Consider the following 115,343-nt stretch of genomic DNA (forward strand, 5'->3'; position numbering starts at 1 on the left):
TAGCGGTTAACGCTGCTGCTGAACTAACGGCTGAAGGTAAGAAAGTACGCGTAGTTTCGATGCCTGCTACTGACGCGTTTGACAAGCAAGACGCGCAGTACCGTGAGTCTGTACTTCCATCTGACGTAACGGCACGTATCGCTGTAGAAGCTGGCATCGCTGACTTCTGGTACAAGTACGTTGGTTTCGGTGGCAAGATCATCGGTATGACAACGTTCGGCGAATCTGCACCAGCAGGTGAGCTATTCAAGATGTTCGGTTTCACTACTGAAAACGTAGTAAACACAGCGAAAGAGCTGCTAGCGTAACTGCTAGACTGCCCCAACAGTCGAACGTAAAGGACGACTGTTAGATGCTAAATTTAGAAAGGCCATCATTGCGATGGCCTTTTTTAATTGTGTCAGGTTTTCCAACCTTGTGGAATGTTTTGGTAAATACGCTCTAAAAGTACGGATAAGCGCAGTGGTGGTCTTCCTGCTGGCGTATAGCAGTTAATGGATATGGGCTCCGAAAGCCAACCTTCTAAGCAAGGCGTGATTCGACCCGGGTGATGTTGCTCATAACCGCTTGCTGTCCAAGTTGGCAGCAACCCAATACCATGACCATTCGCGATGCTGTCGATCTGCATGGCGATGTTGTCACTGTATAAGCGACTAATAAATGGATCTAAGAAGAACTCACCGTGTTGAGGGTGCGTGAGCATCAATCCGTTTTCTTGTACCGAGCCAAAGTCTATCCAAGGGTGCGCTTCAAGTTCTTTGGGGTGTTGGAGCGAACCATGTTGTTCTAGATAAGCTGGAGAGGCAAAGGGCGTGTAACGAAATGAGCCTAATACTTCTTTGCGCCAACCGAGATCCTTACGCTCACCGAGCCAGATGAACAAATCTGGGTCATGATGCGCTTCAGAAAAGTCGCTGGTGAGTTGGACCCTGACGTCAGGGTTATCGGCGAGAAAGCCATTGAGCACACCGCCTAGCCAACTTCTAATTAATGCTGTGTGACAAACAATATGCAGCGGCCCTGAGACCTGGTTCGTTAAACCTTGGAGCGCATCATAACTCTCTTCACTTAGCTCAAGAATCTGGCGACTGTAGTGGGCAAAAATTTCTCCTGCTCTTGTTAGAACTAATCGGTTGCCTTGTCTTGCTGTTAGAGCTTGACCGAAATCTTCTTCTAATTGTGCCAAGCGACGACTCAGCGTTGATTTAGGTTGGTTAAGGGCCTTGGCAGCGGCGGTCAAGCTCTTATGCTGATTGAGCGCATCAAAGGCTCGAATTGATGCTAAGTCGTGCATATTTCATTTATTCCTTACTGAGTTATGTATGGTTCCATAAATGGGAGGAACCGTTCCATAACTATCACTATGCATCTCACTCTATTTGTGAATAATTTGCGTTTGAAAATAATAATCATTATCAATTATGGAGATGTAGATGTCTACTCTTAGACTGCCAGTTATTACTGCAACTGGTATTTTTGCCTTTGTCAGTGTCCCTCATGTTTTTGCCAATGATGCGGTTTCTAGAATGGAAACAGTGGTTGTAACTGCATCAAGTTATGAACAATCTCAAGCGGACGCACCTGCAAGTATTAGTGTGATTTCGCGTGAGGAGTTGGACTCGCGTTATTATCGTGATGTTACTGATGCACTAAAAAGTGTGCCTGGTGTTGTCGTGACTGGTGGTGGCGACACTACCGACATCAGTATTCGTGGTATGGGTTCTAAATACACCTTGATACTCGTCGATGGTAAGCGCCAAGGCACGCGTGAAACTCGCCCAAATAGTGACGGCCCTGGTATTGAACAAGGTTGGCTACCCCCTCTTCAAGCGATTGAGAGAATTGAGGTCATTCGTGGCCCAATGTCGACGCTTTATGGCTCTGATGCGATTGGTGGTGTGATTAACGTGATCACACGAAAAGACGCGATGGAGTGGACGGGTAACGTTCAGCTAGGCACGGTTTTGCAAGACAACAGTCGCTCGGGCGGAGAACAGAGCGCGAATTTCTTCGTCAATGGGCCGCTAGCCGAAAACCTATCTCTCCAAGTATACGGTCAGTATACCGCAAGAGAAGAAGATGATATTGAATACGGTTATGAAGATAAAGATATGCAAAGTATCTCGTCAAAACTGACCTACCAGGTTAATGACCGCCATTCTGTGCAACTAGAAGGGGGCACATCGGCACAAAGTCGTCGTGGGAACGTTGGACTCTCCGTACCCACTACGGGTTGCCGAAGAGGTTGTGAGGATTCGATCAACGAATATAGTCGTAATTACGTCACACTGAGTCACAACGGCGATTGGGACTCGGTTGGCCTATCAGATACTTACTTGCAACGTGAAGAGAGCGGAAACAAATCTCGTGAGATGATGATCACCAATACCACGTTCAAGTCGAGCTTAGTGACTGGTATTGGAAACCATACGCTGACGACCGGTGTGGACGCCACTCATGCGGAGCTTGAGGATTTTACTTCCAACAAAGCGTCATCGAAGACCGAAACATCGAATACGCAGTGGGCAGTTTTCATTGAAGATGAATGGAGAGTCGCCGATCCGTTTAGCGTTACGTTTGGTGGTCGTCTAGATCATGACGAAAACTATGGCGCGCACTTTAGCCCACGTGTTTATGGTGTATGGCGTGTCGACCCGTCTTGGACTGTGAAAGGTGGTGTGGCAACCGGTTTCCGTTCTCCGCAATTACGTGAAATTACTCCTGGTTGGGCACAAGTCAGCGGTGGCGGTAATATTTACGGTAACCCAGACCTTGACCCTGAAACGTCGCTAAACAAAGAAATCAGTGTCTTGTATCAAGGTGACTCTGGTTTAGATGTCTCTTTGACTGCATTCCATAATGAGTTCAAAGACAAAATCACACGTGTTGTTTGTCCAGATACCATCTGTACTGATGGACCAAACCAATGGGGAGCAGATCCTACGTACCGTATCAACGTGGATGAAGCCGTCACACAAGGTATTGAAGCGACTTTAGCATCGCCGTTAACAGAAACTATTTATATCAGCTCGAGCTACACATTTACCGATTCCGAACAAAAAACAGGTGAATACAAAGGCATGCCGTTACAGCAGTTACCAAAGCATCTATTTAACGTTGATGTGGCTTGGCAAACAACAGTAGACCTAGAGAGTTGGGCTAAAGTTACTTACCGAGGTAAAGAAATGGATCCGGTTACGGGTCCATCAAGAAACAGTACCATAGAGCCCGCTTATACCTTTGTGGACGCCGGTGTGACATACCAGTTAACCGATAACACTCGTATCAAAGGTGCGATCTATAACTTGCTGGACGAGGAAATCAGTTACGAAGAATACGGATATGTCGAAGATGGTCGTCGCTACTGGTTAGGTTTAGACGTCGCATTTTAATGATTGTTGTAGTAAGGCTGAGCATTGTCTCGGCCTTTTTACTAGTTCAAACTGAAGATATGTAATGATTACTCAAATTCATTGCCCCAGTTATCTTTCTCTTTATGACCACATACTTTACACGTGACATACCTGTCCATGGCATAGTATTTGCCGCCATTGATAAAAGTATGAATCATTAATTTGATCCTACCTAAAAGAGAAGTATCCGTATCGTAGCTGCTGGTCTTTCTTACAAGCACTTCACGATGAGGTGTTTTTTGTTCGCATTGTTTACAAAAGTGAGCTGCTGGGTATCCAGACATAGTCATTTCCTTTGGTTGATAAAACGAGGTTAGAAACAGCCAATAGAAAATGACACTCTCATAGATAATATGAACAGTATCTATGTATTAATCAAATTCATAAGGTAGGGTTTATACCCATTTTACTCAGTTCGGCATTCTAATATGTTGTTTTTATTAAACTATAAGGAGGTGCACATAAAGGTGAAGGCCTAAATTATCGGATGATAAGGGCAACCTATTTGTAACTTACAACTTACATTTAGGGTTTTGGACGCATTTTGTTACTAACTCTCTTGAAACTAATTATAAAGTGAGTAAATGTATTGATAATCATTTAGTGGCATAGGTTGGTTCATGGCTAATAAGATTATTTTGATTGTGGATGATAATCAGGAAATTCTCGATGCTTTAAGCGAATATCTAGAACGCTCAAGCTTCACTGTGGTTACTGCACTTGAAGGTAACTCGATGTGGAAACAGCTAGAAACTGTCACCCCAGATCTCATTATTTTAGACATCATGCTACCAGGGGATGATGGTTTAACTTTGTGCCAAAAGTTACGCTTACGATCTCAAGTCCCTATCATTATGCTAACCGCAGTAACTGATGATGCAGATCGTATTGCGGGGTTAGAAATTGGAGCTGATGATTACATAACCAAGTCGTTTAATCCTCGTGAGCTATTGGCAAGAATCAAAGCTCTACTCAGGCGTTCAACATTCAGTCAATGCACAAATGAACGTAAATTAAAGTTTATGGATTGGACGTTCGATACCCTAAAACGACAATTGAAACATGAAGATGGTGAGGCAGTCTCTCTTTCTAGTGCCGATTATAACTTGCTTACTCTTATGCTTGACTCTCCCAATCAATTATTAAGTCGTAATGACATTGCACAAGCACTCTGGGGGAGGGATGCAGAGCCACTAGAGAGAGGGATTGATGTACAAATTAGCCGGTTGAGAAGGCAATTGAGGGACGATGATAGAAATACGATTATGACGGTGAGGCATCGTGGCTACATGCTTGTGATCGACTCTCATGGACTTCAATGTTGAAAAAAAACTTCTTTCAGTCAATGGTCGTACGTATTACGTTGTCTACGTTCTTGGTTATTGTCATGGCTGAAGTTCTGGCAGGTGCAGCTTGGTTTTCCACGACCTCTGTATCTAAACGAGAATCGGCGAGCCATGCTATGTTTGCGATAGCCTCTGCAGCTTCGGACACTATAAATTACTTTTCAGGGCTTCCAGTCAATTATCGTCATTTGGTTCTCGATCAATTACGAAATATTGGGGGAACACGATTCTTTATTTCCATGAATAATCATAGGCTTTCTGTTCCTTCGCTTAGTCATCACTCTTTAGTGCCTCAAATGCAGGTGCAAGCATCAGATCTTTTAGAACAACAACTTAAAACGTCACACTCAGTACATGTCACTTTGACCAAGCGAGACGATCTTCTATTGTTCAACTCAGGTATCAAGCTGAATGAGCTGCCTGCATTGTGGAAAGATTACAGCTTAGTGTTAGGCAAACTCGATCTCCCAATAGCTGTTATTCAAGTTCAACTAGAAAATAATGAGTGGCTCTATTTAGCGACCGTTATTCCGCTGTCTTTCGATAGCTTGACCGATAATTTTATAGATAGCCGCCAGATCACCTTTCTTTTAATTGTCACTTTTATGCTCATGGGGGTCTCATACGTTGTGCTACAAAAAGAGATTCGTCCTTTTCGATCTCTTGCTCGTTCCGCAACGCTTATGGGTTCGGAAATGCAGATTGAAGAAATCAAAGAAGAGGGCAGTTCAGAAACCAGAGCTGCGATCCATGCTTTCAATAAAATGAATCGTCGCATTAAAGCGAACTTACGTGACCGAAATATGTTCTTTAATGCCATTTCACATGACATAAAAACACCTTTAGCCTGTTTAAAGCTTCGTACAGAAATGCTCAGCGACAATACGACAAGGCTTAAATTTGAAAAACTTTTGAATGAAGTTGAGATGATGTTAAACGGAGCATTACAGTGCATGCGAGATAATGATATTCATGAAGAATTTGAGTGGATAGACATGAATGATATTTTTGAACAATGTGCGGCTATTCATAACAAAGATAACTTATGCGTAAACCTTGTCGATATGCCAGATGTTAAATTCTATGGTAAACCATTAGCAATTAAGCGTTGCCTCTTTAACTTAGTGGATAATGGCATTAAGTATGGGAATGTCGTGAATATCAGCATGTTTGTTAACTCTGACTCTATCCATATTGTATTGCGAGATTCAGGTACAGGGATTGACGAAAGCATACTAGAAAAAGTATTTGAACCTTACTTTAGAGGTAGCGATTCAAGCGTGGATGGATCCGGTTTAGGCTTGGCGATTTCCCGAAGTATCGCAAGGAGTCATGGAGGGGATATTAAATTATCTAATGCACCAGAAGGAGGGCTAGAAGTCGACATTATTTTGGTAAGCAGTTTATGAGAATATGGGTCTTCTTAGTCACTCTTTTCGTTACACAACCTATATTATCTAACCCCTCTGTAGAGATGCTGCATTGGTGGACGGCAGAAGGTGAAGATTCTGCATTGTCGGTGATCGAAGACCGGTTTCGCCTGCTGCCTTTTACATTAAAAAGTGATCCAATTGCAGGAGGAGGAGGTGGGCCTGCTAAATCTATCCTTCAAGCGAGAGCGATTGCTGGCTATTCACCAGACATAGCGCAGATGGAAGGACCTGCTATTCAGTCTTGGGCAGCACTCGGGTTCTTAATGGACATGAATGAAGTCGCTAAATTGAATCTGTGGGATCAATCGCTGTACCCTGATATTCAAGCCATTCACAAATACAATGGGAACTATGTTGCCATTCCTCTTAATATTCATCGACTAAACTGGATGTGGATAAACACAGAGGTATTAGCTGAACACCAGTTGTCTCCCCCTAATGATTGGGATTCACTATTGCTAGCATTGAATGTACTAAAAAACAAAGGTATTACGCCACTTGCTTTGGGGGAAGACCCTTGGCAAGTTGTTCAAATTTTTGAAAACATTGCATTCGGAGTGGGTGGTGCTCACTATTATCGCCAGGCTTTTGTTGATTTAGCCCCTGAAGCTTTGAACAGCCCAGAAACACTAGAAGCACTAGATCGCTTTCGATCTCTCGCGAATATTGTTGGAAATGACTTATCAAAAATAAGTTGGGATCAAGGAACGAAAGCACTACTCAAAGGGGAATTCGCATTTCAATTTACAGGTGATTGGGCTCTAGGAGAAATGCTAAGCTCAGGCTCTAGCATTCCTGACTACATTCAATGTAGCCCATTTCCTTCTACAGAAAATGGGTTTATCTACAATGTAGATAGCCTAGCCTTTTTTTCCACTCGTTCAAATGAAGATCAGAATATAACCTCAATTATGGCCGCGCTATCTGCCCCTAAGTTTCTTTTAGAGTTCAGTAAAAAAAAGGGCTCAATACCAGCACAAACTAATATTCCTATTGATGACTTATCGCGGTGCCAACAGAAATCTTATGATGACTATATACGAGCGAGTCGGAATGGTTCGGCAATGCCAAGCTTGACCGATTCAATGGCTGTTAACCCCGTAATTCAAAATGCAGTTTCGAATGAACTTTATCGTTATTTTATTGATTCATCGATAACGTCTAAAACCCTTATCGGTCACCTTAATGCCATTAATAATGAAATATTTCGATAGTTAAGGCCTATAAAATTCTCGTGATAAAGTTATTTAGATATTGTTATTTTATATCTTTTATGAATTTTCACTTACAAATAAATTACAAAATGAAACCTAGGGTTTTGTAAGGAGAATAATATTGATGAAGGTTTAAATATAAAATAATGGAAATTAGATTATGAAATCACTCCCCATAATAGCTACTTTTACCTCTTTAATTATTTCTGTACCGGCTATGGCTGAATAATATAGGATCGTTAGTCCACATCATGATGATGCATTATTGGTTTTCTCTGGATATATATCTAGTTTGAATTTGGCTAATGAAAATGATGAGATAATTGTCGATGTGATGTTTGGTGCTTCTAACTATTCAACAAACCATCATGACGTATTAACAAATGAACGAGTTTTGACGATTACAAAAAATCGTTATAGTGAAGACTATGATGCATTAACCGATCTTTTTACTAGTTGGGATAAATTTAAATTTCGTAGCTATGGGTACTATGATGCTCCATTGCGAAAGTACGTAGGTGATCAAACCGCAGGGGGAGGTCCTGGAGGAACGTTTAAAAATTTTCGACAATCAGAAATAAAGACTTTTAATAGTATGGTTGATAATTTCACTACAATTTTAAAATCTGACAACTGTACGCTATTAGTCCCTATTAGCTAATGGAACTCATATTGATCATTTTATGACAAAAGAAGCGGTTATTACAGCAGCTTATAAGTTAGGTAATGAAGCTAAATGCAAAATAATGTTTGGTCAAGACCAACCTTATACAGATGCAAACCCACAAGAATCTGACATTGAAGTTGAAGCATTAAGAGATAGATTACCTCTCAATTCAATAAGTGAAGAATTTCATGATATTCCGCTAGAGCCAGGAACTACTGAGACGATTAAACTTAATAAGTTTAAAAAATACTACGTAACTCAATATGACCAAGGGTATATTGACCCACTGACGTCGAATGTACGAGAGGTGTTATATGTTTGGGATCCAAAGAGTTACGGTAGCATAAGGTCACATATTGATTGTGATGGTTCAGATTACTGTCGTTTAGCTAATTAACTAATAATGATTACAAAACAAGGGCACCTAAAGGTGCCTTTTTTCTGTTGATATTTAGTTTGTAAAAATCGGGTTACAAACTACTTGCTATTTGTAACCTTGAGATTCAATTAGCTTGATAAAGTTCATTGGTATTCTAACGATATTAAAGGACTTTATTATGCTAGATAGTTTTAAAAGCGGCTTATCTAAGCTTTCCTTAATTGGTAAAGCATTGATGTTGCCCATATCTATATTACCCGCAGCGGGGTTATTACTTGCCTTCGGTGCTAAGCTCGACATTCCCCTAATGATGCGTGCTGGTGGTGTTATATTTGATAACTTAGCCTTACTGTTTGCGGTAGGAGCAGCGGTTGGTTTGACTAAGGAGTCAGGGATTGCCGCTTTAGCCGCGATTGTCGCCATGGTCGTGATGAATGCGACAATGGGGGTGGCGCTCGGCATTACACCTGAGATGGCGATGGGAGGTGGCCGTTATGCAATGGTGATGGGTATTCCTTCATTGCAAACAGGTGTCTTTGGCGGACTCATAGCCGGTATCCTCGCAGCCGTTATGTATCAACGTTTTTATGATACTAAGCTGCCTGATTTCCTTGGTTTCTTTGCCGGAAAACGCTTTGTACCTATTGTGACTGCATTTTCTGCGTTTTTAATTGGTTTAGTGTTACCCCATATTTGGTCATATATTCAATCTGGTATTGATGCGCTATCACATATGGCGAATGGCGGAAACATGTACGTCTCAACGTTCATCTACGGATTTATGGAGCGCGCTTTAATTCCAGTTGGTCTCCATCATATTTTTTATAGCCCTTATTGGTTTTCTTTCGGTGAGTACACAACTACCGCGGGTACCATTGTAAATGGCGATCATACTATTTGGTTTAAAATGCTTGAAGATGGAGTAAAAACGTTCTCAACCAGTGAATACCAAGAAGCTGGCAAATTCCTATCGGGTAATTTTGCTATCTACATGTTTGCTTTCCCTGCTGCATGTTTAGCTATGTATCATGAAGCGAATGACAAAAATAAAAAAATAGCAGCGGGTATTTTGGGATCTGCCGCTCTCACCTCTTTTGTTACCGGTATTACAGAGCCTGTTGAATTTGCATTTATCTTTGTAGCGCCTTTGCTTTATGTGTTTTCTGCTATTATGGCAGGGGTATCTTATGCCGTAACTTATGCGTTGGATGTCCACATAGGAAAAACCTTCTCTGCGGGTATTATTGATTTTGTTTCATTTGGGGTGCTTCCTGCTATGGATGGTTTTAAGACCAACTGGATCAATGTGATTCTTTGGGGACTGACTATGGCTGCGATTTACTACACTGTTTTCCGTTTTGCGATTAGAAAGTTTAATTTAAAAACCGTTGGGCGTGAGGATACTCAAAGTAAGGCGATCACTTTGGATAATGAAGATTTAGCTAGTGAAATCACAACCTTGATTGGCGGTGCTGCTAACATTACTTCTATAGGTGCATGTATTACGAGGTTACGTTTACAGATTAAAGATCAGGCACTTGTGAATGAGCAAGGAATCAAAGACCTAGGTGCAATGGGAGTTATAAAAGTAGGTTCAAATGGCTTGCAAATTATTTTGGGCTCAAGAGCACAATTTGTGGCTGAGCTTATGAATGAAGGTACTGCTGAGTCATCAAGTGCGTTATCTGCTAACCCAAGTTAAAAGTGCGGGCTACTTCCGATAAAGCTGACGACAATAAGTTATAGTCTCTGATACATAAATAATAACGCTATCAACGCTATGGTTGGTGGCGTTTATTTGTATCTAAAGTTATGTGCTTATGGCAGCTTTAGTATTCAATTAATGCGCTTTGAATAGGATTCAGTTATCATCTGTGACACGAAATTTTGGTTAGATGTACGGAACTATGCTAAAAGTCGCGATAAATGGATTTGGACGAATAGGGCGTAATGTATTGCGCGCTGTCTATGAAAGTGGCAAAAGCCAACAAATCAAAGTAGTAGCTGTCAATGAGCTTGCTCAGCCTGACGCTATGGCTCACCTATTGCAGTACGACACCAGTCATGGCCGCTTCGGCAAGAAAATCTCTAACGATCAAGAGCACATCTATGTTCATCATGGCATTGGTGCTGAAGATAAAGGCGAGTTTGATACCATTCGTATCTTACATCTGGCTGATATTGAACTGTTGCCTTGGCGTGATCTTGAAGTCGATATTGTTCTCGATTGTACTGGTGTTTACGGCTGCCGAGATGACGGCCTTGCGCACATCGCTGCTGGCGCGAAGAAAGTGTTGTTTTCACATCCAGGTGCTAGCGACCTCGATAACACCATTATCTATGGTGTAAATCACGATACTATCGAAGCTGACCACCGAATCGTTTCCAATGGTTCATGCACCACTAACTGTATTGTCCCTATCATTAAGGTTCTTGATGACGCCTTTGGCATCGAGTCCGGTACCATCACGACTATTCACTCTTCAATGAATGATCAACAAGTGATCGATGCGTACCACAGCGATCTTCGCCGTACTCGAGCGGCGAGCCAATCCATCATTCCTGTCGATACCAAACTGCATAAAGGTATTGAAAGAATCTTCCCGAAATTTTCTAACAAGTTCGAAGCGATATCTGTGCGTGTGCCGACGGTAAACGTAACCGCGATGGATTTAAGTGTCACAATTAATACAAATGTGAAAGTTAATGACGTAAATCAAACCATTGTTAATGCATCCCAGTGTACATTACACAATATAGTTGACTATACTGAAGCGCCGCTCGTTTCCATTGACTTTAATCACGATCCCCATAGCGCAATCGTTGATGGTTCGCAAACACGAGTGAGCAATGGCACCTTAGTGAAAATGCTGGTTTGGTGTGACAATGAATGGGGCTTTGCGAACCGAATGCTGGATACGGTTCTTGCAATGCAAGCTTCTGAAGGCAAGAAGTAAGACCTAGAAGCAAATGTGTGGATTATTTATTTTTTAGCTTGAAATAAATACAAAGTATCCACATATTATGAGTAGTTAAAAATTACCAGTTGAATAATTTATAGGCTTAGCAGGGTTGCTGAGTTTCCAAAACTTTATATTTATTTAAATTTGAGAGGACAAAACATGTCTGTGATCAAGATGACTGACCTGGAACTTGCAGGTAAACGCGTATTTATTCGTGCTGACCTAAACGTACCAGTAAAAGACGGTAAAGTAACTTCAGATGCACGCATCCTTGCATCTCTACCAACTATCAAACTTTGCCTAGAAGCTGGCGCAAAAGTTATGGTTACTTCTCACCTTGGTCGTCCTACTGAAGGCGAATACAACGAAGAGTTCTCTCTAGCACCTGTAGTTAACTACCTAAACGACGCACTAGACTGCGACGTTAAGCTAGCGAAGGATTACGTTAACGGCCTAGATCTAAACGCTGGTGAACTCGTTGTTCTTGAAAACGTTCGATTTAACAAAGGCGAGAAGAAAAACGAAGAAGCACTTTCTAAGCAATACGCTGCACTATGTGACATCTTCGTAATGGATGCATTCGGTACAGCTCACCGTGCTCAAGCTTCTACACACGGTGTTGGTACTTACGCTCCTGTAGCATGTGCTGGCCCTCTTCTTGCTGCTGAGCTTGAAGCTCTTGGCAAAGCAATGGACAACCCAGAGCGTCCGCTAGTGGCTATCGTTGGTGGTTCTAAAGTTTCTACTAAACTAACCGTTCTTGAGTCGCTATCTAAAATCGCTGACCAACTTGTTGTTGGTGGTGGTATCGCGAACACATTCATCGCTGCTGAAGGCCACAACGTAGGTAAGTCTCTATACGAAGCAGACCTAGTTGAAACGGCTCAGAAGCTAATGAAAGAGTGTGCTATCCCAGTAGCGACTGACGTTGCATGTGCGAAAGCATTCGACGAAAACGCAGAAGCTGAAATCAAGCACGTTTCTGAAGTTCAAGACGACGACATGATCTTCGACCTTGGCCCAGATTCAACTGCAGCACTAGCTGAAATCATCGGCAACGCGAAAACTATCCTTTGGAACGGCCCTGTAGGCGTATTCGAATTCAAGAACTTCGAAGCGGGTACTGCTGGTATCTCTAAAGCAATCGCTGAATCTGCAGGTTTCTCTGTAGCAGGTGGTGGTGACACGCTAGCAGCTATCGACAAGTTCGGTATCAAAGCTGACGTTTCTTACATCTCTACTGGCGGTGGCGCTTTCCTTGAATTCGTTGAAGGTAAAGTACTTCCTGCAGTAGCAATGCTTGAAGAGCGTGCTAAAGCATAATTGATTTAGAAAGGCGAGATGTGAATCTCGCCTTTTAACGTTTGCTGCATATCACACTTTTTTGCTAGAATGGGATAAGTTGTGAGCAAACGATTGCAAGTTTTTGAACTTAAGTTTTTTAATCTTAAAACGATAGAATAAATAGGACTATTTCCATGTCTAAGATCTTCGATTTTGTAAAACCTGGTGTGATTTCTGGCGATGACGTACAGAAAGTATTTGAAGTAGCAAAAGAAAACAAATTTGCTCTTCCTGCTGTAAACGTTGTTGGTACTGACTCTGTAAACGCAGTACTAGAAGCAGCTGCTAAAGTTAAATCACCAGTAGTTGTTCAGTTCTCTAACGGCGGCGCTGCATTCTTCGCAGGTAAAGGCGTTAAACTTGAAGGTCAAGGCGCACAAGTTCTTGGCGCTGTAGCTGGTGCAAAATACGTACACGCTGTAGCTGAAGCTTACGGTGTTCCAGTTATCCTGCACACTGACCACGCTGCTAAAAAACTTCTTCCATGGATCGACGGTCTACTAGACGCTGGTGAAGAGTTCTTCGCACAAACTGGTAAGCCTCTATTCTCTTCTCACATGCTAGACCTTTCTGAAGAGTCTCTAGAAGAGAACATCGAAACATGTGCTAAGTACCTAGAGCGCATGGCTAAAATGAACATGACAATCGAGATCGAACTTGGTTGTACTGGTGGTGAAGAAGACGGCGTAGATAACTCTGATATGGACGCATCTGAACTTTACACTTCTCCAGAAGACGTAGCGTACGCTTATGAGAAACTAATGGAAGTTAGCCCTCGTTTCACTATCGCTGCTTCTTTCGGCAACGTACACGGTGTTTACCAAGCTGGTAACGTTGTACTGACTCCTACTATCCTACGTGATTCTCAAGCATACTGTTCAGAGAAGTTCGGTATTGCACCTAACGCTCTAAACTTCGTATTCCACGGTGGTTCTGGCTCTTCTGAAGCAGAAATCCAAGAGTCTATCGGTTACGGTGTTATCAAAATGAACATCGATACTGATACACAGTGGGCGACTTGGGACGGTATCCGTCAGTACTCTGCTGACAACTTCGATTTCCTACAAGGTCAAATCGGTAACCCAACTGGCGAATCAGCTCCAAACAAGAAGTACTACGATCCACGCGTATGGTTACGTGCAGGTCAAGCTTCAATGGTTGCTCGTCTAGAGAAAGCATTTGCTGACCTTAATGCTGTAGACGTACTATAATTCTTTGAATTAAGTACTCTTTGAGTTTTAAGAAACCCGCTTAATGAGCGGGTTTTTTTATACCTGATGAAAACTTGTATTAAATATGTGAAAACCCTAGCCTACCGTGCATAAATTTCGTAGTCTTTTAGTTATCGGTATTTGTGTTTATCGGTAAGTTTTATTTTTCAAAAGCTTACATAAATATGACTTTGCAATCTGTCAAAGATAGGATATCGTGCCGAAAAACTGGACTTGGTTCAGTTTATAAAAAGGACTTGGCTTTTATTTACTTTTAACACAATAATTTAACAGGAGTTAAACTGTTTGCTTTGTTGTCTAGTAAGTTTGGCTTAAGGCAGTTTAGCCCATAGCATATTATATAGAGGATGCACATTATGGCTGATAGTTCGACATCAATTGAAACCCCACTTGTGGACAGCTTGTCTCACGCAGAGAAGTGGTTAACAAATAATTCAGATCTATTTATCCAATATGGCGTAAATATTATTTCAGCACTGATAATTTTATTTATTGGTAACCTTGTTGTTAAAGCCGTAGCGAACAGCGTGTCCAAGGTTCTTGAGAAGAAGAAGATGGACCGAGCCGTTGTTGAGTTTATCCACGGTTTAGTTCGTTACTTGTTGTTTGTTATTGTCTTAATTGCTGCTCTTGGTCGCTTAGGTGTTCAAACTGCATCTGTAGTCGCTGTAATTGGTGCGGCAGGTTTAGCTGTAGGTCTTGCGCTGCAAGGCTCACTATCTAATTTTGCTGCTGGTGTACTTATCGTTGCGTTCCGTCCATTTAAGTCTGGTGACTATGTGGAAATTGGTGGTGTAGCAGGTTCGGTTGATTCAATTCAGATCTTCCAAACGGTTCTAACAACGCCAGATAACAAAATGGTAGTGGTGCCAAATGGTAGCGTTATCGGTAGCCCAATTACAAACTACTCTCGTCATAATACTCGTCGTATTGATTTGATGATTGGTGTTTCTTACAATGCTGATCTTCAGAAGACAAAAGCACTACTGACTAAGATCTGTGAATCTGATGAACGTATATTAAAAACGCCAGGTGTGAAAGTTGGTGTCCATACGCTAGCTGATTCTTCAGTAAACTTTGTAGTTCGTCCATGGGTTAAAACTGCAGAGTATTGGGATGTTTACTTCGACCTGATGCAAGAAATCAAAGAAGGCTTGGATAAAGAAGGTATCGAAATTCCATTCCCGCAAATGGATGTACACATGAATAAAGTAGAAGCTTAATTTCTAGTTAGTTTTTTATAGCTATAAGCTTTTATAAGGAAAGGCGGATAACTTAGGTTATCCGCCTTTTTTTGTGGGTTCTCAATATTAACCCTTCTACTCGTTAATCGTTCTTATCGTTTACTGCCTTAATGCTCAGCTTTCTTTTTTGATTAGACATCGGCCACAATGATGTTTTCAACATCGCATATAAGGGCTTCCTTACTTCTTGCCCTCCCAAAATCGCCAATAAACATAAACCGCCGGGAATCAGAATTATCATCAGTAGTGGTCGAAGTAGGTAAGAGAAGCAAAAGATCGTGGGCAGAAAAATCAGTACTTGTCCCAGTCGGTTTAAAATATTCATCATGTCCGTATCTCCAAAATTATATTGAGCATGCTCATTTTTATAATTGAGCGCGCTCAATTTGTCAAATTAAAGCACTAAGAGTATGATCAAGCTTGATTTGAGAAGGGTGTATTTTCGTGAGTAAGAGAGAGATAACGAAACAGAAGATCTTAGCGTCTGCTTGGGAGTTGTTTGGGGAGAATGGTTATGACAACACCACAACTCGTCAGATCGCTCGTCACGCGAGTGTGGCTGATGGCACGGTGTTTAGTCATTTTGAAACCAAGTTGACGATTCTGCGAGAAGGGATGCTATCGCAGTTGGAAAAGATTGGTCAGGAAGTGTTAGCCACTGAGCAAGATAAGTGTACTGTGGATGTTGGGATCTCGCTGATTGAACGCTACTACCGCTATTATTTTGATAATGTTGAGTTAAGTCGAGCGTTACTCAAAGAGGTCATTTGGGATCTAGACTATTACCGCACCTTTGATCAGGCACTCTTTCAGACGGTTAATGTCGGTGTATCTATTTCTGAAAAAATGCCATTGATTATGGATAGCTATTTCATGACCTTGATAAAGCACTTGAGCCAGTCTGAACCAAGCCTTGAAGCTGCGCTGAGTGAACTGAACAATAAAATTCGAGTCATTCTAGAGTAGCTTCATTATATTATTGGGTCACTTACGGCATGTCTGGCTTGGTCGGTAATCTCGGTTCTTTAAGCGGTTAACCAGTACTGTTCAATCAGCCCATTAACGAGCACAAGTGCAATGGCAAACATTATGGTTGCGACTGCGATATCGATACCTTTCTTAACATTCGGTTTAGATAGCGTTGGACCTAGCTTTGCTGCGCCCAATGACAAAGAGTAAAACCAAACGAACGAAGCCAAGATAGTCCCCATAGCAAAAGCAATTCTGTCGTTACCTTCAAACTGCCCGCCAATCGAACCAAGAATCACTACGGTATCCAAATAGAGGTGTGGGTTTAATACGGTAACCGCCAATGCACCCAAAATAACGGTGCGCTTACCACGAGCCAGTATCTCCCCTTTTGACTCCTCGTTTGAGGGCGCTTTAAAGGCACTGCGTAGCGACAACAAACCATACACGGTTAGAAAAGCGATACCGCCTAACGTTACTGAGGTGAGTAGCAATTCGTTTTGCGACAAAATCGCACCGCCACCAAAAATACCCAATGAGATAAACAGAGTGTCGAGCAGGCTACAAATTGTCGCAGTGGTTAAATGATGGTTGCGCTTTATCCCTTGATTTAAGACGTACGCATTCTGAGCGCCAATAGGGATAATCATGCTTGCCCCTAGACCAAAACCTTGTAATAAAACCCAAAAACTCATTTTAACCTCCACTGATTTAACGATATTTACGTGCTATATGGCGAAGATACTCTGACTTTTTAAATAAGTATAATTAATGATTTTAATCTATTATTAGAGTTGCTAATGTTATGTTGAGTTAGCTCAAAAAGGAAGCAAATTGATGCGTGGATTGGATTATAAGTGGATAGAAGCACTGGATGCTGTGGTGAAACAACGTAGCTTCGAAAGGGCTGCGGAGCAGTTATATATCTCCCAGTCTGCGGTGTCTCAACGTATCAAACAACTGGAAAAGTGGCTAGCTCAACCTGCTTTGGTGAGAGAAAACCCGCCAAGGCCAACCCCAGCGGGTAAAAAATTATTGGGTTTGTATCGCCGGGTTCGTTTGTTAGAGCACGAATTTGTCCCTGAATTAATGAATGAAGATGGTCATCATCCTCTGTCTATATCGATAGCAACCAACGCAGATAGTTTGGCGACATGGCTGTTACCAGCATTATCGGATGTGATGAGGTCTCGCCAAGTGGAACTGAACCTCGCGATTCATGGTGAGGCGAGAACCATTGATAAGATAAAAAGTGGTGAGGTTGCCGGCGCGATCAGTTTGGAGTCTCAAGCGATTCCAGGCTGCAGTGCTGATTATCTCGGCAGAATGGATTATGTATGTGTGGCGAGCCCTGACTTCCATCAGCGCTATTTTTCTGAGGGCGTAAACTACGCCACATTAAGCAAGGCACCAGCGGTCTCTTATGACCAATATGATGACCTGCATAAGAAGTTTCTTCATGACCATTTTAACGTACCAAGAGACAGTGTGATCAATCATACAGTAGGTAGCTCAGAAGCGTTTGTACGTTTGGGTTTATCAGGTGTTGCCTACTGTTTGATCCCTCGATTGCAGATCATTGATGAGTTAGAGTCTGGGGCATTGATTGATATCACGCCTGGTTTTCTGCTGTCTTATCGCATCTACTGGCACCACTGTCAGTTAGAAAGTGGGGTACTCAAAGAGATATCTCAAGCGATATTAAGTTATGCTCACAACCACTTGCCTCAGTAATCTGTCGATTTTTTCATCGTCAATGTTCTGTTAGAAATGAGATGTTAGGATTGGCTAAACGACAAATTGCTCTATGATGAAAGTACATTTGCTTAGCACAGGTCTACCTAATGAAGTTTGCACCAAAGATGTTAGTAACGTCTCTTACTCTTACTGCAGCGTTGAGTGCTGTGAGTTTTCCATCATTGGCAAACTCTCCCTCTTTTCCGCATATTTCAACGACGGGCTATGGTGAAGTAGTTGCGACACCTAATATGGCAACATTTTCTGTTAGAGTCGTAGAATCGACGATGACGGCTGAACAGGCAAAAAAAACCGTTGATAAAGTTGTAACGGGTTTCCTCAACAAGCTGCATCACGCTGGCGTCAAGGAAGAGAGTGTACACAGCTCTAATCTCTATCTGTCTCCTCAGTACCATTACCCTAAAGATGGCAAGCCTGAGCTAGTTGGCTATAGAGCTTCACGTAACGTGACGGTTCAAGTGAACGATTTAGCTAACTTAAATGAGTACATGGATATTGCTATTGGGCAGGGTATTAATCAGATCGATAATATTCAGCTTCAGGTTCGTGACGAAGCTAAGTACCAAGAACAAGCGCGCTTAGAAGCAATTAAAGATGCAAGGTTGAAAGCTAAGTCGCTAGCGAGTGGTTTTGAACGTGAGTTAGGTGATGTATGGCGTGTAGATTACAACGCACAATCTTCTCAGCCCGTGCTAATGCGCTCAATGGCGATGGATGCGAGAACAGAGTCGAACTCTTATGAAGATTCAACGATCACTATCCGCGATCGTGTTAATGTGATCTATCAACTAGAAGAATAGGGAACACACATCTGAGAGGTATTAGATCACTATGATCTAATTACCTACGATAGGCCAAATACTAAAAAGGCTCTCATTATGAGAGCCTTTTTACTAATGATCGAGTTTGATGATTAGTGAAGTAGACGAGCGCGGATTGTGCCTTCGATCTCTTTCAGTTTAGCCAGTGCTTCTTCTGAACGATTTGCTTCTACATCAATAACCACATAACCCATATCTGCCGCCGTCTGTAAGTACTGACCTGCGATATTGATGCCTTCTTCTGCGAAGATGGTGTTGATCTGAGTTAGAATGCCAGGACGGTTTTCGTGGATATGGAGCAAACGAGACGTTCCAGTATGCAATGGCAGTGATACTTCTGGGAAGTTAACACTTGATAGCGTTGAGCCGTTATCAGAGTATTTCGCTAGCTTACCTGCTACTTCTACACCAATATTCTCTTGTGCTTCTTGTGTTGAACCACCTACGTGAGGAGTCAAGATGACATTGTCGAACTGCATTAATGGAGACTCAAATGGGTCTGCATTGGTTTTTGGTTCTGTTGGGAAAACGTCGATCGCTGCACCAGCAAGGTGACCAGAATCTAGAGCACCACACAGAGCAGGGATATCAACCACAGTGCCACGTGCCGCATTAATAAAGATAGAGCCAGGCTTCATTCGCTCGAACTCTTCTTTCCCCATCATGTTCTTAGTTTCTTTGGTTTCAGGTATGTGCAAAGAGATCACGTCGCACTTGTTTAGCAATTCAGTCATGGTATGAACTTGCGTTGCGTTACCCAAAGACAGTTTGTTCTCGATGTCATAGAAGTAAACTCGCATCCCAAGATTTTCCGCAATAATACCCAGTTGAGTACCAATGTGACCGTAGCCAATAATACCTAAACGCTTACCACGAGCTTCGTAAGAGTTATCTGCACTCTTCTTCCAAATGCCACGGTGAGCGAGAGCGTTCTTTTCTGGGATACCACGTAATAGTAATAAAATCTGACCAAGAACCAATTCAGCAACACTTCGTGTATTTGAGAATGGCGCATTGAATACAGGAATACCGCGCTTCGCCGCAGCTTGAAGGTTTACTTGGTTTGTACCGATACAGAAGCAGCCGACAGCAACAAGCTTTTCCGCCGCATCAATAACTTCTTGAGAGATGTTTGTGCGAGAACGTATACCAATGAAGTGAACATCTTTAACAGCCTCAAGAAGCTCATCTTCTGGTAATGAGCCTTTATGATACTCAATATTGGTATAACCAGCGGCTTGCAGTACTTCTACAGAAGAAGGGTGAAGACCTTCTAGAAGTAGAATTTTTATTTTGTCTTTTTCCAGTGAAACTTTGGCCATTGTTCTCGTCCTTAAAGTGGAAAGGTGGGGCAAATGCGGCGCACGTGCAACAAAATGGCTGAGAGGGGAACTAATTCACCATTTTGTCAGGAGACAAACGTTTTCCTTGTGCGTCTTCTGAACAATAAAGTAACAAAAAAAAAATGTTTTGGGTAAGAAAATTACGGAATAAGACATAATTTTACGGGTACAAAGCAAAAAAACGGCGCCCTTGGGCACCGTATGTAATGAAGTAACAGAAAAACTCAATCTCTTGGTATTTATTCTTCTATTTTTGCACCTTCAGGCGTGCCAGTGATCACCACATCTGCGCCGCGGTGAGCAAACAGACCAACTGTAACTACACCAGCGATAGCATTGATATTATCTTCTAATTGTTTTGGGTTTTCGATCGCCATGCCGTACACGTCTAGGATCATGTTACCGTTATCTGTTGTACAACCGTCGCGGTAAACTGGGTCACCACCAAGTTTCACTAGCTCGCGAGCTACGTATGAGCGTGCCATTGGAATAACTTCAACAGGAAGAGGGAATTTGCCCAAAACATCAACCGCTTTCGTGCCATCTACGATACAAATAAACTTGTCTGAGATAGCCGCTACGATTTTTTCACGAGTCAAAGCAGCACCGCCGCCTTTGATCATGTCGCGTGAAGCGTTAATTTCATCTGCACCATCAACGTAAACGTCTAGTTTGAATACGTCATTACACTCAAATACTTTGATTTCTAGCGCTTCTAGTTTTTCAGTAGAGGCTACAGAGCTTGAAACCGCACCTTTGATTTTGTCTTTCATTGTGCCAAGTGCGTCGATGAAGTGATTTACTGTTGAGCCAGTACCTACACCGACAATGCTGCCTTCTTCAACATATTGAAGTGCTGCCCAGCCAGCCGCTTTTTTCATTTCATCTTGAGTCATGCCATTCTCCTGAATAAGGTCTTGCGCTTTGAATTAATCGTTCGCGTATTGAAGTTAACGTTTATATCTTGAGGTTAACGTTTGCGGCGCGATTATAGCGCTTTAATAGTTGTTTTCCCATTGCCAAGTTTTACTCGGAGTCACTATTTTAGGTAAAGGAATGTCCCATTCTTCAATCGGTAGGGAATCAACATGCTGGCAATCATGAGCCAAACCAATTGGCGTTGCACCTTTGCCAGTTTCAAACCATTGAGCCAAAGTACGATCATAATATCCGCCGCCCATGCCTAAGCGATGCCCTTGAGAGTCAAAGCCTACCAGTGGTGTAAGAATAAGGTCGAGTTGTTGGCACGGCTTAACGAGCAATTGATTGAGCTGAGGTTCGACAATGCCGTATTTATTCAAAACCGTGGGTGTGGTTGGCGAGTAGTGCAGGAACAGCAGATGTCCGGCAGAGAAAGGGTGCAATACTGGTAAATAAGTTTGCTTACCTTGCGCCCATAACCATTCGACTAAAGGCTGAGTATCGAGTTCGCCATCAATCGAAATATAAAGAGCAATATGCTGAGCAGACTGAATATCATCAAGCTGCATGCACTGCTTAACGAGGTCTAAACCGGATTGAGTTTGTTGTTCGCCAGATAAGGCATTGCGTTTGATACGGATCTGTTTGCGAAATTCGCTGCGTGTGAGCGTCTTCATAAGAAGGGATACCCCAAAGTGCCGTTGAGAATAGATGGCCCTTGAACCAGCGAGTTCAAGGCGGATCAGCAATGATTACCGTAGGCTTCTCGGTCGGGCCGAGCATGCTCAATAGCATTCAAGTACTAACCCTTAGGGATTGCTTATCGGCTCGGGGACGTGAATCCTCTGACAAACACTCCAGGGTAAATTTTGTGTACGCTATTGCTGTCCGTGCTTAACTTTACTGAGGACATCCGAAAGTGATGTCGTGAGCTGTTCCATGCGCTCGGTCAGTGCGTTTTGTTCATCATTTGCTTCAAACTTCTTGGTTTGTAATTCGTAGCAAATGTTCAGAGCTGCGATAGTCAGCAGCTTTACTTCATTGGTTACCTTAGTACGTTCAGCCATCTCTTTCAATCGATTATCGAGATCGGCCGCCGCTGCAATCAATGACTCTTCTTGCCCTGGTGGACAATTCACTCGAGTCAGTTTTCCTAATATTTCAACGTCTACCGCTTGATTACTCATGATGGATGAACTCTTTAACGCGCTATTTTAAGGCTGTTGCTCTTTGCCATTTTTTGAGAAAGAAAAAGTGCAAGTACCGATGAGGAAGCAATCTCCTCTGAGGGAGAAACTATAGGTAAACCGCTATTAAGATTCAAGCTTTTCAGAGTGACTGTTTGTAAATGAGAGCTTGAGCACACAGTAATTCAGCAAATTGAACAATTGCTAGTCAGTCACCCTTCAATTGCTAGGGATCGACGCTTACCAGAATTGGGGTGAAGTGGTACGATTATACTATCGATATAAAGAATAACTGAGCGAGCTATCTGATGAGCGAAACTACTTTACCTGACTACCTAACGGTTGCGACTGAACTTCAATCGGCAAGTCTAGCCGTTACCCCTGCTGAGATGCATGGTTTATTAACGGGTATGTTAAGCGGAGGCTTAAACCTTGCAGATAAAAGCTGGCAACCATTGATCTTCGATTACACCAACGAAGGTATGGGCTGGCCAGATCGCGCGTTAACCTTAGCGGAAGCAACACTGAAAGTAACAACCAGCGAAATTACAGGCTCAGGCATGGAGCTGTCTATGTTATTGCCGGATGAGGACGCAAGCGCGAGCATTTTTGATCTGGCTGACGGCGTATCTGATTGGATTAATCATTTTATTTCAGGCTTGGGTCTTGTTGGCGCTCAATTAAACAAAGCGTCTGATGGCGCTAAAGAAGCGTTGGCGGATCTTGAAGAGATGGCGAAGCTAGGCATTGACGAGGAAGATGATCTGGAAGAGCAAGCGCAGCTTCTAGAGCACGTTATTGAGCACGTAAAAGCGTGTGCACTAACGATTCATGCTGAATTTGGTGCACGCCCATCTGAAGATGCGGCGCCAACCATTCACTAATCGTTTGTCGATTTGAGGTTATGATGGCTCAGTATGATGTTGTAATTGCGGGTGGCGCAATGGCGGGAACAACTTTAGCCCTTGCTCTGAATCACCTAAGCCAAGGTTCGCTATCGATTGCGGTTGTTGAACCTTATCAGGTTGATCATCAAGCTCACCCAGGGTTTGATTCTCGTTCGATTGCTTTGTCTTATGGCACGGTGCAGATTCTCGATTCATTGCGCTTGTGGCAATCTATCGCTTCCGTGGCTTCTCCGATTAAAGATATCCATGTATCGGATAGAGGCCATGCCGGAATGACGGATATCTACAGTGAAGAACTGGCTGTAGATGCACTTGGCTATGTGGTCGAGTTAGCGGATGTTGGTCGAGTTTATCAGCAGAAGCTGGAATCAGAAGCGGCAATTACGATGTTGTGTCCTGATTCGGTTGCGAAAATCGAGCGCAGTGAATCACTGACGACTGTCGACCTCAATAGTGGACAAACCATTACGGCTAAGTTATTAGTTGCGGCCGACGGTGCAATTTCAACCTGTTGTCAGCAACTTAATATCCCATTGAGTGAGCATGACTTTGAACAAGTCGCTGTGATTGCCAATATCGTGGCTAGCGAACCCCATCAAGGCCGCGCATTTGAGCGTTTTACTCATCATGGGCCAGTTGCTCTACTGCCGATGAGCGATAATCGTTTGTCTCTGGTTTGGTGTATGCCGCCGGACCAAGCCGATAAAGTCATGACTTTTAACGACAACGAATTCCTTGAGCAGCTTCAGTGTGACTTTGGTTGGCGACTGGGTCGATTAGAGAAGGTTGGTAAGCGTGCTAGCTACCCATTGCTTCTTCGCCATCGACAGCAGAACGTGTCACATCGATTCGCCATTGTTGGTAATGCAGCGCAAACGCTTCACCCCATTGCCGGTCAAGGCTTTAATCTAGGTATCCGAGATGTGGCTTCCTTGGCTGAAGAGTTGTGTTGTCAGTTGGATGATGTAGGCCGTTACACAGGTCTTGTTAACTTTAGAAAGCGTAGAGAACAAGACAGAGATGCAACGATCACGCTGACATCAAGTCTCGTTCATCTGTTCTCAAACGAATTTTTAACTGCTCGTATCGGGCGTAATCTGGGGTTAGCTGTCATGGATAACCTTCCACCACTTAAAGGTCCACTTTTGCGTCATACGCTTGGCCTAGTAGAAAGATAAGGTAATAAATAATGATGCAAAGTGTTGATATCGCGATTGTTGGTGGTGGCATGGTTGGCCTAGCGCTCGCGGCTGCGTTGAAAGACAGTGATCTAAGAATTGCCGTGATTGAGGGCAAAGCACCTAGCGAAGGCCTGAACGAATTGCCGGATGTTCGAGTATCGGCTCTGAGTCGTTCGAGCGAATCGATTCTGCGTAATTTAGGTGCTTGGCAAGGCATTGAACAAAGACGCGCCGCACCTTATCAAGCGATGGAAGTGTGGGAGCAAGACAGCTTCGCTCGTATCGAGTTTGACTCAACACGCTTGGCACAGCCTAACCTAGGCCATATTGTTGAAAATCGAGTGATTCAATTAGCGTTGCTTGATCAGGTTAAGAAGCAGGACAACGTAAGCCTCTACATGCCAGCGACATGCAAAACGATGGCGATCGGTGAAAGTGAAGCTTGGTTAACATTAGACAATGGTCAAGCGCTGACAGCTAAGTTAGTTGTTGGAGCGGACGGCGCAAACTCTTGGGTTCGTAAACAACAAGATATTCCGCTGACGCATTGGGATTACGGTCACAGTGCGATTGTCGCCAACATTAAAACAACAGAGCCGCACCACAGTGTTGCTCGTCAAATATTCACACCCCAAGGCCCACTGGCATTCTTACCAATGCAGCCGGGCAACATGAGCTCGATTGTTTGGTCTACCGAACCTAATCGTGCCGAGAATCTTGTGTCCATGTCGGATGCTGAATTCAATAAACAACTAACGGCAGAGTTCGATTCGAAGCTTGGATTATGCGAAGTGGTTGGTGACCGTTTTGCCTTCCCACTGCGGATGCGTTATGCACGTGACTTTGCGGTAGAGCGTGTGGCTTTGGTTGGTGATGCTGCTCATACTATTCATCCATTAGCAGGGCAGGGCGTTAACCTTGGCCTATTAGATGCTGCAAGTTTAGCGCAAGAGCTGTTAAAACTGTGGGCCGCTGGCGAGGACATTGGTACCAAGCGTAACCTACGCAGTTATGAGCGCTGGAGAAAAGCAGAAGCGGCGAAGATGATTGCTTCCATGCAGGGCTTTAAAGATCTGTTTGAAGGCGACAATCCAGCGAAGAAGCTGATTCGTGGCATTGGTATGAAACTGGCCGGCCAATTACCTGGTGCGAAAGATGAAATAATGAAGCGGGCACTTGGTCTATCAGGAAATCTTCCTGAGTTAGCGAAGCGTCCAGTGACTCATCGGTAGTCGTTCAATGTTCTCACCTGAACTAACGCCAGAGAGTAACTCTCAGCGTCATGAGTACGAAAAAAGGGTTGGCACATGCCAACCCTTTTTGTTTTGAATTCTTTAGATAATCAGATTAGGCGTAAGCACAGCGCAGCTTCATAATTTCACTATTTATTTCTTTCACCGTTTGAAAGTGGCGTTTCTCTGCTCGATCTGGCAGGACTAGCTTGCCGTTATCAAACTCAAATTTCCCTACGCCGTAAATGTAGATTCGTCCTTTGAAAAGTCGACTTACATGTTTAGCAATCATACTCGGTGTATAGAGCTTAAACAGTCTCATTCTTAATTATCCTTATATTTACTTAGCCTGCATATTATAGAAAAACTCCGAGATCATAATTGTGATAAGCATGGAGTAATACGCAGTAGAGTTGACGTTAATTAGATATTTGTGCTGTTCGAAGCACTTTCTTCAGTAAATATCTTTTTTTACGTGAGCTCCTCCCCAAAATAATGTTGAGTAGTGAACTGCCGTAAACTTTCCTGTCCGGTATTAAGCAGTGACAATGTTACAAATATAAGAATAGGCGGGATTTTTTTGTTTGTGTAATCAAATTGTAAATTTTGGACAAAAAAAAGCCCGTCTAAAACGGGCGAATAGTCACAGATGCATTACACAAAAGTGGATACTGATATTACTCAGTGGATTCACTTATACTGATTACCTAAAGGCTAGTCAGCAAACTCACAATAACGTAAATCTTATATTTTGACTACTTATGCTTTTATTTTGATTAACTATTTATTCATGACGTGTTCTTCTTATGATGAAGTTCACATTAAAAATGTACTCAATGAAATAATAGGATGAAGTTTGCGAACTATGACGCGAACGAGAGGATCATCGACTGATGTCTGCAACGATCGGTACGCATAGGGCCATAAGATCATTGAGTTCCATTGCTACACCAGCCATTCGATCACCTGAGCTAATAGTCACGGTTGAGTTGTTCTGAATGGAAGGATCAAAAATGATCGGCATATGTCTTTTTAGGACTAGAGGGCCAACACATCCAACTTTAAAGCCGGTGATGGCCTCAACATCATTGAGTGATACGCAGGTCATTCGGCGGTAATTCAGTAGCGAACGTACTTTCTTGGGGTCGACAGAGCGATTACCAGTAGTACAAGCCAACGCATACTGGTTACCCATATCTTTCAGCAGGATGCACTTCACCATTTGAGAGGTGTCGATACCTCGTTCTTGTGCTGTTTCTTCGATGCTGGTGGTTGGTTTGCTTTGCATCAGCAGGCGATAGTTCACCTGCTGTTGATCCAGCCATTGTGTAATCGGTGTTTCCACGTGATTACTCTTCGTCGAGGCTATAAGGCAATGGTAGGATGTTCCACGTTTGATCAGGTTGTGCAGTCAATCGAAGCTGAACATCGTCATCAAGGTTGTTTGGTAACACCATCAAACCAATCGCTTGGTTATCAGAAAATTGATATACGTTTAAGAGTCGGCCAGCACTACGCCAGTTCTCACCAACGCTACGCTCTAGTTCAATAGGACTTTCTAGAGACAACACGTCCGCTGTTGTGCCTGAAACAATACGCATCTCACGTTTGTTCATGCCACGATACTTGGCGCGAGCTACGGTTTCTTGACCTGTGTAACAACCCTTTGAAAAGCTAATGCCGCCAAGAGCATGTAGGTTCAATGCTTGCGGGATGTGTTCGTTTTGCTCTGCTTTCGATAGATTAGGCTGAGCATCAAGAATCTCATGATACTGCCATAACGCCTCTGATACTTTTTCCGCAGTGCTGCTTGATACCAAGGCTTCAGCGGCTTCTTCTGTAACAAGCAGAGCCCAACGGTTGTCTGATACTAAGACGGCTGTGCCGCCAGAGATAGCACGCACATTGCCTTGGCTTTCTGAAATAGAATCAATGTATTGATTCGCAGACGCCCCCATCACACCGATAACAACGTCAGACGTTTGTTCGATATCGACCTTAGAGAATACGGCATACTTCTTGATTTCAACTAATTCGATCTCAATAGCAGATTTAGGTTGCATGAGTGCGTAGCCACCATTGTGGTGGAATAAACGAAAGATGCTCCATACCTTTCCTTTTGCATCGCAGTGCGCGCCTAATGTGGATTCATCACTAGGAAGAGTGACGACATCACATGTAATTTGACCTTGCAAGTATGATTTTTTGTCATCGCCTACCATGGTAATGGCACTCCAGTCAGACACGTGTGTCATCATTAGTTCTGGAAGCGAATCATTTTGTGTATGAGCGAGCGGCTGAAATGTATTTTTCCAATCCATATTATCTTTCCTAAGAATTTTGTTTTCCTCTATGTTAATCCGGTTCTGTTTCTTTGTCAGCCTAGGTTTTTTTGTGAGCTTAGATAGGGACTGTGACTCACATAGTAGTTGCAGGGCGCCTGACTTGTTACACTCTGAGAAAGCAAAATTATAGGTGAGGATAGCCAATGTACACTGCAGAGCAGAAAGCACGAATTAAATGGGGTTGCCGTCGGGGCATGTTAGAACTTGATGTTGTCATCATGCCATTTTTTGAAGAGTGTTTTGATTCATTGCAAGAGCAGGAGCAGCGCGAGTTTGTTTCTCTACTAGAGTGTGATGATCCAGATCTGTTTACTTGGGTAATGGGACATGGACGCAGTGAGAACTTAGGTCACGCATCAATGGTTGATAAAATTGTCGCACATAACCTCAGCAAGGTTCGTTAAGCTTCAGCTTAACCCTTCATATTCAGCATCATTCGCAAAAGGCACTATTTTTGGGTGCCTTTTGTTTTTCATTGTTCTTTCTTCCATTCCGCTCGTTATTAGCCTCTATTGCTTGCCTTTAATGATCAACTTGTTTCGAACAAATAATGTGATATTAAATTCCGCTTATGGGCATTTTGATTATAAAGACGATGGTGAGATAAAACTGAATGACCAACGTTATAAATTAAAGTCCGTTGACAAAGCCTGGGCACAGTTCTTTGTCAAACTGCAATTCGAGTGTGGACACTCTGTCTTACTATGGCGAGACAGCTGTCGTGAGCGTGAGTATCGCCATTTTCTGGCACTCTTACAACGAGAGCGCTAGATAAAAAAAGGAGCACTTGCTCCTTTTTATTTATCTGTTACTCATATTTACGATTGGGTTTTCTCTGGTGTAAGAATTGTTGGGCCACTGTCTTTTGCAAGCTCAGGGTAATCTAACGTGTAGTGTAAGCCACGGCTCTCTTTACGTTGCATTGCACAACGAACCATTAACTCTGCAACCTGTAGCAAGTTACGCAGTTCTAACAAGTTATTCGAAACCCTGAAGTAGCTGTAGTACTCATGAGTTTCTTGTTGCAACATCTGGATACGGCGTAGTGCACGTTCTAGTCGTTTATCGGTTCGAACAATCCCCATGTAATCCCACATGAATAGGCGTAGTTCGTGCCAGTTGTGCTGAATGATAACCTCTTCATCACTATTGGTGACTTGGCTTTCATCCCATGCTGGTAGTTCAGCACAAAGCTGAGACTGGTCGATGTTTTCAACGATGTCTTTGGCTGCCGCCCATGCGTAAACCACACATTCAAGCAGTGAGTTAGAAGCCATACGGTTCGCACCGTGTAGGCCGGTGTAGCTCACTTCACCAATCGCATATAGGTTAGTTAAGTCGGTTTGACCTTGCTTATTTACCATCACACCACCACAAGTATAGTGAGCAGCTGGTACGATAGGGATCGGCTCTTTGGTCATATCGATACCCAAATCCATCAAACGCGTGTGGATCATTGGGAAGTGCGTGGTGATGAACTCTTCAGGCTTGTGACTGATATCGACATACATGCAATCTGCACCTAGGCGCTTCATTTCAAAGTCAATTGCACGAGCAACTACATCACGCGGAGCCAATTCACCGCGCTCATCGAAATCTTTCATGAAGCGGGAGCCATCTGGACGACGAAGGTAGGCACCTTCACCACGCAGTGCTTCCGTTAGTAGGAAGTTACGCGCTTCTGGGTGGAATAAGCACGTTGGGTGGAACTGGTTGAACTCAAGGTTTGCTACTCGGCAACCCGCACGCCAAGCGATAGCAATACCATCACCGGAAGAGACATCTGGGTTAGAGGTGTATTGGTAAACCTTTGAAGCGCCGCCTGTTGCTAATACAACAAATTTAGCGCGCACGGTTTCAACGTGTTCTTGGTTACGGTTCCAAATGTAGGCACCGATAACTTTATCTTTCGAACCACCAACCTTATCTTCAGTGATCAAATCTAGCGCATTGTGGCGCTCGAAGATTTCGATGTTTGGGTGGTTGTTGACGTTATCTTGTAGCGAAGTTTGCATCGCCATGCCGGTGGCATCAGCAGCGTGCAGAATTCTGCGGTGGCTATGTCCACCCTCACGAGTTAGGTGATATTTTGGCTGACCTTCCGTGCTGTTCTCATCTTTATCAAATGGAACACCACCATCAATCAGCCATTGCACGCACTCTTTCGCATTTTCAGCAATGAATTGAACGGTATCTTCTTCGCATAACCCGGCCCCAGCAATTTGAGTATCCTCTACATGAGACTCAATACTGTCCGACTCATCGAACACCGCGGCGATACCACCTTGTGCGTAATACGTCGATCCTTCGCTGCGTGGTCCTTTGCTTAATACAATTACTTTTGCATGTTCTGCTACGCGTAAAGCTAATGACAAGCCTGCCGCACCACTTCCTACCACTAATACATCACACTGATGTTCACGGTTTGCGTTCATAAAACTTATTAAATCCCGGGCTATAGTCGAATTGTCTACACTCAATTGACTTTGTCTTGTTTTAGGAGTTGCAGTAAGACTGTTATAATCTTCTGAGTCATCCTAAAACGCTATGCAAAATCAAGATATAGACAGCTATCTAGAAATATTTAATTGCTCAATACCATTGCTTTTGCTCAAGTTTTCCCAAATTGATAGGGATAGCTATTTTCATTACATCACATTGTGAAACAATAATGGCAAATAATTTTAAGAAAGTTGGAACTTTCAGTATTTGGCTTAGTCACAATAGTGCTCTTGTAGACGGTGGTGTCAATACTACATTTCGCATAATTAGTACCCATATCTGTGAAGGTAAGGGTTATAACAATAGGAGTACCCGCTCGAATGAACGAGCAGCTAACCGATCAAGTGTTGATTGAGCGAGTTCAGAGTGGAGATAAGCAGGCGTTTAACTTATTAGTGGTTAAGTATCAAAATAAAGTCTGTAATCTTATCTCTCGATACGTGAATAATTCCGGTGATGTACCTGATGTAGCACAGGAAGCTTTTATTAAAGCCTACCGCGCGATACCTAACTTTCGTGGCGAGAGTGCCTTCTATACATGGCTGTATCGAATTGCCGTGAACACCGCTAAAAATCATATCGTTGCCCAGGGCCGCAGGCCACCAGCAACGGATGTAGATGCAGAAGATGCAGAATATTACGAAACAGGCAGCGCGTTAAAAGAAATATCGAACCCTGAGAACTTAACGCTGTCAAAAGAGTTGAAACAAGTTGTTTTTGGTGCGATTGAAGCGCTACCAGAAGACTTAAAAACTGCAATGACGCTGCGTGAGCTCGAAGGTTTGAGCTACGAAGAGATTGCAGAAGTAATGGATTGCCCTGTAGGAACCGTACGTTCGCGTATTTTCCGAGCTCGTGAAGCGGTGGAAAAGAAAATTAAACCTCTTTTGCAACGCTAGAACTTGTAATAATTATGGTGAAAATAATGGCTGATAAAGAAAAGCTTTCGGCACTCATGGATGGTGAAACGATCGATAAAGCTCTCATAGTAGATCTTGAATCTGATCAAGAAAGCATGAATACCTGGCAGAGTTACCATTTAATTGGTGACGTGATGCGTGGGGATGCGCCAGAAACGAAAGATTGGAACATTGCTGACAGTGTGGCAGCGGAGCTTGAAGCCGAGCCTGCGCATAGTGCAATGCCAAACCTGCACCAAGTGAATGTTGAACCTACGGTTGCTCCAATCGAAGAGCAACCAAAGCCTCAGCAAGCGAAACGTCAGCTTCCTGCATGGCTACAACAGTTTGGACAAGTTGCCGCGGCAGCGTGTGTTTCATTAGCGGTTGTATTAGGTGTTCAGCAGTATGGTGGTAGCGATCCAGCAGCACCAGAGCAGTTACCTGTACTACAGACGATTCCATTTGCGGGCTCTGCAGAACCAGTAAGCCTAACGCGAGACTCTGTTTCTAAGCCTGTCTCTGAGGCTAATTTACAAGAACAACGTAAACGCGTTCATGCATTGCTGGAAGATTATGAACTGCAGTTAAGATTAAACGGTGACGCATCATCAATGGAAGATGCACATTTAGAATCGGATATTGAATGAAGAAAATCCTGGTCAGTGCACTGACACTGTTCAGCTTGATGTCTCCAACAGCCTTTGCAGAAGAACTCTCTGCAAAGGCGTTATTGCATCAAATGAATGAGGCCAGTCAGCATCTAAATTACGAACTCTCCTATATATTGATAAAGAAGAGCAGTATTGAGCCTCTGCTTTATCGTCATGCAGTTAACGACGATCAACAGCTCGCACACCTTGTTTATCTCAGTGGCCCTGTGCGTGAAGTCATTCGACGTGGCAATGAAGTTAGCTACGTCGAGCCGGGGACTGAGCCATTTACTATTTTGTCTGGTAGCATGGTTGCCCCTGTCATTCCGATGATTAATAGAGATATCGATTCTCTTAACCGGTACTACGACTTCGTAAAAGTTGGGCGATCTCGTGAAGCGGGGAGCACAACACAAGTATTACGCGTGGTGCCGAAAGATGGCCTTCGTTATTCTTACGTAGTTTGGGTAGACGAGAAAACTCATCTTCCTTTACGTGCCGATCTTTTGGATCGTGATGGCGAAGTGCTAGAACAGTACCGAACTATCTCTTACGTGGTGAATGATAAGATCGCAGAAGCAATGGGTGGCTTGAATCAAGTTAAACTGCCGAAGGTTTTGTCATTACCAGAAGGCTTGGTGAGTGAAACTAACTGGCAAGCTTCTTGGATTCCTGAAGGATTTAAGTCAAAAGAGCTTAGCCGTTATCAAATGGCGGTGACCGAAAAAATGGTTGAGAGTCAACTTTTCAGTGATGGGTTGTTTAGTTTTTCGGTGTATATCGCCGACAAAGATGAGCACTCATTGAAAGGGCAATTGGTACGTCAAGGGCGCAGAACCTTACATAGTTTAGTGATGGGCAACAGGGAAATATCTGTAGTCGGCGATATTCCGCCTGCAACGGCTAAGCGTATCGCTCAATCAGTAACGTTCAATAACTCGGTACCAGTGCAATGATGACCGCGCTGGCGACCGTTAGCTCAGTCGAGCAAAAAGGTAAGCAATATTTTGTTCAACTGAGCTGCGAACAGCAAACCAGTTGCAGTAGTTGCTCTTCTCAAAAAAGCTGCGGAACCGGTATCGTCACCAAGGCCGTTGGCAATAAAGCTTTGTTTTGGCAGTTTAAAACCAAAAGCCTTGTTAAAGCCGGACAAATTGTAGAGATTGGCTTCCCAGAAAAAAGTCTGCTTCAGTCGGCGGCTATTGTTTACCTCGTCCCACTTTTCATGTTGATAATTGGTGCTGGCCTTGGACAGCTCTTGTTACAACCCTTGCTCCAAGGGGGCGAAGGGGTTGTTATACTCTGTGCTGCACTATTTACCACTGCTGGTATTGCCTTGGCGAAGCGGTTAGCCAAACCAATGGAAGACAAATCCAAGCAAGAAGTCGTCTTGATTCGAATTCTAGGTGAGTCTCTCGTCTAATTTATGATGCGTCTTGCCCTTAAATTGGGTAGAATCTGCCAACTTGATTGAAATGCCGCCACCAATGCTAATATTAGGTTGGAAGCATAGCGGCTTTCTTATTATCCCTATACAAAGAGTTTAGTCATACCAAGCCTATGAAGCACATTCGTAATTTTTCGATTATCGCCCACATCGACCACGGTAAGTCGACCCTTTCTGACCGCTTAATCCAAGTTTGTGGAGGATTAAGTGAACGTGAGATGGCAGCTCAAGTCCTCGATTCTATGGATATAGAACGCGAACGTGGTATTACAATTAAAGCGCAGAGTGTGACTTTAGATTATAAAGCTAAAGATGGAGAAACTTACCAACTTAACTTTATCGACACCCCTGGACACGTAGACTTTTCTTATGAAGTATCTCGCTCTCTAGCGGCTTGTGAAGGCGCGCTACTTGTAGTAGATGCTGGCCAAGGTGTTGAAGCACAAACTCTAGCAAACTGTTACACAGCAATCGAAATGGAGCTGGAAGTGGTGCCAATCTTGAACAAGATTGACCTACCCGCAGCTGAACCAGAACGTGTTGCTGAAGAAATCGAAGAGATCGTTGGCATCGATGCGATGGAAGCGACTCGCTGTTCTGCGAAAACAGGGGTAGGTGTTGACGATGTTTTAGAAAACATCGTAACGGCTATTCCACCACCGGAAGGTGATCCAGATGCGCCTCTACAAGCCCTTATTATTGACTCTTGGTTCGATAACTACCTTGGCGTAGTTTCTTTGGTACGTATCAAAAACGGTAAGCTGAAGAAGAACGACAAGATTAAAGTCATGTCGACAGACCAAGTTTGGGGAGTTGACCGTCTAGGTATCTTCACACCTAAGCGAATCGACACCACTGAGCTGAATACTGGCGAGGTAGGTTGGGTTGTTTGTGGCATTAAAGACATTCTAGGTGCGCCTGTTGGTGATACCTTGACGCTTGCTAAAGGTGGCTGTACTGAACGTCTACCTGGTTTCCAAAAAGTGAAGCCTCAGGTATACGCAGGCCTGTTCCCTGTTTCATCTGATGACTACGAAAACTTCCGTGACGCACTAGGCAAACTAAGCCTGAATGATGCATCACTGTTCTACGAACCAGAAAGTTCAGCAGCACTTGGCTTTGGTTTCCGTTGTGGCTTCTTAGGAATGCTTCACATGGAGATCATCCAAGAGCGTCTAGAACGTGAATACGACCTAGATCTCATCACAACGGCACCAACCGTAGTGTATGAAGTTGTAAAAACAGATAAAACCGTTCTGTACGTTGATAGCCCGGCTAAACTGCCAGCGGTTAATGACCTCGAAGAAATTCGTGAACCAATTGCACGCTGTAATATTTTGGTACCTTCGGACTACCTAGGTAACGTAATCACACTGTGTGTTGAGAAGCGTGGCGTACAAGTAGATATGGTTTACCACGGCAACCAAGTTGCTGTGACGTACGATCTTCCTATGGCAGAAGTGGTTCTAGACTTCTTCGACCGTCTGAAGTCAACGTCTCGCGGTTACGCATCATTGGATTACAACTTCCAACGCTACGAGCCATCAAACATGGTACGTGTAGATGTATTGTTGAATGGTGAAACGGTTGATGCACTAGCGATCATTACGCACAAAGACATTGCTCAGTCTCGTGGTCGTCTACTGGTAGAGAAGATGAAAGAGTTCATCCCTCGTCAGATGTTCGATATTGCGATTCAAGCTGCGATTGGTAACCACATCATTGCTCGTTCTACAGTGAAGCAACTGCGTAAGAACGTAATCGCAAAATGTTACGGTGGTGATATCAGTCGTAAGAAGAAACTTCTTAAGAAACAAAAAGAAGGTAAGAAGCGTATGAAGCAGATCGGTAACGTTGAACTGCCTCAAGAAGCTTTCCTTGCCATCCTTCACGTTGGAAAAGACTAGGTATCAATCGCACTAACTATCTGCTGAACATTACTGGTTAAATCGTTTATTTCTTTGTTGCAAAGATTGCAATTAGGTCCACTAGTCACTGCACTTTACGCCTAGAACTAAGCGATGTTTCCTGCGTAATCTTCCTAGTATTTAGTCAGCATGATTGATACAAATTAGAAATATTAAGTAGAGTGAAAGGGTTATACTCTTTCACTTTCGTTATTTTTAAAGAAATGAAATTTAAGGGATATCAATGGCTAATACATTTTCACTTATCTTAGTGATCGTAACTCTAGTGACTGGCATTGTATGGGCGTTGGAAAAGTGGTTGTGGGCAAAGAAGCGCCAGCAGAAACTGGCTGCCGTTGAAGCACAATCGACAGGCCTAGACGCTGAAACGAGCGCAAAAGTTACGGCTCAGCCTTGGTGGGTTGAGAACAGTGTTTCCATTTTCCCGGTCATTGCATTTGTTTTGATTCTGCGTTCATTTATTTATGAACCGTTTCAGATCCCGTCTGGCTCGATGATGCCAACTCTTTTGGTGGGTGACTTTATCTTGGTAGAGAAGTACGCGTACGGTCTAAAAGACCCGGTATGGCGTACTCAACTGGTTGAAACGGGCAAACCAGAACGTGGTGATTCAATCGTATTTAAGTACCCACCTCAGCCTAGTATCGACTACATCAAGCGTGTTGTTGGTATGCCGGGTGACACCATTCGTTACAGCAGTCGTAAAGAGATCTGCATTCAAGCGAAGGGTACAAGTAGCTGTGATCCAGTGAAACTAAGTCACGTTGAAGAAAGCCAATTTGTTCAAGATGGTGTGCCTCTAATTCAGCTGAATGAACAGCTTGGAGACGTAGAGCACCAAATTTTAGTTAACCCATTACGCCGTGATCGTGTGCAAGCATATCAGCCTCGCAATGGTGTTAACGAGTGGGTTGTTCCAGAGGGGCAGTACTTTGTGATGGGTGATAACCGTGACAACAGTGCCGATAGCCGTTACTGGGGCTTTGTCCCTGAAGCAAACCTTGTTGGTAAAGCCGTTGCGATTTGGATCAGCTTCGAATTTGAACATGGTTCAGACAGTGTACTTCCAACATGGATTCCTACTGGTGTGCGTTTTAATCGCATCGGTGGGATTCATTAATCGATCAATTAACACATCGAGAGAGCATGAATTCTCCAATTGATAAACTAGAGAGAAAGATTGGCTATCAGTTTAATGATGCCGATCTTATCCACTTGGCGCTGACTCACCGCAGCGCCGCAGGTAAACATAACGAACGTCTTGAGTTTCTGGGCGATTCAATTTTAAGTTTTGTTATCGCTGATGATCTTTACCACCGTTTTCCTAAGGTAAACGAAGGTGACATGAGCCGTATGCGTGCAACACTAGTGCGTGGTCATACATTGGCTGAACTAGGTCGTGAATTCGAACTAGGAGATTACTTAAAATTAGGTCCAGGTGAGTTGAAGAGTGGCGGTTTCCGTCGTGATTCTATTCTAGCGGATGCGGTTGAAGCGATCATCGGTGCTGTCTATTTAGATAGTGATACCGAGACGGTTCGTCGCATTATTTTGAGCTGGTACCAATCTCGCCTAGAAGCTATTCAGCCTGGAGTATCTCAAAAAGATCCAAAAACTCGCCTACAAGAGTTTTTACAAGGTCGAAGAAATCCTCTACCTGTCTACACAGTGACTAATATTAAAGGTGAAGCACACAACCAAGAGTTTACGGTTGAGTGTGAAGTGGCAGGTGTGGATAAACCTGTTATCGGTAAAGGCACTAGCCGCCGCAAGGCAGAACAAGCGGCTGCTGAAACAGCATTAGAGCAACTAAGCAATGTCTGATAACAACCAAGATTTCGATATCGATGCATTCTTTTCATCTGATAGCAAAAAAACAGGCCTACCGGAAAACCAACACTGTGGCTTCATCGCTATTGTCGGTCGCCCAAACGTAGGTAAATCGACGCTTCTGAACCATATTCTGGGGCAGAAGATTTCTATTACATCACGTAAACCACAGACGACACGTCACCGTATTATGGGCGTTGAAACTGAGGGTGATTACCAAGCGATCTTTGTTGATACTCCTGGACTTCATATTGAAGAAAAGCGTGCAATCAACCGTTTGATGAACCGTGCGGCGAACAGTTCTTTGAGTGATGTGAACCTAGTCTTCTTCCTTGTGGATGGAACACACTGGACTGACGACGATGAAATGGTTCTGAACAAACTGAAGAAGACTGACTTCCCAGTTGTACTTTGTATTAACAAAGTTGATAACGTTCAGGATCGTACTAACGTCATGCAGCATATGATGGAAGTCTCTAAAAAGATGGAATTCGTTGATGTTGTGCCAATCTCGGCGAAGCAAGGTAAAAACATTGATGTACTGCGTAAGCATGTACGTGAGCATTTACCAAAAGCGACCCATCACTTCCCTGAAGAGTACGTGACGGATCGCTCGCAGCGCTTTATGGCGTCTGAGATTATCCGTGAAAAGCTGATGAGATTCACAGGCGAAGAGCTACCTTATTCAGTAACGGTTGAAATAGAGCGCTTCGATTACAACCCAGACAACGATGGCTTCCACATCAACGCCCTGATTCTTGTTGAACGAACGGGTCAAAAGAAAATGGTGATTGGTAAAGCGGGCGAGAAGATCAAAACGATTGGTCGTGAAGCGCGTATTGATATGGAAGATCTATTTGGCCGTAAGGTTTACTTAGAAACTTGGGTCAAGGTTAAATCGGGTTGGGCTGATGATGAGCGTGCACTTCGTTCATTAGGTTACATCGACGATCTATAATATATTGAACGTCACTTTCTGATATCACGAAAGTTGAACTTAATATAATTTCTAGAGAGAGTGCGAACTCTCTCTTTTTGTATCTGTAAGAAGGGTAAGTGATTGAGCGAAGGTTTACATCGATGCTTTGTGTTGCACCGTCGACCATACAGTGAGTCGAGTCTGATTTTGGACGTCTTCAGCGAAGAGTTCGGTCGGGTGACCTTGATGTCTAAAGGCGCTCGAAGCAAGCGTTCCAATTTGAAAGGTGCATTACAACCTTTTACGCCGCTATTGCTAAAGTGGTCTGGCAACAGTTCAATGAAAACCTTACGTCAAGCTGAGCCAATTAGTTTAGGGCTTCCTCTTACGGGGATAAACTTGTATTCAGCGATGTACGTGAATGAGCTGATTGGTCGAGTGTTGATGGCCGAAGTACCAATGCCTGCACTTTTTCATGACTATCTTCATGCTTTAACAGAACTGGCCCATAATGAAAATCCGGAGCCAGCATTGCGTCGTTTTGAGTTGGCTCTACTATCCGCGATGGGATATGGCGTCGACTTTTTGCATTGCGCTGGTAGCGGTGAACTGGTCGCGCCAAACATGACTTATCGATACCGAGAACAGAAAGGTTTTATTGCTTCAGTGCGTCGAGATAATCTGACATTTATGGGCGATGAACTTATCGCAATCAGCGAGCGTAGGTTTATCACTAAAGAACAGTTAAAAGCAGCAAAACGCTTTACACGCATAGCCTTAAAGCCGTATCTTGGCAGCAAACCATTAAAAAGCAGAGAGCTATTTATGCCAACAATAGCCCTCTCTAGAGCACGGAGTATTGGAAAATGAGCTCAATCCTTTTAGGCGTTAATATCGATCATATTGCAACACTACGTAATGCACGTGGGACTAAATACCCAGATCCAGTACACGCAGCTGAGATAGCTGAACGTGCAGGTGCTGATGGCATTACTATCCATTTACGTGAAGATCGTCGCCATATTGTTGATCGTGATGTGCGTATTCTGGCTGAAACTATTCAAACGCGAATGAATTTAGAGATGGCTGTGACGGACGAAATGGTTCAAATTGCACTCGATACTAATCCTGAGTTCGTTTGCTTGGTTCCTGAGAAACGTGAAGAGCTGACCACTGAAGGTGGTTTAGACGTTGTCGGCCAACTTGAAAAGATCAAAACGGCGACGGAAAAACTGTCAGCTGCTGGTATTAAGGTGTCGCTATTTATTGATGCGGATCGTCAGCAAATCGATGCAGCTAAAGTATGTGGTGCGCCGTTCATTGAGCTTCATACTGGTCATTACGCTGATGCGAAAACAGAAGAAGATCAGCAAGATGAACTGAAAAAGATTGCAGCTGGCGCAAGCTATGCTGACGATCTTGGTATCACAGTCAATGCGGGTCATGGCCTGACTTACCACAACGTAGCACCTATTGCGGCGCTTCCTGAGATTTATGAGCTGAATATTGGCCACTCTATAATGGGACGTGCTGTCTTTGATGGCTTGAACAGAGCCGTTGCAGACATGAAATCCGTTATGGAAACAGCACGTAATAACAAGTAGTTAGGCAAGCGATAACTTAGGTAAGCGGTAACTATAAGCGACAACTTAGTCGTAGTATGTTGAGTAGTAACAAGTTGAATAGTAAAGGTTAATAATGGCTGTTGTTGGATTAGGTACCGATATCGCAGAAATTGAACGCATAGAGAAGGCACTATCACGAAGTGGTGACGCTTTTGCTCAGCGTATTTTGACGAGTTCTGAATTTGAAGTATTTCAGAAAATTAAGCAAAAAGGGCGTTACCTTGCAAAGCGTTTTGCCGCAAAAGAAGCGGCGTCTAAAGCGTTAGGTACGGGGATTGCCCTTGGTGTGACCTTTCATGACTTCGAGATTTCAAATGATGAACATGGTAAGCCAGTATTGCTCCTACATAAGAAAGCTCGTGAAATCGCCGATACGAGTGGAACCAGGTCGATCCACCTCACTATCTCGGATGAGCGCCACTATGCTGTGGCAACGGTATTACTCGAATCCTAAACCTGTTGCCGCTAATCTAAATCTAGTGCCTAATTAATCAGCAAACATAAAAAAGCAGAGTCTATGAGCTCTGCTTTTTTATTGGTTTGTATTCTGAGTTGTTAAACGCTAAATCGCTAACTAGATATCAGATGCTAGATGGTTTTAAATAATGAACCGCGGTTGCTTGAACCTTATCTAACTCATCCTGAAGTTCAAAAAGTTCCGGTTCAATATCTTCAACGGAAATGCCAGATCGCAGCTCTTTCTCTATCGTTGCACATACCGATTTAAGCCTTGGTACACCACTATATGAGCTGCTGCCATGCATCTTGTGGATAATGTGTATTAGTTCTTCAACAGGGTAATCACTATCTTCTATCGCTTTCTCTGTTGCCTCATAAACCTCAGGAATAAAGTCCACTAGCATTTGCAACATATCTCGTGCAAGGTCTTCTTTATTGGCTGCTTGCTTCATTGCAGCTTGCCAATCTATGATGATGTTTTTGTGCACACTTATTTCTCTTTCTGATATTTGGCTATGATCGATTTCGACTGAAACTGCTGGGTGGTCTGGGTCTATTTTTTCGATATGCTCAACCTCAGAGGTTGGGCTCCAATGAATCAGAACCTGTTGTAATATATGTTCTTCAATAGGTTTCGTTAGGTAGTCATCCATGCCCGCTTCAAGCAACCGGTCACGTTCGCCAACCATGGCATGAGCGGTCACTGCAATGATCGGAGTATTCGCATTATTCGCTAGTTTTTTGATATTCTGACAAGCGGTCACACCATCCATTTGTGGCATTTGAATGTCCATGAAGATGATATCAAATGGTGTTTCTGTCGCTTTGTCGATTGCCTGCTGACCGCTAGTGCAACTGATGACGGTTTCTACGCGTTCTTTCAGTAGTGCGGTAATCAATTTAAGGTTTGCAGGGTTGTCATCGACAGCCAATACGGTAAATGGAAGCTTCTCTTCCGAGTGCGTTTCAATCGCCGGTGCAATCAAGGTTGGAGCTTGGTTCGATACTAGGGTTTGCAGCAGTTTCTTACGAGAAAGAGGCTTGGTGATGCACTGAACATCCACCTCTTTCATCAATTGTTCACCTAACGCTAATTCGGTACTTGGTGTACCAATAATTACGTTCTGAGCTATTTTTTTAGCGCCAATAGCCCAACCACTTACGGTATCAAATTGGTATTCTTGGTTTGATGCAAGGTTTAGCAGAACGTAGTCATACGAGGGTGACTCGTCAGGCATCACCGAGCGATAAGTGACCACAAGCCCTTCTTGGGTTAAGATCTGTTGGGTAATTGACGCTGCTTGCATGTTTGGTTCGATCAACAGTAGTTGTTTGTTTTGCAGGCACTGAGTTTCAATCAGCTCCGTCATCGGCATATCAGTGGTAGAAAGCCTCAACGTAAACCAGAAGGTTGAACCCTGGTGAAGGCGACTGGTTAGACTGATTTCACCACCCATTTGGCTCACCAATTTTTGGGTGATAACCAGACCTAAACCTGTACCACCATAACGACGAGAAATACTTGCATCTGCTTGGCTAAAGGCTTGGAAAAGCTGAGCTTGTTGACGTTCAGATATACCAATACCAGTATCGCGAACCATGAATTGAAGCTCGATATTGTCTTCGCTTTGTGAGCGAAGTTCAACGCTGATATCAATGTTGCCATGCTCAGTAAATTTGATGGAGTTACCCACTAGGTTAGTCAAGATCTGCTGGATACGTAGTGGATCACCAACAACGCCTGGCGGTACTTTAGGGTCGATCTTGAGGGTCAGTTCTAAGCCTTTTTCATGAGCATTAGTTGCTTGAAGGTTCACAACTTCTTCGAGGCTGGATTGGAACTCAAATGGGATGTTCTCTAAGGCTAGCTTGCCAGCTTCAAGTTTCGAGAAATCCAAGATATCGTTAATAATACTGAGTAGGTTGTTCGCCGAGCGTTCAATAGTTTGCAAGTAGTCAGTTTGGCTGTTCGATAGATGGGTTTTGAGCATTTGGCGAGTAAAGCCAATCACACCGTTGAGCGGCGTTCTTAATTCGTGAGACATATTCGCCAAGAATTCAGACTTAACACGAGCCGCTTCTTGAGCACGCTTTTTCGCAATGTCTAATTCAACGTTTTGAATCTCTAACTGTTCAAGTGTTTCACGTAGATCGGAGGTCGCTTGGTCAATACTGTGTTGCATTTCAACGTGATATTCCGACAGCGATACTGCCATCGCGTTGATACCGTTTTTCAGCGAGTCTAGCTCACCATGCATTTTGCCTTCGATACGTACATCGAGATGACCACGACGTATTCGGTCGACCATGTTTTTCATGTGTGTGATCGGCTGGGTCACGTCGTGCATTAAGCGGAAGGCAAACACACCTGAAAGCCCAAGCCCGAGAACCAACACTAAGAATGCAGAAAACACCTCTTGATATTGTTGTAATCGAAGTGACGAAAGGTCTAACTCTATCGCGATATAACCGATCGCTTGGTTGGCTTGAGATTGGCCATTGGCTGAGTTTATATACTGACCTTCAGCAATAATCGGCGTCCGAAGAATCAGCGTGTTATCGAGCAGGTTCGATGAACTTAAATGCGGAATCGGTTTATCTTTGGGGTAGGTCAGGCTTTCAAAGTCAGGGTGGAAGTTTGAGGTTACAAACAGCTCGTGACGTTCATCAAACACCGCGATACTGCGCACCAGCTTAGAATTTTTTCGATGCGCATAGCTAATCAGCTGTCGAACAGACTCTCGGCTTTCGAGCTGCATGCCTGATTCACTCGCAATAGCCAGTGGTTCAATGATGCTAGTACCAGTGTTCATTACTTGACCCTCAAGGTCTTGATAGCGGTTAAATGAGAAAAATGCACTCAATAGCAACCCAATAATCAATGTTGGAGCTAGAGTTAAGGTAATTACACGGGCTCTTAAGCCATATCTGGTCATGTTCTTTAATTACATCGAGGTCTGGATATGGGAAAATAACGCACACAATGGCGGTTAAGTGAACGGTAAGCTTAATCAAAGCCGTGACGTTCGACAATGATTCCAAGGCAGAATAGTGAGCCCTGGATACCAATTACTAATTAAAAGATACATTAGGCATAAGCAATGGCACGTTTTTTCCAACCAAAAAAGAAAACTCAATTCGAGACCAAGCATCAATCGGTTTTGGTTGAACGAATGGATCACAATGGCGCTGGTATCGCTTATCAGAAAAACAAACCTGTTTTCATTGATGGGGCATTGCCCGGTGAGCAGGTGGTCATTCAACTGACTGAGAGTAAGAGTAAATTTGCACGCGCGAAACTCATCAAATTATTAAAGCCAAGCGAGAAGCGCCTAAAGCCGTTTTGTAAGCACTTTAATCAATGTGGTGGCTGTCATCTTCAGCATTTTGGTTACGCCTCTCAGGTTGAGCACAAAGCACAGTCTCTTTCACATCTGATGAGCCAATATCAAACCGTTGAAACCGAAGTTGCCCAACCTATTGTGGGTAATGAAACGGGTTATCGTCGTCGCGCGCGTATCAGCCTATTTGTTGATAAAAAGACACAGCAGCTTCAGTTCGGTTTCCGTAAGAAGCAAAGTAAGCAGATTGAAAACATCACCGACTGTGCCGTGCTTGAACCTCGCCTTAATGTATTGCTACCAAAACTGAAAAATTTACTGAACACTTTCAACAACCTTACCTCTTTAGGACACGTAGAATTGGTACTGGGCGATACTGGCCCTGTCATGGTGCTACGTCATCTTAAGCCTTTGGTTGAAAAAGATGAGCAATCTTTGATTGAGTTGGCTCAGGCAGAAGGCGCTACGCTGTATTCTATGCCAGAAGCTGATAAGTTGATTCGTTTGGTGGGTGATACGCCAGCTTATAATGAAACCGGTGTGACTTTACCGTTTGAGCCAAATCACTTCATTCAAGTGAATCAAAAGGTCAATCAACAGATGGTGGCTCAAGCGATCGAGTGGCTAGAACCTCAAGCGGATGAACGGGTGCTTGATCTGTTTTGTGGTTTAGGTAATTTCAGCTTACCTATCGCACAACAGTCGGCGTTTGTGGTCGGTGTGGAAGGTGTTACTGAAATGGTACAACAGGCCACGTCTAATGCAGCATTAAACCAGTTAAGCAATACGGAATTTTACCAAGCCAACCTTGAAGAAGACTTATCCTTACAGCCTTGGGCAAAAGAGAAATTCGATAAAGTATTACTTGACCCAGCACGTGCGGGAGCGAGTGGGATCGTTGATCAAATTTCAGCGTTAGGAGCGAAGCGTGTGGTTTATGTTTCGTGTAATCCTGCTACTCTAGCTAGAGATTCTGAGAGCTTAGAAAAACAAGGCTATCAATTAGCCAAGCTGGGTATGTTGGACATGTTCCCCCACACCAGTCATCTAGAATCGATGGCTCTTTTTATCAAGGCTTAGAGGCCCTTAAACAAGGCTTAAAAATGAATCACAAAGGCGCAGTTAAGACTGCGTTGATATCAATATGAGTCGAACTAACTTGGAACCAGTTAGTCATATTGAATTGGGTATAAAACATAATAACTAGGAAGACATGATGGTTGCGGTACGAAGCGCACATTTAAACCCAAGCGAACAGTTTGAGCTAGAAAGTTGGATTGCGTCATTGAATCAAGATGCAAAGACCTCGAATAAACTGATCAAAGTTTATCTTCACTGTGAAGAGCTTTTAAAAGATCATGAACAAGCTTCGCTCTTGCTTTGGCGTGGGCGCGAGATGATCGAAATTTTGGTCACCTTGTCTATGGATCGTGCCACTTTAGTGGCAGCACAACTTTTCCCCGTCGTCTCAAGTGGTGTTTTTGAGCGCGAAGCGTTTGAAGAAAGCTACGGCAAAGAAATCGTAAAGTTGATCGATGGCGTTGAAGAAATGGCGGCCTTAGGCCAGTTAAACGTGACCCTTGAAGGCAGCGCTGCCTCGGGTCAAGTAGATAACGTTCGCCGTATGCTACTGGCGATGGTCGACGACTTCCGCTGCGTAGTCATCAAACTCGCTGAACGAATCTGTAACCTTATCGAGGTAAAAAAAGCGCCTGATGCTGTGCGTCGTGCAGCGGCAAAAGAGTGTTCTAACATCTACGCTCCGCTCGCTAACCGTTTAGGTATTGGTCAGCTTAAGTGGGAAATCGAAGATTACGCATTCCGCTACCAACAGCCAGACACCTACAAGCAGATTGCTAAACAGCTGTCTGAGCGTCGCATCGTACGTGAACAATACATTAAAGACTTCGTTGACGACTTAACGGCAGAAATGAAGCGTTCAAGCATCAATGCTGAAGTCAGTGGCCGACCAAAACACATCTACAGTATCTGGCGAAAAATGCAGAAAAAAGGGTTGGCCTTCGATGAGCTTTTTGATGTGCGTGCTGTACGAATTATCGCCGATCAACTTCAAGACTGTTATGCCGGCCTAGGTGTGGTTCACACCAAATATAAACATCTACCCAGTGAATTTGATGACTACGTGGCGAACCCTAAGCCAAATGGTTACCAGTCGATCCACACCGTAGTTCTTGGCCCTGAAGGCAAGACCATTGAAATTCAGATCCGTACCAAGCAAATGCACGAAGACTCTGAGTTGGGTGTAGCTGCGCACTGGAAGTACAAAGAAGGTGCTTCAAGTGGACGCAGTGGTTACGACGAGAAAATCACTTGGTTGCGTAAACTTATCGATTGGCAAGAAGAGATGTCGGATTCTGGTGAGATGCTCGATGAAGTTCGGAGCCAAGTGTTCGATGACCGTGTCTACGCCTTTACACCTCGCGGTGACGTGGTCGATTTGCCTATGGGGGCTACGCCTCTCGATTTTGCTTACCACATCCATTCGATGGTAGGGCACCGCTGTATTGGTGCCAAAGTAGCAGGACGTATCGTACCGTTTACCCATAAACTATCGATGGGCGACCAAGTAGAGATCATCACGCAGAAAGAACCGAATCCATCGCGTGATTGGCTAAACCCAACCACAGGTTTCGTTCACTCAGGTCGTGCTCGTGCGAAAATCAACGCATGGTTCAGAGCACAAAGCCGCGAGAAAAACTTAGAAGCAGGTCGAGATATCCTTGAAGTTGAACTCGCGAAAGTGGGGGCAACCCTAAAAGATGCCGACCAATATGCGCTAAGACGCTTTAACGTCAACACGCCTGATGAGCTTTATGCCGGTATCGGCAGTGGAGACTTACGTATCAACCAAGTGGTTAACCACATCAATGCACTGGTCAATAAACCAACGGCGGAAGAAGAAGATAAAAAAGCGCTAGAGAAGCTGCTTGAGTCGGAAAATAAGCCTGCACAACAGAGTCGTCCAAATAAAGACGCGGTAGTGGTTGAAGGTGTTGATAACCTAATGACACACCTCGCTCGCTGTTGTCAGCCTATTCCAGGCGATATGATTAAAGGTTACATCACTCAAGGTCGTGGTATCTCTGTTCACCGTAGTGACTGTGAACAACTAAGTGAACTTAACCTACATGCTCCAGAACGTATTATCGATACTGTTTGGGGGCATGGATTTGTTGGCTCATACATCCTAACGTTACGTGTCGAAGCATTAGAGCGTAATGGTTTGTTGAAAGATATCACCTCACTGTTCTCGAATGAAAAGATCAGTGTGACCACAATGAAGAGCCGTATCGACTATAAACGTCAGTTGTCGGTAATGGATTTTGATTTGGAAGTGACCAATATTGAAATTCTGAGTCGAGTGACTAGCCGAGTAGAACAAATCAAAGATGTCATGTCGGTTAAACGCCTAGGCTAGTTTTTACGTCGTACTTGGCCTTAACTGCACTATACTCGCTTCATCACATAGGCAAGCTATGCTCAGAAGTCTCGTAAGTTTGTTGCCTTGTTAGAAGAACCAAGTACTTAGTAAAAACCGAACAATGCATTGAATGACGCGTTGTTTAACAAGAAAAACAGAAAGGTGAGTGGTTTTGGCTGCTCACCTTTTTTAGTTCTAGTATTTTTTTAGTTTGAGAACCTTTTAGTTTCAGTGAAGCTATAAGTTTAAAAATCAAAGACAGTAATAGGAAGAAAACGATGGATCACCCGATTGAACACCTTGAACAGATTATGACTAAGCTGCGCGATCCTGAGGGTGGCTGTCCTTGGGATTTAAAACAAAATTTTGAAACAATTGTGCCGCATACTATCGAAGAAACCTACGAGTTGGTGGACGCGATTCACAACAAAGACTGGCCGAACCTACAAGAAGAGTTGGGGGACTTGCTGTTCCAGGTGATTTTCTACAGCCAGTTAGCTAAAGAACAGGGGGTGTTTGAGTTCTCTGATGTGGTTGATGGTATCAATGAGAAGCTAACACGTCGCCATCCGCATGTGTTCTCTGATACCGAGTTTGCCAGTGATGAAGAAATTAATGCCAACTGGGAAGCTGAAAAGGCCAAAGAAAAAGCACAAGCAGGCAAAACTCAAGAAAGTATTCTAGACTCAATACCAAACTCGCTACCTGCACTTTCGCGTGCTACAAAGATTCAAAAGCAGGTTGCGAAATTTGGCTTTGATTGGGACGCTATTGGCCCGGTGGCAGATAAGGTTTTAGAGGAAGTTGACGAAGTGTTGGAAGAGGCGCTGCAAGTAATACCGAACGAAGATTTGATTGAAGAAGAGTTGGGAGATCTGTTGTTTGCGACGGTTAATTTGGTGCGACATTTAGGTAAAAACCCAGAAACGGCGCTGAACAAAGCTAATCTAAAGTTTTATCGTCGCTTTAAAGGGGTGGAACAAAAAGTTCGTCAGCAAGATAAAAATTTAACAGACTTTTCTCTACAACAGCTTGATTCTATGTGGGATGAGGTCAAAGTAGAAGAGAAAAGATAATCAAAGCTTTTATCATGAATTGATTTGAAGCAAAAAATAAAAAATTGCAGTGTGATAGATTTCACGTTGTGGCGATAAGGGGCTTCTGGTATATTTTCATCCCGTCCAGAAGTAATCCATTTCCCTCATTCAACCAATTTCAGGTTAAACATGACGACAAATTACATTTTTGTTACTGGCGGGGTTGTATCCTCTCTAGGTAAAGGTATTGCAGCAGCGTCTCTTGCTGCTATTTTAGAAGCTCGTGGTCTTAAAGTGACTATGATGAAGCTTGACCCTTACATCAACGTTGATCCAGGCACTATGAGCCCGACTCAACACGGTGAAGTGTTCGTTACGGAAGATGGCGCTGAAACTGACCTTGACCTTGGTCACTATGAGCGATTCATTCGCACCAAGATGACTAAGCGTAACAACTTCACTGCAGGTCGTGTTTACTCAGACGTACTCGCTAAAGAGCGTCGCGGTGATTACCTAGGTGCAACTATTCAGGTTATCCCGCACATCACTAACTCTATCAAAGAGCGTGTTATTTCAGGTGCATCTGGCCACGATGTTGCGATCGTTGAAGTTGGTGGTACGGTTGGTGATATCGAATCTCTACCATTCATGGAAGCGATTCGTCAGCTAGCAGTTGAACTAGGCCGTGAACGCGCAATGTTCATGCACCTTACTCTAGTGCCATACCTAGCAGCAGCGGGCGAAGTGAAAACTAAGCCAACGCAACACTCTGTAAAAGAGCTACTGTCTATTGGCATTCAGCCAGACATCCTAGTTTGTCGTTCAGACCGTAACATTCCTTCGAACGAGCGTAAGAAAATTGCCTTGTTCTGTAATGTGCAAGAAAATGCGGTTATTTCTATGCGTGATGTTGACTCTATCTACAAGATCCCTCAGCTTATTAAAGCTCAAGGCACTGATGAACTTGTATGTAAGCGTTTCGGCATCACGGCTCCAGAAGCTGACTTGTCTGAATGGGAACAAGTTATTTACGAAGAAGCTAACCCAACGGGTGAAGTGACGATTGGTCTGGTTGGTAAATACATTGAACTACCGGATGCCTACAAATCAGTTAATGAAGCGCTAAAACACGCGGGCTTGAAAAATCGCCTAAGCGTTAATATTAAATACGTAGATTCACAAGACCTTGAGTCTCGTGGCGTAGAGCTTTTAGAAGGCCTGGATGCAATCCTAGTGCCTGGTGGCTTCGGTGATCGTGGCGTTGAAGGTAAAATTCTTGCTGCTCAATACGCTCGTGAAAACAAAGTACCGTACCTAGGTATCTGTCTAGGTATGCAAGTAGCGCTTATTGAATACGCTCGTAACGTTGCGAAAATGGAAGGGGCACACTCTTCTGAGTTCTGTTCTGAAACTAAGTACCCAGTAGTTGGTCTTATCACTGAATGGACTGATGGTGAAGGTAAAGTTGAAGAGCGTACAGAATTATCTGACCTAGGCGGCACGATGCGTCTTGGTTCACAGCTTTGTCACCTAGCGAAAGGGACGAAAGCTTACGAATTATACGGTAGCGCGACGATCCATGAACGTCACCGCCACCGTTACGAAGTGAACAACAATCTTCGTCCACAAATCGAAAAAGCGGGCCTGAAAGTATCGGGTCTATCTGCGGACAAGAAGCTGGTTGAAGTAATTGAAAACCCGAACCACCCATGGTTTGTTGCTGCTCAATTCCACCCAGAGTTCACTTCAACACCTCGCGATGGTCACCCATTGTTTGCAGGTTTCGTGAAAGCGGCTGGTGAGTTCCAGCGTGGCGAATTAGAGAAATAAAAGGAATACAGGTAGCTGCGTAGGTTGTGCTGCTACCTTTAAATTTGACATTTATATATTCAACGAGAAGGAAACATTCAATGTCTAAGATCGTTAAAGTTCTAGGTCGTGAAATCATCGATTCACGTGGTAACCCAACTGTAGAAGCTGAAGTACACCTAGAAGGCGGTTTCGTAGGTATGGCTGCTGCTCCATCTGGCGCATCTACTGGTTCTCGAGAAGCTCTTGAGCTACGTGACGGCGACAAATCACGTTTCCTAGGTAAAGGTGTTCTTAAAGCTATTGAAGCTGTAAACGGCCCAATCGCTGAAGCACTAGTTGGTAAAGACGCTAAAGCTCAAGCTGACGTTGACCAAATCATGCTTGACCTAGACGGCACTGATAACAAGTCTAAGTTCGGCGCGAACGCTATCCTAGCCGTATCTCTAGCTAACGCAAAAGCTGCTGCTGCTGCGAAAGGCATGCCTCTATATGAGCACATCGCTGAGCTAAACGGTACTGCTGGTCAGTTCTCTATGCCTCTACCTATGATGAACATCATCAACGGTGGTGAGCACGCAGATAACAACGTTGACATCCAAGAGTTCATGATCCAACCTGTTGGCGCTAAAACTCTTAAAGAAGGTCTACGTATCGGCGCTGAAGTCTTCCACAACCTAGCTAAAGTTCTTAAGTCTAAAGGCTACAGCACTGCAGTTGGTGATGAAGGTGGTTTCGCTCCTAACCTTAAGTCTAACGCTGAAGCTCTAGAAGTTATCGCAGAAGCTGTTGCAGCTGCTGGTTACGAACTAGGTAAAGACGTTACTCTTGCTATGGACTGTGCTGCATCTGAGTTCTTCGACAAAGAAGCTGGCATCTACAACATGAAGGGCGAAGGTAAAACTTTCACTTCTGAAGAGTTCAACCACTACCTAGCTGAACTAGCTAACAACTTCCCAATCGTTTCTATCGAAGACGGTCTTGACGAGTCAGATTGGGATGGCTTCAAGCACCAAACTGAACTTCTAGGCGACAAGCTTCAAATCGTTGGTGACGATCTGTTCGTTACAAACACTAAGATTCTTGCTGAAGGTATCGAGAAAGGCGTAGCTAACTCTATCCTTATCAAGTTCAACCAAATCGGTTCTCTAACAGAGACTCTAGCTGCAATTAAGATGGCTAAAGACGCTGGCTACACTGCAGTAATCTCTCACCGTTCTGGCGAAACTGAAGATGCAACTATCGCAGATCTAGCGGTAGGTACAGCTGCAGGTCAAATCAAAACTGGTTCTATGAGCCGTTCTGACCGTGTTGCTAAGTACAACCAACTAATCCGTATCGAAGAAGCTCTAGGTTCTAAAGCTCCTTTCAACGGTCTTAAAGAAGTTAAAGGTCAATAATTCCTAGCGAATTATGCACTAATGCTTTTAAATGCCTCGCTTATGCGGGGCATTTTTTTGCCTAAAATTCGTCATTCTTGAGACTGACGGAGAAAGGAATTGGGATTCTCACATAGGTTTCGAATTACAATAATTCCCCGACTTATTGATTCCCTGACACCACATATCTCGCACCAATAAGCTCATTATGGTATATATGTGCCTTATTCTAGTTCCTTCTTTTTCAACCGGCGAAAGGTGTTATGCGAATTTTTGCTTTAGTTTTGCTCATAGTGTTTGGCTGGCTACAACACACACTGTGGTTTGGTAAAAATGGTATCTCTGATTACTACGGTGTGAACAACGAAATTCAAGTTCAGCAGCAAGTGAATGAAAAGCTGCATATTAGAAATGCTGAGATGTTTGCAGAAATCGACGACCTCCGACAAGGCTTAGATGCTATCGAAGAACGCGCACGTCATGAACTTGGAATGGTCAAAGAAGGCGAAACGTTTTATCGCATCATTGGCGAGGAATCCCATTAATGTCGACTCAACTTCAAAGCGTGATTGCCGTTGTACCTGCGGCGGGCGTCGGTAGCCGAATGAAGGCAGACCGCCCTAAGCAATATCTCAAGATTCACGGCAAAACAATTTTAGAGCACACCGTTGAGAAATTATTGTCTCACCCACAAGTCACTCAAATTGTCGTTGCGATCAGTGATGATGACCCATACTACCTTGAGCTAGCTCTCAACCAGAACCCACAAGTGATCCGGGTATCTGGCGGAAGCGAGCGAGCGGACTCTGTACTCTCTGCGCTAAACTATATCGCTAAGCAGCAACTGGGTGATTGGGTAATGGTTCACGATGCGGCAAGGCCTTGTGTTCAGCTAAGTGATATCGACAAGCTAATTTCCGGCGCTATGAACCATGATGTGGGTGCTATTTTAGCGGCTCCAGTTCGTGACACAATGAAGCGAGGTGCCCAAGGGCAGATCGAGCATACCGTTGAGCGAGCGGATTTATGGCATGCACTTACGCCGCAAATGTTCAGAGCAAAGCCTCTGTGGAAGGCATTAAGTGACGCGTTGCAACAAGGCGCTTCGATTACTGATGAAGCCTCAGCCTTTGAATGGAAAGGTTTATCGCCCGCTTTAGTGGCAGGGCGTTCAGATAATTTTAAAATTACTCAGCCTGAAGATTTAGCGCTTGCTGAGTTCTATTTAAGTCAGAATAAGGAATAATGATGATTCGTATTGGCCATGGCTTCGATGTACATAAGTTTGGTGGTGAAGGCCCGGTAATTATTGGTGGGGTAAGCATCCCTTACGAGCAAGGTCTTATTGCACATTCAGACGGTGATGTTGCCCTTCATGCGTTGTGTGACGCTTTACTAGGTGCGATTGCTGCGGGTGATATTGGTCGTCATTTCCCTGATACCGATGATGAATGGAAAGGTGCAGATAGTCGTGAACTACTGAAAGATGTTTACCGTCGAGTAAAAGAACAAGGTTACATGATTGGTAATGCGGATATTACTATTATGGCGCAAGCTCCAAAGATGGCGCCTCATATAGACTCTATGTGTAAAGCTATTGCTCAAGACCTAGAAACCAGCATTGGCAATGTGAATGTAAAAGCGACGACCACTGAGCGTTTAGGTTTTACAGGTCGCAAAGAGGGCATCGCATGTGAAGCGGTGGTCCTAATTACTAAAAGTGCGTAAGCACCAACACGAAAAGAACAGCATGTCAGATATTTTATCTTCATTGGCTTATCTAAACGGTAAACCAACTGCGAAAGCAAAACTAAAAGCAAAAGCCGAAGACTTTGTCGTTAATGAAGACCTAGGTTTTGAGTTTACTGGTGAAGGCGAGCACCTAATGGTTCGCATTCGTAAAACGGGTGAGAACACGAGCTTCGTAGCAAACGAACTGGCTAAAGCGTGCGGTGTTAAATCGAAAGATGTGAGTTGGGCGGGTTTGAAAGATCGTCACGCGGTTACCGAGCAGTGGTTGAGTGTCCACCTACCGAAAGGTGAGCCTGACTTTTCAGCGTTCTTAGCACAGTACCCAAGCATTGAGATCTTGGCGACAGCACGACACAACAAAAAGTTACGCCCGGGTGATTTAGTTGGCAACCAGTTCGAGCTGACTTTGTCTGAAGTAACAGACTGTGATGATGTCGTAAAACGTTTGGAAAAAGTCGCTCAAGTTGGCGTGCCAAATTACTTCGGTGCTCAGCGTTTTGGTAATGAAGGTAACAACTTATCTGAAGCTCGTCGTTGGGGCCGTGATAACGTTCGTACTCGTAACCAGAATAAGCGCAGCTTGTACCTTTCTGCGGCTCGCTCGTGGATTTACAACCTGATCCTGTCAGACCGTATTGAGCAAGATGCGTTTGCATCGGCATTGCTTGGCGATATTGTCATGAAAGACGGCGCTCAACTAACGGTAACTGCGGACAATATCGAAGCAGTAAACCAAGACATCGCGAATGGCGCTGCATGGGTTACTGTTGCTTTGGCTGGCGATAATGCTTTGCCAACGACTGATGAGTCTAAAGCGTTAGAGCAAAAACATCTTGATTCTGAACCTGACCTAATGGCGCTGATTCGCGGTAACCGTATGCGCCATGATCGCCGCGAAGCGTCACTGAAACCAACGGATTTAACTTGGGAAGTGAACGAAGATAATGTCACGCTTAAGTTCTCTCTTGATGCGGGTTGTTTCGCAACAGCGATTGTTCGTGAATTGGTTGAAGAAGTACACGTAGAAAGAAGCTACGAGCAATAACGATTCTGCTTGGAGCTAAGTCACTTGATATTGGAATTTAGTCACTTGGCATTGGAACAAAAGAAAGGATACAAGATGAAGATTTTACTCAGCAACGATGATGGTGTGCATGCTCAAGGTATTCATGAGTTGGCAAATGAATTACGTGATCTTGCTGAAATTATCATTGTTGCACCTGATCGTAATCGCTCGGGTGCTTCAAATTCATTAACTTTAGAACAACCTCTGCGTGTTCAAGAAATTGCTGAAAATACCTATTCAGTACAAGGAACACCGACCGACTGTGTGCATTTTGCGTTAAATGAACTGTTAAAGAACGATATGCCCAATCTGGTTTTAACGGGCATTAATCACGGTGCTAACCTTGGTGATGACGTGCTTTATTCAGGCACGGTGGCAGCAGCAATGGAAGGGCACTTTCTAGGCGTTCAATCGGTAGCCTTTTCTCTGGTGGGAAAAAAACATTTTAAGACAGCGGCAGCGATTGCTCGTCGTATTGTCGAACAACATTTAGCAAACCCAATCCCGACCAATCGCTTGTTGAACGTGAACGTTCCTGATTTAGACATAGAACAACTGTCTGGTACTCAGGTGACGCGCCTAGGTGCTCGTCATCACGCTGAAGATATGATTAAGCAAAAAGACCCGCGTGGTCACGATATCTATTGGCTTGGACCTCCGGGTAAAGAGCAAGATGCCGGTGAAGGCACAGATTTTTACGCGATTGAGCATGGCTTTGTATCGGTAACACCGTTGCAGGTTGATCTGACGGCGCATGAGTCGTTGGGTGCGATGGCAACATGGTTAGGGGAGAAGTAAGTGAGTAATCCGCAAGCTGAGCGTTTAATTACTTTCCTGATTGAAAATGGTATTCAGGATCATAAGGTTCTCGATGCTATTTACCAACTGCCGAGAGAGAGCTTTTTATCACAGGCAATGTATCATCAAGCTTATGATAACAATGCGCTGCCTATTGGACAGGGACAAACAATCTCTCAGCCATACATCGTTGCTAAAATGACAGAGTTACTTGAGTTACAACAAGACAGTCGCGTTTTGGAGATCGGAACCGGTTCTGGTTACCAAACCGCAGTATTAGCTCAGCTTGTTGATCATGTTTATTCGGTTGAAAGAATAAAGTCGCTACAGTGGAATGCTAAGCGTAGGTTGAAGCAACTCGATTTCTACAATATATCAACCAAACACGGTGATGGCTGGCATGGGTGGTCTTCAAAAGCCCCTTTTGATGCGATCATTGTCACCGCTGCTGCTGAGTCGATTCCTCAAGTGCTTTTGCAACAACTTAAAGATGGTGGTCGTTTACTGATTCCTGTCGGTGATGATGAACAGCAATTGTTGAAGATTGTTCGCCATGGTGACGAGTTTTTATCGAGTGTTATCGAGGTCGTGAGATTTGTACCTCTCGTTCCTGGTGAGTTAGCTTAATCAAAATACTACTGGTGTAGGTGGATAGAGAGTCGATGGGTTCGAAGTTGTTAAAAGGAAGTACTTTACTGCTTGGCTGTGCACTTGTTGGGTGTGCAGCGAATTCGCCTGCGCCCGTTTCAAGCCTTAACAAGAATTACTCATCGATCGACCGTGGTAGTTATCGCGGCAGTTATTATGAAGTGAAAAAAGGTGATACTCTTTATTTCATCGCTTATGTCACTAATAAAGACGTTAATGATCTTGTGAGTTATAACAAGCTTTCTGCCCCTTATACTATCCACCCAGGACAGAAGCTTAAGTTATGGCGCCCGAGCTACAGCGCGCCAGCGTATGGTAAATCAACGGTGGCGGCAGCAGCTGTTGCTGCGCCTGTCACGGCATCAACCACGTCATCTGCGGCAAGTAACCCTAAAATCATACCTAAGCCGAGTAAAAACTCTAAATCTTCCCCTGCTCAAACCACCACCAAAGTGGTTAAAAAAGATTCATCAAAGAAGGTTGAACAATCCAAATCAAAAGAGTATGTTGGTTCTAAAGGTAAACAAAATGTTACACCGACCACCAAACCAACAAGTGATAAAGTATCCAAATGGTTATGGCCAACAAAAGGGAGAGTGATTAAGAACTTCTCTGTAGGCGAACAAGGAAATAAAGGCATAGACATAGCAGGACAGCGAGGTCAGCCAATAGTATCTACTGCAGGGGGAACGGTTGTTTATTCGGGTAATGCATTGCGAGGCTACGGCAATCTAGTGATTGTGAAGCACAATGATAATTACTTAAGTGCATACGCGCATAATGACCGGTTATTAGTATCTGAAGGGCAAAGTGTGAAACCAGGGCAGAAGATTGCAACAATGGGAAGCTCTGGAGCCAGCAGTGTTAGGCTGCACTTTGAGATTCGTTACCAAGGCAAATCAGTTAATCCAAAACGATATCTGCCTTAAATACAAGGTCTCTTAATAGGACATTGTATGAAGTGACATAGTCATTTAGCGACATATGAAGTTGTAATGTCATGCTAATTTCGCCAGGGGGAGGCGTTATGAGTATAAGCAATGCAGTAACCAAAGAAGAGTTCGATCTTGTCCAAGTAACCACGGAACCGGAAGCACTTGGAAAAGCAAAGCGAACAGTCACTAAGAAAACCGAAGCGAAAGAAGAAGTTGAAGTTACGTCTAAAAGCCTAGATGCCACTCAACTTTATCTAGGCGAGATCGGTTTCTCACCACTATTAACCGCAGAAGAAGAAGTGCTTTATGCACGTCGAGCTCTACGCGGTGATGAAGCAGCACGTAAACGCATGATAGAAAGTAACCTGCGTTTAGTGGTGAAAATTTCACGTCGTTATAGCAATCGCGGTTTAGCACTTCTCGATCTAATTGAAGAAGGCAACTTAGGTTTGATTCGCGCCGTAGAAAAGTTTGACCCAGAACGTGGTTTCCGTTTTTCGACTTACGCGACATGGTGGATTCGTCAAACTATTGAACGTGCGTTGATGAATCAGACTCGGACTATCCGTTTACCAATCCATGTTGTGAAAGAGCTGAACATCTACCTACGTACAGCAAGAGAGCTATCACAAAAGCTTGACCATGAACCAACGGCAGAAGAGATCGCTTCTAAGCTAGATAAACCCGTTGGTGATGTGAGCAAGATGCTTCGTCTAAACGAAAGAGTGAGCTCTGTAGATACGCCAATTGGTGGTGACGGTGAGAAAGCACTATTGGATATTATTCCAGACATCAACAATTCAGATCCTGAGGTTTCAACTCAAGATAGCGATATCAAGAATTCGTTGATATTCTGGCTTGATGAGCTGAATCCGAAGCAGAAAGAGGTGCTTGCACGTCGATTTGGATTGCTTGGTTATGAACCGTCAACACTAGAAGAAGTTGGTCGTGAAATCAGCCTGACTCGTGAGCGTGTTCGTCAAATTCAAGTTGAAGGTTTGCGCCGTTTACGTGAGATTCTGATCAAACAAGGTCTGAACATGGAAAACCTGTTCAACGTTGAAAACGACTAAACGATATTCCACGATATCGAAATAAAAAAACGCTGACCTAATGTCAGCGTTTTTTAGTTTTGGCTTCTGATTGAGCTTTTTAATTCAGATAGAAACCACAGTGCTTGGTTATTCTAAACTAGAGTGCTTCTTAAGCTAGAGTAGTTTCTTCAAGCGGTAGAGTTCTTCTAATGCTTGTCGAGGTGTTAGATCATCAGGATCGACATTCGCTAGTGCTTGTTCCACTTCACTCGGTTCAGGGATCAAACTCAGTTGGTTTGCGATATCAACGTCGCTTGATCTCGACATCGGAGCCCCGATACTGAGCGCTTCTAGTTGCGTTAGTTTAGCACGAGCATTTTTGATCACCACTTTAGGAACACCCGCTAAGCCGGCAACCGCTAAGCCATAAGATTTACTCGCTGCACCTTCTTGTACTGCATGCATAAAGGCAATGTTGTCGCCATGTTCAACTGCATCTAAGTGTACGTTTGCCAATGTTGGAAGTTGGTTCGGTAACTCGGTTAGCTCAAAATAATGCGTGGCAAACAACGTCATCGAATTAATTTGATTTGCTAGCCATTCTGCACTTGCCCAAGCCAGCGACAAACCATCATAAGTACTGGTACCACGGCCGATCTCATCCATTAATACAAGGCTATTTGGTGTCGCGTTATGCAGAATGTTAGCGGTTTCTGTCATCTCAACCATGAAGGTTGAACGGCCAGAAGCCAAATCATCCGATGCGCCAATACGAGTAAAGATACGGTCGATAGAGCCAATCGTCGCGCTTTCGGCTGGAACGTAGCAACCTATGTGGGCCATCAATGCTATGAGAGCCGTTTGGCGCATGTAGGTCGACTTACCACCCATGTTTGGACCTGTGATGATCAGCATTTTACGCTGGTCGTTAAGGTCGATAGGGTTGGCGATGAAAGGTTCGTCCATCACTTGCTCTACTACTGGGTGACGACCCGCTTGTATCTGTATACCGGCCGCTTCTGTCATAGTTGGACGACAGTAATCAAGTGTATCTGCTCGCTCAGCTAAGTTTTGTAGTACATCAAGTTGAGATACTGAAGAAGCGATGTTTTGTAGTCGTTCTAGGTATGGCAGTAGTAAATCAAACAACTCTTCCCACAACTGCTTCTCGATAGCCAGTGCCTTCGATTTAGAGTTAAGCACTTTGTCTTCGTGCTCTTTCAGCTCAGGAATAATGTAACGTTCAGCATTCTTAAGCGTTTGGCGACGAACATAATGTGGCGGCACAAGGTGGCTCTGTCCGCGGCTCACTTGAATGAAGAAACCGTGTACGTTGTTGTAACCAACTTTTAGAGTGTCGATGCCGTGACGTTCACGCTCTTCTTGCTCAAGTTTATCCAGAAATTCGGTTGCACCCGCAGCAAGGTCGCGCCATTCATCGAGTTCTGCGTTGTAGCCTTCTGCAATCACACCGCCATCTCGGATAACTACGGGCGGGTTCTCTTTGATTGCACGCTCTAGCAGATCCGACACCTCATCCACAGGAGACGCATACTGAGCAAGTTGAGTCAGGTATGGGTGCTTAAGCTGAGTCAGTGTTTCAGCAAGCTCTGGTAAGTATTCCATTGCTTGACGAAGTCGAGCCATATCACGTGGGCGAGCAGAACGAAGTGCAAGACGAGCAAGGATACGCTCGATATCACCGATCTGTTTTAAGGTCGGCTGGAGCTCTGCAAAGAGAGCTAAATCTTTCATTTCACCAATCGCATCTAAGCGTTGATCAAGTGCCGAGATATTGCGCATTGGTTGATGTAACCAACGCTTAAGCATGCGACTGCCCATTGCCGTAGCAGTGTGATCTAGGACTTCAGCCAGGGTGTTATCTGTGCCACCGCCAAGATTTTGCGTGATCTCTAGATTGCGGCGAGTCGCAGCATCAAGGATCACCGAGTGATCTTGCTTGTCCATGGTCAGTGAACGGATATGTGGAAGCGCTGTACGTTGAGTATCTTTTACATACTGAATAAGACAGCCGGCTGCACACAAGCCAAGTTTCGCACCTTCAACGCCAAAACCCACAAGGTCGCGAGTACCAAATTGTTGGTTCAGCTGCTGCTTCGCGGTATCTAATTCAAATTCCCATACTGGACGGCGGCGATTGCCGTTACGACTTGCCATCAAATTAACAGGTTCGAAGTCTTCAGGGAACAACAGCTCACGTGGAGAGGTTCTCTGTAGCTCAGCGGACATCGCTTCTTCAGTTTCTGGCTCGCAGAGTTGGAAGCGGCCAGAGGTAATATCAAGCGTCGCGTAACCAAATTTACCGTTGTGGTAATAAATAGAGGCAATCAGGTTATCAACACGCTCAGAAAGCAGTGCTTCGTCGGTTACGGTTCCCGGAGTCACAATTCTTACGACAGCGCGATCAACCGGGCCCTTTGAAATTGCTGGATTACCAATCTGTTCACAAATCGCTACGGACTCGCCCAACTGCACTAACTTCGCAAGGTAACCTTCAACGGCGTGGTATGGAACACCAGCCATAGGAATAGGCTCACCGTTTGAAGAGCCACGCTTGGTTAGCGAAATATCGAGGAGTTGAGAGGCTTTTTTAGCATCATCGTAGAAAAGCTCGTAGAAATCTCCCATGCGATAGAACAGCAAAATTTCTGGATTTTCTGCTTTTAGTTTTAGGTACTGCTGCATCATAGGAGTATGTTTTTGATCGGCTTTCACAGTTAACTTCTTTCGTTTATTTCTATTGCGGCTTAGGATACGTGAAAGCGTTTCGTGCGAAAAGCGACACATGCGAAAAGATGCAAATCCAAATGATATACATCTAGATAAGGGAAGCCAAAGATGCAGACGACTCAAGCTCTTAGTGAAAAACTCGGACACTTACTTGCGAAACATAAACATGTATTAGTGACGGCTGAATCTTGCACTGGAGGTGGCGTTGCTAGCGCGGTAACCGATATTGCTGGTAGCTCGGCTTGGTTTGACCGTGCTTTCGTGACCTACAGTAATGAAGCAAAACAAGAGATGATTGGTGTTCAGCTTGAAACCTTAGTTGAGTTCGGCGCCGTGAGTGAGCCTGTCGTAATCGAAATGGCGAGCGGGGCATTGCAACACTCAAACGGGACGATCTCTGTATCAATTAGTGGCATTGCCGGGCCAGGTGGTGCGACCGAAGATAAGCCTGTTGGTACAGTATGCTTCGCGTGGAAAGCGCTAAATGGCTGGGATAAAGTAGAAACGCATGTATTTACAGGCGACAGATCACAAGTACGCCAACAAGCCACGCACCATGCCCTGCAAGTTATTTATGATTACCTATCAATGGAAGGTAAGTAACATTTGTACAAATTATTTTCATACAGGTATGGACACTGTATGAATCAACAGTATAATAAAAGCCAATTAGTCACCCCTATGTGGGTTAGAAATAGATTCTAGATCGCTTGTTGAGACAACCGATTATGTGGAGATAGAAATGGACGAGAATAAACAAAAAGCGTTAGCCGCAGCCCTTGGTCAGATTGAAAAGCAATTTGGTAAAGGTTCGATCATGCGTCTTGGTGATAACCGCACAATGGACGTAGAAACTATTTCTACAGGTTCTCTATCTCTAGATATCGCACTAGGTGCTGGTGGCCTACCGATGGGACGTATCGTAGAAGTTTACGGTCCAGAATCATCAGGTAAAACAACGCTAACGCTTGAGCTTATTGCTGCAGCACAGAAAGTAGGCAAAACGTGTGCATTCGTTGATGCGGAGCACGCACTAGACCCTATCTACGCTCAAAAGCTTGGTGTTGATATCGATGCACTTCTTGTTTCTCAACCAGATACGGGTGAGCAAGCGCTTGAAATCTGTGATGCACTGGCTCGTTCAGGTGCAATCGACGTTCTTGTTATTGACTCAGTAGCAGCACTAACACCAAAAGCAGAAATTGAAGGCGAAATGGGTGACAGCCACATGGGTCTTCAGGCTCGTATGCTTTCTCAAGCAATGCGTAAGCTGACGGGCAACCTTAAGCAGTCTAACTGTATGGCTATCTTCATTAACCAAATTCGTATGAAAATTGGTGTGATGTTCGGTAACCCAGAAACAACAACAGGTGGTAACGCACTTAAGTTTTACGCATCTGTTCGTCTTGATATTCGCCGTACTGGTGCGATTAAAGATGGTGATGAAGTTGTTGGTAACGAAACTCGTATCAAGGTCGTTAAGAACAAGATTGCTGCACCATTCAAACAAGCTGAGACTCAAATCCTTTACGGTAAAGGCTTCAACCGCGAAGGTGAGCTTATCGATTTAGGTGTTAAGAATAAGCTAGTAGAAAAAGCGGGCGCTTGGTACAGCTACAAAGGCGATAAGATCGGCCAAGGTAAAGCTAACGCTGGTAAATACCTACGTGAAAACCCAGAAGTTGCTCTAGAGATCGATACTAAACTTCGTGAGTTACTACTGACTCCTGCTGTTCTTGAAGAGAAAGACGTAGAGAAAGAAGAAGAAAACGAAGAACTATAAGCTAACGTTTTACAGAGTGGATGTTTGAAATAAACACCCGCTTTGGAAGAGCTTAAAGCCTCGCATATTTTATGTGGGGCTTTTTTATTGAAGCTCTTCCGTCCTAGTCTGTGTTTACTTGGCTTACCTTAGTGGTTAAGTCGAAAGTGTAGTTCTGTTTTTTCTTTGCTCAGCTAGTGGAATATTCTCCATTTTACCTGATTCTCAATAAAATCTTGCCCAAGGGTGTCTTTTCTACAAGAAAACTAGTCGAAGCCTTAACCATGATCTACAATACGGCAAAATTCTAACTCGACTATTTTCAGGAAGAGCTGCATGTACATGAGCACTGATGAGGTTCGCAACGCGTTCCTTAAGTTCTTTGAGAGCAAAGAACACCAAATCGTAGACAGTTCATCGTTAGTTCCACATAACGATCCAACCCTGCTATTCACTAACGCAGGTATGAACCAATTCAAAGATTGCTTCTTAGGCGCCGAAAAGCGTGCCTACACTCGAGCAACTACGGCTCAGCGTTGTGTACGTGCGGGTGGTAAGCATAATGACCTTGAAAACGTAGGTTTCACGGCTCGTCACCACACATTCTTTGAAATGCTAGGTAACTTCAGCTTTGGTGATTATTTCAAAGAAGAAGCGATTGCGTTTGCTTGGGAATTCCTGACAGAAACTCTTCAACTGCCAAAAGAGCGTCTACTGGTAACGGTATACGAGACAGATGATGAAGCATTCGATATCTGGAACAAAAAAGTAGGTGTTCCTGCTGACCGTATCGTTCGCATTGGCGACAAAGAAGGCGGTAAACAGTTCGAGTCCGATAACTTCTGGACGATGGGGGACACAGGTCCTTGTGGTCCATGTACTGAAATCTTCTACGATCACGGTGAGCACATCTGGGGCGGCCGTCCTGGCACACCTGAAGAAGATGGTGACCGTTTCATTGAGATCTGGAACAACGTATTCATGCAGTTCAACCGTCACGCTGACGGTACAATGGAACCGTTACCTAAGCCTGCTGTAGATACAGGTATGGGTATTGAGCGTATTTCTGCAATCATGCAGGGCGTTCACTCTAACTACGAAATTGATGTATTCCAAAAGCTAATCAAAGCGACAGCGGAAGTTGTGGGTCATGACGATCTATCTAACCAATCGCTACGCGTTATTGCGGACCACATCCGTTCTTGTTCATTCCTAATCGCTGACGGCGTTATGCCTTCAAACGAAGGTCGTGGCTACGTTCTACGTCGTATTATTCGTCGTGCAGTTCGTCACGGTAATAAGCTTGGCGCACAAGGCGTGTTCTTCCACAAACTAGTGGGTGTACTAGCTGAAGTGATGGGCTCTGCGGCAGATGAACTTAAGAAACAGCAAGAGCTTGTTGAAAAAGTACTTCGCATTGAAGAAGAGAACTTTGGTCGTACTCTAGAGCGCGGCATGGTTATTCTTAATGACGCACTAGATGCACTTGAAGGCAAAGAGCTTGACGGCGAAACCGTTTTCAAACTTTACGATACATACGGCTTCCCAGCTGACCTTACTAACGATGTAGCTCGTGAACGCGACTTTACTATCGATGAAGAAGGCTTTGAGAAAGCGATGGAAGTACAGCGTCAGCGTGCACGTGAAGCAGGCCAGTTCGGTACTGATTACAACGCGACTATCAAAGTAGACACCAATACTGAGTTCTTTGGTTACACAGGTACTGAAGGTTCAGGTGAAATTTCTGCGCTATTCGTTGACGGCGAAGAAGTATCTTCACTATCAGCCGGTGACAAAGCAATTATTATCCTTGAAGATACGCCATTCTACGCTGAATCTGGCGGCCAATGTGGTGATGCGGGTACGCTGAAAACAGTATCGGGTCTATTCGAAGTACAAGACACTCAGAAGCTCGGTAACGCATTTGCGCACCACGGTGAGCTAGTTGAAGGTGTATTGGCTAAGGGCGATAAAGTAGAAGCAACGGTTGACGCTGAGCGTCGTGCTGCTATCTCACTAAACCACTCTGCAACTCACTTACTTCACTCTGCACTGCGCGAAGTGCTAGGTGAGCACGTTGCTCAGAAAGGTTCTTTAGTTAAGCCAGACAACCTGCGTTTTGATTTCTCTAACCTTGAAGCAGTAACACCGGCACAGATTAAAGAAGTAGAGCGCTTGGTTAACGCACAAGTTCGTAAGAACCACGTGATTGAAACCAACATCATGGACATCGAATCAGCGAAAGAAAAAGGTGCAATTGCACTGTTTGGCGAGAAGTACGATGATGAAGTTCGCGTTTTATCTATGGGCGATTTCTCTACTGAACTTTGTGGTGGTATCCACGCAAGCAATACGGGCGATATCGGCCTATTCAAGATCACTTCTGAAGGTGGTATTGCTGCGGGTATTCGTCGTATTGAAGCGGTAACGGGTGAAGCTGCTCTAGATGCAGTAGAAGCTCAGGCTAACGCTTACGAAGAGAAACTCGCTGAATCAGCTAAGAAAGCGAAATCTCTAGAGAAAGAAATCCAACTGCTTAAAGAAAAGATGGCTGCTGCAGAAAGCGCAAACATCATGGGCAAAGTAGAAGAGATCTCTGGTACTAAAGTTTTGGTTGCTGCCATTGAAGGCGCAGACAACAAGAACCTACGTACTATGGTTGATAACGCTAAAAACCAAGTAGGTAGCGGCATCATCCTGATCGCGAACGTAGCAGACGGTAAAGTTGGCTTGATTGCTGGTGTAACCAAAGACCTAATCGGCAAAGTAAAAGCGGGTGACCTCGTTAAGATGGTTGCTGAGCAAGTTGGCGGTAAAGGCGGCGGTCGTCCAGATATGGCTCAAGCGGGCGGTACTGATGTTGAATCACTACCTGAAGCGCTTAAATCTGTACGTACTTGGTTAGAAGAACGTCTTTAAACTTAAGTAATTGATACAAAGATGCCCAATCAGATGATTGGGCATCTTTTATTTTGCCTATTGGAAGTGTGTAAAAGGCTGGATTGAGATAAACCAAGAAGTCTAATGGTAAGTTAGACTCCTTGGTTAATTTTTTATTGCTTCGCTATGACGCGAAGCATGTGTTTTTTTGTCATATATAGATGTCGGTCTTGGGAAGGTGAGGACGGGTGAAAATGCCTCTTATCGTACAGAAATTTGGTGGAACGTCGGTGGGTTCAATAGAGCGCATCCATCATGTAGCAGATAAAATCATTGAAGCGAAAAATGAAGGTAACCAGATCGTGGTTGTCGTTTCTGCTATGTCAGGTGAAACAAATCGATTGGTTAACTTAGCCACAGAAATTGATAGCGTCCCCAACGCTAGAGAACTGGATGTGCTGTTAACGGCTGGAGAACAAGTTTCCATGGCCTTATTGGCAATGACGTTGCACAAGTTAGGTTATGAAGCGACATCGATGACTGGCTATCAAGCAAAGATACACACCGATTCCAATCATAATAATGCGACGATTGAGCATATTGATACAGCTCCTATTCAAGCGCTGCTCGATGATAACCAGATTGTGATAGTGGCAGGCTTTCAAGGCGTCAATACCAAAGGTGATATCACGACATTAGGCCGTGGCGGTTCAGATACCACGGCGGTAGCGCTCGCTGGTGCACTTCAGGCGAAAGAATGTCAGGTTTATACTGATGTAGATGGTGTTTACTCTTGTGACCCTAGAGTCGTAAAGCAATCTCAAAAGTTAGATACATTAGATTTTCCTTCTATGGAAGAGATGGCTCGCCGAGGTGCTAAGGTATTGCATCTGCCGTGCGTTCAGTATGCCTGGCAACACAATGTGCCATTGCGAGTGCTTTCAAGTTTTGAAAAAGGCGAAGGTACATTGATCACGGGCAACCAGTGTTTGAATGATATTACTGGAATAGCGATTGAAAGAGATATGGAGCGGATTGAGTGTTTGAATGAAGATTTACCGTCTTTTATTTCTCATTGTCAATTGTTAGGGATCGAAGTCTGTAGTGTGATCGAGGAAACAGAACGAGCAGCACTCATTATTAAACAAGACATAAGTGCTAAATTAAAACTAGTTTTTGCTGCACAAATCCGTAATAGTGAACAGGTTAGTTTGTTAACTGTGGTAGGAAGCCGAACACGAGAAATTGTGGTCAGTTCACATGGATTGTTGTCTGAAGGCGAAATTGATGTACAGCATCACTTATTGCAGCAGCAGTCTTTAACTTTGGTGATATCACCAACGCAAGTCGATATGGCTGCTAACATATTACACAATGCATACATCGTTACGCGTGAAACACAGGGTTATCTTAAAAAAGAAGTGCATTTTGGTTAAATAAAACCAATCGATAGCTTACGAAAATATAACTTTTGTTGGATAATGCTCACGTAGCTAGATAAATTTAGAGATTACTCAAGGAGCAAAGAATGCTAATTTTGACTCGCCGCGTTGGCGAAACACTGATGATTGGTGATGAAGTAACAGTTACTGTATTGGGCGTGAAAGGTAACCAAGTACGTATTGGTGTTAACGCACCTAAAGAAGTATCTGTTCATCGTGAAGAGATCTACATGCGCATTCAAGCTGAAAAAGGTAATGGTAACGTTGCACCTGGCAACTACTGATATTTTTTGCGTAGAGAAGAGGCTAGCATTGTCGCTAGCCTTTTTTGATCTTGGGGAGCGAGAAATATTGTGTGAATGAAAATGGGTTTAATAACAGATTTTTTGATGCTGCGAAGCGAACATGTCATAAAACTGTGAAATACAGACATGACTGAGTATGGTCCTTTATCGGGTTTTGTTTGCCAAAGCTCAAGATTTGTTAACTTCTCCTATGGCGTAATATCGCATCCCATAGTATGGTGAAAACAGCAGTAGCACTTGCTGCTGGATAAATTAGATAATTGTTTTCGGCTGTTTATTATTGTTAATCTTTCGCCTTAATTTTTAAGGGAAAAAGTAGTTTCTAGAGCTTGTAAGTTTAATTTGCAAGCGCTTTGATTAAATAGCAAACGGTTGAGTGTTTTTGTCCCATTTTTTTCAATAAAGTGTTTGACATATTTTCGGTAAAACGTAATATGTGCCTCCGCAAGACGGTGAGGTGGCCGAGAGGCCGAAGGCGCTCCCCTGCTAAGGGAGTATGTGGTTTGTAGCCGCATCGAGGGTTCGAATCCCTCCCTCACCGCCATTTCTTGCGAGTCTAAAATTAGCAAATTAGGCAATATAAATGTGCGCTCTTAGCTCAGCTGGATAGAGTACCTGGCTACGAACCAGGCGGTCGGAGGTTCGAATCCTCCAGAGCGCGCCATTCTCTTTACTCTTCTTTGTAAGTGTTTTGAGAATAATGAATTAGGTGAGGTGGCCGAGTGGCCGAAGGCGCTCCCCTGCTAAGGGAGTATGTGGTTTGTAGCCGCATCGAGGGTTCGAATCCCTCCCTCACCGCCATTCATTACAGGCCAATGGCCTTTTTTTTTCTTCGTAGCAAGAAGAATGTGATATGTTTCACAACTTCATTCTAAGTGAATGAACACTGTGCGTCCTTAGCTCAGCTGGATAGAGTACCTGGCTACGAACCAGGCGGTCGGAGGTTCGAATCCTCCAGGACGCGCCACTAATTAAGGGCTTCTTTCTTACGAGAATGAAAATCCTTGTATTGAATTACTGATTACGGTGAATTGACACTAAAACCGTGCGCTCTTAGCTCAGCTGGATAGAGTACCTGGCTACGAACCAGGCGGTCGGAGGTTCGAATCCTCCAGAGCGCGCCACTATTTAGGGTTTAGTTCTTATATGAATTTGAATCCTGATATTGATAAATCGTTCATCGAGAATTAATATCAAAAACCGTGCGTCCTTAGCTCAGCTGGATAGAGTCCCTGGCTACGAACCAGGCGGTCGGAGGATCGAATCCTCCAGGACGCGCCACTCTTTAGGGTTTCCTTGTGAACTCCTGATATTGGGAATACTGATATCGAAAACCGTGCGCTCTTAGCTCAGCTGGATAGAGTACCTGGCTACGAACCAGGCGGTCGGAGGTTCGAATCCTCCAGAGCGCGCCACTATTTAGGGTTTCTTTTATGAACCCCTGATATTGGGAATACCGATATCGAAAACTGCGCGTCCTTAGCTCAGCTGGATAGAGTACCTGGCTACGAACCAGGCGGTCGGAGGTTCGAATCCTCCAGGACGCGCCACTCTTTAGGGTTTCCTTGTGAACTCCTGATATTGGAAATACTGATATCGAAAACCGTGCGTCCTTAGCTCAGCTGGATAGAGTACCTGGCTACGAACCAGGCGGTCGGAGGTTCGAATCCTCCAGGACGCGCCACTATTTAGGGCTTCTTTCTTATAAGAATGAAATCCTTATATTGATCTGTTGTTAGTAACAATGAATTGATATTAAAACCGTGCGCTCTTAGCTCAGCTGGATAGAGTACCTGGCTACGAACCAGGCGGTCGGAGGTTCGAATCCTCCAGAGCGCGCCACATTATTAAAAAAAGCCTCGTTTATACGAGGCTTTTTTTATATCTGCTGTAATTTTGTTGCGATAATGTTAAATTTACTCAGGGTTTAACTTGTTGTATTTAAAGTAATTATATAGTGCTTCTTTATTATTCTACCTTTCCCATATCAATTCTTAGCAAAGCCTCTTTTAAGTCACAGTTTAAATACCTAAAAATGACGTATTTGACAGATTTATGTGATCTGAACGGCGAATAATTAACCCTATGTGTGCGTTATCCGTAACAGAACCTTAAACAAAATTGACAAACTTTTACCAATCGAGATAATCCATGGGTCGGGATCACTATTCGCTGAAATCCTGTCATATGTCAGGATGACGAAGAAAGGAAGCAACATGACTAATATTGGAAGCCTGCTAGGAGATGCGGCGACTCTAATGATAACGGGGATGTCCGTTGTCTTTATTTTCCTAACTATTCTAGTTTACCTCGTTCGGTTGATGTCAAAACTGGTACCAGAAGAAGTACCAGAGCCGATCGCAGCACCTAAAAAAAATCAAAAATCACAATCAAACCCTTCAGCTGTTAGTCCACAAGTTGTGGCAGCAATTTCGGCCGCGGTTCATCAATACCGTGCGTCTACTGCTAAGTAGCATTTAAAGGATTAAAAAGGAGTTTATGAGCATGTCTAAACCACTAGCTATCACAGATGTGGTACTTCGTGACGCGCACCAGTCACTATTTGCTACTCGTATGCGTATCGAAGATATGCTGCCAATTGCGGCAGAGCTGGATAAAGTCGGTTACTGGTCACTTGAGACTTGGGGCGGCGCGACGTTTGATTCGTGTATCCGTTTTCTTGGCGAGGATCCATGGGAGCGTTTGCGTGAGCTGAAAAAAGCGATGCCAAAAACACCAATGCAGATGCTACTGCGTGGTCAAAACCTATTGGGCTACCGTCACTACGCGGATGATGTAGTAGAAAAATTTGTTGAACGTGCCCATAAAAACGGCATGGACGTATTCCGTATCTTTGATGCGATGAATGACGTACGTAACTTTGAAAAAGCAGTGAAAGCAACGATCGACGTTGGTGGCCACGCTCAAGGTACGTTGTCTTATACAACCAGTCCGGTTCACAACTCAGATACTTGGGTTGATTTGGCCAAGCGTCTAGAAGACCTAGGTTGTCACTCACTATGTATCAAAGATATGTCAGGTTTATTGAAGCCCTATGAAGCGGAAGAGCTGATTACACGTATCAAAGCATCGTGTGACGTTCCTCTAGCGTTGCATAGCCACGCGACAACCGGTCTATCGACTGCAACAGCGGTTAAAGCCGTTGAGGCGGGTATCGATATTCTAGACACGGCTATCTCTTCAATGAGCTGTACTTACGGTCACACGCCAACCGAAACGGTTGTTGCGATGTTAGAAGGTACAGAGCGTGATACCAATCTTAAGCTTGATCAGATCGAACCCATCGCGGCTTACTTCCGTGATGTACGTAAAAAATACGCGAAATGGGAAGGTCAGCTAAAAGGTGTTGATTCACGTATCTTGATTGCTCAGGTTCCTGGCGGCATGTTAACCAACATGGAAGGCCAGCTTAAAGAACAGGGCGCAGCCGACCGTATGGACGAAGTGCTCGAAGAGATCCCTCGCGTACGTAAAGAGCTTGGGTACATTCCTTTGGTAACACCAACGTCTCAGATTGTCGGTACTCAAGCGGTTATTAACGTCTTAACAGGTGAACGCTATAAGAGCATCACGAAAGAAACTGCTGGTCTACTGAAAGGTGAATACGGTCAAGCTCCTGCTGAGGTTGATGTAGAACTGCAAACGAAAGTATTGGATGGCGCAGAGCCGATTACTTGTCGTCCTGCTGACTTACTTAAGTCTGAAATGGATACGTTAACGACGGATCTGTTAGAGAAAGCGAAATCAGAGGGCATTTCACTCGCTGAAGATACGGTTGATGATGTGCTTACTTACGCATTGTTTCCACAAGTTGGTCTTAAGTTCCTTAAGAATCGTCGTAACCCTGAAGCATTTGAACCTGCACCAATGCTAGAAACAGAGGCTCCAGTTGTAGCTGCTCCTGTACAAGCTTCTGGTGGCATTGAAAGCTACAGCGTGAAGGTGGATGGTCAAGTTTATGATGTTGAAGTTGGCCCACAAGGTGAACTTACATCAGTGGCGCCATCAGCAAAACATACTCAAGCGGCTCAGGCTGCACCAGTAGTAGCTTCTGACGCTGAAGCGGTTCCTGCTCCACTTGCGGGGAACATTTTTAAGGTCATCGTTCAGGCGGGGGCTGAGGTTGCTGAAGGTGATGTTCTGCTTATCCTAGAAGCAATGAAGATGGAAACGGAAGTTCGTGCTGCTCGTGGTGGTATCGTTCAAGAGTTGAATGTTAAAGAAGGCGATGCAGTTACTGTAGGCGCTCCACTACTAAGTTTAGCATAAGGGAGTAGCATGGAAGGATTGATGACCTTATGGTCGGAAACAGGGATTGCTAACTTTGAGTTTGGCCAAATCTGTATGATGCTGATTGGTTGCTTACTGTTGTTTTTGGCAATTCGTAAAGGATTTGAACCGTTACTTCTACTACCGATTGGCTTTGGTGCTGTATTAGCAAACATTCCAAATGCTGGGTTTACTGAGCCCGGCGGTTTGCTTTACTACGTTTACTACATTGGTATTGAGACCGGTATTTTCCCACTGCTGATCTTTATGGGTGTTGGTGCGATGACGGACTTCGGTGCGTTGATTGCGAACCCTAAAACGTTGTGGCTAGGGGCTGCGGCTCAGTTTGGTATCTTTGCAACGCTATTTGGCGCGATCTTGCTGAACTATGTTCCAGGAATGGAATTCTCAATGGCAGATGCTTCGTCAATTGCGATCATTGGTGGTGCCGATGGCCCAACCGCGATCTTCTTGGCGAGTAAGTTATCTCCTGACCTACTAGGTGCCATTGCAGTAGCGGCTTATAGCTACATGGCTTTGGTTCCTATCATTCAGCCACCAATCATGAAAGCGTTAACGTCTCCTGAAGAGCGCAAGATTAAGATGGCTCAACTTCGTCACGTTAGTAAAGTCGAGAAGATTCTTTTCCCACTTGCTGTACTACTGATGACGATTTTGTTCCTACCTTCAGCAACACCTCTCGTAGGTATGTTTTGCCTAGGTAACTTAATGCGTGAAGCGGGTGTGGTGGATCGCCTTTCAAAAACAGCTCAAAACGAACTGATTAACGTTGTGACTATTTTCCTTGGTCTCGGTGTTGGTTCTAAGCTTCAAGCGGATACGTTCTTGAACTTAGAGACGCTAGGTATTCTAGGTTTAGGTGCGGTGGCGTTCAGTATCGGTACGGCGGGTGGTGTATTGATGGCGAAGGTTCTAAATCGCTTCTCGAAAGAAGACATCAACCCATTAATTGGCGCAGCTGGTGTATCTGCGGTTCCGATGGCGGCTCGTGTTGTCAACAAGGTTGGACTTGAGGCAAACCCTCAGAACTTCTTGTTGATGCATGCAATGGGTCCGAACGTAGCAGGTGTGCTTGGTAGTGCGGTTGCGGCGGGTATTCTATTAGCTCTCGTGGGCTAGTGGTTTTGCTGAGTCATGTATCGTTACGTTAATTGGTCGTCAATTTACGAATGAGCGGTTAACTTAGCCTTATTAAATGGTTTATAGTCAAAGGGATGCTTTCGCATCCCTTTCTTTTTGTTAATGAGGGTGCATGCTCACTAGAGCTTTTATCAATCAAGGAAATGTGGAAATGGAAAATAAACAGATTGCGATAACTCAATTCGGCGGCGTCGAAAACCTTAGTATTCAAACCGGTGCGATTCCTGAGCCTAAGGCTGGAGAAGTGGTGGTTAAAGTTTCCTTTTCGGGCATTAATCCGATTGATGTCAAAACCCGAGCTGGTCTTGGTTGGGCTGCTGCACAAAACAAAGATAACCTTCCTTGGGTGCCTGGTTACGATATTTCAGGACAAATTATCACGCTAGGCGATCAGGCTAAACGTTTTACTGTTGGCGATAACGTGGCAGGCTTTATTGGTTTCCCACTGCAAGGTGGCGGCTACAGCCAATATGTATGTGTCCCAGAAGCGGCATTAAGCATGGTTTCTGACTCTGTTACCCTAGAAGCGGCAGCAGCATTACCACTTGCGAGCCAAACAGCAGCCCAAGCGCTCAATAAAGCCGAAGTGAAGGAAGGCGATCGCGTGCTTATCTTAGCGGGCGCGGGCGGCGTTGGTCACCTTGCTGTTCAAATTGCAGTGGCAGCAAAAGCTGAGGTTTACACGACCTGCAGCGAAGCTAACCTCGACTATCTTGCAACGCTAGGCGCTCATGCCATCAACTATAAATTTGCCCCAGCTTCAGAGCGAGTTTCTGATGTTGATGTACTGATTGATTTGGTCGGTGGCGATACAGCGCTTGACGCATTGAAGTGCCTGAAAGATGGTGCGAGAGTGGTCACTGTTCCTACTCTATCGGCAGAGTTGATCTGCGAGAAAGCGAAATTATTAGGTTTTACTGCATCAGGCATGTTGGTGGAGCCAAACCCTGAACAAATGGACACCATGCTTTACATGGTCAGTGTCGGATTGCTTAAAACAGAGATTCAAGGTATCTACTCGTTAGACGAAGCGCAATCGGCTCATCTTCAGGTTGAAACCGGACATACAAGAGGCAAGGTACTACTTAAAATGCAAGAAGGTTAATATGCAGTGCTAGAGTTCTTTAATTCTCTTTTTGAAAACATAGCGCTGTGGTTCTCTGACTCGGCGCTTTGGGTACTCTTCATCAGTGGATTCTTAAGTGCCACGTTACTGCCCGGCGGTTCAGAAGCCAGTCTTGTTGCGGCATTGAGTTTAGAGCAGTTCTCTGTCTCATCGATTATTCTAGTGGCGACACTCGGCAATACTTTTGGCGGTCTTACTAATTATTGGGTTGGTTTGTGGTTGCCTAATCGAACTCAATCTGAAAAACATGGTCATAAGGCTATGGCTTGGCTGAGCCGTTATGGTTACTGGACGCTGTTATTCAGTTGGTTACCCGTTATTGGTGACCCTTTGTGTCTGGCCGCGGGTTGGCTAAGAATGAAATTTATCCCTAGCGTTATTTTGATAGCGATTGGCAAAGCCGCTCGCTACAGTCTACTTACTGCTATCTACTTCGGTTTTTTCTAAGGAGAACCTATGAAAAAGGTTTTACTTGGTACATTTTCTCTTATCGCCATTGCCGGCTGTTCTTACAATGTACCTAGCTCAACATCTTTCTTTTCCTCGTTACCTGAAGGTGTCACTCTGTTAGAAGAGGTTAAGCCTTCTAAAGACAAAGTGGTGATTCCTTACACCAAGTATCAATTGGATAATGGCTTAACCGTTATTCTTTCTCCGGATGATTCTGATCCTCTTGTGCATGTGGATGTCACCTATCACGTAGGTTCTGCTCGTGAGCAGATTGGTAAGTCGGGCTTTGCTCACTTCTTTGAACACATGATGTTTCAAGGCTCTGAGAACGTCGGTGACCAGCAACACTTTAAGATCATTACCGAAGCGGGTGGTTCGTTAAACGGTACCACTAATCGTGACCGTACCAACTACTTTGAAACCGTTCCATCTAACCAACTTGAGAAAATGTTGTGGTTAGAATCAGACCGAATGGGTTTCTTATTGGATGCGGTTTCTCAGAAGAAATTTGAAGTTCAAAGAGGCACGGTTAAAAACGAACGTGCTCAAAGTTATGAAAACCGTCCTTATGGCTTGATGTGGGAGCGCATGGGTGAGGCGCTTTACCCTGAAGGTCACCCGTATTCATGGCAGCCAATTGGTTATGTGGAAGATCTCGATCGTGTTGATGTGAATGACCTTAAGGCGTTCTTCCTACGTTGGTATGGCCCAAATAATGCTGTGTTAACGATTGGTGGTGATATCGACGTTGATGACACGCTAGAGTGGGTTAACAAGTACTTTGGCCCTATCCCTCAAGGCCCAGAAGTTAGGGCTGCAGAGAAACAACCTGCCGTGCTAACAGAAGATAAGTACATCACCTTAGAAGATAATATTCGTCAGCCGATGGTACTGGTCGGTTGGCCAACAACGTATCGCGGTGAAGAGACACAAGCTTCACTGAATGCACTGTCTAACGTGTTAGGTTCTGGCACCAACAGTTATCTGTATCAAAACTTGGTTAAAACACAGAAAGCAGTCAGCGCAGGATCTTTTCATGATTGTGCTGAATTAGCTTGTACCACGTATGTATATGCGATGGGCAACTCAGGTGAAAAAGCCGATTTGACGGTTCTTAATAAAGAATTGATGGATACCCTAGAGCAATTCTCGAAAGAGGGCGTTGAACAAGATCGTTTGGACCAGATCACCGGTATGGCAGAAGCGGATGCGGTTTTTGCATTGCAAAGTGTGAAAGGTAAGGTTTCACAACTCGCGTCTAATCAAACCTTCTATGGCCAGCCTGATCGTATTGAATCACAACTGGATCAAATCCGCGCGGTGACTCCCGATAGTGTAAGTAAAGCTTATCAAGACTTTATCGAGGGTAAACACAAGGTGACACTCAGTGTCGTACCTAAGAAGCGACTTGAGCTAGCGGTTCGCGAAGCTACATTCACCACTCCAACTCGCACGTTACCTGAATATGACAAAGTCACTGAAGATCAGCTCGATTTCAGAAAGGCGCCAAATACCTTTGATCGCAGCGTGATGCCAGAAGTGAACTTTGGTGTTGAAGCGACGATGCCTGAGTTGTACCGCATGCACTTTGCAAATGGCACGGACTTGATTGGTACCGTGACCAGTGAAACGCCGACAGTACAGCTCCAAATTCAATTGCCTGCAGGCGAACGCTATGTTCGCAAAGGGCAAGAAGGCCTAGCGAACCTAACGGCTTCGATGATGGAGGAAGGCTCAACCAAACGAACCGTTGAAGAACTACAGGCAACATTAGATAAGCTTGGCAGCAGCGTTAGTATCAGTGCGGGCAGTTACACCACGGACATTTCAATCTCGACGCTAGAGAAAAACCTGCCTCAAACCTTAGCGATCGTACAAGAGATTCTGTTTGAGCCTAAGTTTGATGAACAAGACTTCGAACGTGTTAAGAAGCAGATGCTAGAAGGCGTTGTGTATCAGCATCAGCAGCCAAGCTGGATGGCTTCTCAAGCAACCCGTGAAGTGCTGTTTGGTGACACTGTTTTTGCTCGCGCAAGTGATGGTACTAAGGAATCTCTATCGAAATTGACCTTAGACGATGTGAAAAAATTCTATGCGCAACATTACACACCAGAAGGTGCCAATATTGTTGTTGTGGGAGACATCTCGAAGAAAGAGGTAGGGAAACAGCTACAATTCTTTGAACAGTGGCAAGGCGATGCAGCACCATTAACGCGCCCTCAGATTATCAAAGAACTTTCTGGTCAGCACCTGTACTTAGTTGATAAACCGGGTGCGCCGCAAAGCATTGTTCGCTTGGTTCGTAAGGGCCTGCCGTTTGATGCGACGGGTGAATTGTACTTGAGCCAACTGGCTAACTTTAACTTAGCCGGTAACTTCAATAGCCGTATCAACCAGAACCTACGTGAAGACAAAGCTTACACTTACGGTGCAAGCGGTTATTTCGCGAGTACTCGTGAAACTGGTGCGGTAGTTTTTAGCGCGCAGGTAAGAGCCAATGCGACAGTTCCATCGATTCAGGAGTTCACTAATGAACTGAATGAATTTAGTCAAAGTGGATTAACTGACGAAGAGGTGAAATTTATGCGCCTTGCTGTCGGTCAACAAGATGCACTTAAATATGAAACGCCAAGTCAAAAGGCTGGGTTATTGAGTAATATTGTCGCATTGAGCCTTGATGAAAATTACCTACAACAGCGTAATCAGATAGTTGAAACGGTTTCAAAAGAGACCTTAAACGAACTATCGAAGAAATGGTTTGACCCGAATGATTATCAAATAATAGTGGTTGGCGACGCGACTTCGCTTCGTCCTCAACTAGAAAAGTTAGATATTCCAATAGAAGAGCTTGAAATCATTCGTTAGAGTACACATTAAAGGGGGAGGGAAAAGACTCTATTTTTCTCCTCCAACCTAATTTATGATAGTTCTAATCAGAACGATATAAGATAAGTGAACTGAATTTTGACTGATTTTGCTGCGCGACTAAAGCAAGTTGCAACCAACCCTAAGACCTTTTCTCAATTTGGTCGTGGTGTTGAAAGGGAAACGTTACGCTACACGGAGGATGGGCACCTTGCTACTGGGCCGCACCCAAAAGCTTTGGGATCTGCGTTGATGAACGGATGGGTAACGACCGATTTTTCCGAGTCGTTACTGGAGTTTATTACACCTGTTTCTAACGACGTTCCGACGCTTTTGAATCAATTGTCTGATATCCACCATTTCACACAAACCAAGTTAGATGACGAAAAGATGTGGCCGCTTTCTATGCCTTGCTACGTAGGCAGTGAAGATTATATTCAGCTCGCTCAATACGGCACCTCTAATAACGGCAAGATGAAGACGCTATATCGCGAAGGCTTAAAGCGTCGTTACGGTAGTCTGATGCAGATTATTTCCGGTGTTCACTTCAACTTCTCTTTCCCAGATAGTTTTTGGGATAGCTTGTTTGGAGAGCAAACAGAAGAAGTGCGTTGTAAATCTAAGTCCGATGCTTACTTTGGTTTGATTCGTAATTACTACCGTTTTGGTTGGTTAATCCCATATTTCTTCGGTGCTTCGCCTGCACTATGTCCTTCTTTCATCAAAGGGAGAGAGACAAAGCTACCTTTTGAAAAGATAGGCGAAACGCTGTACTTACCAAATGCAACAGCACTACGTCTGAGCGATCTTGGCTATACTAACAGTGCACAAAGTGTGCTGAAAATTGGCTTTAATAGCCTAGAACAGTACTTAGACGGATTGAACCAAGCGATTCGGACACCATCGGAAGAGTTTGCCGAAATTGGTACTAAAGTTGATGGTGAATACCGTCAGTTGAATAGTAACGTTCTTCAAATCGAGAATGAGCTTTATGCGCCAATTCGTCCTAAGCGTGTCGCAAAAAGTGGTGAGAAGCCATCAGAAGCACTCGCGCGTGGCGGTGTCGAATATATTGAAGTTCGTTCTTTAGACGTAAACCCATTCAGTTCAATTGGTATTAATGAACAGCAGGTCCGCTTCCTCGACCTATTCTTAACGTGGAGCGTGTTAACGGATTCTGCGGAGATGGATAACTGTGAGTTGGAATGCTGGCGTGATAACTGGAACAAGGTGATATTAGAAGGTCGTCAAGTTGGCCTAGAGCTTCAAATTGGTTGTAATGGCGAGCGATTGTCTCTGCAAGATTGGGCGAAGCGAGTCTTCAAAGACCTACGTTCTATTGCAGAAATGATGGACGCTCAGCAAGGTGGTCGTGCATACCAAGAAACTTGTGATACGCTGGGATCTTGGATTGACAACCCTGAACTGACTATTTCGGGCCAGTTGCTAGAAGAGACCAAAAAACTGGGTGGCTTAGGTAAAGTAGGCTGCGCATTAGGAAATGCTTACGCTCAACAACATACAGCACACCAATATAAAGTGTATTCAGCTGAGTTGATGGAAGCCGAAGTTCGACGTTCAGTGATTGATCAACAGCAAAGTGAAGAAGCCAGCACTCAAGATTTTGATAGCTTCTTAGCGGATTACTTTTCGTATTTAAAAGCATAGCGAGACTTTGGTGGAAAGGAAGCAAGCCTTATTAGGTCAACCTATTCATGTAAGTGGTAAATGGTCACCGGTGGTGACTGTTGGTGTTGTCTCTAGTTTATTGGTTGGATGTGCAACACCGCCACCTAAGCAGCAAGATAATCTGTGCAGTATTTTCAGAGAGCACTCTTCATGGTATGAAGGTGCATTGGATATGCAAAAAGAGTGGGGCACGCCGATTAACGTAGCGATGGCTTTTGTGAAACAAGAGAGTAGCTTTCGTCATGATGCACGCCCACCCAAAGATTACCTTCTTGGCTTTATCCCTTGGGGGCGGTTAAGCAGCGCCTACGGGTATGCGCAAGCGCAAGATCCTGCTTGGGAAGACTTTCAAAAAGCGACCAATAACGGTGGGTCAAGAACCAATTTCGATGATTCATTGATGTTCATTGGTTGGTATACCAGCGAGACTCGTCGTCAGCTTGGTATCTCGTTGTGGGACCCGTATAACCAATATCTGGCCTATCATGAAGGGCGTGGTGGTTATAAGCGTCAATCATACAAAAGCAAACCATCTTTGATTAAGGTGGCGCGCAAAGTCGAACAGCAAGCAAAAGATTATGGATGGCAACTGAAACAGTGCCGCAAAGAACTGGAAGACAATCGAAGTTGGTTTTTCTAAAGCCAACCGTCATGGAGAATAGTAATGCCTTTATTAGATAGTTTCACTGTTGATCATACACGCATGAACGCACCAGCCGTTCGTGTCGCGAAAACAATGCAAACCCCAAAAGGGGATACCATCACTGTGTTTGATTTGCGTTTTACCGCGCCAAACAAAGATATCTTATCTGAGAAAGGTATCCACACGCTAGAGCACCTATACGCTGGATTCATGCGTAATCAATTGAACGGCTCAGATGTAGAGATCATCGATATATCACCGATGGGTTGTCGCACTGGCTTCTACATGAGCCTGATTGGTACGCCTACAGAGCAACAAGTTGCAGACGGATGGTTGGCTGCAATGCAAGACGTACTGAAAGTTGAGAATCAAAATAAGATCCCTGAACTGAACGAATACCAATGTGGTACCGCGGCAATGCACTCTTTGGATGAAGCGAAAGAGATCGCTAACGCGATCATCGCTGCAGGTATTTCTGTAAACAAGAATGATGAACTGGCATTGCCAGAGTCTATGCTTCAAGAGCTTAAAATTGACTAACCACTTCTTAGTCCACATTGAATTTTGATATCAAAAGGCCCGCTTCATTGAACCGGGCCTTTTTGGTTTTCGTAATATAGTGGTTTAAGTTATGACTCACTTACACCTATTATTACCCGTTAACGACTTGCGGGAATACGCGTACTAGTTTGATACGATTTTCTTTTAGTTCAAGTATTTCCATGGGGTGGCTGGCAACCTGAACGCTAAGATGACTCTCAGGGATGTCCTCAAGATGTTCCAATATCAACCCATTCAGTGTTCTAGGGCCATTGGTTGGTAGTGCCCATTGTAGGCCTTTATTAATATCTCGGATATTGGCACTGCCTTCAATTAAAAAACTGCCATCACTTTGTGGAGTGATCTCTTCAGATAAGCTTGGTGTAATTGAAGTAGTAAACTCACCAACGATCTCTTCCAGAATATCTTCCAACGTAACCAAGCCGTTGATATCGCCATACTCATCGACAATTAAACCGATACGTTGTTTATTACGCTGGAATTTAAGCAGTTGAATGTTGAGTGGCGTGGATTCTGGGATAAAGTAGATTTCGTCTGCTGCACGCAAAAGTGTCTCTTTATTGAACTCATTTTTTTCAAGCATCAAACGGTAAGCTTCTCGTAGCCTAAGCATTCCAACCACTTCATCTATTTGATCACGATACAAAACCACACGGCCATGAGGAGAGTGAGTGAGTTGGCGGACGATAGATTTCCAATCATCATTGATGTCGATGCCGGTGATTTCATTTCGAGGCACCATAAGGTCGTTCACGGTGACGTGCTCTAAATCTAAGATAGAGACCAACATATCTTGGTGACGTTGAGGTATCAGGCTTCCCGCCTCATTTACCACAGTTCTGAGTTCTTCTGAGCTTAAGTGATCGGTCGCATCGTGACTGGCTGTGACCCCTAAAATACGAATAAAGCCGTTAGTAATGAAGTTAACCAATATCACCAGTGGTGACATTACCTTCATTAGTATCATCAATAAAATGCTACTGGCGTAGGAGACACGCTCAGGAAACAGAGAGGCGATGGTTTTTGGTGTCACCTCGGAAAATACGAGGATCACCAGAGTTAGAGTACCAGTAGCAATAGCAACACCGATATCTCCGTAGATGCGCATACCAAGGATAGTAGCAATCGCTGATGCTAGAATGTTGACGAGATTGTTGCCGATGAGAATGAGGCCAATCAATCTATCTGGACGGTTCAGAAGTTTTTCTACGCGTTTGGCACCTTTATGGCCCGTATTGGCTAAGTGCTTAAGACGGTAGCGGTTCAGGGACATCATGCCCGTTTCTGAACCAGAGAAATAACCAGAAATTACAATGAGACACGCGAGTAGCGCAAATAAGATACCCGTTGATATGTCGTCCAAAACTATTCTTTTCCTATTTGTGTATCTTGATTAATTTATGACCGAACATGGTCGAGATGTCAATTGAATATATCGTACTCAATATTTTAAAGGCAAGGGATGCGGTACCTTGCCTTTAATTTTGGGGATTAACTTAGGATGATTTCCTGAACGAAGCGACTACCAAAGTAGGCTAAAGTGAGCATGCTTGCGCCAGCTAATGCGAACCATGTGACTTTTTGTCCGCGCCAACCTTTTTGATAGTGACCCCATAGAAGGATGGAGTAGATAACCCAAGCAATAAACGACAACACGGCTTTGTGTGCCTTTCCTTGGGCAAACATATCTTGTACGAAGATAAGACCTGTCAACAATGTACCTGTTAACAAGCCATTCCCGATAAGAATGATCTTGAAAAGTTGTCGTTCCACCATCATTAATGGAGGTAGATTAGGATTCATCACTAGCGCTTTTTTCTTTTTAAGTTTGTGATCCAGCCACGCCAGCTGTAAAGCGTATAGCGCGCCAATAGTGAGCATGGCGTACGAAAATAGCGCCAAAGAGATGTGCACTAGAAGTTTTGGATCATGCTCTAAATGTTTGATGAATGTGCTTGGAAGGAAAGTTGCGGCCATCAAATTAAGCGCAGCGAAGCTATAAACGACTGGTAAAATAAACCACAGTCGGGTTTTGAGCATAGCACCGCTCATCACCAGTGAGATGATTAAACTAATTAATGAAGCAACGTTCAAGATACTGAGGTTTTGACCACTGGCATTAAAGATTAAATCGCCAAGCAACCAAGCATGGAAAGCTAAAGCAAGTAAGGCGCTGATAAACACCGTTTTTACACGGATTCCTGTTTGGTGCACGAGACCTGGAATGATCGTGGAAATCGCCATTGTATAAAGAAAGGCTGCTGCGATCGCAATAAGACTGTCCATGGTATCCATTTAAATGATTACTAATAGACGAATTATACCTCGCATCGCTCTTTGGGGCTATGGTGAACCTCACTCAATTCCAAGTGAACAATGTCTCACATCACAAGCGCGGATGATTAACGCTCTACAACGGGTATGACTCTAATCCACGCTAATGTATACTCACAGTAATAGTCGCAGGATTGAGCGAAGAGAAAACTATGTTTGATAATTTAACGGATCGTCTATCCAAAACGCTGAAAAATATCAGCGGTAAAGGTCGCCTGACCGAAGACAATATTAAAGAAACGCTGCGTGAAGTACGTATGGCGCTACTTGAAGCCGACGTTGCGCTGCCTGTTGTCCGCGATTTTGTTAAGCGCGTAAAAGAAGGTGCGGTGGGTGTTGAGGTTTCTAAATCTCTCACACCTGGTCAAGAATTCATTAAGATCGTTCAAGCTGAACTTGAAGCGGTAATGGGTGAGTCTAACGAGGCTCTGAATCTAGCAGCGCAACCGCCAGCGGTTATCTTAATGGCAGGCCTACAAGGTGCAGGTAAAACCACATCGGTAGGTAAGCTATCTAAGCTTCTAACCGAGCGCGACAAGAAAAAAGTATTGGTCGTGTCTGCCGACGTTTACCGTCCAGCGGCGATCAAACAGCTTGAAACGTTAGCAAGCGATGTTGGTGTTGATTTCTTCCCGTCTTCATCTGATCAAAAACCTCTTGATATAGCCAACGCTGCAATCGATCACGCTAAGAAGAAGTTCTACGACGTGCTATTAGTCGATACCGCTGGTCGTTTGGCTATCGATGAAGAGATGATGGGCGAGATCAAAGAGCTTCATGCTGCAATTAACCCAGTAGAGACGCTGTTCGTTGTTGATGCGATGACAGGTCAAGATGCTGCGAACACTGCAAAAGCCTTTGGTGATGCGCTACCACTAACCGGTGTTGTCTTAACGAAAGTGGATGGTGATGCGCGTGGTGGTGCTGCACTGTCTGTACGTCATATCACAGGTAAACCGATTAAATTCTTAGGTGTTGGTGAAAAGACTGATGCACTAGAACCTTTCCACCCAGATCGTGTTGCTTCTCGTATTCTTGGTATGGGCGATGTACTGTCTCTTATTGAAGACCTACAGAAAAACGTTGATACCGATAAAGCAGAAAAACTGGCGAAAAAGTTTAAAGAGAAGAAAGGTTTTGACCTTGAAGACTTCCGTGAACAGCTTGGTCAGATGCACAACATGGGTGGTATGATGGGCATGATGGATAAGCTTCCAGGCATGTCCCAACTACCGGACAACGTTAAAGATAAAGTTGATGACAAGATGTTCAAGCAGATGGAAGCGATCATCAACTCTATGACAATGAAAGAGCGTCAACGTCCTGACTTAATCAAAGGCTCACGCAAAAAGCGTATTGCTGCTGGTTCAGGTACACAGGTACAAGATGTAAACCGTATGCTTAAGCAATTCACCCAAATGCAGAAGATGATGAAGAAGATGCAGAAAGGTGGCATGAAAGGCATGATGCGCAACATGCAAGGTATGATGGGCGGCGGTGGCGGTATGGGCGGTGGCTTTAACCCGTTCGGCCGATAATCTATAAATGTAACCTTTAGCTACGTTACTTTTCATAGTGTTAGCTGTGTCACGGAAAGTGTATGGTGGCTATGTTGGTGAAAAAACAGCTAAAGCCCTTGCATTGCACCGGAATAAGAGTAAAATTCCGGGGCTTTAATTTGGCACGAGACCCCAAGCTATTACTTAGACTTGGGGTTAATTATTTTATTAAGAAAGCAAAGAGGACGACATGGTAACCATTCGTTTGGCACGTCACGGTGCAAAGAAGCGCCCATTTTATCAAATCGTAGTTGCGGATAGCCGTAACTCTGTAACTGGCCGTTTCATCGAGAAAGTAGGTTTCTTTAACCCTACTGCTCAAGGTCAAGAAGAAGGTCTACGTCTAGACCTAGATCGTGTTAACCACTGGGTTGGTCAAGGCGCATCTCTATCTGATCGTGTAGCTAAGCTAGTTAAAGACGCTCAAAAAGCGGCTTAATTCTTTTTTAAAGAGAAATAGCTTATGTCGATGAAGGATAAAGAAACGATGAGCGAGCAAAACAATAGAATTGTCATGGGTAAACTTGGGTCTACCTATGGTATTCGTGGCTGGCTTAAAGTGTTCTCCTACACAGACAATGCTGAAAGCATATTTGATTACACCCCTTGGTATTTAAACCAAAAGGGTAAGTGGGTTGAGTACAAAGTTGAGAGCTGGAAACGTCATGGCCAAGGTTATGTATGTAAGCTAGCGGGATTAGACGTTCGTGAAGACGCGCAACTGATGACTAACTTTGAAATTGCTATTGACCCTGCTTCGTTACCTGAATTGTCAGAAGATGAATTCTACTGGCGTGAATTGTTTGGTATGCAAGTTTTTACTACTAAAGGTTACGACCTTGGTAAGGTCACAGACCTATTAGAGACTGGCTCGAACGATGTTCTCGTAATCAAAGCAAATCTTAAAGATGCTTTTGGTCAAAAGGAACGGTTAGTACCGTACCTTGAAGAGCAAGTGGTCAAGAAAGTTGATCGCGAAGCTCGACGGATCGAAGTTGACTGGGATCCTGGATTCTAATTCCAAATTACAGAGCGAGAGAACACATGTGGGTTGGCGTAATAAGCCTGTTTCCTGAAATGTTCCGTTCTGTTACTGATTTTGGAGTAACAGGTCAAGCGGTTAAAAAAGGTCTTTTATCTATTGAGACATGGAATCCTCGTGATTTCACTCATGATAAACATCGCACTGTTGATGACAGACCTTACGGTGGTGGTCCTGGCATGTTAATGATGGTTCAGCCTTTGCGCGATGCTATCCAAACTGCCAAGCAAGCATCACCGGGAAAGACGAAGGTTATCTACCTTTCACCTCAAGGTCGCAAACTCGACCAAAAAGGTGTTGAAGAGTTGGCAACAAACGAGAATTTACTTCTTATTTGTGGTCGCTACGAAGGGGTAGATGAGCGCATCATTCAATCAGAAGTCGACGAAGAATGGTCGATTGGTGATTTTGTGATGACGGGTGGCGAATTGCCAGCCATGACGCTGATTGATTCAGTCTCTCGGTTTGTTCCGGGGGTACTTGGAGATTTCGCTTCAGCAGAAGAAGATTCTTTTGCAAATGGTTTGCTAGATTGTCCCCATTATACGCGCCCTGAGGTGCTAGACGATAAAGATGTACCATCGGTACTCAAGTCTGGAAACCATCAGGACATTCGTCGCTGGCGATTGAAACAATCGTTGGGCCGAACTTGGCTAAGAAGACCAGAGCTCCTGGAAAACCTAGCTCTGACTGACGAACAGGAACAATTACTGGCTGAATTCATTAAAGAGCAACGCTCTTAACGAAAAGCAAGCAGTAACCTATTAAATTTAGTATCAGTTTATTCTAGGAATTTATACAAATGAGCAACATCATCAAGGCTCTTGAAGAAGAGCAACTAAAATCAGACCTTCCTAAATTCGCACCAGGTGACACTGTTGTAGTTCAGGTTAAGGTAAAAGAAGGTGACCGTGAGCGTCTACAGGCTTTCGAAGGCGTTGTAATCGCTATTCGTAACCGTGGTCTACACTCTGCATTCACAGTTCGTAAGATCTCGAACGGTGAAGGTGTAGAACGTACGTTCCAAACTCACTCTCCAATCGTTGATAGCATCGAAGTTAAACGCCGTGGTGCAGTACGTCGTGCCAAGTTGTACTACCTACGTGAGCGTTCTGGTAAGTCAGCTCGTATTAAAGAGAAGCTTACTAAAAAGTAATTCTTTTTGCATTCTATCGATAAAAGCGGAGCCATTTGGCTCCGCTTTTTTGTGTCTGTAATTTAGAGCTGAGCAGGCAAGAGAGTCTCAATTCGCTCGTTCCTCGCTCTTGAGGAAATAAGGAATCACCGGCAATAAAAAAGGATTGACGTTAAACGCCAACCCTTCAAAATTTACTCGCTATGCTAAGTGGCTAGTGTGGATCTTCCGACCAACCATCGCTATCCGACATGTCTGGTGCGCCAGCGATGCTGTTCTCTTCATCTGCCCATTCACCAAAATCAATCATCTGACATTGCTTACTGCAAAACGGGCGATGTGGGCTTTGTTCACCCCATTCAACGTCAGTATTACATTGAGGGCATTTAACGATGGTGATTTTCTTCGACATAGTGATTCTTAATTTGAGGGGTGATAATAGTGAGTTTAGGCTCGAGTGAGCACTCAAGCCAAACGGTAAAAGGAAATTAATTAGGTGCAGATGGCCAATTCAAATTCGATATCTTGAGTACAGGCTTGCCCTGTTTCAAAGCTCATGAATTTAACGGCAAAACGGTTTTTATGACCCGAGATCATCGGGTAAGCGCCGTATTGCATCGGAATAGAAAGACGCAGGATATTTGCTTCATCAGCATCGCTCTGGAAGAAGCCTGCACGAGCAATTTGCTCTTTAAAGTGGCCAGTTTCTCTGGTTAGCTTTAACCATAGCGTTAGCGCTTCGTACAAAGGTTGTAGGCTATCCATCCACATTTTGGCATCTCTCATTCTTTTGTCGAGAGGAAGGTGTAGCCAGTAATGCAGTGCGGGTAAATCAAAGCAGCATGAGCCACCTGGTAGGTTAAAACGTTGGCGAATAGCGCTCAGGAAGCGGTCTTCCTTCAGTGATTGACCAAAACGCTCTGCTTGCATCAGTTCACGATAGATGTTGCCAATGTCTTTGAGTAATGACGTTAGCATCTCTTGATCGACACCTTCAACGTTTAACCAGCTTTTATAGGTCAAACGCTGCTTCTCAATGTCTTTTGCGAGTTCGCTCTTAAGCTGAATCTGTTCGAAAATTTCAATCAGGTCAAAGATAGAACGGAAAAAGAGTTGATACTGTTGAGCATCGGAAAATGTAGAAGACAAGTGTAGTTGTCTCAAGAGTGATTCAACTCTTAAGTAAATTCGTGTTTTCTCATTCAGAGGATGTTCAAATTTGTGGGTGATCATCAAGCAAGCCTTCATTCAACATAGTTCTATTCTGACCCATCTACTGTACTGATTGCCAGATACTTTTGATGTAAATCTGTGATTTGAGGCAAAAGTTCTTGGTTTTTAGTATGGTTTTCAATCACATCATCGGCAATGGCTAAACGTTGTTCTCTTGAAGCCTGTGATTTTAAAATTGATACAACTTGTTCCCTAGAAACATTATCACGATTCATCGTACGCTCTATTTGCACTTCGGAAGGCACATCAACGATCAATACGCGGTCGGCCATACCTTGCATTTGGTTTTCAACCAATAGAGGAGCTACTAATAAAGCATAAGGAGAGGTGACTTTAGACAGGTCACTGTCAATTTTGTTGCGGATCATCGGATGAAGAAGATCATTGAGCCATTGCTTTTCTTTTGCATTAGAGAAAATCTGCTCACGTAGTTTACTTCGGTTTAGCGTCCCATCTTCAAGTAAAATCGCTTCACCAAAATGGTCAGTAATCTGTTGTAGGCCTTTGCTGCCTGGTGCCACGACTTCACGAGCCACTATATCAGCATCGACAATATCAATATTAAAGTGTTTATTGAAAAGGTTAGCTACCGTGGTTTTACCACTGGCGATCCCACCACTTAATCCGATAATGATTGCCATGATCAAATTCCTAATACAGACGTGAAATACCAATCCATGATGTCGTTACCCCACATCAAGCTTACCCAACCAGCAATGGCGAGGTAAGGTCCAAATGGGAAAGCTTTATCTATGCCTTGTTGTTTTAACCTCAGTTGAATCAATCCAAAAATAAGGCCGACGAGTGATGATAAAAGAATGATCATTGGTAGGTGCTGCCACCCAAGCCATGCCCCAAGTGCTGCTAATAATTTAAAGTCACCATAGCCCATTCCTTCTTTACCCGTGAGTAGTTTGAAAAGCCAATAGACAGACCATAAGGCTAAGTAACCAACCATCGCACCAACTACTGAGTCTTGAAGCGAGACAGGGCTGATATTAAAAAGTGTTAACGCGATCCCAGACCAAATTAACGGCAAGGTGATTTGATCAGGCAGCATCATGGTGTCGAGATCAATAAAGGTCGCCGTAATCAATGCGAAGGTGAAAAAGATCAGCGCGATTGCGTAGAAACTAAAACCAAAGTGACTCGCCACCACGGTACAAAGTGTTGCAGTAAGTAATTCTACCAAAGGGTAGCGAGCACTGATTGGATTCGCACAACTGTGGCACTTGCCCTCTAAGAACAACCAGCTCAAAACGGGGATATTGTCGATGACTCTTAATTGGGTGTCACATTTCGGGCAAGTTGAACGTGGAGTGCTAAGATTAAATTCCCCTTCAGGTGCTGGGATTTTATATTGAGAGAAATATTCGGAGCACTCTTGTTGCCACTCACGTTCCATCATAATCGGTAATCGATGAATTACAACGTTGAGAAAGCTGCCGATAAGAAGGCTAAAAATGAAAGCTAATACAGGGAATAGCCAAGGATAGTAGTGAAGTACTTCCATAGTGTCTTTTTACCACGTGATCTATATGAGTCGAAGTTTGCTACTCATGGGTGTTAAGTCGCTTTTACTATCCTAACACACTCATTAGATTAAAGATTGGTAAGTACATTGCGACAACAAGCCCTCCTACAACGGTGCCCAGAAAGACAATGATCAGCGGTTCCAAAATCTTACCTAAGTTATCAACGGTATTATCGACTTCAAATTCATAAATAGTCGCAACCTTGTTGAGCATGTCGTCTAAATTTCCCGATTCCTCACCAATCATCACCATTTGTAGCACCATTTCGGGGAACACGTCTGTATTACGCATCGCGATATACATTGGCATACCTGCGGCCGTTTCACGGTGAACTTCTCCAATCGCAACCTCATAATGAAGGTTACCCGCGGTTTTTGCCGTGGTTTTAAGGCTAGTCAGGATCGGGATACCTGAACTGAAACTAGTAGAAAGAGTTCGACTGAATTTGGCGATAGAAGCTTTAGATAGAACCGTACCGAGTATGGGAAATTTTAAACTAAGTCGACTGGTGGTTAATCTGAGTGAGTAGGAGCGCTTACGCAGTAATTTAAAACTGACCATTACAACACTAACGGCAATCAAAGCGTACAGACTATAAGCTTGCATCCAATGTGATAATTGCAAAACCTGCTGGGTAAACCAAGGGAGATCAGCGCCAAAGCCTGCAAACATGGATTCAAATTCTGGAATAACCACGGTTAGCATTAGGTAAGAAACCGATAAGGCAACTAACACCACCATAGCAGGGTAAATGAGTGCTTTGATGACTTTTGAGCGGAGTTGCTCACTCTTTTCTCGATATGTCGCTAAGCGATCAAAGACTTGCGCAAGGTTACCTGAAAGTTCGCCAGTTGCGACTAAGTCGGTATAGAGCTCATCAAAGTGGCTACTGGCCGTACGCATCGCTCTTGAAATAGGGGTGCCGGCTTCGATGCCTTTACAGATATGCGACAGAATAGATTTCATTTCAGCTTTGCGGTGGTTATCTGATACCAATTTAATCGCCTGCACGATGGGCACACCAGTGGTTAGCATAGTGGCCAGTTGGCGAGTCAAAATAGTGATGTCTTTTGCTTTGACGCGATGCGTTAAGCGTGTAATGGCCGAGATGCTTTTCTTTTTGATTTTTTTTATCTGGATATGCTGTTCATTGAGTTTCTCTCGTACTTCCAATTCGGTTAACGCTAAAGTTTGGCCAGACACTTTCTTACCTGAGCTATTTATACCTCTCCAATGGTAGCTTTTTAATTGTGACTGTTTGGGCTGAATACTCATTTGTTCTCCATTGGACTATATGTACAGAACACGCTGTAGTTCTTGATAGCTGGTGATACCTTCAAGCAGCTTATCAAGCCCTGATTCTTGTAGGGTTCGCATGCCTTCCCGACGAGCAAGGCTTTCAATTGTTAGCGCGTTAGGCTTGTTGATAAGGCTGTTTTTGAGTTGGTCGGTAAACGGCATCACTTCGTAGATACCGACTCGGCCAGAATACCCTTGAGTACACTCATTGCACCCTTGTGGGTTGGCTTTGTAAATGGTTTGGCTGTTGGGAATAGAGTGACGCAGAAATATGTCCGGTGAATCATCCACCGTCTTGCAATGGTTGCACAAGCGCCTTGCGAGTCGCTGAGCAATAATTAGGCTTAATGATGAAGCAAGGTTAAAGGGCTCTATCCCCATGTGAGCGAGTCGAGTGACGGTTTCTGCTGCAGAGTTTGTATGCAGTGTTGAAAGGACTAAGTGGCCTGTTTGCGAGGCTTTGATCGCTATCTCTGCCGTTTCTAAGTCACGAATCTCTCCGACCATCACGATGTCTGGGTCTTGTCGTAAAAAGGATCGTAGTGCTTCAGCAAATCCAAAGCCGATCTTTGGTGTGACTTGTACTTGGTTGATACCACGTAAGTTAATTTCGACCGGATCTTCTGCGGTAGAGATGTTGCGTTCTGTGGTGTTAAGAACTCGAAGGCCGGTGTAAAGAGAGACTGTTTTGCCACTGCCGGTTGGCCCGGTCATTAAAATCATCCCTTGCGGTCGTTTCAGTGCATTAAGGTAGAGTGCTTTTTGTTCTTCGCTGTAGCCGAGTTTATCGATATCTAAATTGGCAGCGCTACTGTCTAGTAGGCGCAGTACGATCTTTTCGCCCCATAAGGTTGGCAGTGTTGATACACGCATATCAATCGCAAGCTCATCATTTAACCGCAACTTGATGCGGCCGTCTTGAGGCAATCGACGCTCGGCAATATCCAACTTAGCGAGAATTTTTAAGCGGGCCGATAACCGACGACTTAAATGAGAAGCGGGCTGTTGAATTTCGACAAGGATGCCATCGCAACGCAAGCGCACGCGGTAGTTTTCTTCATAAGGTTCGAAGTGGATATCAGAGGCGCCTTTACGCACCGCATCAACCAATATTTGATTGATAAAACGGCTCACAGGGGAATCATCTTGGCTGAGGTCTTCAATTGACGTGATTTCATCGTCAGAGACTTCAACCAGGTTGGCGAGTTCATCTTGAGTGATCTCTTTTCGCTTGGAGTCTTGTCCGAAAATCGAGCGGCCATACAATTTGCGTATCGCGCCTTCTAATTCTGAATAATTAGCGACGACGAGTTCAATTTGCAACCCTGTCGCAAATCGGAAATCGTCTTCAGCGTGTAAGTCGGTCGGGTCGGCAGAGGCGAGCGTGAGCGTAGAACTAGAAACGGTAATCGGAATAGCACAATACTTGGTGATCAGCTCACGAAGCCCTAGCTGTTCACACAAGGTTTCGTAGTTGGTATTGGCGAGTTGTACTAACGGTAAACCGAAAATGGTTTTGATATTGCTTGCTAAGGAATCGCCGCTGAATAAATCAAGAACGAGTAAAGCTTCAGGCGTAGAAACACCTGAAGCTTGTACATATTCCGCAACAGCTTGTTCTTGAGTCAGACTAAGTAGATTAGCCTGACGTAGAACCGTGGGCAGATTAGTGAGCATTATGGGCAGTATACGGTTTGTAAAGCATCGTTAGTGTCAAAACAAGTATTGGTCCAAATAATGCCTTCATTTTTAAATTCTGCAGCCATAACATACTTCTCTGTTGCGGCTATTGGACCTTTAGCACTGTTAGCTTCTGCTATGATTTCTACTGCACCAGAAGTTAGGGTACCTTCCTGAGCATAGATCTTAATCTCGTTGAGGATTAACTCCGCAGGAACTGTTGTGGCTGCTGCTGATGTTGAGCTTATACAACTGCTCGCAAAGTTGGCTTGACCATTTTCGTGAGCACAAAGCTCAACTGCTAACTTGACTGCCGCAGCTGCTTTTGGAAACTCTGATAGAGTCGCTTTTTTCGTATAATCTTGATAAGCCGGAACAGCAAATGCTGACAAGATCCCAATTATCGCCACCACAATCATCAATTCAATTAACGTAAAACCTTTCTGATTTGTTCTTTTGTTGTTCATTTTTCTCTTCCATTATTTGGTTTGTTTCAGTGCAAGCACTGGTTGATGGAGAGAATATAAGTCGAAATGGAGAAGTGGAATGGTGTGCAGGTGTGGTCGCGAGTGGTTTTGTGTTTTATAGTGTCTCGTTGCATATCGAGCGCAAAATTATGCGATCAACTTAAACTAACCACTTGATATATTGATAAGACAAGCAATAAAAAAGGCATCGCCTATAGCCATGCCTTGGTAGTTAAAGTATTGATAATTAAATAGATTAACCCATAAATCTCATCGATAAATCCATTGCTTTTAGGTGCTTGGTTAGCGCCCCTACAGAGATATAATCAACCCCTGTTTCAGCGAACTCAGCTATTGTCTCTAGAGTGACGTTACCTGAGTTTTCAAGTTCCGCTCGGCCAGCGTTGATTTTAACGGCTTCGCGCATCATGTCGGTGGTGAAGTTATCTAGCATAACGATGTCTGCGCCTGCGGTGATCGCTTGTTCTAGCTCTGCTAGGCTCTCTGTTTCAACTTCTACTGGCTTGCCTGGGTTCAGCTCTTTTGCCGTAGAGATAGCTTTCTCAATACCACCGCATGCGATGATGTGATTTTCTTTGATTAGGTACGCATCGAAAACGCCAATACGGTGATTAAAACCGCCGCCACAAGCGACCGCGTATTTTAGTGCGCTGCGTAGGCCAGGAATGGTTTTACGTGTATCTAACAGGCGGCATTCTGTGTGTTTGATTTTATCGGCGTAGATTGCCGTTGCTGTTGCACAACCTGATAGTGTTTGGATGAAGTTCATTGCGTTTCGCTCACCCGTTAATAGTGCGCGTGCTGGACCTGTTAATGAACAAAGCGTTTGGTTTGGCTCAACCTTGTCACCGTCTTCTACGTTCCACTCGATAGTGACTTCACCGCCCAATTGCTTAAACACTTCATCAGCCCAAGCTTTACCACAGAATACGCCGTGCTCTCGGGTAATGATGGTTGCGCTATTGATTGCGTCTGCAGGGATTAGACTTGCCGTAATATCAGCCGCTGGATCCAACGTTCCGCCTAGATCTTCTTTGATAGCATCCGCGACGGCACGTGTGATCTCTCGAGGCAGTTGCTCTTTTAAGTAGTCAAGGCGTTGGTGGCTGTTATGTGTGTTTTTCATCGCAAATCTAATCTTGAAAGGGAGTGGGAATGGAATGATACTCTTGCTTAACTTCAAATTAAAGAGGCTAGCGCGACTGCTCTATGGGCAAGGTCACATTCTTATTGTGCTAGCGGAAAAGAAAGTGAGACCAAGATGATGATCAGTTCCAACGGATGGTATGACAACGCTCGACATGTCCCATCCCCGTATTTTGATTCAAGACCGGATTGTGAGGACATCTCTCTGCTGGTGGTTCACAACATCAGTTTACCGCCGGGTCAGTTTGGTGGGCCCTATATTGAGCAATTTTTTACTGGAAACCTGAACCCAAATGCCCATCCGTTTTTCAAGGTGATTCACCAGATGGGCGTTTCTGCTCACTGTTTAATTCGTCGTGACGGTGAAGTGGTGCAGTTTGTTTCGTTTCTTGATCGAGCTTGGCATGCTGGTCAGTCTAGCTTTTCCGGGCGTGAAAAGTGTAACGATTACTCTATTGGTATTGAATTGGAGGGCAGTGACTTTGTCTCGTACACCGAGCTGCAATATCAATCTTTAGTACAATTAACCAAGACTCTAATGTCGAATTTTCCCGCGATTACTAACCAGCGAATTACTGGACACCAATATATTGCGCCCCTTCGAAAAACTGATCCAGGCTTGGTTTTCGATTGGCAGAAGTTTAAAGGAAAGCTCAAGATTTAGGCCTAAATTTTAATAGGGTTCAGTGTGTACTGAGCCTTAAGTCGTCAACATTTAGTATAATCACTTGTGAGTTTTTGTTGTTGTTATGTAAAGGAAGTGGTTGAGGAGAGGGGATCAATAAACTGAGAGTGTGACGGGCCTATCAAACACTCAGATATTAATATTTATGAACAGGATTTTACTCTCAATTGTGCTCTTGGTTCGATTTTTAACCAGTTTAAGCTAGTATTCCTGAAACAATTCATTTTTATCCTGAAACTTTCTAGCACGAAAGCTCCCCAAAAGTATTACTCCTGTAAATGGTAAGACCAATTTGGTTGCTGTTTTAAATTTCATTTGTTAAATCGTGGTTAATTCATGCTGTATTCTATGATACAGGTCAACTTTAGGCTGGACAGTGGCGTTTTAATTATGTTAATTTCTGCTCAACTTAAAATTGGTATTACCAATTGTCAGCGAAGAAAAAGAAGAACAATAAACTATGGCTTATCAAAGGATTCGTCAGCCAAAACTCTCCGATGTTATCGAGCAAGAGTTAGAAAGGTTGATTGTGGAAGGAACACTGGCTCCAGGGCAGCAACTGCCGCCTGAGCGCGAACTGGCGAAACAGTTCGATGTGTCTCGTCCTTCAGTCCGAGAAGCGATACAACGTTTAGAGGCAAAACGCTTGCTTACTCGCCGTCAAGGTGGAGGTACGTTTGTTAGCGAAAGTATCTGGAAAAGCTTTTCAGATCCTTTGCTTAATTTGTTGTCCTCCCATTCTGAAACCCAACTAGACTTGTTGGAATCGCGTCATGCGATGGAAGGGATTTCGGCTTACTTCGCGGCATTGCGTGGCACTGAAGAAGACTTTACTCGAATTCAAGCATGCCAAGAAAAAATTCATGGTGCGCAAGATAAGGGTGATATTGAAGCCGAATCTGCAGCGGTGATGGCTTTTCTTGTTGCTTTAACAGAGGCAGCGCACAATGTAGTGTTATTGCACATTGTTCGTAGCTTGGCTCCGTTACTCGAACAAAACGTCTTAGAAAATTTAAAGCTGTTGCATCGTCGTAAAGACGTTGTGGAGAAAGTGAGTATACATCGAGCTAACATTGTAGATGCGATCGTTTCAGGGCTGCCAGAACAGGCGCGTGAAATGTCACATTCTCATTTAGCTTACATCGAAGAAACATTGCTTGATTTGACGAAGGAAGAATCGCGTCGCGAACGTTCTCTACGTCGAATTCAACAGGGTAAATAGTCGTAATACTTCGGCTGTTTACGTGTTTAGTAGAATCCAACTAACAAAAAGGATAGATCGCCATGTCTGACATGAAGCATGACGTTGATGCTCTGGAAACTCAAGATTGGTTAGAAGCTCTTGAGTCAGTAGTACGTGAAGAAGGTGTAGAACGTGCACAGTTTTTACTAGAACAAGTTCTAGATAAAGCGCGTTTAGATGGTGTTGATATGGCTACAGGCATCAACACAAACTACATCAACACAATTCCAGCAGCACAAGAGCCAGCTTACCCTGGTGACGTAACTCTTGAGCGTCGTATTCGTTCGATTATTCGTTGGAACGCAATCATGATCGTATTGCGTGCTTCTAAGAAAGACCTAGACCTTGGTGGTCACATGGCTTCTTACCAGTCAGCAGCAGCGTTCTATGAAGTTTGTTTTAACCACTTCTTCCGTGCTCCAAACGAGACTGACGGTGGCGATCTAGTTTACTACCAAGGTCACATCTCTCCAGGTATCTACTCTCGTGCATTCGTTGAAGGTCGTCTAACTGAAGAGCAACTAGATAACTTCCGTCAAGAAGTTGATGGTAAAGGTATCCCTTCTTACCCGCACCCTAAATTGATGCCTGAATTCTGGCAGTTCCCTACTGTATCTATGGGTCTAGGTCCGATTTCTGCTATCTACCAAGCGCGCTTCCTTAAGTACCTTGAAGGTCGTGGCCTGAAAGATACTTCAGCGCAACGTGTATACGCGTTCCTAGGTGACGGTGAGATGGATGAGCCAGAATCACGTGGTGCTATCTCTTTCGCTTCGCGTGAGAAGTTAGACAATCTATGTTTCCTCATCAACTGTAACCTACAGCGTCTAGATGGCCCTGTAATGGGTAACGGTAGCATCATTCAAGAACTTGAAGGCCTATTCAAAGGCGCAGGTTGGAACGTTGTTAAAGTTATCTGGGGTAGCAACTGGGACTCTCTACTTGCTAAAGACACGACTGGTAAGCTTCTTCAACTAATGAACGAAACTATCGATGGTGACTACCAAACGTTCAAGTCTAAAGATGGTGCATACGTACGTGAACACTTCTTTGGTAAGTACCCTGAAACTGCTGCACTTGTTGCAGACATGACCGATGACGAGATCTTCGAACTGAAACGTGGTGGCCACGATTCTTCTAAACTGTTCTCTGCATTCAACAATGCAAAAGAGACAAACGGTAAGCCAACGGTAATCCTAGCTAAGACTGTTAAAGGTTACGGTATGGGCGAAGCTGCAGAAGGTAAAAACATCGCTCACGGTGTTAAGAAGATGGACATGACTCACGTTCAATACCTACGTGATCGTTTAGGCCTACAAGAGCTTCTTTCTGATGAGAAAGTCGCTGAACTTCCTTACCTGAAACTGGAAGAAGGTTCTGCTGAGTACGAATACCTACACGCTCGTCGTAAAGCTCTACAAGGTTACACGCCAGCACGTCTGCCTAAATTTACGCAAGAGTTCAAGGTTCCGGAGCTAGACGCATTCGCACCTCTACTTGGTGAGCAGAAGCGTGATATCTCTACCACTATGGCTTATGTACGTACGCTAAACATCCTGCTTAAAGATAAGAATATTGGTAAGAACATTGTTCCTATCATCTGTGATGAAGCTCGTACATTCGGTATGGAAGGTCTATTCCGTCAGGTTGGTATTTACAACCCACAAGGTCAAGAATACACACCTGAAGATAAAGGCATCGTTTCTTACTACAAAGAAGCGACATCAGGTCAAGTTCTTCAAGAAGGTATCAACGAGCTAGGTTCTATGGCGTCATGGCTTGCGGCTGCAACGTCATACAGCACAAACGATCTGCCGATGATCCCGTTCTACATCTACTACTCAATGTTCGGTTTCCAACGTATTGGTGACATGGCATGGCTAGCAGGTGACCAACAAGCTCGTGGCTTCCTACTAGGTGCGACTGCTGGTCGTACAACACTGAACGGTGAAGGTCTACAGCACGAAGATGGTCACTCGCACATCCAAGCGAACACGATCCCGAACTGTATCTCTTACGACCCAACGTTTGCTTACGAGCTAGCAGTAATCATGCAAGACGGTATCCGTCGCATGTACGGTCCTGAGCAAGAGAACGTTTACTACTACCTAACAGTAATGAACGAGAACTACGCAATGCCTGCAATGCCAGAAGGCGCTGAAGAAGGCATCCGTAAGGGTATCTACAAGCTTGAATCTTACGTTCCTCAAGGTGATAAAGCGACTAAGGGCAAAGTTCAACTAATGAGCTCTGGTACTATCATGAACGAAGCGCGTAAAGCAGGTGCAATTCTAAGTGAAGAGTACGGCGTAGCATCTGACGTATTCTCTGTAACGTCGTTCAACGAACTTACTCGTGACGGCCAATCGGTAGAGCGTGACAACATGCTTCACCCAGAAGCTGAAGAGAAAGTACCGTACATCACAACAGTTCTTGGTAAAGAACCTGCAATCGCAGTGACTGACTACATGAAGAACTACGCTGAGCAAGTACGTGCGTACATGCCAACTGAGTCTTACAAAGTACTTGGTACAGATGGTTTCGGCCGTTCTGACAGCCGTGCAAACCTACGTCGTCACTTCGAAGTTAACGCTGGCTACATCGTAGTTGCAGCGCTAACTGAACTGGCTAAACGTGGTGATATTGAGAAATCTGTCGTTGTTGAAGCAATTGCTAAGTTCGATATCGACACTGAAAAAACTAACCCGCAATACGCATAAGACTGGCATTAAGGTAGGAAAAAACAATGACAATCGAAATTAATGTACCAGACATTGGTGCTGACGAGGTTGAAGTAACTGAGATTCTTGTAAACGTTGGCGACAAGGTTGAAGAAGAGCAGTCACTGATCACTGTTGAAGGCGACAAAGCTTCAATGGAAGTTCCAGCGTCTCAAGCGGGTATCGTTAAAGAGATCAAAGTAGCGGAAGGTGATTCAGTTTCTACTGGTTCTCTTATCATGATTTTCGAAGCCGAGGGTGCAGCTGAAGCTGCACCTGCTCCAGCAGCAGAGGCAGCTCCAGTAGCTGCGCCTGCAGCGGCAGAGCTTAAAGAAGTTCACGTTCCTGATATCGGCGGTGATGAAGTTGAAGTAACTGAAATCATGGTTGCTATCGGTGATGCAGTAGAAGAAGAGCAATCTCTTCTTACTGTTGAAGGCGACAAGGCTTCAATGGAAGTTCCTGCACCATTCGCTGGTATCGTTAAAGAAATCAAGATCGCTTCTGGTGATTCAGTTTCTACGGGTTCTCTAGTGATGGTATTTGAAGTTGCTGGCTCAGGCGCAGCAGCTCCAGCTCCTGTAGCAGAAGCAGCACCAGTTGCAGCGGCTCCAGCAGCATCAGCTGAGAAAGAAGTAAACGTTCCAGATATCGGTGGTGACGAAGTAGAAGTTACTGAAATCATGGTAGCGGTTGGCGATACAGTAGAAGAAGAGCAATCTTTAATTACTGTTGAAGGTGACAAAGCTTCAATGGAAGTGCCAGCACCATTCGCTGGTACAGTAAAAGAGATCAAGATTGCAGCGGGCGACAAAGTGTCAACTGGCTCTCTAATCATGACTTTCGTCGTTGAAGGCGCAGCTCCTGTTGCAGCACTTGCACAAGCAGCAGCTCCGGCTCCTGCGGCGGCACCTGCTCCTAAAGCAGAAGCACCTGCAGCGGCTCCAGCAGCATCAGATGACTTCCAAGAGAACGGCGAGTATGCTCACGCATCTCCAGTTGTTCGTCGTCTAGCTCGTGAGTTCGGCGTAAACCTAGCGAAAGTTAAAGGTACTGGTCGTAAGAGCCGCGTACTTAAAGAAGACGTTCAGTCTTACGTTAAAGATGCACTTAAGCGTCTTGAGTCTGGTACTGCAGCATCTGGCAAAGGTGGCGACGGTTCTGCTCTTGGTCTACTACCATGGCCAAAAGTTGACTTCAGCAAGTTCGGCGAAACTGAAGTTCAGAAACTGTCTAAGATCAAGAAGATCTCTGGCGCAAACCTGCACCGTAACTGGGTAATGATCCCTCACGTTACACAGTGGGACAACGCAGACATCACTGAGCTAGAAGCATTCCGTAAAGAACAGAACGCAATCGAAGCGAAGAAAGACACTGGCATGAAGATCACACCACTTGTGTTCATCATGAAAGCTGTTGCTAAAGCGCTAGAAGCATTCCCTGCGTTTAACTCTTCTCTTTCTGAAGATGGCGAAAGCATCATTCTTAAGAAGTACGTAAACGTGGGTATCGCAGTTGATACACCAAACGGCCTAGTGGTTCCTGTCTTCAAAGACGTGAACAAGAAAGGCATTTACGAGCTATCTGAAGAACTCATGGTTGTTTCTAAGAAAGCACGTTCTGGTAAGCTAACAGCGGCAGACATGCAAGGCGGTTGTTTCACAATCTCTAGCCTTGGTGGTATTGGCGGTACTGCATTTACACCAATCGTAAATGCGCCAGAAGTAGGTATCCTAGGTGTATCTAAGTCTGAGATTAAGCCTGTTTGGAATGGTAAAGAGTTCCAACCACGTCTACAGCTTCCACTGTCTCTATCATACGACCACCGTGTGATCGATGGTGCAGAAGGTGCACGCTTCATTACTTTCCTAAACAGCGCGCTATCTGACATTCGTCGTCTAGTTCTGTAATTGAGAAAGTAATTATTAAGGTGACTTTCGAGTCACCTTAATTCTTTATATAAAGACTATTTTTAGAGAACAGTTTCCTGCATTTCTCATAATCTGATGGGGAATTGTTGTCTAGCTCACAGGCTAACTTAAAGCTACTTTCACACTGTTAACATCTCTGTAAAATGTTTCCTGTTTGAAAGCCCAATAATTTTAAGAACATCTACTCAGCCTGTTAGGGATAATGACTACAAGAGGTCACAATGAGCAAAGAAATTAAAGCCCAAGTTGTTGTACTTGGTTCAGGTCCTGCTGGCTACTCAGCGGCATTCCGTTGTGCGGATTTAGGTCTAGAAACAGTACTAGTTGAACGTTACAGCACTCTTGGTGGTGTATGTCTAAACGTTGGTTGTATTCCATCAAAAGCACTTCTTCATGTTTCTAAAGTAATCGAAGAAGCAAAAGCGATGGCAGAGCACGGCGTTGTATTCGGTGAGCCGCAAACGGACATCAACAAAATCCGTATCTGGAAAGATAAAGTAGTTGACCAACTTACTGGCGGTCTTGGCGGTATGGCTAAGATGCGTAACGTGACTGTTGTTAACGGTTTCGGTAAGTTCACAGGTCCTAATAGCATTCTTGTTGAAGGCGAAGGCGAAGCAACAACGGTTAACTTCGACAACGCAATCATCGCTGCGGGTTCTCGTCCAATCAAACTTCCGTTCATCCCACATGAAGACCCACGTATTTGGGATTCTACGGATGCACTAGAACTAAACGAAGTACCAGAAAAACTGCTTATCATGGGCGGTGGTATCATCGGTCTTGAGATGGGTACGGTTTACCATTCTCTAGGTTCTAAAGTTGAAGTTGTTGAGATGTTCGATCAAGTTATCCCGGCGGCGGATAAAGACATCGTTAAAGTTTTCACTAAGCGCATCAAAGACAAGTTTAAGCTTATGCTTGAAACTAAAGTGACAGCGGTTGAAGCAAAAGAAGACGGTATCTACGTTTCAATGGAAGGCAAAAAAGCACCAGCTGAAGCTGAGCGTTACGATGCTGTTCTTGTTGCTATCGGTCGTGTTCCAAACGGTGCACTTATCGACGCTGAAAAAGCGGGTATCGAAGTTGATGAGCGTGGTTTCATCAATGTTGATAAGCAAATGCGTACTAACGTTTCTCACATTCACGCAATCGGTGATGTTGTTGGTCAACCAATGCTTGCTCACAAAGGTGTGCACGAAGGTCACGTAGCTGCGGAAGTTATCTCTGGTAAGAAGCACTACTTCGACCCGAAAGTAATCCCATCAATTGCGTACACTGAGCCAGAAGTTGCTTGGGTAGGTAAGACTGAGAAAGAAGCGAAAGCGGAAGGCCTGAACTACGAAGTTGCTACTTTCCCTTGGGCTGCTTCTGGTCGTGCAATCGCTTCTGACTGTGCAGACGGTATGACTAAGATGATCTTCGATAAAGATACTCATCGCGTAATCGGTGGTGCTGTTGTTGGTACTAACGGTGGTGAACTTCTTGGTGAAATCGGCCTAGCAATCGAAATGGGTTGTGATGCGGAAGATATCGCTCTTACTATCCACGCTCACCCAACTCTACACGAGTCTGTTGGTCTAGCTGCGGAAGTATTCGAAGGTTCAATCACTGACCTTCCAAATAAGAAAGCAGTGAAAAAGAAAAAGTAAATACTCTTCATACTTGAAGCCGCAGCGTTGTTAACTGCGTAAGTTCACCCTAATCACATAGTAAATCTATGCTCATAGGGTTGAACTTTAGTTTCTTAACAAAGAAAGGGTTGCCTAGCTGCAACTCCAATTATTTTGAGTATATCTAGATTATAAAAGCCGCTGATTCGTCAGCGGTTTTTTTATGCATGAAGAAAAGAGCAGAAACACTTTATTCGAGATTCGAGATTCGAGTACGCTACGGGATGCGAATATCGACTACACTCCACAAAAAAAGGGCTGACCCATTAGGCCAACCCTTTAACAATTTATCTCGAATCTACTTATAAATACACAACATGTTTAAGTAGCTGTCTGTTAAGTTTTCTTGCTCTTCTGGCGTTTCGAGACGTTTTGCTTGAATGAATAACGAGTAGCAGATGCCGTGAAATAGGTTCGCAAGATGCTTAGGATCATGCTCATCACACACATCTCCACGCTCAATCGCCTTACTAAACATATTTTGTAATAACATTTGGTTAGTGCGGTTGGTTGTGACAAATAAAGGCCATACTTCATCACGAGTTGATGCGCTCCACTCGAACCAAACATTCAGCCAATGGCTATCTTGAGCCACTAAGTTCACCATTTCAGTGGCAATATTATGTAGATTTTTTTTCGCGTGAATATCGAGATCGATATTATCTGAAAGGAAGTTAGAGAATTGGCGTACGACATGATTCAGTACTTCATCAACCAGATCTTCTCGGGTAGGGAAGTAGTTAAATACGGTTGCTACAGACACCTGAGCAATATCTGCGATATCTGCGTGGCCACCTCGGCCAATGCCGCGGCGAGAGAATACCTCAAGTGCGATTTCCATCAATTGAAGTTTTCTTTTTAAGGGTGAAAGCCTAGTTCTAGGCCTCTTAGATATTGAGTCCATTTTATTTTCCTTGCCAACGATTTTTATATTAATGATTTTATTATTATTTAAGCCAGAATGAGTGTAATAGTGCATATGCAAATGGTCAATCCTTTGAGCGTGTTTATAGACAGTTACATCAAACTTGATACATAAAGCGTGATCAGTATGAATGTGAAAGTAAGAGAGTATGAGACAAGGTATCCGTACCTATCTCATTGAGAATCTCACAGTAAATTTGAACCATAAGGTGGTGTGGGTATTTGAGCAATGCTAGACTTACGCACAAATTGAGCGGCACCAATGGCAAAGCTGTCTACACTTGTCGCAATCACCAAATAAAATGAGAGCAGTATGAAGCATACAGTTGAAGTCATGATCTCTGAGCAAGAAGTTCAGGATCGAGTGAACGAACTAGGCAAACAGATCACGGAGCACTATAAAGGGAGTGAAGATCTCGTTTTAGTTGGCTTATTACGTGGATCTTTTGTCTTTATGGCGGATCTTGCTCGTGCTATCGATTTAACTCACCAAGTTGATTTCATGACCGCATCTAGCTACGGCAATGGCACGGAAAGCTCACGTGATGTTCGTATTTTGAAAGATCTTGATGATGATATCCAAGGTAAAGACGTTCTACTTGTCGAAGACATTATCGATACTGGTAACACACTGACTAAAGTGAAAGAGATTTTGAGCCTACGCGGTCCTAAATCTATCGAAATTTGTACACTGTTGGATAAGCCTTCTCGCCGTGAAGTGATTGTAGATACTAAATGGATTGGTTTTGAAATTCCTGATGAGTTCGTTGTTGGTGTGGGTATCGACTACGCACAAAAATACCGTCACTTACCATACATCGGTAAAGTGGTTCCTCAAGAGTAAAGTAATTACGACTCTGTTGAATGAAAATAAAGAAGGCTCGCATTATGCGAGCCTTCTTTTTATCTATCAGAAACTAGTCAGGATAGAAGTGAGTAAGGCTGATTTTAGCCAAGAATTGGCGTCGACAAGATCTTATTGAGCGCATCTAAGTGGCTACTCTCTAATGTGTCATTACTTGAGCAACGTACGCCAAGGTCTTGCAGTTTGCCATTACCTATACCATAAACAACGCCGTGGATTTCAACGTCTTGACCGCGTTCCCATGCCGTTTGCAGGATGGTTGAATTGCCTAGGTTATAAACTTGTTCTGCGACGTTTATTTCGCATAGTTTGTCACCCCATTGTTCACGAGGTAAAGACTCAATTTGCTTACGATATTTTAGGTAGTTGTCACGGATGTGAAGTAACCAGTTATTGATCAAGCCAAGCTTAGGGTTATCTATCGCAGCATTAACACCGCCACAACCGTAGTGGCCACAGATAATAATGTGTTTAACTTTGAGTACATCCACAGCGTACTGTACAACAGATAAGCAGTTCAGGTCGGTATGAACCACTTGGTTGGCCACATTTCGGTGAACAAACAGTTCGCCAGAATACAAACCGGTGAGACGCTCGGCCGGTACACGGCTATCAGAGCAGCCGATCCATAGGAAACCAGGATTTTGCCCTTCTTCAAGCGCAGTAAAGTATTCAGGGCGTTCAGAGCGAATTGACTCTGACCATTTAGAATTGTTTTCAAAAAGCTGTTTAATTTCTGGCATTTTGCGTCTTACATCCCTTAATTAAGAATCACAACTATACACAATGTTACAAATTCAATCTTGTAAAAACTGTGTCAAATAGTGCTCATCTGACGTGTTCTAGTCGTTAAATTTATTAACTTAGCTTAGAAGCTTTGATTTGGTTATAAGGCATGAATAATGTGATTAAATTAACACTTTCTGTGCGAGTAACTCATTTGCTAAAGTTATAAGGTTTGTCATTTCATCATCGGGAAGGTGTATTTTGTTTGGAAGTCGTTTTACGGATATCAACCTCAAAGGGGATATGTTTGGTGGTGTGACAACCGCCATCATCTCACTACCTTTAGCGTTGGCATTTGGTGTAGCTTCTGGTGCGGGGGCTGAAGCTGGTCTGTGGGGCGCTATCATGGTCGGTTTGTTTGCGGCGCTGTTTGGCGGTTCGAGTAGTTTGATATCAGAGCCAACCGGACCAATGACGGTAATCATGACGGCCGTGATGACGAGTATGGTGGCCAAGTACCCTGAAACAGGAATGGCAATGACCTTCACAGTCGTTATGATGGCGGGGGCATTTCAGATATTACTCGGGACACTAAAGCTCGGAAAATACGTTACTTTGATGCCATATAGCGTGATTTCCGGATTTATGTCGGGCATCGGCGTTATTCTGATTATCTTACAGCTTTCGCCATTATTAGGGCACGCCGCTCCATCTGGTGGAGTGATGGGCACTCTCTCAGTGCTTCCTGATACGTTGGCTAATTTAAAAGTCAGCGAATTGTTTCTAGGTGCGTTGACGCTCGGCATTCTCTTTGGCTTCCCTGCAAAGTATCGCAAGTATGTGCCAGCACAACTGGTTGCGTTAGTTGTTGTAACTCTTTTATCGGTTATCATTTTCGACACTGACTCTATCCGCCGTATTGGTGAAATACCGGCGGGTTTACCTTCATTAGTTATTCCTACCATTAGTCCTGATCAATTTACCACTATGGTTATTGATGCCTTGGTGCTTGGTACTCTTGGTTGTATTGATACGCTTCTTACCGCGGTGATCGGAGACTCACTGACACGTAAAGAGCACGACTCCGACAAGGAACTTAGAGGGCAAGGCATCGCTAATATGCTTTCTGGTCTATTCGGAGCATTGCCTGGTGCGGGTGCCACCATGGGAACCGTAACCAACATTCAGGTCGGTGCACGTTCTCCGCTATCTGGTGTTATTCGTGCCTTAGTGTTGGCGTTGGTGGTATTGGTCGCGGGTGGCTTAACCGAGCCGATTCCTATGGCGGTATTGGCTGGCATCGCCATGTATGTGGGTTTCAACATCCTCGATTGGAGTTTCATTCAGCGGGCACATAAGGTGAGTTACACAGGTATGGGCGTGATGTACGGTGTGATGCTGCTAACCGTTTTTGTTGACTTGATTATTGCTGTTGGACTTGGTGTGTTTATCTCGAATATCTTGATTATCGAAAGATTAAGCAGAGAGCAAGCTCGGCAAGTTAAGGCCATCAGTGATGGTGATGATGAAGAGGACATTCCGCTGACAGATAGCGAACGTCAACTGCTAGATAGCGCTAATGGGAAGGTGTTGTTTTTCTATCTTTCTGGCCCAATGATCTTTAGTGTTTCAAAGGCTATTTCACGTCAGCATTCAAGCATCTCTGATTATGAAGTGATGATCTTAGATCTCACGGACGTGCCTATGATTGATGTAACGGTTGGACTTGCTCTAGAAAATGCGATTAAAGATGCTTTAGATGCACAGTGCGAAGTATACCTGCTGTGTCCTAATGAGAATACCCGTCAACAATTAGAGAAGTTTCACGTACTTGATTTGGTACCTGAATCCAATACTTATCGATTTAGATACGAAGCACTGACGGCGGCAACAAGCTATGTTGATAGGGATGAACATCAATTTGAATCGGTCTAAGCCTAAATCGACCTCATTACTCGATTGGTTTTAAGCTGTTGTTCAGCATCGACTCATCGGCATGAGTGCCGTTAAATGAATAACTTAGCGGCATTTTTATTTTTATAGAGTACAAAAACTATCAAGCTTTCAAAAGAAACGGATAATCGATATTTGTATTCATCGTAATTCAACGATAGACTTGTTTGCAAAATGGCCGTGCAGACAAGTCAGGGTTAGTTTCAACCTGTTCGCTTAAAGCTTTACACTTTTCCTCATGCGCGGCTAACCACATCTATCTATAGCAAATGGCAGTCTATCTCTATGTATGCATTAGAAATTGAACAATTAAGAAAAACTTATGCTGGGGGCTTCGAGGCGCTCAAGGGTATTAGTTTACAAGTAGAAAAAGGCGATTTCTATGCGCTACTTGGTCCAAATGGTGCAGGGAAATCAACCACCATTGGTGTTATCTCCTCTCTTGTTAACAAGACTTCAGGTCAGGTCAAAGTATTCGGCTATGACATTGATACCGATCTAGAATTGGCAAAACAGAATTTGGGCTTAGTACCTCAAGAGTTTAACTTTAACCCATTTGAAACGGTTGAGCAGATTGTGCTGCAACAAGCAGGTTACTATGGTGTGTCGAGATCACTTGCTAAAGAGCGAGCGAAAAAGTACTTATCTCAGTTGGATTTGTGGGAAAAACGTAGCGAACGTGCGCGTAACTTGTCTGGTGGCATGAAGCGCCGTTTGATGATCGCACGTGCTTTAATGCATGAACCACAGTTGTTGATTCTGGATGAGCCAACAGCTGGCGTTGATATAGAACTGCGTCGTTCAATGTGGGAATTCTTGCAAGAGATAAATAAGAAGCAAGGCATTACTATTATCTTGACCACGCACTACCTAGAAGAAGCGGAAATGTTGTGTCGCAATATCGGTATCATCAATCGTGGCGAGCTCATTGAGAATACAACAATGAAGGCACTGCTTGGTAAATTGAGTGCAGAGACCTTCATTTTTGATCTCGAAGAGGGCACGGCTGAACCTAAAGTGGAAGGTGTTAATAGCCAAGTGATGATGAATGGCTCGCTAGAAATCGAAGTCGACAAGAACCTAGGTTTGAATACGATCTTTGCTCAATTGAGCGAGCAACAGGTTAAAGTCCTCTCTATGCGTAACAAAGCGAATCGTTTAGAAGAGCTATTTGTGAGTATTGTTCGTGAGGGGAGTAAGTAATATGTTCAGCCTATATTGGACAGCTTTTTGCAGCTTGTTGACCAAAGAGATCAACCGTTTTACGCGTATCTGGGTTCAAACATTGGTACCGCCTGCGATTACCATGACGCTGTATTTCATTATTTTTGGCAACCTTATCGGTGCCCGTATTGGTGAAATGAACGGTTTTAGTTACATGGAATACATTGTACCGGGTCTGATCATGATGTCGGTGATCACTAACTCATATTCAAATGTGGCATCCTCGTTCTTTAGTGCAAAGTTCCAAAAGAACATTGAAGAGCTGCTTGTCGCACCTGTTCCTAACTACGTGATTATCGCCGGCTTCGTCATGGGGGGTGTGGTGCGTGGCTTGTTAGTGGGCACTATCGTAACGTTCGTATCCTTGTTCTTTGTCGACTTACAAGTTGACCATTGGGGCGTGATCATTGCGACGGTATTTTTAACGTCGGTAGTGTTCGCTCTGGGGGGCTTGATTAACGCCGTATTTGCGCGCACGTTTGATGATATCTCTATTATCCCAACCTTTATCTTAACGCCGCTGACCTATCTTGGTGGTGTGTTCTACTCGATCAGCCTATTACCTGAATTCTGGCAAGGTGTATCGAAGTTGAACCCTATCGTGTACATGGTCAACGCGTTCAGATATGGCTTCTTGGGTGTATCTGATGTGGGTATCGTGACGTCGTTTGGCGTACTAGGTGTGTTTATCTTGCTGTTGTATGGTATTGCACACTACCTAGTGACAAAGGGTATTGGCTTACGTAGTTAACTTTTAGTTATCCCGGATCTATTAGTTATCCAGATTCTATTAATTATCCTGAATCGCAGGCAAAGAAAAAGGTCGATATTACATCGACCTTTTTTGTATCTTTCGTTTGTGCTGTTGCTTTGCGTTAGGAGCTGGTTTACGTAAAGAGAAGAAAGCGATTACTCAGCCGTTTCTTCTTTGGTTTCCGTTACCAAGTCGAGAACTTGGTTGTCGATAAGACGAGTCTTACCTAGGAAAGCCGACATTAGAATCACAGCTTGAGTCGATTCTGAAGTGATGGCTTGCAGAGTCTTAGCATCACAAATGAAGATCTCATCTGGCTGAAGATCTGCAGCGCGTAGCTGGTCTGCCGCATCTTCAATAACAGATGCGTAATCATCTCGGCCACCACGAATTGCGCTGCTAATCCAACGCATAGTACGTGCAAGAACTGGGGCTCGTTGGCGCTCATCAAAAGTTAAATTACTATTACGAGAGCTCATTGCCAAACCATCCATTTCTCGAACAGTAGCAACACCCACGATTTGAATATCTAACGCTAGGTCAGTTGTCATTTGACGAATGACAGCAAGTTGCTGGAAGTCTTTCTCGCCGAAGCATGCAAAATCTGGTTGAACGACATTAAACAGCTTAGTGACAATGGTTGATACACCGCGAAAATGCCCAGGGCGAGAAGCGCCCTCAAGCATGTGTGATAGGCCCGGAACTTCGATAAATGTTTGTTTATCTAGGCCCTCTGGGTACATTACTTCTGGAGTCGGGGTAAATACAAGCTCAACGCCTTCCCCTGTTAGTTTACTTAGATCAGCTTCTAACGTTCGAGGGTAGTTGTTTAGATCGTCGGCACGGTCAAACTGCATTGGGTTAACAAAAATGCTAACCACAACAATATCAGCTAATTCACGCGCTTTCTTTACCAGCGTTAGGTGGCCTTCATGTAGGTTCCCCATTGTTGGCACAAAAGCTATTGTGCGTCCATCACGCTTAAACTGTTTAATCTGCTCGCGAAGAGCCGTTATTTCAGCAAAAGTTTGCATAGTTATTCCTAAGCGATTGTATGAGCGTCATCAGGGAAACGCGCACTCTCTACTTCTTCTTTGTACAGTGCGACTGCTTTTCGCATGTCACCCGTTTCGGCTAAGAAGTTCTTAGAGAATTTCGGCATGTAGTTCGCAGAGATACCGAACATGTCATGCATTACTAGGATCTGCCCATCGGTAACATTACCTGCCCCAATACCAATAACGGGTACGTCACAAGCTTCTGTAATTCGTTTTGCCAATGAAGCCGGTACACATTCAAGTAGCACGATTTGTGCGCCTGCGTTTTGCAATGCTAGCGCATCAGCAAGCATTTTATCGGCCTGCTCGTCGTCACGGCCTTGTACTTTGTAACCACCAAAGATGTTCACAGATTGAGGTGTTAAACCTAAGTGCGCACATACTGGTACAGCACGTTCTGTTAGCATCTTAACAGTATCAACCAACCAACTGCCGCCTTCGATTTTTACCATGTTCGCGCCAGCACGCATTAAGCTTGCTGCGTTCTCACAAGCCTGCTCAGAGGTAGAGTAGCTCATGAATGGCATATCAGCCATAAGAAGGCAGTTTGGGCTACCAGAACGCACAGAGCGCGTATGATAAGCAATGTCTTCTACAGTTACAGGTAAAGTATCGTTATGGCCTTGTAGTACCATACCAAGTGAGTCACCGACAAGCAGGACTGGCATTTCTTGGCTTTCGAACAATTGAGCGAAACTCGCATCATAAGCTGTCGAAGTCGCGAATTTACGGCCTTCACGTTTGCATTTGATAAGGTCGTTAATGGTTACTTTTTTCATTGGTTTTCCTTAATGCGCTTGACTATTGTTGCCAAACATTGAGCCCGTTCTTATCAACTAACTTGAGTAAGTCTGTCAGCTCAGTCCCATCTGGGAGCTGTAAACTTGGTGCGATTTCAGCAAGCGGGTAGAGAACAAACTCTCGTTCTTTCATTCCGTAATGAGGAACCGTTAAACGCTCTGAATCGATCACCTCATTGCCGTATAGCACAATGTCGAGATCCAAGGTTCTTGGCCCCCAACGCTCGTCTTTACGGACGCGCCCTTGCTCTAACTCGATTTTTTGAGTGTAATCAAGCAGTTCAATTGGCGTTAATTCTGTTTGGATTGCCACTACCGTGTTGATGTAGTCTGGTTGATTTTGTGGCCCCATTGGAGTGCTACTATATAGCTGAGAGCTCGCAATAAACGTTGACCGCGGTAGGCTTTTTAGTGTTTCGATAGCCAAATTTGCTTGGCTAACTGGGTCGGCAAGGTTGCTGCCGACTGCAATGTAAGCGGTTATCATTCTGACTGCTTACTCTTTTTATTACGATAAGTCTTACGGCGACGATGACCTGATTTTGAGGGCGCAGCTACATCGTTGGCCATCGCTTGGCGCATGTTGCGTCCAGCAGTCTGATAACGCTCCCACCATTTCGCTAACTCTTTGGTTTCGCCACCTTCAATCTCGCCACGCATTTCTAGGAAATCGTAGCCTGCACGGAACTTATTAAGCTCCATAAGGCGAACAGCACGTTTTCCATTACGGCGAGGTAATCGTAGTTGCAGTTGCCAAACTTCACGAATGGTTGCTGTATGGCGACGAGGAATCGCAATAGATTTTACTTGTTGATCAAGAATGATGTTGCTCGCTTCCATGATCGCATCGTAGTGTGCCATACCTTGTTCAGCGACAAGTTTGTCTGCCAGCTTGTTCATTGGGTACCAAAGCATCGCTGCGAACATGAATGCTGGGTTTACTCGCTTACCATCTTCAATGCGAAGGTCGGTTGAATCGAGAACCAAATCAAGCATCTGCTCAGTATGAGAGTCATAATTGGCAGTGAAGTGCTCTGCCACAGCTGGGAACATCTGCTGGAAGAGGTTGTATTCACGCATTAGGTGGTAGGTTTCTAAGCCATGACCTGATTGAAGCAATTTAAGAGATTCTTCGTAAAGACGTGCTGCTGGGATGTCTTTGAGAAGATGTGCCAGTTCTTCAATAGGATCGGCGGTGTCTTCTTCAATATCGAAGTCTAGCTTAGCGGCGAAACGCATTGCACGCAACATACGTACAGGGTCTTCACGGTAGCGAGTTTCTGGATCGCCGATTAGGCGGATCAGCTTGTCTTCTAAATCTTCTACACCACCTGCGTAATCGTGGATGCTGTAATCAGCAATGTTGTAATACATCGCGTTAATAGTGAAGTCACGACGCTCTGCATCTTCATCAACATTGCCGTACACGTTATCGCGCAGCAACATGCCTTCTTCCGATTGGGCAGACACGTTTTTCGATGGCTCCTGGTGGTGGCCACGGAAAGTCGCTACTTCAATGATGTCTCGGCCAAACATGATATGGGCTAATCGAAAACGGCGACCGATAAGGCGACAGTTTCTGAATAGGTGTTTGATTTGCTCTGGGGTTGCGTTAGTCGCGATGTCAAAATCTTTTGGCTGAGAGCCTAATAAGATATCGCGTACACCACCACCGACTAAAAACGCGTCAAAACCCGCACCATTCAGGCGATATAACACTTTTAGTGCGTTGTCACTGATCTGCTTGCGTGAAATATTGTGCTCTTGGCGAGTATAAACATTCAGAGCTAACTCGTGGAATCCGCGTTGTTCGCTTGGGGTATTGTCGTTTGTATTCATTAGTTTAGAACAAAGTAGGTATCGCCAACTTTGTTTTTCTCTTAGTCCAAAGTGGTAGTGCAGAGTTTAATTGCGGCTAATAATAGCTTAGCGCGAGCCATTTGAGAACATCATCGGCTTAACCGCTGCTGTTGGTTATGGCATTTTTATGTGTCGCTTATAGTATTTACCATTACTTTCGAGCTAATCACGATGCTCTTTTTGTAAACTATCAGGTAATTGACTGATGTGCCATTGCTGGCAGCCCCACAATAAAATCTCATCCATTGAAGCTTCAAAAAGGGCTGCTGGGATATCAAAACCTAAGAATCGCATAGCGCTGAGTAACGTTGGTTTTGGGTTGTCGAGATCTATCGCGGTGGCATGGTTCTGTTTTGACAGTTTATTCCCCAAACCATCGGTTGCCAATGGTAAGTGCAAGTAACTCACTGTTTTTTGCTTAAGCGTTTGGTACAAGCTTATTTGGCGACCTGTTGGTTCTATCAAGTCCGCCCCTCTTACGACTTCTGTTACCCCTTGCTCAATGTCATCAAGGACAACCGCTAAGTTATAGGCAAACAATCCATCTCGGCGTTTGATAATGAAATCTTCTTCCGCTAATGCCTTAGGTATCTGAATCGACCCGTGACGAACATCATCAAACGACTCAACAGGGAAGTCCATACACAAGCGCACCGCTTGCTCACCTAAGTCAATCAAACCTGCGTGTCGGCAGTGGCCATTATAGAAACCGCCTAAGGCTTTTATCTGTTTACGAGTGCATTGGCAGTAGTAGGCTTGTTTATCAGCGACCCATTGATCAATTTGAGCTTGATACATGTTGTGGCGCTGACTTTGATAGACGACTTCGCCATCCCAAAATAGGTGGTAAGTCTCAAGCGTCTTAAGAATGAGGTCTGCAGCGCCGGCCATTTCTCTTGGCGGATCAAGGTCTTCCATACGAACTAACCATTGCCCTTGGTTAGATTTCGCTTGAAAGTAGCTACCAAGAGCAGCAACAAGCGAGCCAAAATGAAGAGGACCTGACGGTGATGGTGCAAAGCGCCCGATATAATTCATGAGTGAATAACCTAATTCTGATGGTACCGCAGTAGCTGGTTCTTAAGGTGGTTTAATTAGTTGTTTTAATGCGTTTGGCTAGCGTTTTAAGACGCTGAATTAGCAGTTTAATGCATAGAACTCAGCTTTAAAGTTGCTATTTGCTATCAAGTCTATGAAAGTTTGAGCGGATATGGCCAACAAAAAAGGGAGCCAAAGCTCCCTTTTTTTACATCCGCAAGAATTAACCTTGCATCTGTTTCTCTTTGATCTCTGCAAGCGTTTTACAGTCAATACAAAGGTCAGCGGTTGGACGAGCTTCAAGACGGCGGATGCCGATCTCGATCCCGCAAGAATCACAGAAGCCGAAATCATCTTCTTCGATCTTGTCTAGTGTCTTTTCAATTTTCTTGATAAGACGACGCTCACGGTCACGGTTACGTAACTCTAGGCTGAATTCTTCTTCTTGAGAAGCGCGGTCAACTGGGTCTGGGAAATTCGCCGCTTCATCCTGCATATGGTGCACAGTACGATCAACTTCTTCCCTGAGCTGGTTGCGCCAAGCTGCTAAAATTTTTGTAAAATGTTCCGTTTGCTCAGGTGACATGTACTCTTCACCGGGCTTTTCTTGGTACGGTTCAACACCTGCGATGGCTAGGATGCCTAGCGCTTTTTTCTTAGATTCTGGCATACAGCATCTCCTATTTACACCTAGTCAACTGCAAAGCAGCTAATTTTAAGGCGGGTATCTATAGCAGAAAGAACGAATGGTGGCAAATACTCTTATTCAAACTTGCAATCAATGTGATTAGTTCTGCATCTTTGTTCAACTATTGATAAATTCAACAGCTTGTTTTAGTTGTATTTGAGTACTGCTGAGCTCTGCTTTATAGCAAAGCACTTCAACTCCAGCGTCTTGTGCTTGTTTTAGTAATAACGAATATTTGGCGTCTATATGGTGTGCCGCAGACACTTTTTCAATACCTGAATGTAAAACAGTGAATAAAAGTATGGCTCTATTTCCAGATTCGACCATTTCTGTGAGTTCACGCAGATGTTTTTGGCCTCTGGTTGTCACAGCGTCAGGGAAAAAACCTTGTCCTTTGATTGATGATTCTTGCTTAGTTGACGTTAACTGTTCGTCGAGCAAAGTGACGCTTTTCACTTCGATATAGCAAGGCGGCTTTTCGTTATCTTCAAGCAGAATGTCGATTCGACTATTCTCACTGCCATATTTCACTTCAGTTCGTAACGCGTTGTAGCCTAAGAGTTCAACTATAGTCCCATTTTCAATTGCTTCCACTGCTAGCTGGTTTGCTCGCGCAGTATTTACACAAATACGGTGACCTTTGTCTGTTTCTGAGATCTCCCAGCTGTTTGGGTACTTTCGTTTGGCGTTATCTGATGTTGAGTACCACACCGTGTTGCCAGGTGTCGCGCATCCCGTCATCGCTCCAGTGTTAGCACAATGAATCGTACGCTCGCTGCCGTCAGGAAGTTTGATGTCAGTAAGAAAACGTTTATAGCGTTTAATAAGAGTCGCTGGCTCTAATGGCGGATTGAAGTGCATATTACTTATTTAGAGAGGTCGGTTTTTATGTACAATGCTGCCAACATTACACCACAAGGTTCTCCCATTGCCACAACTGCCCATAGAAGCTGTGATGCCAGATCTGCTCGCTGGCGTAGAAACACACACTCAACTTATTCTAAAGGCCGCTCCCGGTGCAGGTAAGTCAACATTTTTCCCCTTGCAACTGGTTAAAACCAATGCTGTTCCAGGCAAAATAATCATGCTTGAACCTAGGCGTTTGGCGGCTAGGAATATTGCCACTTACTTGGCGAGCCAACTAGGAGAGAAGGTAGGGGAGAGCATAGGTTTTAGAGTTCGTGGTGAATCTAAAACCAGCAGTGCAACTCGTTTGGAGATCGTTACCGAAGGGATCATGACAAGAATGATCCAAACCGACCCTGAATTGAGCGGGGTCGATATGGTGATCTTCGATGAGTTCCACGAGCGCAGCATTCATGCGGATACTGCTCTCGCTTTTAGTTTAGAGATCCAAGAGGCGTTGCGTGACGATCTAAAAGTGGTGGTGATGTCGGCGACATTAGACCAACAAGCTTTGCAGTCTTTATTACCCAATGCCAAATACGTTGAATCCCAAGGTCGTACTTTTCCGGTTGAGTTCCGTTATCAGCCTCTTAATACCAATCAGTACTTAGCCCCTAAAATGGCTAGCGTGATTCGCTCTTTGATGGAGAAGGAATCCGGTTCGTTGTTGGCATTCTTACCTGGGGTGTCTGCGATTAAGCAGGTGGAGTCTCAACTAGAAAAACTCTCTAACGATATCGATGTGTGTCCTTTGTACGGTCAACTCAGCTTTCCTCAACAACAGAAAGCGATCGCACCGTCTGATAAAGGGCGTCGAAAAGTGGTGTTGGCCACCAATATAGCGGAAACCTCTCTGACCATTGAGGGCATTCGGTTAGTGGTGGATTCTGGTCTTGAACGAGTCGCCAAGTTTGATTTGAAAACCGGCATCACCAAGCTTGAGCAAGTGAAAATCTCCCAGTCTTCTGCTGAACAGCGAGCAGGCCGTGCTGGGCGAATTGAAGAAGGTTTGTGTGTTCGCTTGTACAGCGAAACGCAGTTAATGCAGCAACCCGCTGTACCGGAGCCTGAAATCCTCTATTCGGATCTCTCTTCGCTGGTGGCTGAACTGACGCAATGGGGCGCTGCAAGTGCAGACGAGTTGCAATGGCTAGACGTTCCGCCACGCGCTTCAATTGAACAAGCCAAGCAACTGCTGCAACGCCTTGAGTTATTAGGCAGTAATGGCCAATTTACGGCGCTAGGTAAACAAGCTCAGCGTTTAGGTCTTGAGCCTCGTATCGCCAGCACGCTGATAAAAGCGCAACAGGGCAGCCAAACTTTGCTGAATGTCGCGATTGTCGCCGCAGCTTTACTTGAAGAGCCTGAACGCAACGTCACCGATATTCAACATTCGTTGCACCGACTTGAGCAAAGAAAGCACTCGAAAAACAACGTAGTGATGCAGCGAGCGAAAAGTCTCGCCAGTAAACTCAATCATCACGTAGATTTGTCACAACTTGATGAATCATTGTTA

General features: G+C 44.2%; 105 protein-coding genes, 10 tRNA genes, 1 other RNA gene and 1 pseudogene (1 of these 117 running past the window's edge). 83 read left to right on the forward strand and 34 right to left on the reverse strand.

The genetic code is table 11. The features are described 5' to 3' along the window. On the forward strand, positions 1-308 hold a 308-nt coding region (locus WR49_RS04775), incomplete at its 5' end, for a transketolase-like TK C-terminal-containing protein (RefSeq protein WP_046223269.1). A 92-nt stretch (positions 309-400) separates the two neighbouring features. On the opposite strand, the gene WR49_RS04780 is transcribed toward WR49_RS04775, so the two are convergent. Then, entirely contained in the window at positions 401-1,294 is an 894-nt protein-coding gene (locus tag WR49_RS04780; protein ID WP_046223270.1) for a LysR family transcriptional regulator, read from the reverse strand. 139 nt (positions 1,295-1,433) lie between these two features. Here WR49_RS04780 and WR49_RS04785 point away from each other — a divergent pair, with 139 nt between their 5' ends. Further along, complete coding sequence (locus WR49_RS04785; RefSeq protein ID WP_082082741.1) at positions 1,434-3,392, forward strand: ligand-gated channel protein; 1,959 nt, start codon at positions 1,434-1,436, stop codon at positions 3,390-3,392. Positions 3,393-3,460: 68 nt separating this feature from the next. Here WR49_RS04785 and WR49_RS04790 read toward each other — a convergent pair whose 3' ends face one another. Continuing rightward, positions 3,461-3,697 (reverse strand): hypothetical protein, encoded by a 237-nt coding sequence (locus WR49_RS04790; protein ID WP_017056536.1) that lies wholly within the window; start codon positions 3,695-3,697, stop codon positions 3,461-3,463. 336 nt (positions 3,698-4,033) lie between these two features. On the opposite strand from WR49_RS04790, the gene WR49_RS04795 reads away from it, so the two are divergent. The 10 genes from WR49_RS04795 to mscS all read left to right on the forward strand — a co-directional run bounded on the left by WR49_RS04795 (position 4,034) and on the right by mscS (position 15,214). Next, positions 4,034-4,738, forward strand: coding sequence for a response regulator (locus WR49_RS04795; protein WP_046223271.1), 705 nt, complete (start codon positions 4,034-4,036; stop codon positions 4,736-4,738). A gap of 62 nt (positions 4,739-4,800) precedes the next feature. Further along, positions 4,801-6,168, forward strand: a complete 1,368-nt coding sequence (locus tag WR49_RS04800) for an ATP-binding protein (protein WP_231574686.1) — start codon at positions 4,801-4,803, stop codon at positions 6,166-6,168. After that, positions 6,165-7,406 (forward strand): ABC transporter substrate-binding protein, encoded by a 1,242-nt coding sequence (locus WR49_RS04805; RefSeq protein ID WP_046223273.1) that lies wholly within the window; start codon positions 6,165-6,167, stop codon positions 7,404-7,406. The genes WR49_RS04800 and WR49_RS04805 overlap by 4 nt, the downstream gene beginning before the upstream one ends. Before the next feature lie 298 nt (positions 7,407-7,704). After that, positions 7,705-8,067, forward strand: coding sequence for a hypothetical protein (locus tag WR49_RS04810; protein WP_156155661.1), 363 nt, complete (start codon positions 7,705-7,707; stop codon positions 8,065-8,067). A 22-nt stretch (positions 8,068-8,089) separates the two neighbouring features. Further along, positions 8,090-8,470 (forward strand): hypothetical protein, encoded by a 381-nt coding sequence (locus WR49_RS04815; protein ID WP_046223275.1) that lies wholly within the window; start codon positions 8,090-8,092, stop codon positions 8,468-8,470. 160 nt (positions 8,471-8,630) lie between these two features. Further along, complete coding sequence (locus WR49_RS04820) at positions 8,631-10,154, forward strand: PTS transporter subunit EIIC (protein ID WP_017056541.1); 1,524 nt, start codon at positions 8,631-8,633, stop codon at positions 10,152-10,154. Positions 10,155-10,359: 205 nt separating this feature from the next. Further along, on the forward strand, positions 10,360-11,409 hold the full coding sequence (gene epd / locus WR49_RS04825; protein ID WP_032547908.1) for an erythrose-4-phosphate dehydrogenase: 1,050 nt from the start codon (positions 10,360-10,362) through the stop codon (positions 11,407-11,409). Between the two features lie 165 nt (positions 11,410-11,574). After that, a complete protein-coding gene (locus tag WR49_RS04830) occupies positions 11,575-12,738 on the forward strand; it encodes a phosphoglycerate kinase (RefSeq protein ID WP_017056543.1) in 1,164 nt (387 codons plus the stop codon). 155 nt (positions 12,739-12,893) lie between these two features. Next, positions 12,894-13,970 (forward strand): class II fructose-bisphosphate aldolase, encoded by a 1,077-nt coding sequence (fbaA, locus tag WR49_RS04835; RefSeq protein WP_017056544.1) that lies wholly within the window; start codon positions 12,894-12,896, stop codon positions 13,968-13,970. A 377-nt stretch (positions 13,971-14,347) separates the two neighbouring features. After that, positions 14,348-15,214: a small-conductance mechanosensitive channel MscS gene (gene mscS / locus WR49_RS04840; RefSeq protein ID WP_017056545.1), complete on the forward strand. Its 867-nt coding sequence runs from the start codon at positions 14,348-14,350 to the stop codon at positions 15,212-15,214. A gap of 103 nt (positions 15,215-15,317) precedes the next feature. Here the strand turns inward: mscS and WR49_RS04845 are convergent, their stop codons facing one another. Beyond that, positions 15,318-15,563: a hypothetical protein gene (locus WR49_RS04845; RefSeq protein ID WP_017056546.1), complete on the reverse strand. Its 246-nt coding sequence runs from the start codon at positions 15,561-15,563 to the stop codon at positions 15,318-15,320. A gap of 116 nt (positions 15,564-15,679) precedes the next feature. Here WR49_RS04845 and WR49_RS04850 point away from each other — a divergent pair, with 116 nt between their 5' ends. Continuing rightward, the gene (locus tag WR49_RS04850; protein WP_017056547.1) at positions 15,680-16,201 is read left to right on the forward strand and encodes a TetR/AcrR family transcriptional regulator; all 522 of its coding nucleotides are present in this window, start codon (positions 15,680-15,682) and stop codon (positions 16,199-16,201) included. A gap of 59 nt (positions 16,202-16,260) precedes the next feature. Here the strand turns inward: WR49_RS04850 and WR49_RS04855 are convergent, their stop codons facing one another. Next, a complete protein-coding gene (locus WR49_RS04855; protein WP_017056548.1) occupies positions 16,261-16,899 on the reverse strand; it encodes a LysE/ArgO family amino acid transporter in 639 nt (212 codons plus the stop codon). A 142-nt stretch (positions 16,900-17,041) separates the two neighbouring features. Here WR49_RS04855 and WR49_RS04860 point away from each other — a divergent pair, with 142 nt between their 5' ends. Together WR49_RS04860 and WR49_RS04865 are read left to right on the forward strand one after the other, a co-directional pair. After that, positions 17,042-17,938 (forward strand): LysR family transcriptional regulator ArgP, encoded by an 897-nt coding sequence (locus tag WR49_RS04860; RefSeq protein WP_046223276.1) that lies wholly within the window; start codon positions 17,042-17,044, stop codon positions 17,936-17,938. Between the two features lie 110 nt (positions 17,939-18,048). Continuing rightward, a complete protein-coding gene (locus WR49_RS04865) occupies positions 18,049-18,762 on the forward strand; it encodes an oxidative stress defense protein (protein WP_017056550.1) in 714 nt (237 codons plus the stop codon). A 113-nt stretch (positions 18,763-18,875) separates the two neighbouring features. Here the strand turns inward: WR49_RS04865 and serA are convergent, their stop codons facing one another. From serA to zapA, 5 genes are all read right to left on the reverse strand, one after another. Further along, positions 18,876-20,105 (reverse strand): phosphoglycerate dehydrogenase, encoded by a 1,230-nt coding sequence (gene serA, locus WR49_RS04870; protein WP_017056551.1) that lies wholly within the window; start codon positions 20,103-20,105, stop codon positions 18,876-18,878. A 260-nt stretch (positions 20,106-20,365) separates the two neighbouring features. Beyond that, a complete protein-coding gene (gene rpiA, locus WR49_RS04875; protein ID WP_046223277.1) occupies positions 20,366-21,022 on the reverse strand; it encodes a ribose-5-phosphate isomerase RpiA in 657 nt (218 codons plus the stop codon). Positions 21,023-21,124: 102 nt separating this feature from the next. After that, positions 21,125-21,724 (reverse strand): 5-formyltetrahydrofolate cyclo-ligase, encoded by a 600-nt coding sequence (locus tag WR49_RS04880; protein WP_046223278.1) that lies wholly within the window; start codon positions 21,722-21,724, stop codon positions 21,125-21,127. A gap of 6 nt (positions 21,725-21,730) precedes the next feature. Then, a non-coding RNA gene (gene ssrS / locus WR49_RS20920) (6S RNA) lies at positions 21,731-21,914 on the reverse strand. 11 nt (positions 21,915-21,925) lie between these two features. After that, entirely contained in the window at positions 21,926-22,234 is a 309-nt protein-coding gene (gene zapA / locus WR49_RS04885) for a cell division protein ZapA (protein WP_004735366.1), read from the reverse strand. Between the two features lie 308 nt (positions 22,235-22,542). On the opposite strand from zapA, the gene WR49_RS04890 reads away from it, so the two are divergent. From WR49_RS04890 to WR49_RS04900, 3 genes are read left to right on the forward strand one after another with little or no spacing between them, the layout of a single operon-like run. Further along, complete coding sequence (locus WR49_RS04890; RefSeq protein WP_046223279.1) at positions 22,543-23,118, forward strand: YecA/YgfB family protein; 576 nt, start codon at positions 22,543-22,545, stop codon at positions 23,116-23,118. A gap of 23 nt (positions 23,119-23,141) precedes the next feature. Continuing rightward, positions 23,142-24,320, forward strand: coding sequence for a 2-octaprenyl-6-methoxyphenyl hydroxylase (gene ubiH, locus WR49_RS04895; protein WP_046223280.1), 1,179 nt, complete (start codon positions 23,142-23,144; stop codon positions 24,318-24,320). Positions 24,321-24,331: 11 nt separating this feature from the next. Next, the gene (locus WR49_RS04900; protein ID WP_046223281.1) at positions 24,332-25,555 is read left to right on the forward strand and encodes an FAD-dependent 2-octaprenylphenol hydroxylase; all 1,224 of its coding nucleotides are present in this window, start codon (positions 24,332-24,334) and stop codon (positions 25,553-25,555) included. 115 nt (positions 25,556-25,670) lie between these two features. On the opposite strand, the gene WR49_RS04905 is transcribed toward WR49_RS04900, so the two are convergent. From WR49_RS04905 to ygfZ, 3 genes are all read right to left on the reverse strand, one after another. After that, the gene (locus tag WR49_RS04905) at positions 25,671-25,877 is read right to left on the reverse strand and encodes a DUF1107 domain-containing protein (RefSeq protein WP_046223282.1); all 207 of its coding nucleotides are present in this window, start codon (positions 25,875-25,877) and stop codon (positions 25,671-25,673) included. Between the two features lie 561 nt (positions 25,878-26,438). Beyond that, positions 26,439-26,900: an aminoacyl-tRNA deacylase gene (locus WR49_RS04910; RefSeq protein ID WP_046223283.1), complete on the reverse strand. Its 462-nt coding sequence runs from the start codon at positions 26,898-26,900 to the stop codon at positions 26,439-26,441. Between the two features lie 4 nt (positions 26,901-26,904). Beyond that, positions 26,905-27,876 (reverse strand): tRNA-modifying protein YgfZ, encoded by a 972-nt coding sequence (gene ygfZ, locus WR49_RS04915; protein ID WP_017056558.1) that lies wholly within the window; start codon positions 27,874-27,876, stop codon positions 26,905-26,907. Positions 27,877-28,043: 167 nt separating this feature from the next. Between ygfZ and WR49_RS04920 the strand changes: the two genes are divergently transcribed. Next, positions 28,044-28,304 (forward strand): FAD assembly factor SdhE, encoded by a 261-nt coding sequence (locus tag WR49_RS04920; protein ID WP_004735374.1) that lies wholly within the window; start codon positions 28,044-28,046, stop codon positions 28,302-28,304. Continuing rightward, positions 28,273-28,671 (forward strand): protein YgfX, encoded by a 399-nt coding sequence (locus WR49_RS21740; RefSeq protein WP_315897552.1) that lies wholly within the window; start codon positions 28,273-28,275, stop codon positions 28,669-28,671. Before WR49_RS04920 ends, WR49_RS21740 begins: the two co-directional genes overlap by 32 nt. 47 nt (positions 28,672-28,718) lie before the next feature. On the opposite strand, the gene nadB is transcribed toward WR49_RS21740, so the two are convergent. After that, positions 28,719-30,335, reverse strand: coding sequence for an L-aspartate oxidase (nadB, locus tag WR49_RS04925; protein ID WP_017056559.1), 1,617 nt, complete (start codon positions 30,333-30,335; stop codon positions 28,719-28,721). 387 nt (positions 30,336-30,722) lie between these two features. On the opposite strand from nadB, the gene rpoE reads away from it, so the two are divergent. The 11 genes from rpoE to acpS all read left to right on the forward strand — a co-directional run bounded on the left by rpoE (position 30,723) and on the right by acpS (position 40,157). After that, positions 30,723-31,301 carry an RNA polymerase sigma factor RpoE gene (rpoE, locus tag WR49_RS04930; RefSeq protein WP_004739025.1) on the forward strand — a complete coding sequence of 193 codons (579 nt, stop codon included), beginning with the start codon at positions 30,723-30,725 and terminating at the stop codon, positions 31,299-31,301. Positions 31,302-31,327: 26 nt separating this feature from the next. Next, positions 31,328-31,951, forward strand: a complete 624-nt coding sequence (locus WR49_RS04935) for an RseA family anti-sigma factor (RefSeq protein WP_046223284.1) — start codon at positions 31,328-31,330, stop codon at positions 31,949-31,951. Then, complete coding sequence (gene rseB / locus WR49_RS04940; RefSeq protein ID WP_017056561.1) at positions 31,948-32,910, forward strand: sigma-E factor regulatory protein RseB; 963 nt, start codon at positions 31,948-31,950, stop codon at positions 32,908-32,910. Before WR49_RS04935 ends, rseB begins: the two co-directional genes overlap by 4 nt. Next, the gene (locus WR49_RS04945) at positions 32,907-33,377 is read left to right on the forward strand and encodes a SoxR reducing system RseC family protein (RefSeq protein WP_017056562.1); all 471 of its coding nucleotides are present in this window, start codon (positions 32,907-32,909) and stop codon (positions 33,375-33,377) included. The genes rseB and WR49_RS04945 overlap by 4 nt, the downstream gene beginning before the upstream one ends. A gap of 137 nt (positions 33,378-33,514) precedes the next feature. Further along, entirely contained in the window at positions 33,515-35,308 is a 1,794-nt protein-coding gene (lepA, locus tag WR49_RS04950; RefSeq protein ID WP_017056563.1) for a translation elongation factor 4, read from the forward strand. A gap of 244 nt (positions 35,309-35,552) precedes the next feature. Further along, positions 35,553-36,449 carry a signal peptidase I gene (lepB, locus tag WR49_RS04955; RefSeq protein ID WP_046223285.1) on the forward strand — a complete coding sequence of 299 codons (897 nt, stop codon included), beginning with the start codon at positions 35,553-35,555 and terminating at the stop codon, positions 36,447-36,449. A gap of 26 nt (positions 36,450-36,475) precedes the next feature. Next, positions 36,476-37,153: a ribonuclease III gene (rnc, locus tag WR49_RS04960; RefSeq protein ID WP_017056565.1), complete on the forward strand. Its 678-nt coding sequence runs from the start codon at positions 36,476-36,478 to the stop codon at positions 37,151-37,153. Then, positions 37,146-38,117 (forward strand): GTPase Era, encoded by a 972-nt coding sequence (gene era, locus WR49_RS04965; RefSeq protein ID WP_017056566.1) that lies wholly within the window; start codon positions 37,146-37,148, stop codon positions 38,115-38,117. The genes rnc and era overlap by 8 nt, the downstream gene beginning before the upstream one ends. A 102-nt stretch (positions 38,118-38,219) precedes the next feature. Continuing rightward, positions 38,220-38,948 carry a DNA repair protein RecO gene (gene recO / locus WR49_RS04970; RefSeq protein ID WP_046223286.1) on the forward strand — a complete coding sequence of 243 codons (729 nt, stop codon included), beginning with the start codon at positions 38,220-38,222 and terminating at the stop codon, positions 38,946-38,948. After that, a complete protein-coding gene (gene pdxJ / locus WR49_RS04975; protein WP_017056568.1) occupies positions 38,945-39,682 on the forward strand; it encodes a pyridoxine 5'-phosphate synthase in 738 nt (245 codons plus the stop codon). The genes recO and pdxJ overlap by 4 nt, the downstream gene beginning before the upstream one ends. A 94-nt stretch (positions 39,683-39,776) precedes the next feature. Further along, a complete protein-coding gene (gene acpS, locus WR49_RS04980; protein WP_046223287.1) occupies positions 39,777-40,157 on the forward strand; it encodes a holo-ACP synthase in 381 nt (126 codons plus the stop codon). Positions 40,158-40,284: 127 nt separating this feature from the next. Here the strand turns inward: acpS and barA are convergent, their stop codons facing one another. Next, entirely contained in the window at positions 40,285-43,098 is a 2,814-nt protein-coding gene (gene barA / locus WR49_RS04985; protein ID WP_046223288.1) for a two-component sensor histidine kinase BarA, read from the reverse strand. 165 nt (positions 43,099-43,263) lie between these two features. Here barA and rlmD point away from each other — a divergent pair, with 165 nt between their 5' ends. From rlmD to rpoS, 13 genes are all read left to right on the forward strand, one after another. After that, entirely contained in the window at positions 43,264-44,583 is a 1,320-nt protein-coding gene (rlmD, locus tag WR49_RS04990) for a 23S rRNA (uracil(1939)-C(5))-methyltransferase RlmD (RefSeq protein WP_046223289.1), read from the forward strand. Between the two features lie 136 nt (positions 44,584-44,719). Continuing rightward, positions 44,720-46,942, forward strand: coding sequence for a GTP diphosphokinase (gene relA / locus WR49_RS04995; RefSeq protein WP_046223290.1), 2,223 nt, complete (start codon positions 44,720-44,722; stop codon positions 46,940-46,942). A gap of 281 nt (positions 46,943-47,223) precedes the next feature. Then, positions 47,224-48,021, forward strand: a complete 798-nt coding sequence (mazG, locus tag WR49_RS05000) for a nucleoside triphosphate pyrophosphohydrolase (RefSeq protein ID WP_046223291.1) — start codon at positions 47,224-47,226, stop codon at positions 48,019-48,021. A gap of 150 nt (positions 48,022-48,171) precedes the next feature. Continuing rightward, the gene (locus tag WR49_RS05005) at positions 48,172-49,812 is read left to right on the forward strand and encodes a CTP synthase (RefSeq protein ID WP_046223292.1); all 1,641 of its coding nucleotides are present in this window, start codon (positions 48,172-48,174) and stop codon (positions 49,810-49,812) included. 80 nt (positions 49,813-49,892) lie between these two features. After that, entirely contained in the window at positions 49,893-51,191 is a 1,299-nt protein-coding gene (eno, locus tag WR49_RS05010; protein WP_017056575.1) for a phosphopyruvate hydratase, read from the forward strand. 242 nt (positions 51,192-51,433) lie between these two features. Then, positions 51,434-51,715 (forward strand): cell division protein FtsB, encoded by a 282-nt coding sequence (gene ftsB, locus WR49_RS05015; RefSeq protein ID WP_017056576.1) that lies wholly within the window; start codon positions 51,434-51,436, stop codon positions 51,713-51,715. After that, on the forward strand, positions 51,715-52,416 hold the full coding sequence (ispD, locus tag WR49_RS05020) for a 2-C-methyl-D-erythritol 4-phosphate cytidylyltransferase (protein ID WP_046223293.1): 702 nt from the start codon (positions 51,715-51,717) through the stop codon (positions 52,414-52,416). Before ftsB ends, ispD begins: the two co-directional genes overlap by 1 nt. 2 nt (positions 52,417-52,418) lie before the next feature. Beyond that, positions 52,419-52,898 (forward strand): 2-C-methyl-D-erythritol 2,4-cyclodiphosphate synthase, encoded by a 480-nt coding sequence (gene ispF, locus WR49_RS05025; protein WP_017056578.1) that lies wholly within the window; start codon positions 52,419-52,421, stop codon positions 52,896-52,898. Between the two features lie 22 nt (positions 52,899-52,920). Beyond that, positions 52,921-53,967: a tRNA pseudouridine(13) synthase TruD gene (gene truD, locus WR49_RS05030; RefSeq protein WP_046223294.1), complete on the forward strand. Its 1,047-nt coding sequence runs from the start codon at positions 52,921-52,923 to the stop codon at positions 53,965-53,967. A 75-nt stretch (positions 53,968-54,042) separates the two neighbouring features. Continuing rightward, the gene (gene surE / locus WR49_RS05035) at positions 54,043-54,786 is read left to right on the forward strand and encodes a 5'/3'-nucleotidase SurE (protein ID WP_046223295.1); all 744 of its coding nucleotides are present in this window, start codon (positions 54,043-54,045) and stop codon (positions 54,784-54,786) included. Next, positions 54,787-55,413, forward strand: a complete 627-nt coding sequence (locus WR49_RS05040) for a protein-L-isoaspartate(D-aspartate) O-methyltransferase (protein WP_046223296.1) — start codon at positions 54,787-54,789, stop codon at positions 55,411-55,413. 35 nt (positions 55,414-55,448) lie between these two features. After that, on the forward strand, positions 55,449-56,363 hold the full coding sequence (gene nlpD / locus WR49_RS05045) for a murein hydrolase activator NlpD (RefSeq protein WP_046223297.1): 915 nt from the start codon (positions 55,449-55,451) through the stop codon (positions 56,361-56,363). A gap of 98 nt (positions 56,364-56,461) precedes the next feature. After that, on the forward strand, positions 56,462-57,442 hold the full coding sequence (rpoS, locus tag WR49_RS05050; protein ID WP_017056583.1) for an RNA polymerase sigma factor RpoS: 981 nt from the start codon (positions 56,462-56,464) through the stop codon (positions 57,440-57,442). A 135-nt stretch (positions 57,443-57,577) separates the two neighbouring features. Here rpoS and mutS read toward each other — a convergent pair whose 3' ends face one another. After that, complete coding sequence (gene mutS / locus WR49_RS05055; protein ID WP_046223298.1) at positions 57,578-60,139, reverse strand: DNA mismatch repair protein MutS; 2,562 nt, start codon at positions 60,137-60,139, stop codon at positions 57,578-57,580. 123 nt (positions 60,140-60,262) lie between these two features. On the opposite strand from mutS, the gene pncC reads away from it, so the two are divergent. The 24 genes from pncC to luxS all read left to right on the forward strand — a co-directional run bounded on the left by pncC (position 60,263) and on the right by luxS (position 79,307). Next, the gene (gene pncC / locus WR49_RS05060) at positions 60,263-60,757 is read left to right on the forward strand and encodes a nicotinamide-nucleotide amidase (protein ID WP_017056585.1); all 495 of its coding nucleotides are present in this window, start codon (positions 60,263-60,265) and stop codon (positions 60,755-60,757) included. 139 nt (positions 60,758-60,896) lie between these two features. Further along, on the forward strand, positions 60,897-61,937 hold the full coding sequence (gene recA / locus WR49_RS05065; protein WP_017056586.1) for a recombinase RecA: 1,041 nt from the start codon (positions 60,897-60,899) through the stop codon (positions 61,935-61,937). A 315-nt stretch (positions 61,938-62,252) separates the two neighbouring features. After that, complete coding sequence (gene alaS / locus WR49_RS05070) at positions 62,253-64,835, forward strand: alanine--tRNA ligase (RefSeq protein WP_046223299.1); 2,583 nt, start codon at positions 62,253-62,255, stop codon at positions 64,833-64,835. A 215-nt stretch (positions 64,836-65,050) separates the two neighbouring features. Then, positions 65,051-66,232, forward strand: a complete 1,182-nt coding sequence (locus tag WR49_RS05075) for an aspartate kinase (RefSeq protein WP_082082742.1) — start codon at positions 65,051-65,053, stop codon at positions 66,230-66,232. A 92-nt stretch (positions 66,233-66,324) separates the two neighbouring features. Next, a complete protein-coding gene (csrA, locus tag WR49_RS05080) occupies positions 66,325-66,522 on the forward strand; it encodes a carbon storage regulator CsrA (RefSeq protein WP_009847619.1) in 198 nt (65 codons plus the stop codon). A gap of 472 nt (positions 66,523-66,994) precedes the next feature. Continuing rightward, positions 66,995-67,087 (forward strand) — tRNA-Ser (locus WR49_RS05085). A gap of 43 nt (positions 67,088-67,130) precedes the next feature. Next, positions 67,131-67,207, forward strand: a tRNA-Arg gene (locus WR49_RS05090). A 44-nt stretch (positions 67,208-67,251) separates the two neighbouring features. Then, positions 67,252-67,344: transfer RNA gene (locus WR49_RS05095), tRNA-Ser, on the forward strand. Between the two features lie 89 nt (positions 67,345-67,433). Next, positions 67,434-67,510: transfer RNA gene (locus WR49_RS05100), tRNA-Arg, on the forward strand. Positions 67,511-67,590: 80 nt separating this feature from the next. Continuing rightward, positions 67,591-67,667: transfer RNA gene (locus WR49_RS05105), tRNA-Arg, on the forward strand. A gap of 80 nt (positions 67,668-67,747) precedes the next feature. After that, a tRNA-Arg gene (locus tag WR49_RS05110) sits at positions 67,748-67,824 on the forward strand. 57 nt (positions 67,825-67,881) lie between these two features. Further along, positions 67,882-67,958, forward strand: a tRNA-Arg gene (locus WR49_RS05115). A gap of 58 nt (positions 67,959-68,016) precedes the next feature. Further along, positions 68,017-68,093 (forward strand) — tRNA-Arg (locus WR49_RS05120). A 57-nt stretch (positions 68,094-68,150) separates the two neighbouring features. Continuing rightward, positions 68,151-68,227: transfer RNA gene (locus WR49_RS05125), tRNA-Arg, on the forward strand. An 81-nt stretch (positions 68,228-68,308) separates the two neighbouring features. Further along, a tRNA-Arg gene (locus WR49_RS05130) sits at positions 68,309-68,385 on the forward strand. Positions 68,386-68,759: 374 nt separating this feature from the next. Continuing rightward, the gene (locus WR49_RS05135) at positions 68,760-69,017 is read left to right on the forward strand and encodes an oxaloacetate decarboxylase subunit gamma (protein ID WP_017056589.1); all 258 of its coding nucleotides are present in this window, start codon (positions 68,760-68,762) and stop codon (positions 69,015-69,017) included. A 31-nt stretch (positions 69,018-69,048) separates the two neighbouring features. After that, complete coding sequence (gene oadA, locus WR49_RS05140) at positions 69,049-70,833, forward strand: sodium-extruding oxaloacetate decarboxylase subunit alpha (RefSeq protein ID WP_046223301.1); 1,785 nt, start codon at positions 69,049-69,051, stop codon at positions 70,831-70,833. Between the two features lie 9 nt (positions 70,834-70,842). Continuing rightward, positions 70,843-71,973, forward strand: a complete 1,131-nt coding sequence (locus WR49_RS05145; RefSeq protein ID WP_029627012.1) for a sodium ion-translocating decarboxylase subunit beta — start codon at positions 70,843-70,845, stop codon at positions 71,971-71,973. Between the two features lie 172 nt (positions 71,974-72,145). Beyond that, on the forward strand, positions 72,146-73,099 hold the full coding sequence (locus WR49_RS05150; protein WP_046223302.1) for an NADP-dependent oxidoreductase: 954 nt from the start codon (positions 72,146-72,148) through the stop codon (positions 73,097-73,099). 6 nt (positions 73,100-73,105) lie between these two features. Continuing rightward, positions 73,106-73,567, forward strand: a complete 462-nt coding sequence (locus WR49_RS05155; protein ID WP_017056593.1) for a YqaA family protein — start codon at positions 73,106-73,108, stop codon at positions 73,565-73,567. Positions 73,568-73,576: 9 nt separating this feature from the next. Next, positions 73,577-76,435, forward strand: coding sequence for a M16 family metallopeptidase (locus WR49_RS05160; RefSeq protein ID WP_046223303.1), 2,859 nt, complete (start codon positions 73,577-73,579; stop codon positions 76,433-76,435). A 99-nt stretch (positions 76,436-76,534) separates the two neighbouring features. After that, a complete protein-coding gene (gene gshA / locus WR49_RS05165; RefSeq protein WP_046223304.1) occupies positions 76,535-78,103 on the forward strand; it encodes a glutamate--cysteine ligase in 1,569 nt (522 codons plus the stop codon). Between the two features lie 10 nt (positions 78,104-78,113). Continuing rightward, positions 78,114-78,764: a transglycosylase SLT domain-containing protein gene (locus WR49_RS05170; RefSeq protein ID WP_082082743.1), complete on the forward strand. Its 651-nt coding sequence runs from the start codon at positions 78,114-78,116 to the stop codon at positions 78,762-78,764. A gap of 24 nt (positions 78,765-78,788) precedes the next feature. Then, complete coding sequence (gene luxS, locus WR49_RS05175; RefSeq protein ID WP_017056597.1) at positions 78,789-79,307, forward strand: S-ribosylhomocysteine lyase; 519 nt, start codon at positions 78,789-78,791, stop codon at positions 79,305-79,307. Positions 79,308-79,419: 112 nt separating this feature from the next. On the opposite strand, the gene WR49_RS05180 is transcribed toward luxS, so the two are convergent. Both WR49_RS05180 and WR49_RS05185 read right to left on the reverse strand, forming a co-directional pair. Then, a complete protein-coding gene (locus tag WR49_RS05180; protein WP_046223305.1) occupies positions 79,420-80,691 on the reverse strand; it encodes an HlyC/CorC family transporter in 1,272 nt (423 codons plus the stop codon). 128 nt (positions 80,692-80,819) lie between these two features. Further along, complete coding sequence (locus WR49_RS05185; RefSeq protein WP_046223306.1) at positions 80,820-81,614, reverse strand: cytochrome C assembly family protein; 795 nt, start codon at positions 81,612-81,614, stop codon at positions 80,820-80,822. 200 nt (positions 81,615-81,814) lie between these two features. Between WR49_RS05185 and ffh the strand changes: the two genes are divergently transcribed. The 5 genes from ffh to rplS all read left to right on the forward strand — a co-directional run bounded on the left by ffh (position 81,815) and on the right by rplS (position 85,419). Beyond that, the gene (gene ffh / locus WR49_RS05190) at positions 81,815-83,200 is read left to right on the forward strand and encodes a signal recognition particle protein (RefSeq protein WP_046223307.1); all 1,386 of its coding nucleotides are present in this window, start codon (positions 81,815-81,817) and stop codon (positions 83,198-83,200) included. Between the two features lie 211 nt (positions 83,201-83,411). Continuing rightward, positions 83,412-83,660 carry a 30S ribosomal protein S16 gene (gene rpsP, locus WR49_RS05195; protein ID WP_004735508.1) on the forward strand — a complete coding sequence of 83 codons (249 nt, stop codon included), beginning with the start codon at positions 83,412-83,414 and terminating at the stop codon, positions 83,658-83,660. 24 nt (positions 83,661-83,684) lie between these two features. Continuing rightward, positions 83,685-84,239, forward strand: a complete 555-nt coding sequence (gene rimM / locus WR49_RS05200; protein WP_017056602.1) for a ribosome maturation factor RimM — start codon at positions 83,685-83,687, stop codon at positions 84,237-84,239. A 26-nt stretch (positions 84,240-84,265) separates the two neighbouring features. Next, positions 84,266-85,006 carry a tRNA (guanosine(37)-N1)-methyltransferase TrmD gene (gene trmD, locus WR49_RS05205; RefSeq protein WP_046223308.1) on the forward strand — a complete coding sequence of 247 codons (741 nt, stop codon included), beginning with the start codon at positions 84,266-84,268 and terminating at the stop codon, positions 85,004-85,006. A 59-nt stretch (positions 85,007-85,065) separates the two neighbouring features. Then, complete coding sequence (gene rplS / locus WR49_RS05210; RefSeq protein ID WP_046223309.1) at positions 85,066-85,419, forward strand: 50S ribosomal protein L19; 354 nt, start codon at positions 85,066-85,068, stop codon at positions 85,417-85,419. 193 nt (positions 85,420-85,612) lie between these two features. Here rplS and yacG read toward each other — a convergent pair whose 3' ends face one another. From yacG to nadC, 8 genes are all read right to left on the reverse strand, one after another. Continuing rightward, entirely contained in the window at positions 85,613-85,810 is a 198-nt protein-coding gene (gene yacG, locus WR49_RS05215) for a DNA gyrase inhibitor YacG (RefSeq protein ID WP_017056605.1), read from the reverse strand. An 80-nt stretch (positions 85,811-85,890) separates the two neighbouring features. Further along, a complete protein-coding gene (gene zapD / locus WR49_RS05220; protein WP_029627015.1) occupies positions 85,891-86,631 on the reverse strand; it encodes a cell division protein ZapD in 741 nt (246 codons plus the stop codon). A gap of 26 nt (positions 86,632-86,657) precedes the next feature. Then, positions 86,658-87,272 carry a dephospho-CoA kinase gene (gene coaE / locus WR49_RS05225; protein WP_046223310.1) on the reverse strand — a complete coding sequence of 205 codons (615 nt, stop codon included), beginning with the start codon at positions 87,270-87,272 and terminating at the stop codon, positions 86,658-86,660. 2 nt (positions 87,273-87,274) lie between these two features. Beyond that, positions 87,275-88,144 carry a prepilin peptidase gene (locus tag WR49_RS05230; RefSeq protein ID WP_046223311.1) on the reverse strand — a complete coding sequence of 290 codons (870 nt, stop codon included), beginning with the start codon at positions 88,142-88,144 and terminating at the stop codon, positions 87,275-87,277. Positions 88,145-88,211: 67 nt separating this feature from the next. Further along, positions 88,212-89,441: a type II secretion system F family protein gene (locus tag WR49_RS05235; protein ID WP_046223312.1), complete on the reverse strand. Its 1,230-nt coding sequence runs from the start codon at positions 89,439-89,441 to the stop codon at positions 88,212-88,214. 15 nt (positions 89,442-89,456) lie between these two features. Continuing rightward, on the reverse strand, positions 89,457-91,142 hold the full coding sequence (gene pilB / locus WR49_RS05240; protein WP_046223313.1) for a type IV-A pilus assembly ATPase PilB: 1,686 nt from the start codon (positions 91,140-91,142) through the stop codon (positions 89,457-89,459). Beyond that, on the reverse strand, positions 91,142-91,612 hold the full coding sequence (locus tag WR49_RS05245; protein ID WP_046223314.1) for a pilin: 471 nt from the start codon (positions 91,610-91,612) through the stop codon (positions 91,142-91,144). Before WR49_RS05245 ends, pilB begins: the two co-directional genes overlap by 1 nt. A 256-nt stretch (positions 91,613-91,868) precedes the next feature. Continuing rightward, positions 91,869-92,759: a carboxylating nicotinate-nucleotide diphosphorylase gene (nadC, locus tag WR49_RS05250; protein WP_046223315.1), complete on the reverse strand. Its 891-nt coding sequence runs from the start codon at positions 92,757-92,759 to the stop codon at positions 91,869-91,871. Positions 92,760-92,842: 83 nt separating this feature from the next. On the opposite strand from nadC, the pseudogene ampD reads away from it, so the two are divergent. From ampD to lpdA, 5 genes and pseudogenes are all read left to right on the forward strand, one after another. Next, positions 92,843-93,443, forward strand: a pseudogene (gene ampD, locus WR49_RS05260) (1,6-anhydro-N-acetylmuramyl-L-alanine amidase AmpD). A gap of 481 nt (positions 93,444-93,924) precedes the next feature. Then, the gene (pdhR, locus tag WR49_RS05265; protein WP_046223318.1) at positions 93,925-94,686 is read left to right on the forward strand and encodes a pyruvate dehydrogenase complex transcriptional repressor PdhR; all 762 of its coding nucleotides are present in this window, start codon (positions 93,925-93,927) and stop codon (positions 94,684-94,686) included. A gap of 62 nt (positions 94,687-94,748) precedes the next feature. Continuing rightward, a complete protein-coding gene (gene aceE, locus WR49_RS05270) occupies positions 94,749-97,427 on the forward strand; it encodes a pyruvate dehydrogenase (acetyl-transferring), homodimeric type (RefSeq protein ID WP_046223319.1) in 2,679 nt (892 codons plus the stop codon). Between the two features lie 26 nt (positions 97,428-97,453). After that, positions 97,454-99,337: a pyruvate dehydrogenase complex dihydrolipoyllysine-residue acetyltransferase gene (gene aceF, locus WR49_RS05275; protein ID WP_046223320.1), complete on the forward strand. Its 1,884-nt coding sequence runs from the start codon at positions 97,454-97,456 to the stop codon at positions 99,335-99,337. A gap of 242 nt (positions 99,338-99,579) precedes the next feature. After that, positions 99,580-101,010, forward strand: a complete 1,431-nt coding sequence (gene lpdA, locus WR49_RS05280; protein ID WP_017056618.1) for a dihydrolipoyl dehydrogenase — start codon at positions 99,580-99,582, stop codon at positions 101,008-101,010. A 319-nt stretch (positions 101,011-101,329) separates the two neighbouring features. Here the strand turns inward: lpdA and WR49_RS05285 are convergent, their stop codons facing one another. Further along, the gene (locus tag WR49_RS05285; protein ID WP_032547912.1) at positions 101,330-101,935 is read right to left on the reverse strand and encodes a LuxR/HapR/OpaR family quorum-sensing transcriptional regulator; all 606 of its coding nucleotides are present in this window, start codon (positions 101,933-101,935) and stop codon (positions 101,330-101,332) included. 333 nt (positions 101,936-102,268) lie between these two features. Here WR49_RS05285 and hpt point away from each other — a divergent pair, with 333 nt between their 5' ends. Next, positions 102,269-102,799 carry a hypoxanthine phosphoribosyltransferase gene (hpt, locus tag WR49_RS05290; RefSeq protein WP_017056620.1) on the forward strand — a complete coding sequence of 177 codons (531 nt, stop codon included), beginning with the start codon at positions 102,269-102,271 and terminating at the stop codon, positions 102,797-102,799. Between the two features lie 104 nt (positions 102,800-102,903). Here hpt and can read toward each other — a convergent pair whose 3' ends face one another. Further along, positions 102,904-103,563 (reverse strand): carbonate dehydratase, encoded by a 660-nt coding sequence (gene can / locus WR49_RS05295; protein WP_046223321.1) that lies wholly within the window; start codon positions 103,561-103,563, stop codon positions 102,904-102,906. Between the two features lie 286 nt (positions 103,564-103,849). On the opposite strand from can, the gene WR49_RS05300 reads away from it, so the two are divergent. From WR49_RS05300 to WR49_RS05310, 3 genes are all read left to right on the forward strand, one after another. Then, the gene (locus tag WR49_RS05300) at positions 103,850-105,481 is read left to right on the forward strand and encodes a SulP family inorganic anion transporter (RefSeq protein WP_046223322.1); all 1,632 of its coding nucleotides are present in this window, start codon (positions 103,850-103,852) and stop codon (positions 105,479-105,481) included. A gap of 303 nt (positions 105,482-105,784) precedes the next feature. After that, positions 105,785-106,702 carry an ABC transporter ATP-binding protein gene (locus tag WR49_RS05305; protein ID WP_046223323.1) on the forward strand — a complete coding sequence of 306 codons (918 nt, stop codon included), beginning with the start codon at positions 105,785-105,787 and terminating at the stop codon, positions 106,700-106,702. Between the two features lies 1 nt (position 106,703). Continuing rightward, positions 106,704-107,474, forward strand: coding sequence for an ABC transporter permease (locus WR49_RS05310; RefSeq protein ID WP_046223324.1), 771 nt, complete (start codon positions 106,704-106,706; stop codon positions 107,472-107,474). A gap of 158 nt (positions 107,475-107,632) precedes the next feature. On the opposite strand, the gene panC is transcribed toward WR49_RS05310, so the two are convergent. The 7 genes from panC to sfsA all read right to left on the reverse strand — a co-directional run bounded on the left by panC (position 107,633) and on the right by sfsA (position 113,782). After that, complete coding sequence (gene panC, locus WR49_RS05315) at positions 107,633-108,511, reverse strand: pantoate--beta-alanine ligase (protein ID WP_046223325.1); 879 nt, start codon at positions 108,509-108,511, stop codon at positions 107,633-107,635. An 8-nt stretch (positions 108,512-108,519) separates the two neighbouring features. Next, on the reverse strand, positions 108,520-109,314 hold the full coding sequence (gene panB / locus WR49_RS05320) for a 3-methyl-2-oxobutanoate hydroxymethyltransferase (RefSeq protein WP_017056626.1): 795 nt from the start codon (positions 109,312-109,314) through the stop codon (positions 108,520-108,522). A 22-nt stretch (positions 109,315-109,336) separates the two neighbouring features. Further along, positions 109,337-109,822 carry a 2-amino-4-hydroxy-6-hydroxymethyldihydropteridine diphosphokinase gene (gene folK / locus WR49_RS05325; RefSeq protein ID WP_046223326.1) on the reverse strand — a complete coding sequence of 162 codons (486 nt, stop codon included), beginning with the start codon at positions 109,820-109,822 and terminating at the stop codon, positions 109,337-109,339. Then, entirely contained in the window at positions 109,819-111,174 is a 1,356-nt protein-coding gene (gene pcnB / locus WR49_RS05330; RefSeq protein ID WP_017056628.1) for a polynucleotide adenylyltransferase PcnB, read from the reverse strand. Before pcnB ends, folK begins: the two co-directional genes overlap by 4 nt. Positions 111,175-111,357: 183 nt before the next feature. Then, positions 111,358-112,233 carry a tRNA glutamyl-Q(34) synthetase GluQRS gene (gene gluQRS / locus WR49_RS05335; protein WP_017056629.1) on the reverse strand — a complete coding sequence of 292 codons (876 nt, stop codon included), beginning with the start codon at positions 112,231-112,233 and terminating at the stop codon, positions 111,358-111,360. 223 nt (positions 112,234-112,456) lie between these two features. After that, complete coding sequence (dksA, locus tag WR49_RS05340) at positions 112,457-112,903, reverse strand: RNA polymerase-binding protein DksA (protein WP_004738189.1); 447 nt, start codon at positions 112,901-112,903, stop codon at positions 112,457-112,459. Positions 112,904-113,038: 135 nt separating this feature from the next. After that, on the reverse strand, positions 113,039-113,782 hold the full coding sequence (gene sfsA, locus WR49_RS05345) for a DNA/RNA nuclease SfsA (RefSeq protein ID WP_046223327.1): 744 nt from the start codon (positions 113,780-113,782) through the stop codon (positions 113,039-113,041). Between the two features lie 94 nt (positions 113,783-113,876). Here sfsA and hrpB point away from each other — a divergent pair, with 94 nt between their 5' ends. After that, positions 113,877-115,343, forward strand: partial view of an ATP-dependent helicase HrpB gene (gene hrpB, locus WR49_RS05350; RefSeq protein ID WP_231574687.1) — the 5' portion only. The gene runs 972 nt beyond the window's last position; only the first 1,467 of its 2,439 coding nucleotides appear in the window; the start codon lies at positions 113,877-113,879; its stop codon lies beyond the right edge, outside the window.

The organism is Vibrio sp. ECSMB14106, assembly GCF_000972265.1.
GTDB classification, from domain to species: Bacteria; Pseudomonadota; Gammaproteobacteria; order Enterobacterales; family Vibrionaceae; genus Vibrio; species Vibrio kanaloae.

Coding starts and splice junctions, on each gene's coding strand:
- WR49_RS05230 (WP_046223311.1), bottom strand. CDS start 88,144: ATGGAAGTACTTCACTACTATCCTTGGCTATTCCCTGTATTAGCTTTC.
- folK (WP_046223326.1), bottom strand. CDS start 109,822: ATGATAACCGCTTACATTGCAGTCGGCAGCAACCTTGCCGACCCAGTT.
- rplS (WP_046223309.1), top strand. CDS start 85,066: ATGAGCAACATCATCAAGGCTCTTGAAGAAGAGCAACTAAAATCAGAC.
- ubiH (WP_046223280.1), top strand. CDS start 23,142: ATGGCTCAGTATGATGTTGTAATTGCGGGTGGCGCAATGGCGGGAACA.
- rpoE (WP_004739025.1), top strand. CDS start 30,723: ATGAACGAGCAGCTAACCGATCAAGTGTTGATTGAGCGAGTTCAGAGT.
- zapA (WP_004735366.1), bottom strand. CDS start 22,234: ATGAGTAATCAAGCGGTAGACGTTGAAATATTAGGAAAACTGACTCGA.
- WR49_RS04790 (WP_017056536.1), bottom strand. CDS start 3,697: ATGTCTGGATACCCAGCAGCTCACTTTTGTAAACAATGCGAACAAAAA.
- mscS (WP_017056545.1), top strand. CDS start 14,348: ATGGCTGATAGTTCGACATCAATTGAAACCCCACTTGTGGACAGCTTG.
- acpS (WP_046223287.1), top strand. CDS start 39,777: ATGGCTGTTGTTGGATTAGGTACCGATATCGCAGAAATTGAACGCATA.
- pdxJ (WP_017056568.1), top strand. CDS start 38,945: ATGAGCTCAATCCTTTTAGGCGTTAATATCGATCATATTGCAACACTA.
- surE (WP_046223295.1), top strand. CDS start 54,043: ATGAAGATTTTACTCAGCAACGATGATGGTGTGCATGCTCAAGGTATT.
- dksA (WP_004738189.1), bottom strand. CDS start 112,903: ATGCCAGAATCTAAGAAAAAAGCGCTAGGCATCCTAGCCATCGCAGGT.
- WR49_RS05075 (WP_082082742.1), top strand. CDS start 65,051: ATGCCTCTTATCGTACAGAAATTTGGTGGAACGTCGGTGGGTTCAATA.
- WR49_RS04780 (WP_046223270.1), bottom strand. CDS start 1,294: ATGCACGACTTAGCATCAATTCGAGCCTTTGATGCGCTCAATCAGCAT.
- WR49_RS04820 (WP_017056541.1), top strand. CDS start 8,631: ATGCTAGATAGTTTTAAAAGCGGCTTATCTAAGCTTTCCTTAATTGGT.
- WR49_RS04945 (WP_017056562.1), top strand. CDS start 32,907: ATGATGACCGCGCTGGCGACCGTTAGCTCAGTCGAGCAAAAAGGTAAG.
- can (WP_046223321.1), bottom strand. CDS start 103,563: ATGCCAGAAATTAAACAGCTTTTTGAAAACAATTCTAAATGGTCAGAG.
- WR49_RS04800 (WP_231574686.1), top strand. CDS start 4,801: ATGGCTGAAGTTCTGGCAGGTGCAGCTTGGTTTTCCACGACCTCTGTA.
- lepA (WP_017056563.1), top strand. CDS start 33,515: ATGAAGCACATTCGTAATTTTTCGATTATCGCCCACATCGACCACGGT.
- WR49_RS04805 (WP_046223273.1), top strand. CDS start 6,165: ATGAGAATATGGGTCTTCTTAGTCACTCTTTTCGTTACACAACCTATA.
- WR49_RS04905 (WP_046223282.1), bottom strand. CDS start 25,877: ATGAGACTGTTTAAGCTCTATACACCGAGTATGATTGCTAAACATGTA.
- rnc (WP_017056565.1), top strand. CDS start 36,476: ATGAATTCTCCAATTGATAAACTAGAGAGAAAGATTGGCTATCAGTTT.
- lepB (WP_046223285.1), top strand. CDS start 35,553: ATGGCTAATACATTTTCACTTATCTTAGTGATCGTAACTCTAGTGACT.
- WR49_RS04880 (WP_046223278.1), bottom strand. CDS start 21,724: ATGAAGACGCTCACACGCAGCGAATTTCGCAAACAGATCCGTATCAAA.
- nadC (WP_046223315.1), bottom strand. CDS start 92,759: ATGAAAAACACACATAACAGCCACCAACGCCTTGACTACTTAAAAGAG.
- epd (WP_032547908.1), top strand. CDS start 10,360: ATGCTAAAAGTCGCGATAAATGGATTTGGACGAATAGGGCGTAATGTA.
- WR49_RS04785 (WP_082082741.1), top strand. CDS start 1,434: ATGTCTACTCTTAGACTGCCAGTTATTACTGCAACTGGTATTTTTGCC.
- aceF (WP_046223320.1), top strand. CDS start 97,454: ATGACAATCGAAATTAATGTACCAGACATTGGTGCTGACGAGGTTGAA.
- luxS (WP_017056597.1), top strand. CDS start 78,789: ATGCCTTTATTAGATAGTTTCACTGTTGATCATACACGCATGAACGCA.
- WR49_RS04900 (WP_046223281.1), top strand. CDS start 24,332: ATGATGCAAAGTGTTGATATCGCGATTGTTGGTGGTGGCATGGTTGGC.
- WR49_RS05005 (WP_046223292.1), top strand. CDS start 48,172: ATGACGACAAATTACATTTTTGTTACTGGCGGGGTTGTATCCTCTCTA.
- WR49_RS04890 (WP_046223279.1), top strand. CDS start 22,543: ATGAGCGAAACTACTTTACCTGACTACCTAACGGTTGCGACTGAACTT.
- ygfZ (WP_017056558.1), bottom strand. CDS start 27,876: ATGGATTGGAAAAATACATTTCAGCCGCTCGCTCATACACAAAATGAT.
- WR49_RS05235 (WP_046223312.1), bottom strand. CDS start 89,441: ATGAGTATTCAGCCCAAACAGTCACAATTAAAAAGCTACCATTGGAGA.
- gluQRS (WP_017056629.1), bottom strand. CDS start 112,233: ATGAATTATATCGGGCGCTTTGCACCATCACCGTCAGGTCCTCTTCAT.
- WR49_RS05305 (WP_046223323.1), top strand. CDS start 105,785: ATGTATGCATTAGAAATTGAACAATTAAGAAAAACTTATGCTGGGGGC.
- WR49_RS04920 (WP_004735374.1), top strand. CDS start 28,044: ATGTACACTGCAGAGCAGAAAGCACGAATTAAATGGGGTTGCCGTCGG.
- trmD (WP_046223308.1), top strand. CDS start 84,266: ATGTGGGTTGGCGTAATAAGCCTGTTTCCTGAAATGTTCCGTTCTGTT.
- pilB (WP_046223313.1), bottom strand. CDS start 91,142: ATGCTCACTAATCTGCCCACGGTTCTACGTCAGGCTAATCTACTTAGT.
- yacG (WP_017056605.1), bottom strand. CDS start 85,810: ATGTCGAAGAAAATCACCATCGTTAAATGCCCTCAATGTAATACTGAC.
- coaE (WP_046223310.1), bottom strand. CDS start 87,272: ATGGCAATCATTATCGGATTAAGTGGTGGGATCGCCAGTGGTAAAACC.
- ispD (WP_046223293.1), top strand. CDS start 51,715: ATGTCGACTCAACTTCAAAGCGTGATTGCCGTTGTACCTGCGGCGGGC.
- mazG (WP_046223291.1), top strand. CDS start 47,224: ATGGATCACCCGATTGAACACCTTGAACAGATTATGACTAAGCTGCGC.
- pncC (WP_017056585.1), top strand. CDS start 60,263: ATGCAGACGACTCAAGCTCTTAGTGAAAAACTCGGACACTTACTTGCG.
- WR49_RS05310 (WP_046223324.1), top strand. CDS start 106,704: ATGTTCAGCCTATATTGGACAGCTTTTTGCAGCTTGTTGACCAAAGAG.
- rpoS (WP_017056583.1), top strand. CDS start 56,462: ATGAGTATAAGCAATGCAGTAACCAAAGAAGAGTTCGATCTTGTCCAA.
- WR49_RS04865 (WP_017056550.1), top strand. CDS start 18,049: ATGAAGTTTGCACCAAAGATGTTAGTAACGTCTCTTACTCTTACTGCA.
- WR49_RS04855 (WP_017056548.1), bottom strand. CDS start 16,899: ATGAGTTTTTGGGTTTTATTACAAGGTTTTGGTCTAGGGGCAAGCATG.
- rseB (WP_017056561.1), top strand. CDS start 31,948: ATGAAGAAAATCCTGGTCAGTGCACTGACACTGTTCAGCTTGATGTCT.
- relA (WP_046223290.1), top strand. CDS start 44,720: ATGGTTGCGGTACGAAGCGCACATTTAAACCCAAGCGAACAGTTTGAG.
- era (WP_017056566.1), top strand. CDS start 37,146: ATGTCTGATAACAACCAAGATTTCGATATCGATGCATTCTTTTCATCT.
- csrA (WP_009847619.1), top strand. CDS start 66,325: ATGCTAATTTTGACTCGCCGCGTTGGCGAAACACTGATGATTGGTGAT.
- eno (WP_017056575.1), top strand. CDS start 49,893: ATGTCTAAGATCGTTAAAGTTCTAGGTCGTGAAATCATCGATTCACGT.
- hpt (WP_017056620.1), top strand. CDS start 102,269: ATGAAGCATACAGTTGAAGTCATGATCTCTGAGCAAGAAGTTCAGGAT.
- panC (WP_046223325.1), bottom strand. CDS start 108,511: ATGCAAACTTTTGCTGAAATAACGGCTCTTCGCGAGCAGATTAAACAG.
- serA (WP_017056551.1), bottom strand. CDS start 20,105: ATGGCCAAAGTTTCACTGGAAAAAGACAAAATAAAAATTCTACTTCTA.
- rpiA (WP_046223277.1), bottom strand. CDS start 21,022: ATGACTCAAGATGAAATGAAAAAAGCGGCTGGCTGGGCAGCACTTCAA.
- fbaA (WP_017056544.1), top strand. CDS start 12,894: ATGTCTAAGATCTTCGATTTTGTAAAACCTGGTGTGATTTCTGGCGAT.
- WR49_RS05285 (WP_032547912.1), bottom strand. CDS start 101,935: ATGGACTCAATATCTAAGAGGCCTAGAACTAGGCTTTCACCCTTAAAA.
- WR49_RS04815 (WP_046223275.1), top strand. CDS start 8,090: ATGACAAAAGAAGCGGTTATTACAGCAGCTTATAAGTTAGGTAATGAA.
- WR49_RS04845 (WP_017056546.1), bottom strand. CDS start 15,563: ATGATGAATATTTTAAACCGACTGGGACAAGTACTGATTTTTCTGCCC.
- ftsB (WP_017056576.1), top strand. CDS start 51,434: ATGCGAATTTTTGCTTTAGTTTTGCTCATAGTGTTTGGCTGGCTACAA.
- WR49_RS05160 (WP_046223303.1), top strand. CDS start 73,577: ATGAAAAAGGTTTTACTTGGTACATTTTCTCTTATCGCCATTGCCGGC.
- aceE (WP_046223319.1), top strand. CDS start 94,749: ATGTCTGACATGAAGCATGACGTTGATGCTCTGGAAACTCAAGATTGG.
- ffh (WP_046223307.1), top strand. CDS start 81,815: ATGTTTGATAATTTAACGGATCGTCTATCCAAAACGCTGAAAAATATC.
- oadA (WP_046223301.1), top strand. CDS start 69,049: ATGTCTAAACCACTAGCTATCACAGATGTGGTACTTCGTGACGCGCAC.
- nlpD (WP_046223297.1), top strand. CDS start 55,449: ATGGGTTCGAAGTTGTTAAAAGGAAGTACTTTACTGCTTGGCTGTGCA.
- panB (WP_017056626.1), bottom strand. CDS start 109,314: ATGAAAAAAGTAACCATTAACGACCTTATCAAATGCAAACGTGAAGGC.
- barA (WP_046223288.1), bottom strand. CDS start 43,098: ATGACCAGATATGGCTTAAGAGCCCGTGTAATTACCTTAACTCTAGCT.
- WR49_RS04795 (WP_046223271.1), top strand. CDS start 4,034: ATGGCTAATAAGATTATTTTGATTGTGGATGATAATCAGGAAATTCTC.
- pcnB (WP_017056628.1), bottom strand. CDS start 111,174: ATGAATACAAACGACAATACCCCAAGCGAACAACGCGGATTCCACGAG.
- lpdA (WP_017056618.1), top strand. CDS start 99,580: ATGAGCAAAGAAATTAAAGCCCAAGTTGTTGTACTTGGTTCAGGTCCT.
- sfsA (WP_046223327.1), bottom strand. CDS start 113,782: ATGCACTTCAATCCGCCATTAGAGCCAGCGACTCTTATTAAACGCTAT.
- WR49_RS04860 (WP_046223276.1), top strand. CDS start 17,042: ATGCGTGGATTGGATTATAAGTGGATAGAAGCACTGGATGCTGTGGTG.
- pdhR (WP_046223318.1), top strand. CDS start 93,925: ATGGCTTATCAAAGGATTCGTCAGCCAAAACTCTCCGATGTTATCGAG.
- recA (WP_017056586.1), top strand. CDS start 60,897: ATGGACGAGAATAAACAAAAAGCGTTAGCCGCAGCCCTTGGTCAGATT.
- WR49_RS05145 (WP_029627012.1), top strand. CDS start 70,843: ATGGAAGGATTGATGACCTTATGGTCGGAAACAGGGATTGCTAACTTT.
- alaS (WP_046223299.1), top strand. CDS start 62,253: ATGTACATGAGCACTGATGAGGTTCGCAACGCGTTCCTTAAGTTCTTT.
- rpsP (WP_004735508.1), top strand. CDS start 83,412: ATGGTAACCATTCGTTTGGCACGTCACGGTGCAAAGAAGCGCCCATTT.
- zapD (WP_029627015.1), bottom strand. CDS start 86,631: ATGATCACCCACAAATTTGAACATCCTCTGAATGAGAAAACACGAATT.
- WR49_RS04830 (WP_017056543.1), top strand. CDS start 11,575: ATGTCTGTGATCAAGATGACTGACCTGGAACTTGCAGGTAAACGCGTA.
- WR49_RS05300 (WP_046223322.1), top strand. CDS start 103,850: ATGTTTGGTGGTGTGACAACCGCCATCATCTCACTACCTTTAGCGTTG.
- rlmD (WP_046223289.1), top strand. CDS start 43,264: ATGGCACGTTTTTTCCAACCAAAAAAGAAAACTCAATTCGAGACCAAG.
- nadB (WP_017056559.1), bottom strand. CDS start 30,335: ATGAACGCAAACCGTGAACATCAGTGTGATGTATTAGTGGTAGGAAGT.
- WR49_RS05185 (WP_046223306.1), bottom strand. CDS start 81,614: ATGGACAGTCTTATTGCGATCGCAGCAGCCTTTCTTTATACAATGGCG.
- WR49_RS05135 (WP_017056589.1), top strand. CDS start 68,760: ATGACTAATATTGGAAGCCTGCTAGGAGATGCGGCGACTCTAATGATA.
- rimM (WP_017056602.1), top strand. CDS start 83,685: ATGTCGATGAAGGATAAAGAAACGATGAGCGAGCAAAACAATAGAATT.
- WR49_RS05245 (WP_046223314.1), bottom strand. CDS start 91,612: ATGAACAACAAAAGAACAAATCAGAAAGGTTTTACGTTAATTGAATTG.
- WR49_RS04935 (WP_046223284.1), top strand. CDS start 31,328: ATGGCTGATAAAGAAAAGCTTTCGGCACTCATGGATGGTGAAACGATC.
- ispF (WP_017056578.1), top strand. CDS start 52,419: ATGATTCGTATTGGCCATGGCTTCGATGTACATAAGTTTGGTGGTGAA.
- WR49_RS05150 (WP_046223302.1), top strand. CDS start 72,146: ATGGAAAATAAACAGATTGCGATAACTCAATTCGGCGGCGTCGAAAAC.
- truD (WP_046223294.1), top strand. CDS start 52,921: ATGTCAGATATTTTATCTTCATTGGCTTATCTAAACGGTAAACCAACT.